At 69.3% G+C, this 87,512-nt stretch carries 86 protein-coding genes and 1 tRNA gene; 59 read left to right on the plus strand and 28 right to left on the minus strand.

The window, feature by feature from the left end; genetic code table 11:
- Positions 1-122: 122 nt before the first annotated feature.
- The 7 genes from WDU93_RS12360 to WDU93_RS12390 all read right to left on the minus strand — a co-directional run bounded on the left by WDU93_RS12360 (position 123) and on the right by WDU93_RS12390 (position 6,394).
- Positions 123-860 (minus strand): alpha/beta hydrolase, encoded by a 738-nt coding sequence (locus WDU93_RS12360; RefSeq protein ID WP_337321064.1) that lies wholly within the window; start codon positions 858-860, stop codon positions 123-125.
- 20 nt (positions 861-880) lie between these two features.
- Positions 881-2,035, minus strand: a complete 1,155-nt coding sequence (locus tag WDU93_RS12365) for a mannitol-1-phosphate 5-dehydrogenase (RefSeq protein ID WP_337321066.1) — start codon at positions 2,033-2,035, stop codon at positions 881-883.
- Positions 2,032-2,466, minus strand: a complete 435-nt coding sequence (locus WDU93_RS12370; RefSeq protein WP_337321068.1) for a PTS mannitol transporter subunit IIA — start codon at positions 2,464-2,466, stop codon at positions 2,032-2,034. The genes WDU93_RS12365 and WDU93_RS12370 overlap by 4 nt, the downstream gene beginning before the upstream one ends.
- Before the next feature lie 77 nt (positions 2,467-2,543).
- Positions 2,544-4,142: a PTS mannitol transporter subunit IIBC gene (locus tag WDU93_RS12375; RefSeq protein WP_337321070.1), complete on the minus strand. Its 1,599-nt coding sequence runs from the start codon at positions 4,140-4,142 to the stop codon at positions 2,544-2,546.
- Positions 4,139-5,809 carry a phosphoenolpyruvate--protein phosphotransferase gene (ptsP, locus tag WDU93_RS12380; RefSeq protein ID WP_337321071.1) on the minus strand — a complete coding sequence of 557 codons (1,671 nt, stop codon included), beginning with the start codon at positions 5,807-5,809 and terminating at the stop codon, positions 4,139-4,141. The genes WDU93_RS12375 and ptsP overlap by 4 nt, the downstream gene beginning before the upstream one ends.
- Positions 5,806-6,087, minus strand: a complete 282-nt coding sequence (locus WDU93_RS12385; RefSeq protein ID WP_337321074.1) for an HPr family phosphocarrier protein — start codon at positions 6,085-6,087, stop codon at positions 5,806-5,808. The genes ptsP and WDU93_RS12385 overlap by 4 nt, the downstream gene beginning before the upstream one ends.
- A 10-nt stretch (positions 6,088-6,097) precedes the next feature.
- Positions 6,098-6,394, minus strand: a complete 297-nt coding sequence (locus WDU93_RS12390; protein WP_337321076.1) for a PTS sugar transporter subunit IIB — start codon at positions 6,392-6,394, stop codon at positions 6,098-6,100.
- A 145-nt stretch (positions 6,395-6,539) separates the two neighbouring features.
- On the opposite strand from WDU93_RS12390, the gene WDU93_RS12395 reads away from it, so the two are divergent.
- Complete coding sequence (locus WDU93_RS12395; RefSeq protein WP_337321078.1) at positions 6,540-8,456, plus strand: BglG family transcription antiterminator; 1,917 nt, start codon at positions 6,540-6,542, stop codon at positions 8,454-8,456.
- Between the two features lie 29 nt (positions 8,457-8,485).
- Here the strand turns inward: WDU93_RS12395 and WDU93_RS12400 are convergent, their stop codons facing one another.
- The 3 genes from WDU93_RS12400 to WDU93_RS12410 all read right to left on the minus strand — a co-directional run bounded on the left by WDU93_RS12400 (position 8,486) and on the right by WDU93_RS12410 (position 11,305).
- Positions 8,486-8,743: an HPr family phosphocarrier protein gene (locus WDU93_RS12400; RefSeq protein ID WP_337321080.1), complete on the minus strand. Its 258-nt coding sequence runs from the start codon at positions 8,741-8,743 to the stop codon at positions 8,486-8,488.
- Between the two features lie 61 nt (positions 8,744-8,804).
- Complete coding sequence (locus WDU93_RS12405; protein ID WP_337321233.1) at positions 8,805-10,442, minus strand: phospho-sugar mutase; 1,638 nt, start codon at positions 10,440-10,442, stop codon at positions 8,805-8,807.
- A gap of 29 nt (positions 10,443-10,471) precedes the next feature.
- A complete protein-coding gene (locus WDU93_RS12410) occupies positions 10,472-11,305 on the minus strand; it encodes a purine-nucleoside phosphorylase (RefSeq protein WP_337321082.1) in 834 nt (277 codons plus the stop codon).
- A 48-nt stretch (positions 11,306-11,353) separates the two neighbouring features.
- On the opposite strand from WDU93_RS12410, the gene WDU93_RS12415 reads away from it, so the two are divergent.
- Positions 11,354-12,802, plus strand: coding sequence for an NAD(P)H-quinone dehydrogenase (locus WDU93_RS12415; RefSeq protein ID WP_337321084.1), 1,449 nt, complete (start codon positions 11,354-11,356; stop codon positions 12,800-12,802).
- A gap of 70 nt (positions 12,803-12,872) precedes the next feature.
- On the opposite strand, the gene WDU93_RS12420 is transcribed toward WDU93_RS12415, so the two are convergent.
- Together WDU93_RS12420 and WDU93_RS12425 are read right to left on the minus strand one after the other, a co-directional pair.
- On the minus strand, positions 12,873-14,639 hold the full coding sequence (locus tag WDU93_RS12420; RefSeq protein WP_337321086.1) for an acetyl/propionyl/methylcrotonyl-CoA carboxylase subunit alpha: 1,767 nt from the start codon (positions 14,637-14,639) through the stop codon (positions 12,873-12,875).
- A 77-nt stretch (positions 14,640-14,716) separates the two neighbouring features.
- A complete protein-coding gene (locus WDU93_RS12425; RefSeq protein ID WP_337321088.1) occupies positions 14,717-15,355 on the minus strand; it encodes a Maf family protein in 639 nt (212 codons plus the stop codon).
- A 35-nt stretch (positions 15,356-15,390) separates the two neighbouring features.
- On the opposite strand from WDU93_RS12425, the gene WDU93_RS12430 reads away from it, so the two are divergent.
- From WDU93_RS12430 to WDU93_RS12445, 4 genes are read left to right on the plus strand one after another with little or no spacing between them, the layout of a single operon-like run.
- Positions 15,391-16,626 (plus strand): class I SAM-dependent RNA methyltransferase, encoded by a 1,236-nt coding sequence (locus tag WDU93_RS12430; RefSeq protein WP_337321091.1) that lies wholly within the window; start codon positions 15,391-15,393, stop codon positions 16,624-16,626.
- Positions 16,627-16,654: 28 nt separating this feature from the next.
- Positions 16,655-17,320 carry a response regulator transcription factor gene (locus WDU93_RS12435; RefSeq protein ID WP_337321092.1) on the plus strand — a complete coding sequence of 222 codons (666 nt, stop codon included), beginning with the start codon at positions 16,655-16,657 and terminating at the stop codon, positions 17,318-17,320.
- Positions 17,307-18,548, plus strand: coding sequence for a sensor histidine kinase (locus WDU93_RS12440; RefSeq protein WP_337321094.1), 1,242 nt, complete (start codon positions 17,307-17,309; stop codon positions 18,546-18,548). Before WDU93_RS12435 ends, WDU93_RS12440 begins: the two co-directional genes overlap by 14 nt.
- Positions 18,545-19,570 carry a hypothetical protein gene (locus WDU93_RS12445; RefSeq protein ID WP_337321096.1) on the plus strand — a complete coding sequence of 342 codons (1,026 nt, stop codon included), beginning with the start codon at positions 18,545-18,547 and terminating at the stop codon, positions 19,568-19,570. The genes WDU93_RS12440 and WDU93_RS12445 overlap by 4 nt, the downstream gene beginning before the upstream one ends.
- A gap of 257 nt (positions 19,571-19,827) precedes the next feature.
- On the opposite strand, the gene WDU93_RS12450 is transcribed toward WDU93_RS12445, so the two are convergent.
- The 4 genes from WDU93_RS12450 to WDU93_RS12465 form a co-directional block, all read right to left on the minus strand.
- Positions 19,828-20,046: an acyl-CoA carboxylase subunit epsilon gene (locus tag WDU93_RS12450; RefSeq protein WP_420064090.1), complete on the minus strand. Its 219-nt coding sequence runs from the start codon at positions 20,044-20,046 to the stop codon at positions 19,828-19,830.
- Positions 20,043-21,632: an acyl-CoA carboxylase subunit beta gene (locus WDU93_RS12455; RefSeq protein ID WP_337321098.1), complete on the minus strand. Its 1,590-nt coding sequence runs from the start codon at positions 21,630-21,632 to the stop codon at positions 20,043-20,045. Before WDU93_RS12455 ends, WDU93_RS12450 begins: the two co-directional genes overlap by 4 nt.
- 75 nt (positions 21,633-21,707) lie before the next feature.
- Positions 21,708-22,703 carry a hypothetical protein gene (locus WDU93_RS12460; protein ID WP_337321099.1) on the minus strand — a complete coding sequence of 332 codons (996 nt, stop codon included), beginning with the start codon at positions 22,701-22,703 and terminating at the stop codon, positions 21,708-21,710.
- Between the two features lie 88 nt (positions 22,704-22,791).
- The gene (locus WDU93_RS12465; RefSeq protein WP_337321101.1) at positions 22,792-23,484 is read right to left on the minus strand and encodes a phosphocholine cytidylyltransferase family protein; all 693 of its coding nucleotides are present in this window, start codon (positions 23,482-23,484) and stop codon (positions 22,792-22,794) included.
- Positions 23,485-23,703: 219 nt separating this feature from the next.
- Here WDU93_RS12465 and WDU93_RS12470 point away from each other — a divergent pair, with 219 nt between their 5' ends.
- The 3 genes from WDU93_RS12470 to WDU93_RS12480 are packed head-to-tail and all read left to right on the plus strand — an operon-like array spanning position 23,704 to position 27,366.
- Positions 23,704-25,524, plus strand: a complete 1,821-nt coding sequence (locus WDU93_RS12470; RefSeq protein WP_337321104.1) for an ABC transporter ATP-binding protein — start codon at positions 23,704-23,706, stop codon at positions 25,522-25,524.
- Positions 25,500-27,065 carry a hypothetical protein gene (locus tag WDU93_RS12475; protein WP_337321106.1) on the plus strand — a complete coding sequence of 522 codons (1,566 nt, stop codon included), beginning with the start codon at positions 25,500-25,502 and terminating at the stop codon, positions 27,063-27,065. Before WDU93_RS12470 ends, WDU93_RS12475 begins: the two co-directional genes overlap by 25 nt.
- Positions 27,066-27,099: 34 nt before the next feature.
- The gene (locus tag WDU93_RS12480; RefSeq protein WP_028503536.1) at positions 27,100-27,366 is read left to right on the plus strand and encodes a DUF3039 domain-containing protein; all 267 of its coding nucleotides are present in this window, start codon (positions 27,100-27,102) and stop codon (positions 27,364-27,366) included.
- A gap of 17 nt (positions 27,367-27,383) precedes the next feature.
- Here the strand turns inward: WDU93_RS12480 and WDU93_RS12485 are convergent, their stop codons facing one another.
- Positions 27,384-28,706, minus strand: a complete 1,323-nt coding sequence (locus WDU93_RS12485; RefSeq protein ID WP_337321122.1) for a nicotinate phosphoribosyltransferase — start codon at positions 28,704-28,706, stop codon at positions 27,384-27,386.
- 119 nt (positions 28,707-28,825) lie between these two features.
- Here WDU93_RS12485 and WDU93_RS12490 point away from each other — a divergent pair, with 119 nt between their 5' ends.
- The 5 genes from WDU93_RS12490 to rdgB all read left to right on the plus strand — a co-directional run bounded on the left by WDU93_RS12490 (position 28,826) and on the right by rdgB (position 33,809).
- A complete protein-coding gene (locus tag WDU93_RS12490) occupies positions 28,826-30,307 on the plus strand; it encodes a glycoside hydrolase family 3 protein (protein WP_337321124.1) in 1,482 nt (493 codons plus the stop codon).
- Between the two features lie 55 nt (positions 30,308-30,362).
- On the plus strand, positions 30,363-31,292 hold the full coding sequence (gene murQ, locus WDU93_RS12495) for an N-acetylmuramic acid 6-phosphate etherase (RefSeq protein ID WP_337321126.1): 930 nt from the start codon (positions 30,363-30,365) through the stop codon (positions 31,290-31,292).
- A gap of 27 nt (positions 31,293-31,319) precedes the next feature.
- Positions 31,320-32,159: a glutamate racemase gene (gene murI / locus WDU93_RS12500; RefSeq protein WP_337321128.1), complete on the plus strand. Its 840-nt coding sequence runs from the start codon at positions 31,320-31,322 to the stop codon at positions 32,157-32,159.
- A gap of 18 nt (positions 32,160-32,177) precedes the next feature.
- Entirely contained in the window at positions 32,178-32,912 is a 735-nt protein-coding gene (gene rph, locus WDU93_RS12505) for a ribonuclease PH (RefSeq protein ID WP_337321129.1), read from the plus strand.
- A 297-nt stretch (positions 32,913-33,209) separates the two neighbouring features.
- Entirely contained in the window at positions 33,210-33,809 is a 600-nt protein-coding gene (rdgB, locus tag WDU93_RS12510) for an RdgB/HAM1 family non-canonical purine NTP pyrophosphatase (RefSeq protein ID WP_337321131.1), read from the plus strand.
- Between the two features lie 3 nt (positions 33,810-33,812).
- Here rdgB and WDU93_RS12515 read toward each other — a convergent pair whose 3' ends face one another.
- Positions 33,813-34,421: a TetR/AcrR family transcriptional regulator gene (locus tag WDU93_RS12515; RefSeq protein ID WP_337321133.1), complete on the minus strand. Its 609-nt coding sequence runs from the start codon at positions 34,419-34,421 to the stop codon at positions 33,813-33,815.
- 77 nt (positions 34,422-34,498) lie between these two features.
- Here WDU93_RS12515 and WDU93_RS12520 point away from each other — a divergent pair, with 77 nt between their 5' ends.
- Entirely contained in the window at positions 34,499-35,077 is a 579-nt protein-coding gene (locus tag WDU93_RS12520; protein WP_337321135.1) for a dihydrofolate reductase family protein, read from the plus strand.
- A 68-nt stretch (positions 35,078-35,145) separates the two neighbouring features.
- On the plus strand, positions 35,146-36,066 hold the full coding sequence (locus tag WDU93_RS12525) for a cation diffusion facilitator family transporter (protein ID WP_337321137.1): 921 nt from the start codon (positions 35,146-35,148) through the stop codon (positions 36,064-36,066).
- Here the strand turns inward: WDU93_RS12525 and WDU93_RS12530 are convergent, their stop codons facing one another.
- Entirely contained in the window at positions 36,067-38,535 is a 2,469-nt protein-coding gene (locus tag WDU93_RS12530; protein ID WP_337321139.1) for an ATP-dependent DNA ligase, read from the minus strand.
- Positions 38,536-38,601: 66 nt separating this feature from the next.
- Between WDU93_RS12530 and ku the strand changes: the two genes are divergently transcribed.
- Entirely contained in the window at positions 38,602-39,411 is an 810-nt protein-coding gene (gene ku / locus WDU93_RS12535) for a non-homologous end joining protein Ku (RefSeq protein WP_337321142.1), read from the plus strand.
- Between the two features lie 135 nt (positions 39,412-39,546).
- Here ku and WDU93_RS12540 read toward each other — a convergent pair whose 3' ends face one another.
- Both WDU93_RS12540 and WDU93_RS12545 read right to left on the minus strand, forming a co-directional pair.
- Entirely contained in the window at positions 39,547-40,341 is a 795-nt protein-coding gene (locus WDU93_RS12540) for a DedA family protein (protein ID WP_337321144.1), read from the minus strand.
- Between the two features lie 19 nt (positions 40,342-40,360).
- Positions 40,361-40,442: transfer RNA gene (locus WDU93_RS12545), tRNA-Leu, on the minus strand.
- Between the two features lie 110 nt (positions 40,443-40,552).
- Between WDU93_RS12545 and WDU93_RS12550 the strand changes: the two genes are divergently transcribed.
- From WDU93_RS12550 to WDU93_RS12590, 9 genes are all read left to right on the plus strand, one after another.
- Positions 40,553-41,164, plus strand: a complete 612-nt coding sequence (locus WDU93_RS12550) for a LysE family translocator (protein WP_337321146.1) — start codon at positions 40,553-40,555, stop codon at positions 41,162-41,164.
- A gap of 68 nt (positions 41,165-41,232) precedes the next feature.
- Complete coding sequence (locus WDU93_RS12555; RefSeq protein ID WP_337321148.1) at positions 41,233-42,375, plus strand: TadA family conjugal transfer-associated ATPase; 1,143 nt, start codon at positions 41,233-41,235, stop codon at positions 42,373-42,375.
- The gene (locus WDU93_RS12560; protein ID WP_337321150.1) at positions 42,372-43,229 is read left to right on the plus strand and encodes a type II secretion system F family protein; all 858 of its coding nucleotides are present in this window, start codon (positions 42,372-42,374) and stop codon (positions 43,227-43,229) included. The genes WDU93_RS12555 and WDU93_RS12560 overlap by 4 nt, the downstream gene beginning before the upstream one ends.
- Entirely contained in the window at positions 43,226-44,164 is a 939-nt protein-coding gene (locus tag WDU93_RS12565; protein ID WP_337321152.1) for a type II secretion system F family protein, read from the plus strand. Before WDU93_RS12560 ends, WDU93_RS12565 begins: the two co-directional genes overlap by 4 nt.
- Before the next feature lie 53 nt (positions 44,165-44,217).
- Entirely contained in the window at positions 44,218-44,406 is a 189-nt protein-coding gene (locus tag WDU93_RS12570; RefSeq protein WP_337321237.1) for a hypothetical protein, read from the plus strand.
- A gap of 4 nt (positions 44,407-44,410) precedes the next feature.
- A complete protein-coding gene (locus WDU93_RS12575) occupies positions 44,411-44,809 on the plus strand; it encodes a TadE/TadG family type IV pilus assembly protein (protein ID WP_337321154.1) in 399 nt (132 codons plus the stop codon).
- A complete protein-coding gene (locus WDU93_RS12580; RefSeq protein WP_337321155.1) occupies positions 44,802-45,254 on the plus strand; it encodes a TadE family protein in 453 nt (150 codons plus the stop codon). Before WDU93_RS12575 ends, WDU93_RS12580 begins: the two co-directional genes overlap by 8 nt.
- The gene (locus tag WDU93_RS12585; protein WP_337321157.1) at positions 45,251-45,676 is read left to right on the plus strand and encodes a pilus assembly protein TadG-related protein; all 426 of its coding nucleotides are present in this window, start codon (positions 45,251-45,253) and stop codon (positions 45,674-45,676) included. The genes WDU93_RS12580 and WDU93_RS12585 overlap by 4 nt, the downstream gene beginning before the upstream one ends.
- Before the next feature lie 74 nt (positions 45,677-45,750).
- Positions 45,751-46,713, plus strand: coding sequence for a capsular polysaccharide synthesis protein (locus tag WDU93_RS12590; protein ID WP_337321159.1), 963 nt, complete (start codon positions 45,751-45,753; stop codon positions 46,711-46,713).
- A gap of 3 nt (positions 46,714-46,716) precedes the next feature.
- Here the strand turns inward: WDU93_RS12590 and WDU93_RS12595 are convergent, their stop codons facing one another.
- On the minus strand, positions 46,717-47,940 hold the full coding sequence (locus WDU93_RS12595; protein ID WP_337321239.1) for an MFS transporter: 1,224 nt from the start codon (positions 47,938-47,940) through the stop codon (positions 46,717-46,719).
- Between the two features lie 114 nt (positions 47,941-48,054).
- Between WDU93_RS12595 and prfB the strand changes: the two genes are divergently transcribed.
- Entirely contained in the window at positions 48,055-49,164 is a 1,110-nt protein-coding gene (gene prfB / locus WDU93_RS12600) for a peptide chain release factor 2 (RefSeq protein WP_337321161.1), read from the plus strand.
- 66 nt (positions 49,165-49,230) lie between these two features.
- Here the strand turns inward: prfB and WDU93_RS12605 are convergent, their stop codons facing one another.
- Both WDU93_RS12605 and WDU93_RS12610 read right to left on the minus strand, forming a co-directional pair.
- Entirely contained in the window at positions 49,231-50,076 is an 846-nt protein-coding gene (locus WDU93_RS12605; RefSeq protein ID WP_337321163.1) for a DUF2510 domain-containing protein, read from the minus strand.
- Positions 50,077-50,119: 43 nt separating this feature from the next.
- Entirely contained in the window at positions 50,120-51,238 is a 1,119-nt protein-coding gene (locus tag WDU93_RS12610; RefSeq protein ID WP_337321165.1) for a DUF2510 domain-containing protein, read from the minus strand.
- 171 nt (positions 51,239-51,409) lie between these two features.
- On the opposite strand from WDU93_RS12610, the gene ftsE reads away from it, so the two are divergent.
- The 3 genes from ftsE to smpB all read left to right on the plus strand — a co-directional run bounded on the left by ftsE (position 51,410) and on the right by smpB (position 53,942).
- Positions 51,410-52,486 (plus strand): cell division ATP-binding protein FtsE, encoded by a 1,077-nt coding sequence (ftsE, locus tag WDU93_RS12615; protein WP_337321167.1) that lies wholly within the window; start codon positions 51,410-51,412, stop codon positions 52,484-52,486.
- Complete coding sequence (gene ftsX / locus WDU93_RS12620) at positions 52,483-53,397, plus strand: permease-like cell division protein FtsX (protein WP_337321169.1); 915 nt, start codon at positions 52,483-52,485, stop codon at positions 53,395-53,397. The genes ftsE and ftsX overlap by 4 nt, the downstream gene beginning before the upstream one ends.
- 68 nt (positions 53,398-53,465) lie before the next feature.
- Complete coding sequence (gene smpB / locus WDU93_RS12625; RefSeq protein WP_337321171.1) at positions 53,466-53,942, plus strand: SsrA-binding protein SmpB; 477 nt, start codon at positions 53,466-53,468, stop codon at positions 53,940-53,942.
- Between the two features lie 2 nt (positions 53,943-53,944).
- Here the strand turns inward: smpB and WDU93_RS12630 are convergent, their stop codons facing one another.
- A complete protein-coding gene (locus WDU93_RS12630; RefSeq protein ID WP_337321173.1) occupies positions 53,945-55,810 on the minus strand; it encodes an alpha/beta hydrolase family protein in 1,866 nt (621 codons plus the stop codon).
- 117 nt (positions 55,811-55,927) lie between these two features.
- On the opposite strand from WDU93_RS12630, the gene WDU93_RS12635 reads away from it, so the two are divergent.
- Together WDU93_RS12635 and metE are read left to right on the plus strand one after the other, a co-directional pair.
- Positions 55,928-56,869: a methylenetetrahydrofolate reductase gene (locus WDU93_RS12635; protein WP_337321176.1), complete on the plus strand. Its 942-nt coding sequence runs from the start codon at positions 55,928-55,930 to the stop codon at positions 56,867-56,869.
- On the plus strand, positions 56,866-59,181 hold the full coding sequence (metE, locus tag WDU93_RS12640) for a 5-methyltetrahydropteroyltriglutamate--homocysteine S-methyltransferase (protein WP_337321178.1): 2,316 nt from the start codon (positions 56,866-56,868) through the stop codon (positions 59,179-59,181). Before WDU93_RS12635 ends, metE begins: the two co-directional genes overlap by 4 nt.
- A 65-nt stretch (positions 59,182-59,246) precedes the next feature.
- Here the strand turns inward: metE and lexA are convergent, their stop codons facing one another.
- Positions 59,247-59,933, minus strand: a complete 687-nt coding sequence (gene lexA, locus WDU93_RS12645; RefSeq protein WP_337321180.1) for a transcriptional repressor LexA — start codon at positions 59,931-59,933, stop codon at positions 59,247-59,249.
- Between the two features lie 262 nt (positions 59,934-60,195).
- On the opposite strand from lexA, the gene WDU93_RS12650 reads away from it, so the two are divergent.
- From WDU93_RS12650 to WDU93_RS12675, 6 genes are all read left to right on the plus strand, one after another.
- Positions 60,196-60,546, plus strand: coding sequence for a LysM peptidoglycan-binding domain-containing protein (locus WDU93_RS12650; protein WP_337321182.1), 351 nt, complete (start codon positions 60,196-60,198; stop codon positions 60,544-60,546).
- A gap of 48 nt (positions 60,547-60,594) precedes the next feature.
- Positions 60,595-61,704, plus strand: coding sequence for a histidinol-phosphate transaminase (locus WDU93_RS12655; protein WP_337321184.1), 1,110 nt, complete (start codon positions 60,595-60,597; stop codon positions 61,702-61,704).
- The gene (gene hisB / locus WDU93_RS12660) at positions 61,701-62,315 is read left to right on the plus strand and encodes an imidazoleglycerol-phosphate dehydratase HisB (protein WP_337321186.1); all 615 of its coding nucleotides are present in this window, start codon (positions 61,701-61,703) and stop codon (positions 62,313-62,315) included. The genes WDU93_RS12655 and hisB overlap by 4 nt, the downstream gene beginning before the upstream one ends.
- Positions 62,312-62,947 carry an imidazole glycerol phosphate synthase subunit HisH gene (hisH, locus tag WDU93_RS12665; RefSeq protein ID WP_337321189.1) on the plus strand — a complete coding sequence of 212 codons (636 nt, stop codon included), beginning with the start codon at positions 62,312-62,314 and terminating at the stop codon, positions 62,945-62,947. Before hisB ends, hisH begins: the two co-directional genes overlap by 4 nt.
- 93 nt (positions 62,948-63,040) lie before the next feature.
- Entirely contained in the window at positions 63,041-63,787 is a 747-nt protein-coding gene (gene priA / locus WDU93_RS12670; RefSeq protein WP_337321190.1) for a bifunctional 1-(5-phosphoribosyl)-5-((5-phosphoribosylamino)methylideneamino)imidazole-4-carboxamide isomerase/phosphoribosylanthranilate isomerase PriA, read from the plus strand.
- Complete coding sequence (locus WDU93_RS12675; protein ID WP_337321191.1) at positions 63,771-64,559, plus strand: SseB family protein; 789 nt, start codon at positions 63,771-63,773, stop codon at positions 64,557-64,559. Before priA ends, WDU93_RS12675 begins: the two co-directional genes overlap by 17 nt.
- Positions 64,560-64,580: 21 nt before the next feature.
- Here the strand turns inward: WDU93_RS12675 and WDU93_RS12680 are convergent, their stop codons facing one another.
- Complete coding sequence (locus WDU93_RS12680; RefSeq protein WP_420064104.1) at positions 64,581-64,964, minus strand: DUF1844 domain-containing protein; 384 nt, start codon at positions 64,962-64,964, stop codon at positions 64,581-64,583.
- 264 nt (positions 64,965-65,228) lie between these two features.
- Here WDU93_RS12680 and infC point away from each other — a divergent pair, with 264 nt between their 5' ends.
- From infC to WDU93_RS12785, 21 genes are all read left to right on the plus strand, one after another.
- Positions 65,229-65,834, plus strand: coding sequence for a translation initiation factor IF-3 (gene infC, locus WDU93_RS12685; RefSeq protein WP_420064105.1), 606 nt, complete (start codon positions 65,229-65,231; stop codon positions 65,832-65,834).
- 74 nt (positions 65,835-65,908) lie between these two features.
- A complete protein-coding gene (gene rpmI / locus WDU93_RS12690; protein WP_243232621.1) occupies positions 65,909-66,103 on the plus strand; it encodes a 50S ribosomal protein L35 in 195 nt (64 codons plus the stop codon).
- 32 nt (positions 66,104-66,135) lie between these two features.
- The gene (gene rplT, locus WDU93_RS12695) at positions 66,136-66,522 is read left to right on the plus strand and encodes a 50S ribosomal protein L20 (protein WP_337321195.1); all 387 of its coding nucleotides are present in this window, start codon (positions 66,136-66,138) and stop codon (positions 66,520-66,522) included.
- Positions 66,523-66,598: 76 nt separating this feature from the next.
- Entirely contained in the window at positions 66,599-67,405 is an 807-nt protein-coding gene (locus WDU93_RS12700; protein WP_337321197.1) for a TrmH family RNA methyltransferase, read from the plus strand.
- A gap of 86 nt (positions 67,406-67,491) precedes the next feature.
- Positions 67,492-68,241, plus strand: coding sequence for an amino acid ABC transporter ATP-binding protein (locus WDU93_RS12705; RefSeq protein WP_420064099.1), 750 nt, complete (start codon positions 67,492-67,494; stop codon positions 68,239-68,241).
- 62 nt (positions 68,242-68,303) lie between these two features.
- Complete coding sequence (locus tag WDU93_RS12710; protein WP_337321199.1) at positions 68,304-69,212, plus strand: glutamate ABC transporter substrate-binding protein; 909 nt, start codon at positions 68,304-68,306, stop codon at positions 69,210-69,212.
- A gap of 68 nt (positions 69,213-69,280) precedes the next feature.
- Entirely contained in the window at positions 69,281-69,937 is a 657-nt protein-coding gene (locus tag WDU93_RS12715; RefSeq protein WP_337321202.1) for an amino acid ABC transporter permease, read from the plus strand.
- On the plus strand, positions 69,934-70,866 hold the full coding sequence (locus tag WDU93_RS12720) for an amino acid ABC transporter permease (protein ID WP_337321204.1): 933 nt from the start codon (positions 69,934-69,936) through the stop codon (positions 70,864-70,866). Before WDU93_RS12715 ends, WDU93_RS12720 begins: the two co-directional genes overlap by 4 nt.
- Before the next feature lie 45 nt (positions 70,867-70,911).
- The gene (gene pheS, locus WDU93_RS12725; RefSeq protein WP_337321206.1) at positions 70,912-71,952 is read left to right on the plus strand and encodes a phenylalanine--tRNA ligase subunit alpha; all 1,041 of its coding nucleotides are present in this window, start codon (positions 70,912-70,914) and stop codon (positions 71,950-71,952) included.
- Positions 71,952-74,471, plus strand: coding sequence for a phenylalanine--tRNA ligase subunit beta (pheT, locus tag WDU93_RS12730; RefSeq protein ID WP_337321209.1), 2,520 nt, complete (start codon positions 71,952-71,954; stop codon positions 74,469-74,471). Before pheS ends, pheT begins: the two co-directional genes overlap by 1 nt.
- An 83-nt stretch (positions 74,472-74,554) precedes the next feature.
- Entirely contained in the window at positions 74,555-75,520 is a 966-nt protein-coding gene (locus tag WDU93_RS12735; protein ID WP_337321211.1) for a Rossmann-fold NAD(P)-binding domain-containing protein, read from the plus strand.
- A 224-nt stretch (positions 75,521-75,744) separates the two neighbouring features.
- A complete protein-coding gene (argC, locus tag WDU93_RS12740; RefSeq protein WP_337321213.1) occupies positions 75,745-76,815 on the plus strand; it encodes an N-acetyl-gamma-glutamyl-phosphate reductase in 1,071 nt (356 codons plus the stop codon).
- Positions 76,812-77,969 (plus strand): bifunctional glutamate N-acetyltransferase/amino-acid acetyltransferase ArgJ, encoded by a 1,158-nt coding sequence (argJ, locus tag WDU93_RS12745; RefSeq protein WP_337321215.1) that lies wholly within the window; start codon positions 76,812-76,814, stop codon positions 77,967-77,969. Before argC ends, argJ begins: the two co-directional genes overlap by 4 nt.
- Complete coding sequence (gene argB, locus WDU93_RS12750; protein ID WP_337321216.1) at positions 77,966-78,883, plus strand: acetylglutamate kinase; 918 nt, start codon at positions 77,966-77,968, stop codon at positions 78,881-78,883. The genes argJ and argB overlap by 4 nt, the downstream gene beginning before the upstream one ends.
- Entirely contained in the window at positions 78,880-80,085 is a 1,206-nt protein-coding gene (locus WDU93_RS12755; protein ID WP_337321218.1) for an acetylornithine transaminase, read from the plus strand. Before argB ends, WDU93_RS12755 begins: the two co-directional genes overlap by 4 nt.
- The gene (gene argF / locus WDU93_RS12760; protein ID WP_337321220.1) at positions 80,082-81,011 is read left to right on the plus strand and encodes an ornithine carbamoyltransferase; all 930 of its coding nucleotides are present in this window, start codon (positions 80,082-80,084) and stop codon (positions 81,009-81,011) included. The genes WDU93_RS12755 and argF overlap by 4 nt, the downstream gene beginning before the upstream one ends.
- A complete protein-coding gene (gene argH / locus WDU93_RS12765) occupies positions 81,011-82,429 on the plus strand; it encodes an argininosuccinate lyase (protein WP_337321221.1) in 1,419 nt (472 codons plus the stop codon). The genes argF and argH overlap by 1 nt, the downstream gene beginning before the upstream one ends.
- 68 nt (positions 82,430-82,497) lie before the next feature.
- Positions 82,498-83,139, plus strand: coding sequence for a SatD family protein (locus WDU93_RS12770; RefSeq protein ID WP_337321223.1), 642 nt, complete (start codon positions 82,498-82,500; stop codon positions 83,137-83,139).
- Positions 83,139-83,897 (plus strand): hypothetical protein, encoded by a 759-nt coding sequence (locus WDU93_RS12775; protein ID WP_337321225.1) that lies wholly within the window; start codon positions 83,139-83,141, stop codon positions 83,895-83,897. The genes WDU93_RS12770 and WDU93_RS12775 overlap by 1 nt, the downstream gene beginning before the upstream one ends.
- 33 nt (positions 83,898-83,930) lie before the next feature.
- A complete protein-coding gene (gene tyrS / locus WDU93_RS12780; protein WP_337321227.1) occupies positions 83,931-85,232 on the plus strand; it encodes a tyrosine--tRNA ligase in 1,302 nt (433 codons plus the stop codon).
- Positions 85,233-85,304: 72 nt separating this feature from the next.
- Positions 85,305-86,141 (plus strand): DUF4184 family protein, encoded by an 837-nt coding sequence (locus tag WDU93_RS12785; protein ID WP_337321229.1) that lies wholly within the window; start codon positions 85,305-85,307, stop codon positions 86,139-86,141.
- On the opposite strand, the gene WDU93_RS12790 is transcribed toward WDU93_RS12785, so the two are convergent.
- On the minus strand, positions 86,111-87,454 hold the full coding sequence (locus tag WDU93_RS12790) for a CoA transferase (protein ID WP_337321231.1): 1,344 nt from the start codon (positions 87,452-87,454) through the stop codon (positions 86,111-86,113). The genes WDU93_RS12785 and WDU93_RS12790 overlap by 31 nt on opposite strands.
- Positions 87,455-87,512 lie beyond the last annotated feature (58 nt).

The following is an 87,512-nucleotide window of genomic DNA, read 5'->3' on the forward strand; positions in this document are numbered from 1 at the left end:
CATTCTCGCGTTTGGGGCGCCCCACGACCGCCCCAAACGCAGAAATCCGCCCCAAACCCGGCAGGGAGACAGGGAGGCGGGGAGAAGGAGAGAGGGGGAGAGGGGGAGAGAGGGGAGGCGGGTTAGGGGGTTAGGAAGGGGGCCAGGAACGACGAGACCTCGGCGTGCATCTCGGCATCGGTCAGGGTCGGCGTGCCGTCGCCCGCCTGCGGGCCGTAGTCGCCGAAGGAGGCGTGGGCGGCACCGTCGAGCTCGACCAGCTCGGCGTCTTCGGGCAGCAGATGCCGGGCGTCCGCGATCTTCTCGGGCGTGGACAGACCATCCTCGCTACCGGACAGGCTCAACGTGGGCAGATCATCGGCCGAGAGATCGGTCGCGCAGTACGAACCGAACAGCACCAGGGCATCAGCATCGGCCGTCAACTGGCAGGCCCGGACGCCGCCCAGTGAGTGCCCACCCACGGCCCACGACGACACCGCCGGTGCCGCCGACGTGAACGAGTCCAGACCGCGCAGGTCGAAGAACGCGAGATTCAGCCACGGTCGGGTGATGACCACGGTCGTGCCCGCGGCCGCCGTATCCTGCAGGATCGCGGCGTACGCCCACGGATCGACCTTCGCGCCGGGGATGAACACCAGCCCGACATCGGAGGCACCGTCGGCAGGAGCCAGCACGATCCCCTCGGGCGCATCCGTCACGGTGATCGCCGGGTTCGCGCGCACCTCGGCCAGCGGCCCAGGCTCGGCCGCCATCACACCGACCTGACTCCACACCGCGACACCCAGTACGGCGAGCACGAGAAACGCGGCCACGCCGCCCAGGATCCATCGGGCAAGGCGTCGGCCGCGTCTTCTCTGCACGTGTTCAGATTTTACGGTGCTCAGGATGCCAGCTGCTGCTGGCGCACCCGCACGGCCGTCTCCACGGCCGAGAACAGCGGATGCTCCGCCTCGAGCCCGGTCACGGTCACGGTGAATGCCGCGGCATCCTCGGTGCGCTCGAGCTCCTGCATCTGCACGGACTGCTCGTCGGCCGGGTCGTCGAACGCCAGCGCCGCCGCGACCGCACCGACCAGGGCCGCCGTCGACAGGCCCCGCTCGGCGGCCATGGATGCCGGTCCGATGAACCGTTCGTGGCGCGAGAGCTTGCGCAGGGGCTGGCGGCCCACGCGCTGGACGGTGTCGACAAGCTCCGGGTTGCGGAACCGGTCGAGGATCGTCGCGCGATACACCGCCAGTTCGGCCGGGTCGAGGCCATGCACGGCGGTGAGGACCGCCGAGGTCTCTTCCAAGGCGGCGGAGACCGCGGCGGCGATGGCCGGGTCGGCGAGCGCGTCAGAGATGCGCTCAATGCCGGCCTGGGCGCCGAAGTATGCCGTCGCCGCGTGTCCGGTGTTGACCGTGAAGAGCTTCCGTTCGATGTACGGGCCGAGGTCCTCGACGAAGTGTGCGCCAGGGATCTCGGGCAGCGCGTCGCCGAACGGCGGCGCCTCGATGGCCCACTCGAAGTAGGGCTCGACGGTCACGTTGACGCCCGATCCCTCAGGCTGCGCCGGGACGATCCGGTCGACGGCGGTGTTGGCGAACACCGCGCGGGCGGTGAGCTCTGCGGCATCCTCTCCGGCAGCGTTCTCGATCTCGGCGCGCAGCAGGTCGGTCGCCCCGATCGCGTTCTCGCACGCCATGATCTGCACCGGCGCTGCACCTGCCGAGCGGCGCCGCAGGCCGGCGACGATCGACGGTGCGACGAAGCGCAGCACGGTCGGGCCCACCGCGGTGGTGACGACGTCGGCCGTGGCAACCTCATCGGCCACGACCTCCGGGTCCGTGCGGCTGTTCACCGCACGGAAGCCGGTGACCTCGTGGTCGACACCGCCGGGGCCGGCCTCGTGCACGGTGTAGCTGTCGACGGCGTTGATCGCGTCGACCAGCTGGTCGGCGACATCCGAGAAGACGACCTCGTAGCCACCCTGGTGCAGCAGCAGCCCGACGAACCCGCGCCCGATGTTGCCGGCGCCGAAGTGGACGGCCTTCATCCTTCGTTCACCGCCGAGAGCTCCGCGAACAGCTCATCTGCCGTGGCCACCCCGGCGAGGCGCGCCACGTCATCCTCGTCGGAGAAGAGGATGGCGATCTGCGAGAGGATCTCGAGGTGCTCGTCGCCGCGGCCGGCGATGCCGATCACGAAGTTCGCCCGCTCGCCCGCCCAGTCCACGCCGCCGTCGTACCGCACCACGGCGAGGGCGGAAGCAAGGATGGCATCCTTCGCATCGTTCGTGCCGTGCGGGATCGCCAGGCCGTTGCCCATGTACGTCGAGACGGTCGCCTCGCGCTGACGCATCGCGTCGAGGTAGGCCGGGGTGACGGCTCCCGCCGCCACGAGCATGTCGGCGACCTCCTGCAGGGCCTCCTCCTGGGTGGCGCTGCCCGGATGGATCCGAACCTGGTCGAGGGTGAGAACGCTCATCGTGTGTCCTTTCGGTGGCGGATGCTGCAAGTGGTGCGGCGGGACGGATGCCGTGGCACCCGCCCCGCCGGTCTGTGTCAGGCGTCGGTGCCGCGCTGTGCGCGAACCATCTCGACGACCTCTTCATACTTCGGGGAGTTCATGAAGTTGTCCACCGAAACATGCACGGCACCTGCGTTGCGGCCCTGGGCGCGCTCGGTCAGCTGCTGCTGCGTGATGATGAGGTCTTCGGTGCCATCGAGGTTCGCGATCGCCTTGTTGGTGATCGTGAGGTCTTCGATGCCGGCCTTCTTGAACTTGTTGCGCAGCACGCTCGCACCCATCGCGGAGGAGCCCATGCCGGCGTCGCACGCGAACACGATCGTCTTGATCTCGCGGTCGGTGGTGACGGCCGCGGCGCCGGCACCGCTCGAGGCGCGCAGCGCGTCCATCGCGGCGGACGACTTGCCCTTGTTGGCCTCGGTCTGCGCGATCGCCGCGCCGAACGTGTCGGCCTCGGCCGCCAGGTCACGCTTGCGCGAGGCCCGCAGGATCGCCGCCGTGATGAGGAACGTCACGGTCGCGGCGAGCAGCACCGACAAGTACACGACGAGCAGGTTCGCCACGCCACCGGCGGCCGGGGGGATCGCCGCCGCGGTCACGGCGATGATGCTGCCGGGGGCCGCAGGGAAGGCGAGACCGCCGCCGAGGAGCATGTTCGTGGTGACACCGGTCGCGCCACCGGCGATGAGGGCGAGGATGGTGGCCGGCTTGCTCAGCGCGTACGGGAAGTAGATCTCGTGGATGCCGCCGAAGAAGTGGATGATCGCCGCGCCCGGGGCCGAGGCCTTGGCCTGTCCGACACCGAAGAACGAGAAGGCGAGCAGCAGACCGATACCGGGGCCGGGGTTGGCCTCGATGAGGAAGAGGATCGACTTGCCGGCCTCTTCTGCCTGCTGCAGGGCGAGCGGGGTGAACACGCCGTGGTTGATGGCGTTGTTGAGGAACAGCACCTTCGCCGGCTCGACGACGATCGACAGCAGGGGCAGCAACTGGTACGTGACCAGCCAGTCGACGATCGCGCCGAGGAAGCTGCTGATGCCGAGCATCACCGGACCGAAGACGAAGAAGCCGACGATCGCGAGCAGCATGCCGAGGATGCCAGCCGAGAAGTTGTTCACCAGCATCTCGAAGCCGGCCTTGATCTTGCCGTCCCAGATGCTGTCCATCTTCTTGGTGATCCACGCCGCCAGCGGGCCCATGATCATCGCGCCGAGGAACATCGGGATGTTCGTGCCGACGATGACACCCATCGTGGCGATCGTGGCGACCACACCACCGCGCTCGCCGTAGACCATGCGGCCACCGGTGTTCGCGATCAGCAGGGGCAGAAGGTAGGTCACCATCGGGCCGACGAGACCGACGAACTGGGCGAAGGTGTTGCCCTCAGCGTCCTCGGCGAGGGCGGTCATGGCACCCGGCCAGTTGATGAGATCGGCGTTGCCGAAACCACCGATGAGGTCGGAGACGGGATGCCACCCGCCCAGCCAGCCGACTGAGATGAAGAGCATTGTGATGAAGCCCCACGCGATGAAGGCCGCGATGTTGGGCATGATCATGCCCGAGAGGAATGTGCCGAATCGCTGGACCGCGACGCGTGCACCTCCCGCGCGTGATGTCGTCGACGCCGTTGTCATGAGTGTGTCTCCTTGTGTGCTGCCGCGTTCTGGGCCGCGGCTCGGGCGGATGTCGCATCATCTGCGGCGAGGGCTGCCTCGGCGATGCGCTGGGCATCGGAGAGGGAGTGTGCGAGGAGGGTGGCTCGCACATCGGCAAGGGCGGAGGGTGCCATCGACAGCGATGTCGCGCCCAGGCCGACGAGGACGACCGCCAGCAGCGGGTCGGCCGCAGCCTCACCGCAAATGCCGACGGGCTTGCCGAGACGGGCGCCGGCGGCGCCCACCTCGCGCACCAGGCGCAGCACCGCGGGGTGCCACGGGTCCTGGAAACCGGCCACCGAGCCGAGCAGGCGGTCGGCGGCCATCGTGTACTGGGTGAGGTCGTTGGTGCCGATCGACGCGAAGTCGGCGTGCGCGAGCACTCGGTCGGCGAGCAGGGCGCTCGCCGGCACCTCGACCATGACGCCGGCCGTCTTCAGACCGTATTCGCGGGCGAGTCCGGTGAAGTAGACGGTCTCCTCGACGGTGGCGACCATCGGGGCCATCACCCAGAGGTCAGCCTCGGTTTCGGCATCCGCCTCGGCCAGCGCCGTGAGCTGCTCACGCAGGATGTCCTCGCTGGCGCGCAGGGCCCGCAGGCCACGCAGACCCAGGGCCGGGTTCTCCTCGTGTGCGTCGTTGAGGAACGCCAAGGGCTTGTCGGCGCCGGCATCCAGCATCCGCACCACGACCTTCTTGCCGGGGAACGCCGCCAGCAGCTCGCGGTAGGCCTCGCGCTGCTCGCCGACGGTCGGCGCCTGCGACGAGGACAGGAAGAGGAACTCGGTGCGGAACAGGCCCACACCTTCCGCACCGCGGGCGACGGCGTCGATCGCGTCTGCCGGCTTGCCGAGGTTGGCCAGCAGCGGAATGGCGGTGCCATCGGCCAGGGCACCCGGCGTGAGCGGAGCGGAGTCGGCCGAGGCGCGCTCAGCCGCCCGATGCGCAGCGCGCTCCAGCTCGTCGGCGGTGGGGTCAGTGGTGACGGTACCGGCCGCGGCATCCACGATGACCGTCTCGCCGGTCGCAAGTCCGGCGGCATCGGCCGCACCGACGATCGCGACGATGCCCTTCTCGCGGGCGAGGATCGCCGTGTGCGAGGTGGGGCCACCGTCGGTGGTCACCAAGGCGAGCACCTGATCCAGGTTCAGCAGGGCCGTGTCGGCGGGCGCGAGATCGCGGGCGACCAGCACGAACGGATGCCCGGGGTCGGGCACCCCGGGCGCCGAGACACCGCGCAGGTGTGCGAGCACACGCTGGGCGATGTCATCCAGGTCGGCTGCGCGCTCTCCGAGATAACCGCCGACAGCTTCGAGGGTGGCACGGAAGCCGGCGAAGGCGTCGTGCACGGCCCATTCGGCGGTGCTCCCTGCGTTGATGCGCGCATCGACCTCGTCTTGCAGCGTCGGGTCCTCGGCGATCATCGCCTGGGCCTCGAGCACTTCTTGTGCGGCCCCGCCTGCCTGCGCGCCGCGCTCTTCGAGACCACGGGCGACGGCCGTGATGGCCTCGCGCACCCGGGCGCGCTCGACGTCGCCGCCCTGCGTGCTGGGGGTGTTCTCCGGGGCCGGCAGGGCCTCGCTCATACGCTCGACAGGCCCCTGCGCAACGCCGAGGCCGATGCCCACTCCACGCAACTCGGTCATCCGGCTGCCTCCTGGTCGTGGTCGGTGGTGAGCAGCTCGGTGAGGGTGTCCAGCACGCCCTCCGCGCCGTCACCCTCCGCGGTGAGCGTGACGTAGTCGCCGTGCTCGATCGCGAGGGCGATGACACCGAGGATGCTCGCGGCGTTGACGGGCTTGCCGGAGTCCTTGGCAATCGTCACGGTCAGGCCTGAGTCCTTGGCCGCCTGCGCGAACAGTTTCGCGGGCCGGGCATGCAGCCCGTGTGAGGAGCCGATCCGGACGGTGCGTGAGAGCGTCATGGTGTTCCTTTCACCGGTGAGAGGTCAGAAGTTCGTGAGCGAGGGCCAGGGTGCGGGAGCCGTCGCGGTCGGAGAACACGTCGTCCGGCAGCAGCGCCACCGGAGCCTGGGTGGCCCGGCTGATGGCATCGAGGCGATCCGCCATGTGTGGGCCGAGCAGAACGAGATCGAACGACTCGGCCCCCACGCTTGCTTCGACGCCGGCGGCGGTGTGCCAGTCAAGACCCCTGTCTGTAGCGGCTCTTCTGAGCCGCTGCGCGACGAATGTGCTCGACGCCCCCGCGCCGCACACGATCAGGATCTTCATCGATGCCACCCTCCTGGGAACAGTCTGTGAAAGATGCGGAGTGCGCGCCACCATACTTCTTTCCGCCCCTGCGGAACATGCCCCGGCACCCGGAAGGCTCCGGGACTGGCAAGATGGGACGAGCATCGGAGCGAGCAGGAGGAACATGTCGCGACAGCGCCAGGATCAACTCCTCGCCACCCTGATTCGTCAGCGCGGCTGGGCGACCGCAGGAGCCCTCGCCGATCTGCTCGGCGTCACCCCGCGCAGCATCCGCTCGTACGTCGCCTCGGTCAATGTCCGCGTGCCCGGCGCGATCGAGTCGGGACCGGCGGGCTACCGGGCGGGGGACGCAGCCCGAGAGGCGCTGCAGGCCCGCACCGGGCCGGATTCCGCCCCCAGGGATCGCCTGCAACACCTTGTGCGGTCGCTGCTCAGCACGCCCGACGGCGTCGACGTGTTCGCCGCTGCGGCAGGGCTGCACGTCAGCGACGCGACGATCGAATCCGACCTGGCCAGGGTCAGGACCCGCCTGGACGGCAGCGGACTCACCCTCGAGCGCGATCGTGACAGGGTGCGCCTGCGTGGCTCGGAGGCGGCGCGCCGTCGACTGCTGAGTCGCTTGGCACATGACGAGATGGATGCCGCGTCGTTCCACCCTGACACCTTCCGGCGCGCGTTGATCGGCGACGCGGTGGATCCGCAGGCCGTGGCGCCCTTCAAGACCGCGCTGGTGCGCGAACTCGGCGGGCTGGGGTTCTATGTCAACGAGCTGGCGATCTCGGATGTGCTGCTGCACGTGGCGATCGCCGCCGACCGGGTCGCCGCAGGTCACGTGCTCGAAGCCGGTCAGCCCGCCGCACGCCCCGAGATCCCGCAGGTGGGGGAGGTGATCGCCCGGCTCGCCCAGGAGCACTTCGCCGTCAGCCTCGGCGCCGGCGACAGCGACCATCTGGCAATGCTCGTGCTCACCCGTGTGGTGGCTCCCGGCGATGATGCCGGAGGCGCTGCGGCTCGCAGCGGTGTCGACCCGACCGTGGAGGAGGCCGTGCGCGCCGAGATCGTGCGCGCCGCGATCGACTACGGCGTCGACCTCGACGACGACGCCTTTGTACTGCGACTCGCGTTGCACGTGCAGAATCTGCTGCGCCGCCACGAAGAACAGGGATTCACGCGCAACCCGCTCACCCGTTCGCTGAAGACCTCGTATCCGATGATCTTCGAGGTTGCGGTCTCGATCGCGAGCGGACTGCACGAACGACTGGGCACGCCTATCCACGACGACGAGATCGCCTACATCGCGATGCACGTCGGAGGACGCATGGAGCGCAGCCGCAAGGCCTCCACGATCCTCACCGCGACGATCGTCTGCCCCGGATATTACGAACTGCATGAGCTGCTGCGCTCGAGCGTCGACCGTTCGCTGGGGCAGGCCATCGAGGTGACTGGTGTGGTCACCGAGGTGAATCCGGACTGGACGGCCTTCGACACCGACCTCGTGCTCAGCACGATCGAGCCGGGGGCGCGGGGAGACCGGTTCGTGCGGATCCAGCCCTTCCTCACCGACACCGACATCGAGCGGGTGCAGCAGGCGGCGGGCCGCGTGCGACGCGGGCGTCGCCTGGCGCGGCTTCGCGAGGAGCTCGCCCGCTACTTCCACGCGGAGGCGTTCATCCGCCCGCTGCCGGATGAGGGCGAGGAGGCCATCATCCGTCGCCTGGGTGCCACGCTCACCGCCACCGGGCTCATCGGCGAGGACTACATCGAGAACACCATCCTGCGGGAGCGGATGTCATCGACCGCGTTCACCGACGCCCTCGCCGTGCCGCACGCGCTGCAGATGACCGCCGCGCGCACGGCGATCGCGATCGGCGTCGCCGACGGCTCGGCGGCCTGGGGCGACGGCCGGGTACAGGTCGTCGCGCTCGCCGCGTTCAGTGAGAGTGACCGCGCGGCGTTCCAGACCGTGTTCGAGCAGCTCGTCGAAGTGTTCAGCGAACGCGAGAGCGTGCAGCGCATCGTGCGCCGTGCGACGAGCTTCGAGTCGTTCCTCGACGAGCTCGTCGCCGTCATCGACGGCTGATCACCCGGCCGGTCAGAAGGCCCGGCCGGTCAGGAGGCGGGGTCGAGGACAGCCGCCATCTGGTCGAGCACGCCGTCGGCATCCCGCGGGGTCTCCAAGACCACCTCGTCGCCGGAGGCGAGCGCCAGATCCATCACCGCGAGCACGCTGCTCAGGTCGACTTCAGCGCCGCTGGTGGTGCGCAGCAGCACCGGGGCGGGATGCGACTGGGCCAACCGCACCAGCTCCGCGACAGGGCGCGCATGCGCGCCGTTGTGGGTGGTGATGGTCACTCGACGGGAAGGCATGTCTGGATCGTAGTCGTCTCCGGGCACCGGGCGGTCACCCGTCGCCCGGAGACCGACCGGCTCAGGCCGAGCGCTCCGCCAGGAGCGTGCGCACGGCATCCTCGAGTTCGGTGACGGCGACCGCCGCCTGCTCGGCGGAGTCGGCGCGCGCGTCGATGTAGACCTTCAGTTTCGGCTCCGTGCCGCTGGGGCGCACGATCACCCGGGAACCGTCCGTGAGGCGGTAGCGCAGCACATCGCCCGCCGGGGCACCGGCGACACCCGCCGCGAGATCCTCGGCGGCCGCGACGGTGCGCTCGCCGAATGCTGTCGGCGCCTGCGCTCGCAGCGAGGCCATCGTGTTCGAGATCACGCTGAGGTCATCCACGCGCAGCGACACCTGTCCGCTGGCGAAGTGACCGATCTGAGCGCCGAGCTCATCGAGCAGGCCCGCGATGGTCGTCTCGCGCTCCTTCGCCTCGGCCGCGAGGCCCAGCAGTGCGACAGCGGCCGAGAGGCCATCCTTGTCGCGCACCGTCTCCGGGTTCACCAGGTAGCCGAGGGCCTCCTCGAAACCGAACACCATGCCGGGGGCGCGGGAGATCCACTTGAAGCCCGTGAGGGTCTCGTGGAAGTCCAGCCCGTACGCCTCGGCGATCGCCCCGAGGCCGGGGGAGGAGACCAGCGAGCAGGCGAGCGATGCGCCAGGGGTGCCCTGTGCGGCGCGCGCGGCACGCCAGCCGAGCAGCAGGCCCACCTCGTTGCCGGTCAGGCGACGCCAGCCGCCGTCGGCCGCAGCATCCGGAACGGCGACGGCCAGGCGGTCGGCGTCGGGGTCGTTCGCGATGATGAACTCCGCACCGGTGCCGCGCGCGCGAGCGAACGACAGATCCATCGCGCCGGGCTCCTCGGGGTTCGGGAACGACACGGTGCGGAAGGTCGCGTCGGGCTGCAGTTGCGCGTCAACCGTGCGCGGGCGCGGATAGCCGGCGGCGTCGAGGATGCGCGCAAACGTCTCCCAGCCCACACCGTGCATGGCCGTGTACACCCAGCGCGTGCCCCGTGCCGCCTCGGGTGCCGGAGCGACGGCGGCGGTCGCGGCGATGTAGGCGTTCACGACGTCTTCGCCGGCGGTCTCGTAATCGGTCGACCTGGCCAGATCGGTGATCGGACCGGCCTCCGCCACCCGCTGGATGTGCCCGGCGATCTCTTCGTCGACGGGTGCGACGATCTGCGAGCCGTTGTCGGCACCACCCAGGTACACCTTGTACCCGTTGTCGTTCGGCGGGTTGTGGCTGGCGGTGACCATCACGCCCGCATCGGCCGACAGATGGCGCACGGCGAACGCGAGCACGGGCGTCGGCAGCAGGCGGGGCAGCAGGATGGCGCGCAGACCGGCGCCGGCGAAGATCTCGGCCGAGTCCTGCGCGAAGCGCCGCGAGTTGCGCCGACCGTCGTATCCGATCACCACGGTCGCGCGCGTGCCGGCGGCGCGTTCGGTGAGGAACGCGGCGAATCCGGCGGCCGCCTGGGTGACGAGCACCCGGTTCATGCGGTTGGTCCCCGCGCCGAGCTCGCCGCGCAAGCCGGCCGTGCCGAAGGCCAGGCGGGTGCCGAAGCGGTCGTCGAGGTCGGCGATCGCCGCGGCATCTCCGCCCCCGGCACGCGTGATCACCCCGGCGAGCTCATCGCGGGTTTCGGCATCGGGATCCTGGCGCATCCAGGCGCGGGCCTGGGCCAGCCGGTCGCTCACAGCGCCTCGATCACGCGGGCCAGCAGCGCGCTGATCACCGGTTCGGCCTCACGGCCGGCCTCGATGACCTCGGCGTGGCTGAGCGGGGTCTCCTGGATGCCGGCGGCGAGGTTGGTGATCAGCGAGAATCCGAGGATCTCCATGCCGGCCTCGCGGGCGGCGATCGCCTCGAGTGCGGTGGACATACCGACGATGTCACCGCCGATGCGCTTGGCCATCTGCACCTCGGCTGGCGTCTCGTAGTGCGGGCCGCGGAACTGGGTGTACACGCCCTCGTCGAGCGTCGGGTCGACGCCGCGGGCGACCTCGCGCAGGCGGGTCGAGTACAGGTCGGTGAGGTCGATGAACGTCGCGCCCTCTAGCGGGGAGTCCGCGGTGAGGTTGATGTGGTCGCTGATGAGCACCGGCTGGCCGGGCTTCCACGTCTCACGGACACCACCGGCGCCGTTGGTGAGCACCATGATCTTGGCGCCGGTGGCGGCGGCGGTGCGCACACTGTGCACCACGCGGCGCACGCCGTGGCCCTCGTAGTAGTGGGTGCGGGCGCCGATCACGAGAACGTGCTTGCCGTCCGGGGTGCAGATGCTGCGCAGCGTGCCCACGTGGCCGTCGAGGGCGGGCTTGGAGAAGCCGGTCACCTCGGTCGCGGGGATGGTCGCGACGGTCTCGCCGATGAGCTCGGCGGCCTTGCCCCACCCCGAGCCGAGCGTGAGGGCGATGTCGTGCTTCTCGACGCCGGTGAGCCGGGCGATGTCGGCGGCCGCGAGTGCGGCGATCTCGAACGGGTTCGCGTTCGGGTCGTCGAGGGGGTTGTCCTGATTTTCGGTCATAGGTCGAGTCTAGGAAGGTGACGTCGACCCTGCCAGGATTGCGGAAGAATGGAGAGCATGTCTCAGACCCCCTTTGCGAACACCCAGAGCATCGCTGTGCTCGGCGGCGGCCCCGGTGGCTACGAGGCGGCCCTTGCGGCCGCGCAGCTGGGTGCCGACGTCACCCTCGTCGAGGCGGTCGGCGTGGGTGGATCCGCCGTGCTCACCGACGTCGTGCCGTCGAAGAGCCTGATCGCCACCGCCGATGCCGCCGTCGCGATCGCTGAGGCCACCGACCTCGGCGTGCAGTTCTACGCCAAGGGTCAGAACGGCAAGCCGCTCAAGCCCGAGGTGGCCATCAACCTCGCGGCCGTCAACAAGCGTCTGCTGGCGCTCGCCGCCCAGCAGTCTGAGGACATGCGCGCGTCGCTGCTCGAGGCCGGTGTTCGCATCCTCCCCGGCTTCGGTCGTCTGGAGGGCACGAACGCGATCATCGTCTCAACTGCCCCCGGCGGCACGGACTTCGACCGCGTCGAGGCCGACACCATCGTCGTGGCCGTCGGCGCGTCGCCGCGGGAGCTGCCCACCGCCAAGCCGGACGGCAAGCGCATCCTCACCTGGACCCAGCTGTACGACATGAAGGAGGTGCCGGAGCACCTCGTCGTGGTGGGTTCCGGTGTCACCGGCGCGGAGTTCGCCTCGGCGTACATGAACCTCGGCTCCAAGGTGAGCCTCGTCTCGAGCCGTGAGCAGGTGCTGCCCGGTGAGGACAAGGATGCCGCCAAGGTGCTCGAGAAGGTGTTCCGTCGCGGCGGGATGCAGCTGCTGTCCAAGGCCCGCGCCGACCGCGTCGAGGCCACCGACACCGGCGTCATCGTGCACCTCGCCGACGGGCGCACCGTCGAGGGCAGCCACTGCCTCATGGCCGTCGGCTCGGTGCCCAACACCGCCGGCATCGGGCTGGAGGAGGCGGGCGTCGAGCTCACCGAGAGCGGCCACGTCCGCGTGAACCGCGTCGCGCGCACCTCGGTTCCCAACATCTACGCCGTCGGCGACTGCACGAACTTCTACCCGCTGGCCTCTGTGGCTTCGATGCAGGGCCGCACCGCGGTGTTCCACGCCCTCGGCGACATCGTGATCCCGCTCGATCAGGTCAAGATCACCGCCAACATCTTCACGGCCCCTGAGATCGCCACGGTCGGCTACTCGGAGCAGGACGTCGAGAACGGCGTCGCCGACGGCATCGTGTTCAAGCTGCCGCTGGCGGCCAACCCGCGCGCGAAGATGATGGGCATCAAGGACGGCTTCGTCAAGCTCATCGCGCGCAAGGGATCCGGCACGGTCATCGGCGGCGTCATCGTCGGCCCCAAGGCCTCGGAGCTCATCTACCCGATCGCCGTCGCCGTCGAACGACGCCTCACGGTCGATCAGGTCTCGCGCGTGTTCGCCGCCTACCCGTCGCTCTCGAGCAGCATCACGGATGCCAGCCGCGCGATGCACCAGGTCACCTCGGCCTGACCCGCACGCCGAACACGCGAAGGGCGCCCCACCTCGGTGGGGCGCCCTTCGCGTTGGAGTCTGTGTGACGTCAGGAGATCGTCAGCAGCTGGTGCCCGGCCGAGACGGTGGCACCGGCATCCGCGTTGATGTTGCCCACCACGCCGTCCTTGTGCGCCTGCAGCGGCTGCTCCATCTTCATCGCCTCGAGCACGACGACGAGGTCGCCCTTGACGACCTGCTGGCCCTCTTCGACGGCGACCTTGACGACGGTGGCCTGCATCGGCGACTTCACGGCGTCGCCGGAGGCTCCGGCGTTGGCAGTGGTGGCGTGGCTGCGGCGCGACGGCGGCACGGCGGCCGGGCGTCCGGCGGTGCCGGCGGCCACGGCGACGCGGTCGGGCAGGCTCACCTCGAGGCGCTTGCCGCCGACCTCGACGACGACCGTGTGACGGCCCTTGACCGACTCCGGCGACTCCAGCTCGCCGTCCCACGCGGGGATGTCGTTGACGAACTCGGTCTCGATCCAGCGGGTGTAGACGCCGAAGGTGCCGTCCTCCGCAGTGAACGCGGGGTCGCGCACCACCTTGCGGTGGAACGGCAGCACGGTGGGCATACCCGCGACCTCGAACTCGTCCAACGCGCGGCGGGAGCGCTCGAGCGCCTCTTCACGGTCCTTGCCGGTGACGATGATCTTCGCCAGCAGCGAGTCGAACGCGCCCGAGACCGAATCACCGGCGGTGACGCCGGAGTCGAGACGGATGCCGGGGCCGCCGAAGGTCTTGAAGACGTGGATCGGGCCGGGCTGGGGGAGGAACCCGCGACCCGGGTCCTCACCGTTGATGCGGAACTCGATCGAGTGCCCCTGCGGCTCGGGGTCGGCGTAGTCGATGGTGCCACCGGCGGCGATGCGGAACTGCTCGCGCACGAGGTCGATGCCGGTGACCTCTTCGGAGACCGGGTGCTCGACCTGCAGGCGGGTGTTCACCTCGAGGAACGACACGGTGCCGTCGGCGCCGATGAGGAACTCGCAGGTGCCGGCGCCGACGTAGCCGACCTCCTTGAGGATGGCCTTCGACGCGGTGTACAGCGCCTCGTTCTGCTCCGGGGTGAGGAACGGCGCGGGCGCCTCCTCGACGAGCTTCTGGTGGCGGCGCTGCAGGGAGCAGTCGCGGGTCGAGATCACGACGACATTGCCCTCGGCATCCGCCAGACACTGCGTCTCGACGTGACGCGGCTTGTCGAGGTACTTCTCCACGAAGCATTCGCCGCGACCGAAGGCGGCAACGGCCTCGCGCGTGGCCGACTCGAACAGCTCGGCGACCTCGTCGAGTTCCCGGGCGACCTTGAGGCCGCGACCGCCGCCGCCGTAGGCGGCCTTGATGGCGATGGGCAGACCGTACTGCTCGGCGAAGGCGATGACCTCGTCCGCGCCCGACACCGGGCCGGGGGTGCCGGGGGCGAGAGGGGCGCCCACCTTCTCGGCGACGTGGCGGGCGGTGACCTTGTCGCCGAGGGCCTCGATCGCGTCGGGTGACGGGCCGATCCAGGTCATGCCGGCGCCGATGACCGCGCGCGCGAAGTCGGCGTTCTCGGCGAGGAACCCGTAGCCGGGGTGCACGGCGTCGGCTCCGGCACGGCGGGCCACCGAGAGGATCTTGTCGATCTGCAGGTAGGTGTCGGCGCTGGTCGTGCCGTCGAGGGCATAGGCCTCGTCGGCGAGTCGCGTGTGCATCGCGTCGCGATCCTGGTCGGCGTACACGGCGACAGAGGAGATCCCGGAGTCCCGGGCGGCGCGGATGATGCGTACGGCGATCTCGCCGCGGTTCGCGATGAGCACCTTGGCGATATCAGGCATGAGGTTCAGCCTAGCGAGTGCGGGCGGGATCCTTTTGACGACTCTCCACAAGAAATCAGGCGAATCGTGTGGTGCTACTACCAGAGGTCGGTCCAGCGGACCCCGAGTTCGGTGGTGAGACGGCGCAGTGTCGACAGCGACATGCCCACCACGGTCGAGGGATCACCGTCGACGCGGGTGATGAAAGGGCCGCCCAGGCTGTCGACGGTGAAGGCCCCGGCCACGAGCAACGGCTCGCCGGATGCCACGTACGCCGCGATCTCTTCGTCGGAGATGTCATCGGCGAAGGTCACCGACGATTGGGCGACCGCGGCGGCCTCTTCGGGCTCGGCCCCCGGACGGAGGCGGAACACGCTGTGGCCGGAGTGCAGAACTCCGGTGGCGCCGCGCATCTCGTGCCAGCGACGCGTGGCCTCTTCGGCCGTGTAGGGCTTGCCGTACACCTGCCCGCCGAGCGCGAACATCGAGTCGCCGCCGATCACGAGCCCGTCGAAATCGGGCTGTTCGGCGGCGAGGCGCCCGGCCACCTCGGCGGCCTTCGCTCGCGCGAGCAGCAGCACCAGCTCTTCGGGAGCGAGCGCCGAGCCGCGCTCCTGCTCGGCGGCGGCTGCCACCGCATCCTCATCCACGAGGGGAGAGTCGGTGAGGGGTTCGATGCCCGCCTGCCGCAGCAGCATGAGACGGGCAGGGGAGGTGGAAGCGAGCATCACGCGCATGCCGTCCACGCTAGCCGGTATGGGATCCTGGAAGGATGACCTCCCCCGCGCGCGAGATGCTCGACCTCGACCTCACCGGATTCGCCCACGGCGGCACCGCCATCGCCCGGCATGAAGGGCGTGTCGTGTTCGTCGCCGATGCCATCCCTGGTGAGCGCGTACGCGCCCGCCTCGATGAAGGCGCCGGTGCGGATCGGCGGTTCTGGCGCGCCGACACCGTCGAGGTGCTCGAGGCCTCGCCGCATCGCCGCGCGCACGTGTGGGCAGAGGCAGGTCTCGACCGCGACCCGCAGGATCGTGCCGGCGGCGCCGACTTGGGCCACATCGAGATCGGCCACCAGCGGGTTCTCAAGCAGCAGGTGCTGCAGGAGGCGCTGGACCGGTTCGCCGGCGAGGGACTCGTGGCGCCCGAGGTCGAGGCGCGGGGGAGCGAGGACGGCACCGCGTGGCGCACGCGCGTGACCCTGCACGTCGGCGACGACGGGCGCATCGGCCCGTATGCCGCCCGGAGCCACCGGGTGATCGAGGTGGCATCGCATCCGCTCGCTCGCCCTGCCGTCGCTGCCGAGGCGCTGTCGCTGCGCGGCCTGCAGCCGGGCCGTGTCGATCTCGTCGAGCCCGCCGACGGCCGAGTCCGGGTGCTCCCGCGGCCCGAGCGCGGGCGTCGCGCGAGCGGTCGACGCAGTCAGGGCGCGCGTCCGCGCGAACAGCAGGTGGTCGAGCGGGTCGCCGGCCGCGAGTTCGCCCTCGACGCCGGCGGGTTCTGGCAGGTGCATCCGGATGCCGCCACGACCCTGCACGACGCGGTCGACGACATGATCGCCGGCCGGGTCGATGCGGATGCCACCCACTTCGACCTCTACGGCGGCGTCGGTCTGTTCTCCGCGACGCTCGCCGGCCGCGGCGCAACCGACATCGTCACCGTCGAATCCGACCGGCGCGCGACAGAGCACGCCGCCCGCAACCTCATCGACCTGGACGTGCAGGCCGTCACCGACCGTGTCGACCGCTTCCTCGCCGGCATCCCGGCCGAGACCAGGGCCGGCGTCGTCGTACTCGACCCGCCGCGTTCGGGTGCGGGTCGCGCCGTGGTCGAGTCGCTGGATGCGCTCGACCCCGAGGCCATCGCCTACGTCGCGTGCGACCCGGTGGCGCTCGCGCGCGACCTCGGCACCTTCCGCGAGAAGGGATGGCAGGTGCAGATGCTGCGGGCCTTCGACCTGTTCCCGCACTCGCACCACTTCGAGACCGTCGCCCTGCTGGCCCGGTGAACGCCGCGCGGCTCGGTAGGCTGTGTAAATGAGCACCGTCGCCCTCATCGACGACCACGAATCCGTCCGACTCGGCCTGGAGGCCGCGTGTCTGCGCGACGGTCAGCAGGCGGTCGTGTTCTCCGGCGCCTCCGTCAAGGAGTACCTGGCCTGGCGGGCGACCGCCGATGCCCCGCCGGTGGATGTCGTCGTGCTGGACCTCACCCTCGGTGACGGCACCACCGTGACCGAGAACGTGGCGACCCTGGTCGCCGACGGGGCAAGCGTGGTCATCCACAGCGTCGCCGACCGGCCGACTGCCGTGCGCGAGGCCCTGGTCGCGGGTGCGGCGGGCGTGGTCAGCAAATCCTCCGCGCTGGATGACGTGCTCGACGCGATCCACACAGTGGCCAGGGGAGAGGCCCTGAACAACGTGGAGTGGGCGAGTGCCGTAGACGGCGACCGCGAGTTCGCCGACGCACAGCTGTCCTCGCGCGAACGCGAGGTGCTGCGCCTGTACGCCACCGGTCTCCCGCTGAAGGCCGTCGCCGACCGGCTGGGCGTCGCGTATTCGACCGCCAAGGAGAACATCACCCGCGTGCGCGTGAAATACGTCGAGGTCGGGCGTCCAGCGCCGACGAAGGTCGACCTCTTGCGCCGCGCGATGGAAGACGGGCTGGTCGCGCCGGACGGAGCCACGAGTGCCGGCAGCTGACGCCCGCGCGATCCGCGCGGCGTGGAGCCAGATCCCCGCGCCCGAGGCGGGGTCTGCGCAGTTCGAGCGGTTCACCGGGCAGCGTATGGAGCGCATCCTGCAGATCGTCGCAGCGCTCGGCTCGACCGTGCTCGGTGCGCAGGCCCTGATCGCTGCGATCTCAAGCCTCAGCACGCCCGACGTGCCGCGGATCGCCATGATGGTGCTCGTGTTCGGGCCGCTGCTGGCGATGATCATCGGGTGCCTCACCGGACGCTGGGCCAAGCAGACCTCCGGCGTGTTCGCCGTCGCCTACGTCGTCGCCCTTCTGCTGTGGCCGTTCGTGCTCGATCTCTCGGCGCCGGCCGCGGCGAACGATCAGCCCTGGATCTTCTTCTTGGTCAACATCGGTGTCGTCGCCGCGCTGATCGCCTTCCCCGCACCGCTGCAGTTCGCCTGGGCCGCCGGCCTGCCCTTCGTGTACGGCTACGTGCGCCTCGTGCAGGGCGAGTTCGCGCAGGGGTTCTGGATCACGACCGGATTCGACGTGTCGTTCACCCTCATCCTCGGCATGGTGATCATCTCGCTCGGCTGGATGTTCCGTCAGGTCGCGAGCGGCGTCGACGAGGTGCGCTCGCGTGCCGTCACCGCCTACGCCGCTGCCGCCGCGGCCACGGCGGCAGAAGAAGAGCGCGTGGCCGTGGCCGCGCTCATGCACGACAGCGTGCTCGCCGCGCTGATCTCAGCAGAGCGCGCCTCGACCGACCGCGAACGTGATCTGGCGGTGGCCATGGCCCGTGAAGCGCTCACCCGTCTGGCCAACACCGAGGCATCCTTCGCCCAGGAGGGCAACGAGACGCCAGTGGCGGTCAGTCAGATCGCCTCCGAGTTGCGGCGTTCGCTCTCCGAGCTCGGGGCGGATGCCGTGGTCGAGGAACGGGGCGCGCACGCGGTCGTCCCCGAGCGGGTGGCGCGGGCCATGGTGCTCGCTGCCCGACAGGCGATCGGCAACGCGTTCAGCCACGCCGAGGGGCGCGGTCTGCACGTGGTCGTGGATGCGTCTCCTGCCACGCCGTTGCGGGTGCTCGTGCAAGACAACGGGCCCGGATTCGACCTCGACAGCATCGGTGAGGATCGCCTCGGCATCCGGGCATCGATCATCGCCCGCATGGCGGCCGTGGCCGGCACCGCTGACATCCGGTCCGATGCCGCGGGCACGGTCGTCGAACTCACCTGGAGGCAGCGATGACGCGCACCGTCCGCAGCATGCTGACCGCCCTCGCGCTCGGATTCGCGGTCTACTTCGTCGCCAGGGCCGTGTGGTGGGTCGAGCAACCTGCTGCGCCGCTCCTGATGGTGGCCGGCATCGGTGTGTACCTCACGTCGGTCCTGATCGCGGTGCTCGCCGACTCTGCCACACACGTGCGGATGCCCCTGTGGGCGGCCGTGCAGGCGCTGGTCGCCGGCGCGGTGGTGCCTTCGCTGGTCAGCCTGGCACTGGAGCCGGCGATGCGCGTGGCCGGCTTCGCCACCTGGTACATCGGCGCAGTCGGTGTGCTCGGTGTGGTGTGCATCGTGCGGCGACGGGCGCTGTTCGGCTGGGCGGTCCTCGTGGTGCTCACCGTCTCTGCCTGCGCGTACCTCGGTGTCGGCGGGGCGTTCAACCTCGGCCTCGTCGGCTCGATCACCTGGATCACCCTGGCGCAGCTGCTCGTGTTCTTCTGGGACCGGGCCGTGCGCGACACGGAGCGGTTCGCCGACATCCAGCGAGCGGTGTCGTCGTGGCATGCCACGCAACTCGTGCGCCAGCGGGAGCGTCGCCTGCGGGTGCAGATGGCCCTCGCCGTCGCCGGGCCGGTACTGGGGCGCACCGTGGCCACGGGCGGGCACCTGACCGAGGAGGAGCGCCTGGAGGCGCGTCTGGCCGAGGGACGGTTGCGCGATGAGCTGCGCGGCGCGAGCCTGCTCAACGACGCCGTGCGCGATGCGATCCAGGATGCCCGGCGGCGCGGCGTGATGGTGACCGTGTTCGACGAGGGCGGACTCGACGAGGTCGACGAAGCGCGTCGGGCCGAGATCCGCGATGAGCTGGCCGATGTGCTGGCCGCCGTGCGGTCAGATCGGGTGATCATCCGCGCCGGGCGTGACGAGGTCATCGCTGTGACGGTGGTCGGGCGTGCGGCGGCGGGCGCTTCGCACGATGAGGATTCCGTGGACCTCTGGCACGAGATCCGCCGGGTGGCGCCCGACGGCGCAGCCTCCGCTCAGTGAGAGCCGATCTGCGCGCGTAGAGCGCGGATGCACGAGCACGCAGAAGCGTGGCGGGAAGAGATGGGCGAGGGGCGGCGAAGCCGCCCGCCCCTCGCCAGTTGCGGAACAGCTACCCGAAAACTGTCCGCAGATGGGCGGTGTAACGTCTGTCTACCCTGGGACAGAGCGACCGCCTAACGCGAAGCGTTGGTATAAGTCTCTCGATCTGCAAGCAGTCTGTCTGTAGGTATTTCGGGGGACACGCGTAGATTCTGGACTCAGCCCGAAAATCGACCCCAGGGAATGTCTCGACGCAAGGGTCGGCGGATGCCGCGCTGCGTGCGCTGCCAGGCCGAGACGTGGGGCTCCTCGGCGACCGCATCCGCCGCTTCGCGCGTGTAGGCGTCGCTGACGACCGCGATGAGAGCTGCGAGCTCCTCCGCTGTGGGGGAGCCTCGCAGGATCTCCATCGCCGGCTGCTCGGTGTTCTCGCTCACAGCGGGATGTTCCCGTGCTTCTTCGGCGGCAGCTCCGAACGCTTGCCACGCAGGGCGCGCAGCGCCTTGGCGACTGCGACGCGGGTGCCGGCGGGCTCGATGATGCCATCGATCTCGCCACGCTCTGCGGCAAGGAACGGGGAGGTCACGCTATAGGTGTACTCGTTGGCCAGGCGGGTGCGCACGGCAGCGACGTCTTCGCCGGCCTCTTCAGCGCGCTTGATCTCGCCACGGTAGAGGATGTTGACCGCGCCCTGGCCGCCCATCACGGCGATCTCCGCGGTCGGCCACGCGAGATTCACGTCGGCGCCGAGCTGCTTGGAGCCCATCACGATGTACGCACCGCCGTAGGCCTTTCGCAGGATCACCGTCACCAGCGGCACCGTGGCCTCGGCGTAGGCGTAGATGAGCTTCGCGCCACGGCGGATGACGCCGGTCCACTCCTGGTCGGTGCCGGGCAGGTAGCCGGGCACGTCGACGAGCGTGACGATCGGGATCGAGAAGGCGTCGCAGAAGCGCACGAAGCGGCTGGCCTTCTCGCCGGCCTCGATGTTCAGCGTGCCGGCCATCTGCGACGGCTGGTTGGCGATGATGCCGACCGAACGGCCCTCGACGCGGCCGAAACCGATCACGATGTTCGGGGCGAACAGCGGCTGCACCTCGAGGAAGTCTCCCTCGTCGACGACGTGCTGGATGACCGTGTGGATGTCGTAGGGCTGGTTGGGGGAGTCGGGGATGATCGTGTTCAGCACACGGTCGGCATCCGTCGTCTCAAACTCGAAGCCACTCTCGTAACCCGGCAGCTCTGCCATGTTGTTGTCGGGCAGGTAGCTCAGCAGCGTGCGCGCATAGTCGAGCGCATCGTCCTCGTCAGAGGCGAGGTAGTGGGCGACACCGGAGCGGGTGTTGTGCGTGTACGCGCCACCGAGCTCCTCCATGCCGACGTCCTCGCCGGTGACGGTCTTGATCACGTCGGGGCCGGTGACGAACATCTGGCTGGTCTTGTCGACCATGATCACGAAGTCGGTCAACGCCGGGCCGTACACGGCGCCACCGGCGGCCGGACCCATGATGATCGAGATCTGCGGGATGACGCCCGAGGCGCGCGTGTTCAGGCGGAAGATCTCTCCGTACTTGCTCAGTGCCAGCACGCCCTCCTGGATGCGCGCGCCGCCTGAGTCGAGGATGCCGACGATGGGCATGCCGCCCTGCAGTGCGAACTCCATGATCTTGATGATCTTGTCGCCGGCGACCTCGCCGAGGGATCCGCCGAAGGTGGTGAAGTCCTGCGAGTACACCGCCACCGTGCGGCCGTGGATGGTCGCGACACCCGTGACGACAGAGTCACCGTACGGGCGGTTGCGGTCCATGCCGAAGGCGGTGGTGCGGTGCCGCACGTACTCATCGAACTCGACGAAGCTGCCGTTGTCGACGAGAAGCTCGATGCGCTCGCGGGCAGTCATCTTGCCCTTGGCGTGCTGCTTCTCCTGGGCGATCTTCTCCGGTTCGACGACCGCCTCGGTGAAGCGGGCGCGGAGGTCCGCGATCTTGGCGGCCGTGGTCGAGAGGTCAGGGGTGTCCGTCACGAATTCCACACTAGCGCCGGGGCGCGCGCTGCCGTTGGATGCTCGCCACAATGCCCGGCCAGATCCTTTGGCGGATCAGCGGCGTTCGGCCGAGGTCGGCGGCCCGGGCAGGTCGGCCGGCTCCTCGGATGCCGGCTCGATCGCATCCTTGGGTCGTCGGCGAAGCATCCCTCCGGCCTTCTGTCCTGCGTCGCCGACGCGACGGCCGACCGCTCCGACGCCACGGGCGACGGTGCCTGCCGTTGAGGCGACGGCCGAGCCGACGCTGCGTGCGCCGTGCAGCATCCGTACCTCGACCTTTCGGGTGCCCTCCACGGGCTCGAGCTCGGGCGGCAGCTGGAAAGGCGGCGCGGGGAACGCGCGGCGCGAGGTGGTGAGCACGCGGCGACCCAGCAGGTGATTGCCCGCCCCGCCGACGGCGGCGCCGATGCCGAAGGGCAGGGCCTTGCCGATGAAGGACGCGCCGCCCCGGGCAGCGAACTGATGCACGAACGCGGTCTTGAGTCGATCGACCAGCGGACCCACCGCGGCGCGGGGGAGGGACTTTGTGATCAGCTCGCCCCAGTACGTCTGACGGGCTGCGCCCTTGCCGGTGGCTTGGTGCGCCAGCTGCGAGACGAGGTCGACGCCCTCCTTGCCCAGCATGAGGGTCATCACCAGGGCCCGGGCGCGGTCGGGGTTCTCAATCGCGATGCCATGCACCTCGGCGATCGACTGCGCGAACAGGGCAGTGGACTCCATGAAGCCGACCGTCTCGACGCCAGAGAGCGCGAGAGTGACACCGGTGCCGATGCCGGGGATCACGGCGGTCGCGCCGACGGCCGCGCCGCCGGTGGTCACAGCGGCGAGGTAGCGGTTCTCGAGGATGCGGATGATCTCGGCCGGCGTCGCGTGCGGGTGGCGCAGCCGGATGCTGCGCAGGTGCGCGACGACGAAGGGGCGCTGCACGGCGAGTACGCGGTCGATTCCGCGCACAGTGAGGGGGTGCTCCGGGGAGCCAGGGGGCGGGACGGGAGTGTCCCACGGGGCGTCGGCCGGGAGCGAGTGGATCTTGTGCACCTTTTCGCGCATGGGGAGATCCTATGCACGGCATCCGCAAGAACGCCGAGAGCCCGCCCCGACGGATCGGGGCGGGCTCTCGGTGACAGACTCGGTGGCCTCAGACGAAGAGGTTCGCACGCTCCAGGTCTTCGGCGAAGTCGACCTCGACCGCGTACAGGTCGGAGACGTCCATCGGCTCGAGCAGCAGGCCGTCTTCGGCGATCGCCAGCTCCAGGCCGCGCTCGAAGTAGTCCTGGTCGTCGACGCGCTGCAGCTGGCGCATGAACGCCTTCTTGTCAGCCGCCGAGATGTAGTTGATGCCGACGGCCTCGCCAAGCCCGCCCTTGACGGTCTTGGAGAGCTCCTTGATGAAGCCCTCTGCGGTGACGGTGTACTTGACCTCTTCGTCGCTCACCTTGGCGGTGTTGACGGTGACGAACGACTGGTCGCGTTCGATGAATTCCACCGCGCGGCCGAGGATGCGCGGGTCGAACACGACGTCGCCGTTCATCCACAGCACACCGCCGCGGCCGGTCGCGGCGAGGGCGCGCAGGAGGCTCTTGGAGGTGTTGGTGACGTCGTAACGCTCGTTGTGCACGTAGTTGACGCGGGGGAAGGCCTCGATGATGGCCTCGGCGCGATAGCCGACGACGGTGGTGAGGCGGGCATCGGTGCCGAAGGCGGCACGGATGTTCTCGTGCTGCTGCTGCATGATGGTGCGGCCATCGCTCAGTTCGGTGAGCGGCTTCGGCAGAGCGCGGCCGAGGCGCGAGCCCATGCCGGCTGCGAGAATGACGGTCTGAAGAGTCACGGAGTCCCCCTTGAAAGAATGGTGTTCACGGTCGATTCACCGACCGGACACCTCTTCGTGCCGACGCAATGGTAGCGATGTGACCTGGGAGACTGCGGGCAGCAGAGGGCCCGTTGCCATTTCGTGACCGAGTGCACACCGGACGCTCAGGTTCGTGGGGCGCACGAAACGTGCATCCATCCTCGCATGGCTGTCAGGGGCCATTGCTACCGTAGAGGCGTGACTTCTTCTCTCGATTCCGGAGCCGGCCCAGTGGACCCCGTGAAGGGCGAGAGTGAGGACGCCGCATCCGCCGCGTCCACGGCGGTCACCAAGACCAAGGCTCCGGCGCGCAAGCCGGCCGCGAAGAAGCCCGCCGCGAAGAAGCCGGCGGCCAAGAAGCCGGCGCCGACGCCAGAAGAGAAGGCGGCGGCCGCGAAGACCTCCGCTGCTCGGACGGCCGCCGCGAAGCGGGCCGCTGCGCAAGCGACGGGAGCGAAGACCGCAGCCGCTCGCAAGGAGGCGGCGACGTCGGCGGCCAAGACCGCTGCCGTTAAGGAGGCCACCGCGCGCACGACCCAGGCGAAGGCCGCCGCCAAGTCGACGACGGCCCGCACGAGCGCCGCGAAGACCGCGGCCGCCAAGGCGGCGGCCGCGAAGACCGCCTCGGAGAAGGCGGCAACCGAAGCCACGGACGGCGCCGCGGCTCCGCGGAAGCCCGCCGCACGCAAGCCTGCGGCGAAGAAGACGACGAAGACGACGGCGACCAAGACGACGGCGACCAAGACGACACCCGCCAGCGCGACGAAGACGGCTGCCGCGAAGAAGACGGCGGCGACGAAGACGACGGCCGCGAAGACTGCTGCCGTGAAGAAGACGGCGGCGAAGACCGCTGCCTCGAAGACCACTGCCTCGAAGACCACCGTCTCGAAGGCGACGGACGACACCACGACGTCGCCCGTCACACAGGCGCCTGCCACGAACGTCACCGCAGCGGGGAACCCGTCGGAGCCGGAGGAGTCCCTGACCGCGACGGCAGTGATCGACGGTACGGCCGAGACGCTCACCGCCGCCGACGACGACGCTGCGCCGATGCCGATCATCGAACTCGACCCGCCCGTGACGATCGCCGACGGCACGGAGCGTCCGCGTGCGGCCGCTCACGACGCGCCGCGCGGCGACGTCGCACTCGCACCGAAGACCGATGCCGATGCCGCAGTTGTGGCCGAGCCGCGAAGTGACGACCCCGACGTGTCCGTCACCCCGGAGGTCGCGGCGCCGGAGTTGCCGGCTTCTGTGCCGAGCGACGCGATCGCGATCCGCGGCCTGGTCAAGAAGTTCGGCGACACTCGTGCCGTCGACGGCATCGACCTCACTGTTCCGTCCGGATCGTTCTACGGCCTGGTCGGCCCGAACGGTGCCGGCAAGACCACGACCCTGTCGATCATCGCCGGCCTGCTGCGTCCCGACGCCGGAACCGTCGAGATCAGTGGCATCGACCAGCGGGCCAACCCGCTGGAGGCGAAGCGCGTCATGGGCGTGCTGCCCGACCGGCTGCGTACCTTCGACCGGCTCACCGGGCGCCAGCTGCTGCACTACTACGGGCAGCTGCGGGGGCTTGAGCGCAGCGTGATCGAGAAGCGCACCGCCGACCTCGCTCGCGCCTTCGACCTCACCGAGGCGCTGAGCCGCGTCGTGTCCGACTACTCGGCAGGCATGACCAAGAAGCTCATGCTCGCCGGGGCGATGATCCACTCGCCACGCGTGCTTGTGCTCGACGAACCGTTCGAGGCGGTCGACCCGGTGTCCTCGAGCGTCATCCTCGACATCCTTCGTGCCTACGTGGCCCACGGCGGAACGGTCATCCTCTCCAGCCACGGCATGGACCTCGTCGAGCGGGTCTGCTCGCGGGTCGCGATCATCGTCGCCGGTGATGTGCTCGCCGAGGGCACCATCGATGAAGTGCGCGCAGGGCAGACGCTGGAGGCGCGATTCGTCGAGCTGTCCGGCGGCGGCGCAGAAGTGGAGGGTCTCGAGTGGTTGCACACGTTCTCCGCCTGAGGCTCGCCCTCCTCATCGGGGCGCTCCGCGGAGCACGTCCGCTGCGCACCGCGCTCGCCCTGGCGGCCACCGTTGCTGTCACGGTCGTCGTCTGCGTGGCCGTGCTCGGGCTCGGGTCAGCCCCGGCGCCCACCGCGCGGGCCGTGATCGTGCTCGGCAGCGCCGCGACCCTCATCGCGTTCCTCGTGGCGCCCATGCTCACCGGAGCCGTCGACCAGCTTGATCCGCGTCGCTTTGCACCCTTCGGCGTCGACGAGCGCCGCATGCCGTGGATCCTCGCACTGGCGGCGCTGCTCAGCATTCCCAGCGCCGCACTGCTGGCGGTCGCGGTGTGCGTCGCTGTCGTCGCGATCGGAGCCGGAGTCCCGTGGCCGGTGGCGTTCATGGTGAGCCTGCTCTCGGCCTTCCTCATCGCACTGGTGGCGAGGATCGGCATGGCGCTCAGCGCCATCCTGCTGCCGGAGCGCCGCTCGCGTGAGCTGACGGTGCTGTTCACCATTCCGGTGATCGTCGTCGCGTTCCCTGTGGCCGTGTACTTCGCCTCGTTGCGCTGGGACGGGCACGTGCCGCCGGCCGTCACCACGGCGACCGAGGTCGTCGGCTCCACGCCGCTCGCGGCCCCCTACGGATTCCTCTTCGCGCTCAGCGCCGGCGACACCGCCGGAGCCTGGATCAGCGGCATCGTGTTCGCTGCCACCGTCCTAGGCCTGCTCGCCCTCTGGGCATTCCTTGTGCGGCATATGCTCACCAGCACGGAACGGCCGGTGGCCGCAAAGGAGCGCTCCGGTCTGGGCTGGTTCAGCCTGCTCCCCGCCAATGCCTTCGGCGGCGTCGCCGCGCGCAGCCTGGTCTACTGGCTCCGTGACCGTCGCTACGTGGTGAACATCCTGGTCGTTCCGATCGCGGGCATCCTCACCGTCTTCCCCCTGCTGGTCGCCGGTGTGCCGCTGCACATCGCCGCACTGGTGCCGGTGCCGATCATGGCCCTGTTCTTCGGCTGGCTACCGCACAACGACGTCGCCTACGACTCGACCGCGGTGTGGATCCATATCGCCAGTGGGCTGCGCGGCATCCCTGACCGGCTGGGACGCCTCGTTCCCATCTCCCTCATCGCGATTCCGGTGCTCGCGGTCGCCACCTCGATCACCCTCGCGGTGGTTGACGACTGGCACCTGATGATGCCGCTGATCGGCGTCGCGGCAGCGCTGTTCCTCTCGGGGCTCGGAATGTCCAGCCTGTCGTCGGTGCTCGCCCCCTATGCGGTCTCACGGCCGGGCGACAGCCCGTTCCAGCAGCCGCAACGCTCCTCGTCATACAGCGCGTACGGTCCGGCGCTCGCCTTCGTGGGTGCACTGCTGCTCAGCGCTCCCACGCTGTGGTTGTTCGTGCTGACCATCGTGGAGGGCGATCAGCACGCCGGTGCGACGTTCTGGGTGGGCGTGTTCACGGGGGTGCTCGTCCTCATCGGGGGTGTGGTGCTGGGTGGGCGCATCTTCGAGCGCAGCGGTGAGCGGCTGATGGAGTTCGCCGAGACCACCTGACCCGCCGGGCGGTCGGCGCGATTAGACTCACGGGATGAGTACTCCGCTGGACAGCCCCGATCAGGGCGGCGTGGCAACGCTTGATCGCGAACTCGAAGAACTCCTCCGCGAGGAGAACCTCGAGCCCGGCGACCACGAGCGCTTCTCCCACTATGTGAAGAAGGACAAGATCCTCGAGTCGGCGATCACCGGCAAGCCGGTGCGCGCCCTGTGTGGCAAGAAGTGGACGCCGGGGCGTGACCCCGAGAAGTTCCCGATCTGCCCCACCTGCAAGGAGATCTACGAATCGATGGTCGGCTGAGCCGCACCCTCGCCCGGTCAGGCCACGGCGTCGACGAATACCGTCGGGATCGCCGGGTCTGACTTGCTCAGTGCGAGCGCCCGCACCGGCAGCTCTTCGCGCACGCGCAGGTGATGTGCACGCGCGGCGGCGGTGCCGGTGACACCCTCGTGTGCGGTGTCGATCTCTCCGGCCTCCACGAACGTGACCTGCAGGGGTCGCGAGCCGGGGTGCTCGGACGGCACATCCACCGCTTCGAAACCATCGGAGACCGCGACGGTCTCGGCCACGGCGACGCCGTCTTCGAGCGAGCGGAACGCCGCCTTGCGTCCCCCGGTGGATGCCTTGTCGCTGGACGCCTTGGCGACGGAGACCCAGCCACCGTCTGCACCCTGGCGGGCCACCAGCTTGTAGACCATGCTCGCGGTGGGATACCCGGATCCGGTCACCACCGAAGTGCCGACACCGTACGAGTCGACGGGAGACGCGGCCAGTGCCGCGATCGCGTACTCGTCGAGGTCGCTGGTGACGGTGATGCGGGTGTTGAGTGCACCGAGCTCGTCGAGCTGCGCGCGCACCTCGGCGGCCACGATCGGCAGATCGCCGGAGTCGATGCGCACCCCGCCCAGCTCGGTGCCGGCGACCCGCACGGCCGTTTCGACGCCGACGCCGATGTCGTACGTGTCCACGAGCAGCGTGGTGTCGGTGCCGAGGCTCGCGACCTGCGCGCGGAAGGCGTCTTCTTCGCTGTCGTGCAGCAGCGTCCACGAGTGCGCGGCGGTGCCCATGGTGGGGATGCCCCATTCGCGGCCAGCCTCAAGGTTGCTCGTCGCGCTGAACCCGGCGATGTATGCGGCGCGCGCGGCAGCGACGGCGGAACGCTCGGCAGCGCGCCGCGAACCCATCTCGGCCAGAGGGCGCTCGCCGGCGGCGATGCTCATGCGTGAGGCGGCTGTGGCGACGGCGGAGTCGTGGTTGAGCACGCTGAGCGCCAGCGTCTCGAGTACGACGGCATCCGCGAAGGTGCCCTCGACAGTGAGGATCGGTGAACCGGGGAAGTACAGCTCGCCCTCGCGGTAGCCGCGGATGCTGCCGGTGAAGCGGTACTTCTCGAGATAGCGAAGGGCATCGGCATCCACGATGCCGTTGTCGCGGAGGTAGCGCAGCTCGTCGTCACCGAAGTGGAACTCGCGCAGCAGCGTCATCAGACGCCCGGTGCCCGCCACGACACCGAAGCGGCGACCGCCGGAGAGGCGCCGGGAGAACAGCTCGAACACGCTGGGGCGGTGCGCGGTCCCGTCGGCCAGCGACGCGGCCAGCATGGTCAGTTCGTAGCGGTCGGTGAGGAACGCAGTGCTCATTGCGCCAGTGTACTGACGGGGGAGCGGCCTGCTCGTCGGCGCCGGCACTGGATGAAAATCCTTTGCATCCGAGCGCGTTGCTTGTGAGAATGGATTTCATCGACCAGACAGGGACTCGCATGACATCCGACGCCGATCTCATCCGCCTCGCCAACAGTGTGCTCTGGCCGGGGTTCCTCGGTGACACCGTGCCCGCCTGGTTGCACGACGCGCTCGCCGACGGTCTCGCCGGGGTCGTGCTGTTCGCGCAGAACCTCACCGGAGACACCGCGGCTCTCGCGCGCGACATCCACGCCGCGGGCCCGCTCGCGCTCATCGGCATCGACGAAGAGGGCGGCAGCGTCACCCGGCTCGAGACCGCGGGAGGTTCGACCCTGCCCGGTGCCCTGCAGCTCGGCATCCTCGACGATGAGCGCGCCACCGAGGCCACCGGCGCGGAGATCGGGCGGCGGTGCGCTCTTCTCGACCTCGACGTCGTGATCGGCCCGGTCGCCGATGTCAACACCGACCCGCGCAACCCGGTGATCGGCGTGCGGGCCTTCGGTTCCGACACCGACCTGGTCTCCCGGCACACCGCGGCCGAGGTGCGCGGCATCCAGTCGACCGGCGTCGCGGCATGCGTCAAGCACTACCCGGGTCACGGCGACACCCACGTCGACTCCCACCACGGACTGCCGCAGTTGACCATCGACGATGCCGAGATCGATGCGGTGCACCTGCCGCCATTCACCGCAGCCATCGATGCCGGTGTGCTCTCGGTGATGACCGCGCACATCAGCGCGCCCCAGTGGGGGCCCCAGCCCGCGACGCTCAATTCCGGCGTGCTCGGGCGGCTGCGTGAGGAAGGCTTCGACGGCGTGATCATCACAGATGCGCTGGACATGGCCGCCATCCGCGAGACCGTCGGCATCGGCGGGGGAGCCGTGCAGGCGCTCGCGGCCGGCGCCGACCTGCTCTGCATCGGCAACCCCACCAACCCCGGTGAGGCCATGCACGCCGATCAGGATCAGCTCGACTATCGCGCCGCCAGGGATGCGATCGTGGCTGCCCTCCGTGACGGCACGCTGCCGCCGGAGCGCGTGCGCGAAGCCGCCGGTCGCGTGCGGGCCATGGCTGAGACCGTGCGGGCGCGCCCTGCGGCATCCGCTGCGCCGGCCGCAGACTACGACGCCGCGGCGCTCGCGGAGCGGGCGATCCGCGTGCGCGGCGGCGCATTCGCGCCGTTCCCCGACGCGCCCGCCCTGGTGCTCGACCTTCGCGGACGCAGCAGTTTCGCGGTTGACAGCGGGGCGTCGCACGTCGCCCGCGCCCTTGCCGCCGGTGGCGCGATCGTCGCGGTCGACGCGGCAGATCGGGATGCCGTGGCGGATGCCGCGGCCCGCGCTCTCGCCGACCGCGCGGTGCTGCTCGTCGACCGTCTCGACGACGCCGCCACCCAGCGCGATGCCGCGGCCGTGATTGCCGGTGCTGCCCTCGGATCGGTCGTCGTCAACGTCGGCGTACCGGTCGGTGAGCCCGGCGTCGCCGTCGTGGATGCCGGGGCCGCCAGCCTGCTCGCCGCCGAAGCCGCACGCGCCCGACTGCTCGCCGGCTCGGCGTGAGCGGCCAGCGGACCGACCTTCACCCCATCCCCACTCAGACCCCCAGGGAGACCAGATGACAGGAAACGACGCACTCCGCGGCACGCTCGAGGGACTGACGACCGAGCGGGCCGACCCCGCCTTCGCCGACCTCGATCTGCTCTCCACCGCCGAACAGGTCGCGCTCATCGCCGAGCAGGGCCGCCGGGCGGCCGACGCCGTCGCCGCAGAGAGCGACAGCATCGCCGCCGCCGTCGACGGGATTGTCGCGCGGATGCGGCAGAGCGGCCGCCTCATCCACATCGGCGCCGGCACCCCCGGCCGTCTCGGGGTGCTGGACGCGAGTGAGATCCCGCCGACCTTCGGTGCGGACCCCGGGCTCGTCGTGGGTGTCATCGCCGGGGGAGAGCGGGCGCTGCGCAGCGCGATCGAGAACGCCGAGGACGACGCGGACGCCGGGGCGGCAGCGCTCGCCGATCTCGGTGTCGGCCCGCTGGACTCCGTGGTCGGCATCTCGGCATCCGGTCGCACCCCGTACGTCTCCGGTGCGCTGCGCGAGGCGCGCCGCCGGGGCGCGCTGGCGATCAGCGTCGCCAACAACCGCGGCGCCGAGATCTCTGCCGACGCCGATGTCGCGATCGAGGTCGTCTCGGGTGCCGAGCTCGTCGCCGGGTCGACCCGGTTGAACGCGGGCACCGCGCAGAAGCTCGTGCTCAACGCGCTGTCCACCCTCGCGATGGTGCAGCTGGGCAAGGTGTACGGCAACCTCATGGTCGACGTGCAGTCCACCAACGAGAAGCTGCATGCGCGGGCCGAGCGGATCGTCATGCATGCCACCGGAGCTGCCCCCGAGGTGGCCGCCGCAGCCCTCGCTGAGGCGGACGGCTCCGTGAAGGTCGCGATCGGCATCATCGCCGGTGAGGCGGATGCCACGGCTGTGCGGGCCGCTCTCGCCGAGCGCGACGGCCGACTGCGGGAGGCGCTGAGCGTCCTGCGCGCGGGCTGACAGGGATCATCAGTAGGCTTGATGATCATGAATGACGCGCCGATCGGGATCTTCGACTCCGGTGTCGGCGGGCTCACGGTCGCGCGTGCGATCCGCGCCCAGCTGCCGCACGAGTCGATCGTCTACATCGGTGACACCGCGCACACCCCGTATGGCCCCAAACCCATCGCGGATGTGCGCCGATACTCGCTCGAGGTGCTCGACACGCTCGTCGATCAGGGCGTGAAGATGCTGGTGATCGCGTGCAATACGGCATCCGCTGCGGTGCTGCGTGACGCACGCGAACGGTACGACGTGCCCGTCGTCGAGGTGATCGGCCCGGCTGTGCGCCGTGCCGTCTCGACCACCCGCAACGGCCGGGTCGGTGTGATCGGTACGGTCGGCACGATCGGTTCGCGCGCGTACCAGGACATGCTCGAAGTCAATGAGCGACTCGACGTGTTCACCGCCGCATGCCCGCGTTTTGTGGAGTTCGTGGAGGCCGGGATCACCGGCACCCCTGAGGTGCTCGCCGTGGCGGAGGAGTATCTCGCTCCGCTGCGCGAGGCCGACGTCGACACGCTCGTGCTCGGTTGCACGCACTATCCGTTCCTGCGCGGGGCGATCAGCTACGTCATGGGCGACGGCGTGAGCCTCGTCTCGAGCGATGACGAGACCGCGGTCGACGTCTACCGGCAGCTGGTGCGCGGCGACCTGCTGGCGCCCGCCGACGCGGTGCCGACCTACGTGTACGAGGCGACGGGGGATTCGACCGACGCCTTCACCGCACTCGCCAACCGACTGATGGGCCGGGAGGTGCGCGACGTGCAGCTCGTGCAGACCGGCGTGATCACCCTTCCCGACCTGTCGCGCAGCGACCTGGTCTGAACCTTTCGAGAGGACACCATGTCAGAGATCGTCCGCGCCGACGGCCGCAGCACCGACCAGCTTCGCGAGGTCACGATCGAGCGGGGGTGGAGCGCCCACGCCGAGGGGTCGGCGCTGATCAGCTTCGGCGGCACGAAGGTGCTGTGCACGGCATCCTTCACCAACGGTGTGCCGCGCTGGCTGACCGGCAAGGGCAAGGGTTGGGTCACGGCCGAGTACGCCATGCTGCCGCGGGCGACCAACAGCCGCAACGACCGCGAGAGCGTCAAGGGGCGTATCGGTGGTCGCACGCACGAGATCTCCCGTCTGATCGGGCGCGCCCTGCGGGCCGTGGTCGACACCAAGGCACTGGGTGAGAACACGATCGTGATCGACTGCGACGTGCTGCAGGCCGATGGCGGTACGCGCACGGCCGCGATCACCGGCGCCTACGTGGCGCTGGCCGACGCGATCGAGTGGGGTCGCGAGAAGAAGTTCATCGGCAAGAACGCCACCCCGCTGATCGACTCGGTCGCGGCGGTGTCGGTGGGCATCATCGATGGTGAACCCATGCTCGACCTCGCCTACGTCGAGGATGTTCGTGCCGAGACCGACATGAACGTCGTCGTCACCGGCCGCGGGCTGTTCGTCGAGGTGCAGGGCACGGCTGAGGGCGCGCCGTTCGACAAGCGCGAGCTCGACGCCCTACTCGACCTCGGCGTGTCCGGCTGCGGCGAGCTCCGCGAGGCCCAGCTGGCGGCCCTTCAGGCCTGACCTCCGGCATCCCCACCCCGCGCTCGCCCCTGCGCCCCTCGGGGGCGTGTCCCACTTTCCGCTGTCCGTGTCCCACTTTCCGTGGGCCGTGTCCCAGATTCTGCTGTTTCCGGGGCAGTTTGACAGCAGTTTTTGGGACATGCTGGGGTGGTTCTTGGAACCCCGCGCGCGCCGCATCCTGATGACGCAGGGACGGGGTATGTCCCGATTTCTGCTGTTTCGGGGTGTGTGTGACAGCAGATTTTGGGACATCCAGTGCGAAAAGTGGGACACGGACAGCAGAAAGTGGGACATGCGATGGTGACGAGGGTTGTTCTGGCGACGCACAATGCGCACAAGGTCGAGGAGTTCGGGCAGATCGTCGCGCGCACGCGGCCCGACCTCGAGGTGATCGGCTACGACGGCCCCGAGCCGATCGAAGACGGCGTGACCTTCGCCGAGAACGCCCTCATCAAGGCGCGCGCCGCGCATGCCCACACCGGGCTCGCCGCGCTCGCCGACGACTCCGGCATCTGCGTCGACGTGCTCGGCGGGTCACCCGGCATTTTCTCGGCGTATTGGGCCGGGCAGAAGAAGGATGCCGCGGCCAACCTGGCGCTGCTGCTTGACCAGCTGCACGACATCTCCGACCCGCACCGGGCAGCGCAGTTCCACTCCACGATCGCCCTGGTCGCCGCAGACGGCAGCGAGCACGTGGTGCAGGGCATCTGGCCGGGCCGGCTCGCGCACGCGGCGGCGGGTCAGGGCGGATTCGGCTACGACCCGATCTTCATCCCCGACGGGCAGGATGCCGGCTCCGAGCGCACCGTCGCCGAGTTCACCGCCGCGGAGAAGCAGTCCCAGTCGCACCGGGCCCGTGCCTTCGAAGCACTGATCCCGCTCCTCGCCGGGCTCTGAGGATCACACCACCGGAACGATCGCGTCGACGAGCAGGTCGACCACGGCGTGGACATCGTGCTGATGTCCGGCACCGGATGCCGCATCGACTGCCGCCTCGATGGACCCCGGCAGGGTGAGGTGCTCGAGCAGCATCCCGTTCATCGCGAGGTAGAGCGCGAGACCGACACCGGCGCCGCCCGGGAAGCCGCCATCGACGTGATCACGCAGCGCCGTGTCGAGCCCACCCCGCATCGGGCCGAGGAATGCCACACGGAACTCGGGATCTCGCGCCGCCTCCAAACGCAGCTCGATGAGGGCGAGATGTGCGGCACGGTCAGCCTGCGCACGATCGACGATGTCGTGCATGAAGGTGCGCTCGAGTTCCCGGTCATGCACTGCGTGCATCCGGTCGGCGACGAGCGCCGCGTCGGGGGCGAGGCGCGCAAAGACATGGGCGCCGAGCTCGCGCAGCAGGGCCGTGCGTGAGGTGAAGTAGTTGGATGCTGTCCCCATCGGCACCTCGGCCTGCGCGTCGACGGCACGGAAGGTGAGGCCGCGGGCCCCGGCCGCGGCAAGCACCTCGATGCCGGCGTCGAGCAGGCGCGTGCGGCGTTCGTCGTTGCGGACCATGGCGCCATTCTTCCGGACAGCACCGCGCTGAACAACTACGATTGACGTACTGCAAACGTAGTGGTTAGGTGAGAGGTATGCGCGAACTCACGTACTACATCGGCGCCACGCTCGACGGGTTCATCGCCGGCCCCGGAGACGAGGTGGACTTCTTTCCGCTCAGCGACGAGTTCCACGGTTTCCTGGCAGCCGAGTTCGCCGATGCGCTGCCGTCGCACGCCCGCTCCGCCCTCGGCATCGCCGACGTGCCGCTCTCACGTTTCGACACGGTCGTCATGGGTCGGCGCACCTACGAGCCTGCGCTGGCGATCGGCGTGAGTGATCCCTACGCGCATCTGCGAACGATCGTCGTGAGCTCGTCGCTGCCTTCGCCGGAAGCCGCGAATGTCGAGATCGTGCGCACGGATCCCGCCGCCCGCATCCGCGAGCTCAAGGCCGACCCCGGCCTCGGCATCTACCTCGCCGGCGGCGCTACGCTCGCCGGTGAGTTGCTGGATGAGATCGACCGCCTCGTGATCAAGAAGTACCCGGTGATCGCCGGCGCCGGCATCCCTCTCGTACGCCATGGCTTCGCACCGGCCGCTTTCGATCTCGAGAGCACGCGCACCTTCGACAACGGGTGCGTCGTAATCAGCCTGGTGCGCCGACGCAACTGAGAACCACACTCATTCCCGACTAGCAGAAACGGCGCTCCGTCTGCCCGAGCCCGTTCTAGCCTGGTTACATGCACGATCACGCGCACGCCCATGGGGGCATCCGGGAAGCGGGGAACCGCCGGCTCCTCGCGATCTCGCTGACCCTCACGGCGACGGTCATGCTCGTGCAGATCGTGGGCGCGATCCTGTCGGGATCACTCGCGCTGCTCGCCGATGCGGCGCACATGTTCACCGACTCCTCGGCGCTCGTGGTCGCGCTCATCGCGAGCGCTGTCGCCGCCCGCCCCGCCGATGATCGCCGCACGTTCGGCTATCAGCGGGCCGAGGTGTTCGGTGCGCTGATCAACGCGATCATCCTCATCGTGCTCATGGTGGTCGTCGCGATCCAGGGCGTCACCCGCCTCGTCGATCCGGGTGAGATCGAGGTTGCGGGCCCCCTGATGCTCATCGTCGCGGTCGTCGGCATGCTCGCCAACGGGTTCTCCCTGTGGCTGTTGAGCTCGGCGCAGAAGACGAGCATCAACGTGCGCGGCGCGTACCTCGAAGTGCTCGGCGACCTGATCGGCTCGGTGATGGTGATCGTCGCGGCTGTCGTCATCATCTTCACCGGATGGATGCCGGCGGATGCCATCGCCTCGCTGCTCATCGCCGCGATGATCCTGCCGCGCGCGATCTCGCTGCTGCGTGAAGTGTTCTCGGTGCTCGCCGAATCGGCGCCCAAGGGCACGGCTGTGAGCGAGATCCGTCGGCATCTGGAGGGGTATGCCGGCGTCGTCAGCGTGCACGACGTGCACGTGTGGCAGCTCACCCGCGGCGCCCCGGTGTTCACCGCGCACGTCGCCGTCGACCCATTGGTCTTCGCCGAGGGGCGCTCAGCCGCGCTGCTCGTGGAGTTGCAATCGTGCCTGAGCGAGCACTTCGACGTCGCCCACTCGACGTTCCAGCTCGAACCCGCCGATCACTCCGACTGCGAGGCCGCGCACGCCTGATCAGCTCTCCCGGCGCACCTCGTCGGGAGTCTTATCTGGTCGAAGCCCGCGCCAGCGGGAATGCCGCAGGATGCCGCCGGGCGTCCAGTCGGCGAACTCGACCTCCCCGACCAGCTCCGGGCGCACCCAGAGCGCGTCGGCGGCGTCGGCGGGCGGAACGCCCTCGACATCGGTGCGGTCGGTGCGCAGCGGCTCGAGGCGGGTGGTCAGGTCGCGCAGCATCCGATCGGTGAAGCCCGTGCCCACCCGGCCGACGTAGCGCAGTGCGGGTCCGTCCGGCACGGCGAGCAGCAGTGATCCGATGCTGCCCTCGCGGTTGCCTTTGCCGGGACGGATGCCGATGATCACGGCCTCCTGCGTGCGCGTGTTCTTGAGCTTGAGCCACGACGCCGAGCGGATGCCGGCACGATAGCGCGAGGCGGGATCCTTGGCGACGATGCCCTCCAGGCCGTACTCGCGGCCGGCGGAGAGTGCGGCGTCGAGGTCGTCGAACACCGGCGGCAAACGTACGGGTGCATCGAGTCCGTCGACGACCTGTTCCAGCAGCTCCCGCCGCTGCCGCAGCGGCAGGCCGGTCAGATCGTGACCGTTGAGGTGCAACAGATCGAAAGGCAGGTACACGATCGGAGTACGCACGACCTCCCGCTCGATCTCTCGGGCACGGGTGAGGTGCATGCGGTCCTGCAGGCGCGTGAAGCTCGGGCGTCCGGCCGCGTCGAACGCGACGATCTCACCGTCGAGGATGGCGTCCGTCGCGGGCAGGTGCGGGGCGCCGTCGGCGGTGAGCTCGGGGTATCGGGCGGTGATGTCGGTGCCGCTGCGCGCGCGCAGAGTCAGCCGGCCGTCGCGCCACGTGGCCAGGGCACGGATGCCGTCCCACTTGATCTCGGCCCAGGCCGGGTCGGAGAGGGCGCGCGCGAGGCCCGGGGTGCCGGCTTCGGCGAGCATGGGCGCGAGCGTGGGGAGCTCGGACCCGTCGACGGGCTTCTCGGCCGTGGAGGTGGGCCCTTCGACAAGCTCAGGGACCCAGGTGTCGACAGGCTCAGGGACCCAGGTGTCGACAGGCTCAGGAGCCCTTGGCGTGGAGGCGGGCTTCATCCGGTGCAGCAGCCACTGTGACTTCTCGCCGCTGCCTTCGGTGCGGATCAGCGCGAGCCGGGCGACACCGAGCGGCCCGCCTGCACGCCCGGTGAAGGTGCCGATGACCTCGGCATCCCGCCATTTCCCGAGTTCCACCGTGCCGGTGTCCCACACGGTCATCGTCCCCGCGCCATATTCCCCGCGGGGAATGGTGCCCTCGAACGTCAGGTACTCGATCGGATGCGGCTCGGTCATCACAGCGAGATGGTTGTGCTCGGGGGAGTCGGGAACGCCCTTCGGCACGGCCCAACTCACCAGCACCCCGTCGCGTTCGATGCGCAGGTCGTAGTGCAATCGGCTGGCGTGATGCTCCTGAATCACGAATCGCGTCGCCCCGCCGGGCGCCGAGGGCGCGCTGCCAGGCATCGGTTCGGGGGTGCGCGCGGCGTCGCGTTTGGCGAGATACGCCGCCAGCGCCGGTGCGGGGGGAGCGAGGGCGGCGAACGGGTCGACCCCGGCATCCATCCGCTCGAGCACCTCGGTGAACTCCAGCTGCGCGAGATCGGGGTCCTCCAGCTCATCCCAGGTGCGCGGGGCGGCAACCCAGGGGCGGCCCCGGCCACGCAGCGAGTACGGCGCGATCGTCGTCTTGGCGCCGTTGTTCTGGCTCCAGTCGATGAACACCTTGCCCGCTCGCGCGGACTTGGCCATGACGTGCGTGACGAGGTCGGGATGCTCGGCCTCCAGCATCCGCGCGAGCTCTTTCGCGACGGCGGAGATCTGGTCACTCGTCTGCAGGCCCTGCCCGGCGGCATCTGTGGGGAGCCGGGTGTAGAGGTGGATGCCCTTGCTGCCGCTGGTCATCGGCACCGGATCCAGTCCCATGCCGGTGAGGATCTCGCGCGCCCATCCGGCCACCGCCGCGCACTCGGCCAGACCCGTTCCCGGCCCCGGGTCGAGATCGAGCACCATCCGGTCGGGGCGCCCGCGCTCGCCGTCCGGCGCGAAGCGCCACTGCGGCACATGCAACTCGAGGGCGGCGACCTGCGCCATCCACACGAGCGTCGGCACGTCCTCGACGAGCGGGTACTCCTTCGTGCCGTCGGAGTGCGCGATCGGCATCCGCGGGATCCAGTCGGGTGCGCCCTGCTCGAGCTGCTTGGTGAAGAACGCGGATGCCGGGGCATCCGTCGTTCCGACCCCTTCCACCCAGCGCTTCCGCGTGACCGGCCGGCCCCGCAGATGCGGCAGCATGAGGGGTGCGATCCGGCTGTAGTAGCCGATCACCTCACCCTTCGTGGTGCCGGTCTCGGGGTAGACCACCTTGTCGAGATTGGTCACACGCAGGCGGCGGCCGTCGATCTGCACGAGCTGCCCACCTGCTGCCATGTGGCCAGCGTAGTGATGTGCGCACATCAGTGGTCGTGACGGGTGTGTCTGGTGTTCACTGGTGTGATGAGGAGCATCTGGAAGGGCGCGTTGACCTTCGGCCTGGTGAACGTGCCGGTGAAGGTCTATTCGGCCATCGAGGATCACGACGTGCCCCTGCATCAGGTGCATGCCGAGGACGGCGGGCGCATCCGCTACGCCCGCACGTGCGAGGTGTGCGGACAGACCGTCGCCTACGCCGACATCGACCGTGCCTACGTCGAAGACGGCCAGACGATCGTGCTCACCAAAGACGACATCGCCGCGCTCCCGGCCGAGAAGAGTCGCGAGATCGACGTGGTCGAGTTCGTGCCCAGCGATCAGGTCGACTTGCTCACTCTCGACCGTCCGTACTATCTCGAGCCCGACTCGAAGTCGCCCAAGGCGTATGTGCTGCTGCGGAAGACGCTCGAGAGCACCGACCGTACCGCGATCGTGCGGTTCACGCTGCGCCAGAAGACGCGCCTGGCTGCGCTGCGCGTGCGCGGCGACGTGCTCGTGCTGCAGACGCTGCTGTGGGCGGATGAGGTGCGCGAGGCGAACTTCCCGTCATTGCAGGAGGGCGTCACGATCAGCGACAAGGAGCTCGAGCTGTCGGCGTCGCTCGTGGAGAGCTATTCCGCCGACTTCGACCCGGATTCGTTCGTCGACGAGTACCAGAAGGAACTGCGCACCCTCATCGACGCGAAGATCGAGGCCGGCGAGGGCTTCGACGCCTCGGTGACGTTCGCCGAGGAGGGCGAGAGTGCGACGGGCGGCGAGGTGATCGACCTGATGGAGGCCCTGCGGGCGAGTGTCGAACGCTCGAAAGCCGCCAAGGCGAAGGATGCCGGATAGCGGGCATCCGGACCCGGGCGCACGGTGCGCCGGGCGTGCGCTCCGCGCGGGAAAGTGCGCTTCGCGCGGAGCGGATGCCGGATAGCATCCGCGTCACGCGCACAACTCCGCGCGAAGCGCACGGAGGGGCTGCGCTCAGTGCTTGCCGTCGCCGTCCAGATCGGGAGCCCGGTCAAAGACCTCGGGGTCGAGTGTGAGAGCCTCAGCCTCGGCGGCATCCGTCGTGATGTCGAGGCCTGCGGCGGCCTCCTTCTTAGCCTTGTGCCGCTCGCGCAGGTAGTGCCACAGGGTGACGACCGCGGTGCCGCCGACGACGAGCAGCAGAATCAGGTCGATGTACTCGACGACGAGGTCGCGGATCCACGGGATGTAAGCGATGAGGTAGCCGATCATCGTCAGACCGAAGCCCCAGATCATCGCGCCGATGAGGTTGTAGAGCGAGTAGCGCCGCCACGGCATGTGGCCGACACCCGCCGCCACGGGGGCGAAGGTGCGCACGATGGGGACGAAGCGGGCGAGGATCACCGTGAGCCCGCCGAAACGTTCGAAGAACGCGTTCGTGCGTTCGACGTTCTTCTTGCTGAACAGGCCCGATTCTTTGCGTTCGAACACCGCGGGCCCGCCCTTGTGCCCGATGAGGTAGCCGACCTCGCCGCCGATGAACGCCGACAGGGCGATGAGCAGGCTGACGACCCAGATGTTCACCCCGAACACGTTGTTGGTGTGGGTGAGCAGCCCGGCGATGATCAGCAGGGTGTCGCCGGGCAGCAGAAAGCCGACGAGCAGACCGGTCTCGGCGAAGATGATGAAGCAGACGACGGCGAGCGCCCAGGGGCCGGCGGCACCGATGATCGTTGCAGGGTCGAGCCAGGGGATGAGGGCGGTCGGCGCCTGAAGAGCGGTGTGCAGCACGGTGTTCCCGTCGGTCATGGAGGGTCGGCGGTTGTCGTGCGGAAGGTGGGACTTGAACCCACACGCCCTGAGGCACAGGAACCTAAATCCTGCGTGTCTGCCAATTTCACCACTCCCGCGCGGTGGTCTCAGTCTACTGAGCGACGGCTGGAGGACAGCCCCCAAAACGCGGCCCTGTGCCGCGGGCGTGGCGTGCGGTAGCGTCGCGGTTATCGCGAGGGGGGTTGATGTGTCGATCGCATTCCTGCTGACCACGCTGGTCGTCGTGGCCACGCCCGGCACCGGAGCCGTGTACTCGATCGCCGCGGGTCTCTCCCGCGGCACGAGGGCGGGCATCGTCGCCGCGTTCGGATGCACGCTGGGCGTCATCCCGCACATGATCGCCGCGATCACCGGCCTCGCGGCCATCCTCAACGCCTCTGCCGTGGCTTTTGAGACGATCAAGTGGCTCGGTGTCGCCTACCTGCTGTACCTCGCCTGGCAGACGCTGCGCGACCGCTCGCTGATCGATGTCGACCAGGATGCCGCTCCGGTGTCGTTCTGGCGGGTGATTCGCACCGCGGTGCTGATCAACCTGCTCAACCCGAAGCTGACGATCTTCTTCTTCGCGTTCCTGCCCCAGTTCGTGCCGGCGGGCGCCCCCAACGCGACCTGGCAGATGGTCGGGCTGAGCCTGGTGTTCATGGTGCTGACGTTCATCGTCTTCGCGCTGTACGGCACGTTCGCGGCGACCATGCGGGCGCAGGTGATCACACGGCCGAAGGTGATGGCCTGGTTGCGGCGCACGTTCGCCGCCACCTACGTGCTGCTCGCGGGCAGGCTGGCGCTCGAGTCGCGCTAGCCATCTTCTCGCGCGGGGTTGTGGATAACTTCCGCGGCATCATGCGCGGTTCTGTCAGGCTTCCCGGCGTGAGTCTTCCGTCCACCATCGTCGCCGAGCGGGTGCGTCGGCGCCTGCGCCTGGAGAACACCGATCCGTCGGCGACGCCCGACGAGGCGCGGCGGATCGCGCAGGCCGAGGTGCGGCGGCACAACGACCTGGCCCTCGCGCGGGGCGAGACGATGATCGACGACGAGGCCGCGTGCGTGCGCGACGTGCTGGCGTCGGTCACCGGCTTCGGCGTGCTGCAGCCGCTGCTCGATGATCCGACGATCGAAGAGATCTGGCTGAACGGTCCGGAGCGGGTGTTCGTGGCCCGCGGGGGAGTGAGCGAGCGAATCGAGGTGCCGCTGACGGATGCGGTGATCCGCGACCTTGTCGAGCGGATGCTGCAGACCACGGGTCGCCGGGTCGACATCAGCCAGCCGTTCGTCGATGCGTCGCTGCCCGACGGCTCGCGACTGCACGTCGCGATTGCCGACGTCGTGCGCGGCTCATGGGCGGTCAATATCCGCAAGTTCCTGCATCAACATCGCACCCTCGACGCGCTCGTCGCGCAGGGCACGATGCCGGCCGCCGTCGCCGAGCTGCTGCATCGAGCGCTGCTCGACGGGCAGAGCGTGATCGTCTCGGGCGCGACCCACGCCGGCAAGACGACGCTCCTGGGTGCGTTGCTCGGCTCCGTCGCCGATCGTCAACGCATCATCACCGTCGAGGAGACCTTCGAACTCGCGGTCGACGGCCCTGATGTGGTGGCGTTGCAGGGGCGACAGGCCAGCCTTGAGGGCACCGGCGAGATCACGCTGCGGCGCCTGGTGAAGGAAGCGCTCCGGATGCGGCCCGAGCGTCTTGTCGTCGGCGAGGTGCGCGACGCCGAAGCCCTCGACCTCGTCCTTGCCCTGAACACCGGAGTCCCCGCGGCCGGAACCGTTCACGCCAACTCCGCGACCGAGGCACTCGAGAAGCTCGCCTTGCTGCCGCTGCTCGCCGGTCGGAACATCGACCGGGCGTTCATCGCGCCCGCGCTCGCCGCCTCGATCTCCTATGTGGTGCACTGCGCGCGCCGTGCCGACGGTTCGCGGCGCGTGGTCGAGATCGTCGCGCCGACCGGCGAGGTGGGCGACGGGCGGATCCTGTCCCGGGCGGTGTACCGCGAGGAGGACCGCTCGTGACGGTGCTGCTCGGTGCACTGCTCGGGGCAGGGCTGGTGCTGCTCGTCTCACCCTGGTTGTGGCCGGCCGGTGAGCGGATGCCGCGCACCCCACGTCGCGGCCGACTGAACGTCCTTCTGGAAGAGGCCGGGTACCCGCGCACCGCGCCGCGCGTGCTGATCGTCTCGATGATCGCGGCGGCCGTGGTCGCGGCATCCCTCGTCTGGCTGCTCACCGGGCTTCCCGTGCTCGCTCTGCTCGCGGCCGTCGCTGGTGCAGCAGCTCCGGTACTGTTCCTTCGCGGTCGGCGTCTGCGGCTGCGCAAAGCGCGCCGTCAGCTGTGGCCGGACGTCTGCGACCTGCTTGTCGCGGCGATCCGGGTGGGCCTTTCCTTGCCCGACGCGGTCGCGAGCCTCGGCGAGTCGGCTCCGCCCGCGATCCGGCCCGCCTTCGTTGCCTTCGCACGCGACCTGCGCTCGACCGGCCGCTTCGAAGGCAGTCTCGACACGTTGAAGGCGACTCTCGCCGACCCGATCTCCGATCGCATCCTCGAGACATTGCGCATGGCGCGCCAGGTCGGCGGCACCGAACTGACCGGCGTGCTGCGGGCGCTGTCCTCCTCGGTACGTGCCGATGCGGCGCTGCGGGGTGAGGTCGAGGCGCGCCAGTCGTGGATCCGCGGTGCTGCCGTGCTCGGTGCCGTCGCGCCGTGGGTGATCCTCGGATTGCTCGCCATGCGGCCGGAAGGGCGGGACGCGTATGCGAGTCCCGAAGGCGTGATCGTGATCGTCGTCGGAGCAGTCGTTTCGGTGATCGCGTACCGCATCATGCTGCGCATCGGTCGCCTGCCAGAGCCGCAGAGGTGGTTCGGATGAACATGGCGACGGATGCTGCGATCGCGGTGCTGCTCGGTGGAGCCTTCGCCGTCGGGGTGCTCGGCATCCTCTCCGCCCTGCCGCGGTGGCGCGCGCTACCGCTGGATCGGCGCATCGCCCCCTACGTGCGCGACGTGGTTGCCGACGACGCGTTGCCGGGTGGGATCGCGCCGGTCGTTGGGGTGATGCCCGTGCACGGCCGGCGACTGTGGGAGCGAGTGCGCGGGTCCTTCGAGCGGATGCTGGGCAGCGGGGATGCCCTGCAGCTTCGGCTTTCACAGGCCGGTCTCACGCAGACGCCGGCGGCATTCCGCGGACGCCAACTCGCGTGGGGCATCGCCGGACTGGTCGTCGGGGCGCTCGTCGTGATCGCCCTGGCCGTCGGCGGGCGGATGTCGCCACCTGCTGTGCTACTGCCGGTGATCACGGCTGCAGGTGCGGCCGTTGCCTATGACATGCAGCTCACTGCGCGGGCGAAGGCGCGTCGGGCGCGGCTGGCCGATGAACTGCCGACGACGCTGGAGTTCCTCGCGCTGTGCCTGTCGGCGGGTGAGTCGCTGCTCGATGCCCTGCGCCGCGTCTCGACGATCGGCACAGGCGAGCTGACCGGCGAGCTGCGCCGCGTCGTGCTCGCCGTGCACACGGGCTCGCCGCTGGCGGACGCGCTCGCCGAGATGTCGAACAGACTGCAGCTGCCAGGCCTCACCCGCGCTGCCGATCAGGTGATCGCCGCGCTCGAGCACGGTGCCCCGTTGGCCGGGGTGCTGCACGCGCAGGCTGCGGATGCCCGAGATGAGGCCAAGCGCGTGCTCATCGAGCAAGCCGGGCGCAAGGAGATCCTCATGCTCCTACCGCTGGTGTTCTTGATCTTGCCGTTGTCGGTGCTGTTCGCGGTCTACCCGGGCCTGTTCATCCTGCGACTCGGGCTCGGCTGACACGGCACCCTGAACCACTACGACACATGACCGAAGGAGTGACCATGAAGACGATGAAGAGCTGGTTCGACAGCGCACGCGGGCACGCCCGTGACCTCGCGGCGGATGAGACCGGAGACGTTCCCGGATGGGTGTTGGTGACCTTGATGACCGCGGCCCTCGTCGTCGTGATCTGGGCCGTCGCCGGCCCCGCTCTGGTCTCGCTCTTCGAGCAGGCGATCTCGCGGGTCTCAGGGATCTGACGCCATGCGGTCCCTCGGTGTGCTCGACGACGAACGGGGCTCCAGCCCCGTGGAGTTCGTGCTCGTCGGCACGCTGCTGACCGCCCTGACTCTCGCCGTCCTCCAGGTCGCCTTCGCGGTCTACGTCCGCAATGTCGTGCACGACGCGGCCGTCGAGGGGGCACACTTCGCCGCTCTCGCCGACACCAGTCTCAGTGAGGGCGCCGACCGCACGCGCCAGGTGATCAGCCGCGCGATCGGCGCGGACTACGCCGAAGACGTCAGCATCGGCGAAGACTCGGCGCTCGGGCACGACAGCATCGTCGTCGAGGTGCGCACGACCCTTCCGGTGCTCGGCCTGATCGGCATCCCGTACGCGATGGAGGTCGAGGCGCGTGCGCCCGTCGAATCCTTCGGTGACTGAGCCGCTCGCCAGCGACGAAGACGGCTCGGCGGCCCTGGAGTTCATCGTCGTCGGGCTGCTGATGCTCGTCCCGCTCGTCTACCTCGTCATCACCCTCGGGATGGTGCAGGAACAGACCCTCGGCGCCGAGGCCGCCGCGCGGCACACTGCCCGCGTGATCGGCCAGGCGCCCGATGCGGCCACGGCAGCGGCCAGTGCCGAGGCGGTGCTCGACAACGTCATCCGGGAGTACGGGATGGATGCCGACGACGTCTCAGTCGACATGACGTGCGTCGGGGCCGCGGGTGCCTGCCCCGAACCGGGCGCCACCGTGGTCGTGACGGTGAGTGCGAGGGTGAGTCTGCCGTTCGTGCCGCCGGTGTTCGGTCTCGACGAGATCGCGTCGATTCCGATTCAGGCGCAGGCCGCGCAGAAGGTGTCGAGACTGTGGGGGAGCGGCGAATGACCCTGAGCGAGCTGGTGCGCGACGATGAGGACGGCAGCATCCTGCCCCTCATCCTCGGGTATGCGCTGATCGCGATCGCGGTGCTGTTCGTGTGTGTCTGCGCCACCGACCTCTACATCACGCAGAAGCGGCTTGATGCGACGGCGGATGCCGCTGCGCTCGCCGGAGCCGACGGGTTCACCCTCGAAGCCGAGGGAGAGAATGTGCGGGCCGAGCTGACGGATGCCGGGGTCGCCGATCAGGCGCAGGCCGTCGTTTCGGCGACCGCCCCGAACACGCGCCTGGACTCGGCCAGCACGCCCGACGGGGTCTCGGCACGGGTGACGGTGAGTACCGCGTGGCATCCGCCGCTGGTCTCGCTCTTCGTGCCCGACGGCGTGCCGTTGCAGGCCACAGCGACCAGCCGCACCGCGCTGCGCTGAGCGGCGGCCGGAGATCCGTCCTGCCGTGCGGTTGCCTCCACGACACGACGCCCCACCTGGCTAGGCTCGGAACCATGTCTCGCCAGCGTGGCCACGCCGATCCTCGTCGCGTCCTCTCCGGTCTGCAGGCACAACTCGCCCGTGTCTCGAAGTTCCAGGACACGATCGACCCGGCCGCCGCGATCGCCACCTACGGCCGAGTGTTCCGCATGCTCGACAGCCATCTCGAAGAGTTCCGCCGCGATGCGGGCCTGCCCGAGCGTGCGCCGTGGCTGGCCGGCATCCGAACCCGCGCAGTGGAGCACCGCTACGCGCACCTCCCCGCCCCGACCGATCGTGTGTACACCTACTGGGACAAGCCCCTCAACACCGCGCCGCCCCTTGTACAGGCCTGCATCGCGCAACTGCGCCGCGTACACCCCACCTTGCAGGTGCTCGACGGCGCCTCGACCCGTGAACTGATCGACATCCCCGAACGCATCGCAACCCTGCTCGAACACGATCGCCCGGCGCACTTCTCCGACTACCTGCGCACTCGCGTGCTCGAAGAACACGGAGGCATCTGGGTCGACGCCACCGCCTGGGTGCACCGCAACCTGGGTGACGACCTACAGCGCACCTACCTGCGGGCGGGCACGATCTTCCCCCGGTGGACGGGGCGGGCGATCGCGAACTGGTTCATCGCCTCGCAGCCGCACACCCCGATCCTCGCGCTGCAGCGCCGCGCCCTCGACGTGTGGTGGGAGCAGAACGACGACCTGCCCGACTACTTCCTCTACCACCGCATCTTCGAGGTGATCCAGGCGATCGTCCCCGAGGCCCGCGCGCAATGGCGCGCAGCCCCCGTGCTGTCATCGGCCCAGGCGCACCTGCTGCAGCTGGAGATGATGCAGCCCTGGCGACCCGAGCCGCTGCGTCGCACTCTCGACCTCGCCCCGCTGCAGAAACTCAGCTACAAATTCGACTCGGTGCCGGAGGGCTCGGTGCTCGAACACCTGCTCGCCGGGGACGGCGCCCAACTCAGCGCGGGCAGCTGAGTCTCAGCGTTCCTTGCGCGGGATGTACCGCGGAATCCACCGGATGAAGCCGGCGGCGCCGAGCAGCCCGATCGCGCCCATCACCGCCGCCGCCACTGGCAGCGAGACGGCCGCGGTGAGCCCCGAGACGATCAGCGGCGCGGCGGCGCCGCCCGTGTCGGTCAACGTGCGCCACGAACCGAGGAACGTTGCCGGCTCGCGCTGCGGCGCCAGGTCGGCGCCGAGGGTGAGCAGGATGCCGCTGGAGAGCCCGTTGCCGACACCGAGCACGACCGCCAGCATGCCGAACCACATCGTCGCGGCATCCAGGTCATGCGTGAGTGACAGTGCAAGGAACCCGGCTCCCATCAACACCATCGCCGGCATCGCCGCCCACAGGCGCCCGAAGCGGTCCATCACCTGCCCGCTGGCGTAGAACAGGGCGAAGTCGATGGCGCCGGAGACGCCGACGACGATAGCGATGGTCTCGGCATCCAGCCCGAGTGAGACACCCCACAGCGGCAGCACCACCTGCCGCGCCGAACGGACGGCGGAGAGGGATGCCGCAGACAGGCCGATCCGCGAGAGCACGCCCCGGTACTCCCACATCGTGCGGAACACCCCGCCGCCCCCGACCGTCGGGATCGCCCCCGACACCGGCTCGCCGGAGTCATCGGCGACTGCCGCCGTGTTGGGCTTCGTGATCGGGGGGATGTACCGCTCGGGGTCGGGCCCGACCAAGACCAGCACCACCAGCACGGCCAGGCAGCCGAGCAGGAACCAGATCGCGGCGGACTCCGTGCCGAACAGCCCGATCAGCGCCGCCGCGACGAACGGACCGATGAACATGCCCAGCCGAAAGCTCCCGCCGAGCAGCGACAGCGCCCGCGCGCGGAACCGCGGCGGAACGCGCGTCGTCATGAACGCGTGCCGGGCGAGGCCGAAGGCGGCCGCGCAGAACCCGAGCAGGAACACCGCGGCAGCGAAGAGGGGCAGCGACGGCGCCAGGAGCATCCCGACCGCGGCGAGCATCGCCACCAGACCGGCCGCGACCATCGTGTATCGCTCGCCGATCTTCGCCACCGCCCACCCGGCAGGGAGATTGCCGACCAACTGGCCGACGACCAGCGCGGCGGCGACCAGGGCGGCGGATGCCACGTCGGCTCCGAGACGCGTCGCGAGCACCGGGATCAGCGGGATCACCGCGCCCTCGCCGAGCGAGAACAGCACCGTCGGCACGTAGACCATCGGTCCGAATCGCTTCAGAACAGTCACGGCGCTGGTGCTCACACCCCCACGCTACTCGCACGGATCCCACGAACCGCCGCTACGGCGCGCGCCTTCGCGGTAGGCTGAAGCGCCATGCTTGAACTCGATCTCTCCGCCGACATCCAGGCCCTGCGACAGACTTTCGGCGACATCCGCGAGGTCGTCGACGTCGACTCACTGCGCGCCGACATCACCCGTCTCAGCGACGAGGCCGGCGCGCCCGACCTCTGGGACGACCCCGACGCTGCCCAGAAGGTCACCAGCGCGCTCAGCCACAAACAGGCCGAACTCAAGCGCGTCACCGAGGTCGAGCAGCGGCTCGACGACCTTGAGGTGCTCGTCGGACTTGCCAACGAGATGGAAGACGAGGACTCCGCCACCGAGGCGCGCAGCGAACTCGCCGCCCTCACCGACACCATCAACCAGCTCGAGGTGCAGACGCTCCTAGACGGCGAGTACGACGACCGTTCCGCGATCATCACGATCCGTTCCGGTGCCGGCGGCGACGACGCCACCGACTTCGCCGAGATGCTCATGCGCATGTACCTGCGGTGGGCCGAGCAGCACAAGTACCCGGTCAAGGTGATGGACACCTCGTACGCCGAAGGCGCGGGCATCAAGTCGGCCACCTTCGAGATCGTCGCGCCGTACGCGTTCGGCACGCTGTCCGTCGAGGCCGGCACCCACCGCCTCGCGCGGATCAGCCCCTTCGGCTCTGCCGACAAGCGTCAGACCTCATTCGCGGCCGTCGAGGTCATCCCGCTGATGGAAGAGGCCACCGAGGTCGACATTCCCGAGGGTGACATCCGCGTCGACGTCTTCCGTTCCTCCGGCCCTGGCGGCCAGTCGGTCAACACCACCGACTCCGCCGTGCGCATCACCCACCTGCCCAGCGGCATCGTCGTGTCGATGCAGAACGAGAAGTCGCAGATCCAGAACCGCGCCGCCGCCATGCGCGTGCTGCAGACCCGCCTGCTGCTGCTGCAGAAGGAAGAGGAAGCGGCGAAGAAGAAGGAGCTCGCGGGCAACATCACCGCCAGCTGGGGCGACCAGATGCGCTCGTACTTCCTCTACGGCCAGCAGCTCGTCAAGGACCTCCGCACCGGCTACGAGTCCGGCAACCCCGCGTCGGTGTTCGACGGCGACCTCGACGGCTTCATCTCGGCCGGCATCCGCTGGCGCAAGCGCAAGGACGAGGACTGATCCTCACCCCTGACATGCAGAACGGCCCCGGGAGCGATCCCGGGGCCGTTCTGCATTCGTCATCGCTCAGAACAGGCACGTCTCGAACGAGTTCGCGAACTTCTCCGTGAACTCCGTCGCGGCCTCGATGTCGCTGTACAGGGCGTCGGGGCCCTCCGCGATGATGGCCAGCTTGTCGTCTGGGATGTCCGAATCGACGAAGAACTGTGCGGTGCAGGTGAGCTGTTCCTGGCTGTAGGTGTCTCCGGCGCCGCTGTCTTCGAGGATCGCCGCCAGACCTTCCTCCACCTCGGCCACGCTCGGGCGGTCGCCCGACGGCGCGGCATCGGTCGGCCCGTCGCTCGGGGTGTCAGACGGAGCGTCAGACGGCGCGTCACTCGAGCTCGACGTCGGTCCCGTCGTGCTGTCGCTGAGCTGCTGCACGGCACCCACGGTGAAGATGACGAACATCACGATGCCGATGATCGTGCCCACGACGCTGAGGCTGAGCCCCGCGATCGACGGCCACTTGGCGTTGCCCTTGAGGAACAGGCCCACGATCGACATGACGAAGGCGACGAACAGCAGGAAGAATCCGAAGATCGACACGAGCGGCGGGAAGAACGCCAGGATCGTGCCGACCACAGCCAGCCCGAGCGCGATGAAGCCCACCAGCGGCGTCTTCTTCTCGGCCGGCGTCGTGGACGGCATCCCGGCGAGTCCGGGATAGACCGCCGTCTGTGCCGCGGGGGACTGCGCCGTAGGTGGCGTATACGGCGCGTACTGCTCGGTCTGCGCGTCGGGCGTCGACTGCTCGGGTGCCGCGGGAACGGCGGGCTGCTGCTCAGGCGCGAAGTGTTCGGTCCACTGCGTGCCGTCCCACCAGCGCTGGCGCCCCGATCCGTCGTCGTACCAGCCTGCGGGCGTGCTCATCTGTTGTGCTCCTGTGGGTTGAAGGTCTGTGGCGGCAGGGCGCTCAGCCGGCGCACTCGACGATCGCGTCGCGTGTCACTTCGGACACGTGCTGCGCTTCTTCGACGGGGCTGTAGATGTCTTCCCCGCCGGCGATCGTGGTGAGTGTCTCGTCGCTGAGATCCGAGTCATACATGTACTGGCCGATGCATCCGGCGATCGCCGGGTCGTCATAGTCCGAGATGCCGTTGGCCTCCATGACGATGAGGAAGCCCTCGGTGATCTCGTCGGCGCTGGGACGGGATGCGACGGGCTGTTCAGACGGCTCGTCGGACGGCGCCTCGCTGCTGATGTCGGGTTCGGTCGTCGGGGAGCTGTCGATGGTCGAGGCGACGCTGGCGACGAGGACGATCGTGCCCACGATGGCGCCGATCGCGGCGCCGACGACGCTGAGCGCAAGACCCGTGATCGCGGGCCACTTGGCTGTGTCCTTGATGAACAGCCCGACGATGCCGAGCACGAAGGCCACGAACAGCAGGAAGAAGCCGATGAACCAGACGAACGGAGGGATGCACGCGAGGATCGTTCCCACCACCGCGACGCCCAGTGCGATGAAGCCGATGATCGGTGCCTTCTTCGGCGCCGCCGGGGTCTTACCGCCGTAGGCCGCGCCGTACGGCGGTGCGGACGGTGCGGCACCATACGGCGGCGTGGGCTGAGCGGCGCCGTACGGCTGCGGGGGCTGCTGCTGCGGTGCGCCGGGGTAGCCGGCTGCGGGCGCGACGTAGGGCGGGTACTGCTGCACCTGCTGCGGAGCCGGATCGGACGGGGCTGGTTCGGACGGGGCCGGGTAAGAGGGCGGTGCAGGGGGAGCCGGCGGCGCGGGCTCGGCGGCCAGCTCGGGTTCCGGTGCCTGCGGCGCAGTGGGTGTTTCCGGCGCGGCCGGTGCCGATTCGGACGCCAGCTCGGGTTCCGGGGCAACGGGCGCTACGGGAGTGGGGGCCTCTGCGGGAGAGGGATCGACCTGTTCGCGGATCACCGTGGCATCCACGTCGACCTCTTCTGCAGCGGGGGCTTCTGAGGCGGCGGGAGCAGCCGGAGCGAAGTGCTCGGTCCACTGCGCGCCATCCCACCAGCGCAACCGTCCGGATCCGTCGTCGTACCATCCAGCGGGAACGCTCATGGCCCCCTCCTCACGTCATTCGTCGCTGTGCGCGACCCCCACCGGCACGATTGCGCCTAGAACGTGTATAGCAGGCGGATGTGACAGGCGCAGGGCCAGGAGTCCCCGTGGATCCGCCGGGGGAGTGTCGCTGAGAGCGCACCGGGTGCGCGCGCATAGGCTGGAGCGGCCATGATTCGGTTCGAGAACGTCACCAAACGCTATCGCGGCACCAAACGCCCCGCCCTCGCCGGCGTCGACTTCGAGGTCGACCGGGGGGATTTCGTCTTCCTCGTCGGTGCCTCCGGGTCTGGGAAGTCGACGTGCCTGCGCCTCATCCTCCGCGAGGACATCCCCACCGCCGGTCGCGTCGCCGTGCTCGGTCGTGATCTGCGCTCGCTGGCCAACCGCAAGGTGCCCTACTTCCGTCGCCAGATCGGCTCGGTGTTCCAGGACTTCCGCCTGCTGCCGTCCAAGACGGTCTACCAGAACGTGGCGTTCTCGCTGCAGGTGATCGGCTCCTCTCGCGGGTTCATCCAGCAGGCGGTCCCCGAGGCCCTCGCGCTGGTGGGCTTGGAGGGCAAAGGCAAGCGGATGCCGCATGAGCTGTCCGGCGGAGAGCAGCAGCGTGTCGCCATCGCCCGCGCCATCGTGAACCGCCCCAAGATCCTCCTCGCCGACGAGCCGACGGGAAACCTCGACCCGGCCACGTCGGTCGACATCATGCAGCTGCTCGCTCGCATCAATGCGGGCGGGACGACGGTCGTGATGGCCACGCACGAGGCCGGCTTCGTCGATCAGATGCAGCGTCGCGTGATCGAGCTCAGCGACGGCGAGATGGTGCGCGATGAGGTCGGCGGTGGATACGGCGACACGTCCAGCATCCCGCGCCTCACGCCGGAGGCGGTCCGCGGAGCCGCGGCGGCCGCCGCGCTCACCGCCGTGCAGGATGTGCAGCGCGAGACAGCATCCGTCCCCCGCATCGCCGTGACCGACGACGGGCCGGTCGCGCTCAGCGAACCGACGCAGAGCGAGGCGGCACCGGCAGAACCATCGACCGCAGAGCCTGCGACGACGGAACCCGCGACCATCGAGCCTCAGCGCCCGACCGAGCACGAGGATCCGGTCACCGCACCGCAGGAGGCAGACGCCCCGAGGCCGCGCACGCACCCCATCGTGTTGCCCGACGTGCAGGTCGCAGAACTCGGCGTCGCCGATCGCCTCGGCCTCACCGAGTCCGACGACGAGGAAGTGGGACCCACCTCATGAACGTCGGACTGATTCTCGCCGAGGCCGTCGCCGGCCTGCGACGCAACATCTCCATGGTCGTCTCCGTCGTGTTGGTGACCTTCGTCTCGCTGACCTTCGTCGGCGCCGCCATCCTCATGCAGGCGCAGATCAGCACCATGCGGGCCTTCTGGGGCGACCGTGCGGTCGTCACCGTCTACATGTGCTCGCCGCTGTCCGAATCCGACAGCTGCGTCGCAGGCGCGGCCAACCAGGAACAGCTCGACGCCGTGGCCGCAGCCCTGGAGGGTGAGGCTCTGAGCCCGCTGATCAGCGAGGTCGTCTTCGAATCCAAACAGGATGCCTACGACGCGATGATCGCGCAGATCGGTGAATCTGAGGCCAGCGTGCTCACGGTCGACCAGATGGCCGAGGCCTACCGGGTCACCCTGAAAGACCCGGCCCAGTCGAACGTCATCTACGAGGCGTTCTCCGGGCAGGCCGGCGTCGACGAGGTCGTCGACCAGAAGCAGTACCTCGACCCCCTGTTCTCGGCGCTCACCGTCGCCACCTACCTGGCCGTGGGTATCGCCGCGCTCATGTTGGTAGCGGCAGTATTGCTGATCGCGACGACGATCCGGCTCTCCGCCTACGCCAGAAGAAAAGAGATCGGCATCATGCGTCTCGTGGGCGCATCGAACAGGTCGATCCAGGCGCCGTTCGTGCTCGAGGGCGTGTTCGCGGCGTTCATCGGCTCGCTCCTCGCCATCGCCGCCGTGCTCGCCGGACTGCACTTCGGTGTCGAGGGCTATCTCGCCGACCGCGTGCCGTTCCTGCGTCCCCTCGTCGGCATGGAGACCGCCGTCTACCTCGTCCCCGCGCTCATCGGGCTCGGCATCGTGCTCGCGGCGTTCTCGGCGGGCTTCGCGATCCGGCGCTGGCTGCGCACCTGACCACCGCCGCCCAGACGACGCTCCCGGTATAGACTGGCGGGCTGGTCCACCGAGCACAGGAGAAAGACATGCCCAGGGAACGCGGGGAGAAGGTCATCGCGACCAATCGTCGTGCCCGTCACGACTACAACCTCGAGAAGTCCTACGAAGCAGGGCTCGTGCTCACCGGCACCGAGGTCAAGTCGCTGCGCCAGGGGCGTGCCAACCTCTCCGATGGGTACGCCTTCATCAAGGGCGGCGAGGCGTTCCTCGACTCGGTGCACATCCCCGAGTACTCGCAGGGCCACTGGACCAACCACTCCGCCAAGCGCGTTCGCAAGCTGCTGCTGCACCGTGACGAGATCCACAAGCTCGAGCACGCCGTCTCGGCCGGCGGCTACACGCTCATCCCGCTGCGCCTGTACTTCTCTGACGGTCGCGCCAAGGTCGAGATCGCTCTGGCCAAGGGCAAGCGCGAGTACGACAAGCGGCAGACCCTGCGCGAGCGTCAGGACTCCCGCGAGGCCGAGCGGGCCATGCGGTTGCGCAACCGCATGGGCGACTGACCTCAGTCGGCCGGCTCGAAGCCGAACGCCTCGCCGAGAAAACGCAGTTCCGCGCGTGCCGCGGCCTCGATGGTCTCGGCGCGACGGAATCCGTGGCCCTCGCCGGGGAACAGCACGTACTCGTGCGCGATGCCGCGCGCCGCGAGCGCATCACGAATCGCCTCCGACTGTGAGGGCGGCACCACCAGGTCGTCCTCGCCCTGCAGCAGCAGCACCGGAACGTCGATCTGGTCGGCGTGCGTGAGCGGTGAGCGCTCGATGTAGACGGCCTCGGCCTCGGGCAGCGGTCCGACGAGCCCGGTCAGATAGTGCTTCTCGAAGTCATGCGTGTCCGCTGCGAGCATGCGCAGATCGGTGACGCCATAACGGCTGATGCCCGCCGCGAATGCCCCGCCGCGCACGAGCGCACTGAGTACCGTCCAGCCGCCTGCCGAACCGCCGCGGATCGCGATCCGCTCGGCATCCGCCGCACCGGACGCCGCGAGGCCCTGGGCTGCGGCGATCACATCGTCGACGTCGACCACGCCCCACGCGCCGTCCAGGCGCTCCCGGTACCCCCGCCCGTAGCCCGTGGAGCCGCCGTAGTTCACATCGAGTACGCCGATGCCGCGACTGGTCCAGAAGGCGTAGGCGGTGGATGCCGTACCAGCGACGTGCGCGGTCGGACCGCCGTGCACCATCACGATGTACGGCGGACGTTCGCCCTCCGGTGCTGTCTCGTTCGGATTCAGCGGCGCGTAGTCGAATGCGTGCACGGGACCGTGCGGCCCGTCGAAGGTCACCGCACGAGCGAGGGGAAACCAGTCGCTGTCGACGGGAGCGCCACCGGTCACCGTGACCACAGTGCCGTCGGCGACGTCCACGCACCACAGGCCCTTCTCGACGGTCGCCCCCGCTCCGGAGATCAGCACCCAGGTGCCCGACACATCGTCGATGCTCGCCTCGCCCGTGATCGGCAGATCCAGCGCGTGCACGGTCGGCTCGGCGGCGTGGATGTCATCGATCAGCACGAGCTCATCGGTGCCATTCGTGCGCACGGCGACCACCCGGCCGTCGTCGAGGGTGCCGTACCAGCGGTTGCCGAGCACCCACAGGCCGCCACCGGTGTCGGCATCGGCGGGGGCGATGGGCGCGGCGTCAGCATCGACGCGCGCCGGCGCGCGGTGCAGGTTCCACCGTCCACTCGGGTTGTCGAGGTAGAGCAGCTCGTCAGCGCCGACCCACGTCGGCTGCAGCGCGGCCTGCCCGCCGAGATCCGTCGGTGAGCCATCCGCCTCCGCCACGACCAGGCGCGCACCCTCCCACGGCATGTGCTCCTGCGACCAGGTGACGAACGCGACGCGTGCGCCGTCCGGCGAGAGCGCGGGATGCGCGAAGAAGTCCGGGCCGGCGGCCACCACGCGCACCGCCGACTCGTCGGTGGCCGCCGAACCGTCGACCGGGATCTCGACGATGGCCCGCTCGTGCGGCACGTCGCGCAGATCCTCGCGCACCGCGAACAGGCGCCCCTGCTGCAGGGACAGTCCGCCGAACTGCGCACCGGACGAGGTGAGCGGATGCGGCACGCCACCGCGCGGCATCCGGTGCACCCGCCGGTCGGCGACATCGACGAAGTACAGCGTGCCGTCGGCATCCGCCGTCCATGCCCCGCCGCCGTACTCGTGCACGCGCGAGCGGGCACCCCACGGCGCGGGCAGGATCTCCTGCCCGGTGGAGCTGCGCACGGTGACCCGCCCGCCCTCTGACGGAACGCTCTCGCCCCACCAGATCTCGCTCCCGACGATGCGAGCGCCCTCGATGCGCGGCGCGGAACGAGAGAGGTCGGCGGGCGTGAACGGCGAGCTCCAAGAGCCGAACGGAGAGGTCATGCTCCGAGCCTAACCAGGCCGTTGCCGACACACGACGTCACACAGTGTGCGCGGCCTTCTTGCCCTGTTCTAGCGTGCTGACATGCCCGATCGATGTCTGCGTGTGAGGAGGACCCGGTGACCCGCGTGCCCTTCTCCTTCGAGCTGTACCCCCCGCGCAGCTCGGCCACAGACGACGCCCTGCACGAGACCATCCGGTACCTCGCCGCGGCCGGGCCCGATTTCCTCTCCGTCACCTACGGGGCAGGCGGATCGACCGGCGGACGCTCGCTCGAGGTGCTCCGGCACATCCGCGCGACCACCGATGTCGAGCCGCTCGCGCACCTCACCTGTGTCGGCAACACCTACATCGACGCGGCACGGCTCATCCGGGAGTTCCTGGATGCCGGCATCCTCAGTTTCCTCGCCCTTCGCGGCGACCCGCCCGCGAACCGGCCCGAGGGCGAGCCCTTCCTCGGAGACCTCGAGAGCGCCGCGCAGCTCGTGCAGCTGATCGACCGGGTGCAGGCCGAACGCGCGCCCTATGAGGAGTCGCCCGTGCCCGGCGTCCCCGGCGCGGTGCGCGTCGCGCCCCGTCGTCACGTGAACATCGCCGTCGCCGCCTTCCCCAACGGGCATCCGCGCTCGGCGTACAGCAGCCAGCACGTCGAGGCGCTGCTGGCGAAGCAGGCCGCGGGAGCGACGTTCGCCATCACGCAGCTCTTCTTCCACGCCGACCACTACCTCGCCTTCGTCGAGCGGGCACGTCGTGCCGGCGTGACCATTCCGATTCTGCCCGGCATCATGCCGATCACCTCGCCCGCCCGGCTCGCGCGTGTGCTCGAGCTCACCGGCGAAGAGCTGCCCGGTGAGCTGCAGATCGCGCTCGAGATCGAACCGACCGCCGAAGGGCGCCGCCGCATCGGCGTCGAGTGGTCGGCGCGGCTGGCCCGCGAGGTGGTCGACGGTGGCGCCCCCGGCGTGCACCTGTACGCCTTCAACCAACACGAGACCGTTCTCGACGTCCTCGCCGAAGCCGAGATCATCCCCGCCCTGCAGTACTCGAAAGGAACACCATGACCGCTTTCCCCGCCGGCACCATCCTCGGCTACCCCAGGATCGGCCGCCGCCGCGAACTCAAGAAGGCCGTCGAGGCGTTCTGGGCCGGACGTACCGACGAGGCTCAGCTCGAGCAGACCGCAGCAGAGCTGCGTGCCGTCACTCGTGACCGCCTCGCTGCGCTCGGTCTCGGTCGCGACGACTCGTCGATTCCCGAGTCGTTCTCCTACTACGACCAGGTGCTCGACGCCGCCGTCACCGTCGGCGCCATCCCGGCGCGCTTCGAAGACCTGCGCGATGAGGACGGCACGATCGGCCTGCCCGCGTACTTCACGATCGCGCGCGGTGAGGGCGACCGCGCGCCGCTGGAGATGACGAAGTGGTTCGACTCGAACTACCACTACCTCGTGCCGGAGATCGGCCCGGACACGACGTTCTCGCTCTCGAGCGACCGTCTCGTGCGCGAGGTCGCCGAGGCGGCAGAGGCCGGGTTCCGCACCCGTCCGGTCGTCGTCGGCCCCGTCACCCTCCTGGCTCTCGCGAAGGCCGCCGACGGCGCCCCCGAGGGCTTCGACCCGCTCTCCCGACTGGACGACGTGCTTCCGGTGTACGTCGAGCTACTCGCCCGCCTGCGCGCTGCCGGTGCCGAGTGGGTGCAGATCGACGAGCCGGCTCTGGTGAGCGAGTCGCTGCCCGCCTCCGTCGCCCAGCTGTCGGATGCCGCGCAGCGCGCACTCGCCGTGCTCGGCGGTGCCGCCGACCGCCCGTCGATCTTCGTCGCGGCGCCGTACGCATCTCTCGACAGCGTCTTCCCGGTGCTCGCCGCCGCGCCGGTCGAGGCGATCGGCGTCGACCTCGTCCGTGGCACGGTGCCCGCCGCCGCAGACGGCCTCGCCGGCAAGACCCTCGTGGGCGGTGTGATCGACGGACACAACATCTGGCGCGGCGATCTCGCCGGTGCGCTGGACACCCTCGAGCAGCTGCGCGGGCTCGGGGCGGCCGCCGTCGCAGCCTCCACCTCGACCTCGCTGCTGCACGTGCCGCACGACGTGACCGATGAGACCAAGCTCGACGAGCGCCTGGTGTCGTGGCTGGCCTTCGCCGACCAGAAGGTCGGTCAGGTCGTCACGCTCGCCCGTGGACTCGCCGAGGGCCGCGACGCCGTGGCCACCGAGCTCGACGCCGCCTCTGCTGCCCTCGCCGATCGTCACAGCGCGCCCGGCGTGCGTGACGGTGCCGTCCGGGCACGGGAGCTGGTCGAGGCCGACTTCGCGCGCGACACCTACGAGGCCCGCGAGGCGGCGCAGGTCGCGCTGGGCCTGCCGGCTCTGCCGCTGACGACGATCGGCTCGTTCCCGCAGACAGGTGACATCCGCCGCGCTCGCGCACAGTTCACCCGTGGAGAGCTCTCGCAGGAGGACTACGAGGACTTCCTGCGCGCCGAGATCGACCGCGTGATCACCCTGCAGGAAGACCTCGGCCTGGACGTGCTCGTGCACGGCGAGCCGGAGCGCAACGACATGGTGCAGTACTTCGCCGAGAACCTCGACGGCTTCGCGGTGACCGAGAACGGCTGGGTGCAGTCGTACGGCTCCCGCGCCACGCGGCCCTCGATCCTGTGGGGCGACGTGTCGCGTCCGGCCCCCATCACGGTCGACTGGGCGGCGTACGCGCAGTCGCTGAGCGCCAAGCACGTCAAGGGCATGCTCACCGGCCCGGTCACGATCCTTGCCTGGTCGTTCGTGCGCGACGACCAGCCGCTGGGCGAAACCGCCAACCAGGTCGCGCTGGCCCTGCGCGACGAGATCGCCGACCTCGAGGCGGCGGGCATCCAGATCATCCAGGTCGACGAGCCGGCGCTGCGCGAGCTGCTGCCACTGAAGCAGGCCGACCAGCCCGCGTACCTCGACTGGTCGGTGCGCTCGTTCCGTCTCGCCACGGGCGGCGCGGCGTCGGCCACGCAGGTGCACACCCACCTGTGCTACTCGGAGTTCGGTGTCGTGATCGACGCGATCCGCGGCCTGGATGCCGATGTCACCTCGATCGAGGCCGCGCGCAGCCGCATGGAGGTCGTCGCCGACATCGCCGCTGCCGGCGGTTTCGACCACGGCATCGGTCCCGGTGTCTACGACATCCACTCGCCGCGCGTGCCGAGCACCGCCGAGGTCGAGTCGCTGCTGCGTCGCGCCGTCGAGGAGCTGCCCCTGCGCCAGGTGTGGGTCAACCCGGACTGCGGTCTGAAGACCCGCGGCTACGACGAGACCGTCGCGTCGCTGGCGAACATCGTCGAGGCGACCCGTCGCGTGCGTGAGGACATCACCGTTTCAGCCTGATCTCCTGAGACGACACAGGCCCCTCCTGGATCCGATCCAGGAGGGGCCTGTGTCGTTGGAGAGTGTCAGACGGCGCGGAGCACGGCGACGACCTTGCCGAGCACGGTGGCGTCATCGCCGAGGATCGGCTCGAACGCGGAGTTCCGGGGGAGCAGCCAGGTGTGACCGTCGCGGCGTCGGAACGTCTTCACGGTCGCCTCACCATCGAGCATCGCGGCGACGATCTCGCCGTTCTCGGCGTTGTTCTGCGAGCGCACGACCACCCAGTCCCCATCGCAGATCGCGGCATCGATCATCGACTCGCCCGACACCTTCAGCATGAACAGGTCGCCCTTGCCGACGAGCTGACGGGGGAGTGGGAAGATCTCCTCCACCTGCTGCTCGGCGGTGATCGGCACCCCTGCGGCGATCTGGCCCACCAGCGGCACGAGGGCGGCATCGCCGACGGCAGGTGCGCTGTCGGCCGGGTTCTCGGTGCTGAACCCGGGCAGATCGATGAGCACCTCCATCGCGCGCGTCTTGCCGGGGTCACGGCGCAGGTAGCCACTGAGCTCGAGCTGACCGAGCTGGTGGGTCACGCTCGAGAGCGACTTCAGGCCGACGGCATCACCGATCTCGCGCATGCTCGGCGGGTAGCCGTGCTGCGCGATCGAGGTCTGGATGACCTCGAGGATCGCCATCTGCTTGGGGCTCAGGTTCTTGCGCCGGCGGGTGCGCGGCGCCTCGGATGCCGGGGGCGTGGTGTCGCTCATCGTTGCTCCTTCGTGCGCTGTCACGGTCGCCCGGTTCGAATGTCGGTGGTCCGTGGTGGGGTGTCGATATCGAAACGGTATCCGAGAATCCGCGAGATTCGGAAGATCTGTTCGAGCGTGTCGGGCATTTTTCGGATGAGAGTTCGAAGAATTCTTGACAGATGTTCGATATCGAAGATACATTCGGAACGTAGCTTCGCATCCGCCGCTCCCGGCCGAGGGGCGGATGCGAAAGCTGCACCACTCAGCAGAGGAGCACGCCATGAGCAGCATCAGCATCGCGACCCCCGTCGGACCGCAGACCCGTCTTCGGCTCACCACGCGTGGTCGCCGAGTGCTCGTCGCCCTCGCCGCCGCACCTCTTGCCGTCGGCATCGGCTTCTCCGTCCTCGCCGGGGGGTCGGCCCTCGCCTCGGGTGAGCAGTCCGCTCCGGTCGAGTTCCAGACAGTCACGGTCATGCCTGGCGACACGCTGTGGTCCCTCGCGATGTCGATCGCCCCCGCCGCGGACCCGCGCGATGTCGTCGACGACATCATTCGCCTCAACAACCTCGACGGTGGCACCATCCAGGCCGGCAGTGAACTGGCCATCCCCGTGGCCTACGCCGACTGAGCGCTCGACCCGTCGCACGACGTCATCGTCATCCGTGCGGGTTCTACGATGGGGAGGGTGACCTCTCTGGATGACTTGCCCCTCCGCGACGATCTTCGCGGGCTCACTCCGTACGGCGCACCCCAGGCCCCGCTGCCGGTCGCGCTCAACGTCAACGAGAACACGCATCCCGTTCCCGAAGAGGTCGCCGGGCAGATCGCCGACGAGATCTCGCGCGCGCTACGTGAGATCAACCGGTACCCCGACCGCGAGTTCACGGAACTGCGCGAGGGCTTCGCCGACTATCTCGGCCACGGACTCGACGCCTCCCAGATCTGGGCGGGCAACGGTTCCAACGAGGTGCTGCAGCACATCCTGCAGGCGTTCGGCGGCCCGGGCCGCACCGCCTTCGGCTTCGCGCCCACGTATTCGATGTACCCGCTGCTCGCGCAGGGCACCGGCGCGAGCTGGAAGGCCGGTCATCGAGAGGCCGACTATACGATCACGCCCGACGACGCCGCCGCTCAGGTCGAAGCCGCGGATCCCGATGTGATCATGCTCTGCACTCCGAACAACCCCACGGGCACACCGATGGGTCTGGACGTCATCGAGGCCGTGTACGAGGCATCCCGCGGTGTGGTCATCGTCGATGAGGCCTACCAGGAGTTCGCCCCGCACGACGCGCCGTCGGCGCTCACGCTGTTGGAGGGCCGGCCGCGCCTGGCTGTATCGCGCACCATGAGCAAGGCCTTCGCCTTCGCCGGCGCCCGCGTCGGGTATCTCGCCGCCGACCCCGCGTTCATCGATGCGCTCCGACTGGTGCGGCTGCCGTACCACCTCAGCGCTCTGACACAGGCGGCGGCGATGGCCGCCCTGCGGCACGCGCCAACCATGCTGCGGATGGTCGATGAGATCGTCGAGCAGCGTGATCGCATCTCCGCGACCCTCGAGGCGCTGGACTACACGCCTCACGAATCCTGGGCGAACTTCGTGCTCTTCGGCGGTGTCGCCGACCCGAAGGCCGTATGGCAGGGCCTGTACGACAAGGGTGTACTCATCCGCGACGTCGGCATTCCCGGACACCTGCGCGTGAGCGCGGGCACCGAGTCCGAGACCACGGCGTTCCTCGAAGCGCTCGCGTCTCTGGGAGACGCCCCGTCGGTAGGATCGAAGGCATGAGCGCCACCCCCGCACCGCGCACGGCGAGCCGCACGCGCAGCACCTCTGAGTCGACCGTCGAGCTCGAGCTGAACCTCGACGGCACCGGCCGTAGCAGCATCGACACTTCGGTGCCGTTCTTCGACCACATGCTCACCGCGTTCGCGAAGCACTCGCTGACGGATCTCACCGTGCGGGCATCCGGCGACACCGACATCGATGCGCACCACACCGTCGAAGACATCTCGATCGTGCTCGGTCAGGCCATTCGTGACGCCCTCGGCGACAAGGCGGGCATCTCTCGCTACGGCGACGCGCTCGTCCCCCTCGACGAAGCCCTGGCCCAGGCCGTCGTCGACATCTCTGGTCGTCCGTTCCTCGTGCACGAGGGTGAGCCGGCCGGCTTCGAGATGCACCTGATCGGCGGCCACTTCACCGGTTCCCTCGTGCGCCACGTCTTCGAGGCCATCTCGTTCAACGCCGGTCTCACCGTGCACGTGCGTGTGCTCGGCGGGCGCGACCCGCACCACATCGCCGAGGCCGAGTTCAAGGCGTTCGCGCGGGCATTCCGTCAGGCCAAGGCACTCGACCCGCTCGTCGACGGCATCCCGTCCACCAAGGGCGCGCTGTGAGCAGGACGCCCCGCGTCGCGGTCTTCGACTACGAGTCCGGCAACGTCCACTCCGCAGTGAAGGCGCTGGCCGCCGCCGGCGCCGATGTCGAGCTCACCTGTGACCGCACGCGCGCGTTGGAGGCCGACGGATTGCTGGTGCCCGGCGTCGGCGCTTTCGCTGCCGTGCGCCAGGCGCTGCACGATCACGGCGGCGACGACATCATCGATCGTCGACTCGCCGGTGGGCGGCCGGTGCTGGGCATCTGCGTGGGCATGCAGGTCATGTTCGAGCTCGGGGTCGAGCGTGGGCAGCGCACCGAAGGGTTGGGGGAGTGGCCCGGAGCGGTCACCGAGCTCGACGCCCCGGTGCTGCCGCACATGGGCTGGAACACGGTCGAGCCGGATGCCGCCAGCGTGCTCTTCCGCGGCATCGAGCAGGAGCGCTTCTACTTCGTGCACTCCTTCGCCGCCAAGACCTGGGATCTCGAGGTCACCCCGCCGTTCCCCGAGCCCGCGCTGACCTGGGCGACGCACGGCGACCGCTTCCTCGCCGCGGTCGAGAACGGCCCGCTCTCTGCCACGCAGTTCCACCCTGAGAAGTCGGGCGATGCGGGCATCCAGCTGCTGCGGAACTGGATCGGCACTCTCTGACTCGTGCTCCACGGTTTGAAGCCGGGCCGCACCCGGACTACTCTCATCTCTCGTGCCCGTCGGGCCCCATTTTCCCCCTCTCGCAAGGACGTCATGAACGACTTCGCACAGTCCCCCTCGCTGATTCTTCTGCCCGCCGTCGATGTCGCCGGCGGCAAGGCGGTGCGTCTCACCCAGGGTGAGGCCGGCACCGAGACGAGCTACGGTGACCCGCTGGACGCCGCCGGCGAGTGGGTCGATCAGGGTGCGCAGTGGATCCACCTCGTCGACCTCGACGCCGCTTTCGGGCGAGGATCGAACGCGGCCATCATCCGCAAGGTGATCAAGCAGTACCGCGGCGTGAACATCGAGGTCTCCGGCGGCATCCGCGACGACGCCAGCCTCGACGCCGCGCTCGAGTCGGGTGCCACGCGCATCAACCTCGGCACCGCCGCGCTGGAGAACCCGGAGTGGGCCGCCGATGTGATCTCCCGCTACGGCGAGGCCGTCGCTGTCGGACTCGACGTGCGCGGTACGACGCTCGCCGCCCGCGGCTGGACCCAGGAGGGCGGTGACCTCTGGGAGGTGCTCGACCGCCTGGAAGAGGCCGGCTGCAGCCGTTACGTCGTCACCGACGTCACCAAGGACGGCACGCTGCGCGGCCCGAACCTCGACCTGCTGCGCGAGATCACCTCGCGCACGCCGAAGCCGGTCATCGCCTCCGGTGGCGTCGCCACCCTCGATGACATCGCCGCGCTGCGCGAGCTGGTGCCGCTCGGCGTCGAGGGCGCCATCGTCGGCAAGGCGCTGTACGCCGGCGCGTTCACCCTGGCCGAGGCACTGGATGTCGCAGGCGACTGACGACTCCTGCGACCACGGCAACACCGGCGACTCTGCGGGGGTGCCGTGGGAGGGGCGGAGTTTTCAGGCCAACCCGCACGCCGCGGACGACGGCTCGGCCGATCCGGCCCTGCTCGCCGCTCTGCTGCGTTTTCGGGCGGGGGAGGGCAGCCAGGCCGAGGTCGTCGATGCCTTCCGTCCTGCTCGCGTGCTCGTTCCCCTCATTGCCGAGAAGGGTGAGGAGGGTGTGGCACCCAGCGGCCTCGCGGTCGACAAGACCCAGGAGCTCTCGATCGTGACGGTCGCTGCTCCCGACGGACGTCGCGTGCAGCCGGTGTTCTCGTCCGTCGACACCATGCGCCGATGGGACGCCAGCGCACGCCCGATCCCGGTCGAGGCGGTGCGCGTGGCTCTGGCCGCATCCAGCGAAGAGACCGACCTGATCGTGCTGGACCCGGCCTCCGAGACCGAGTTCGTCATCCGCCGGCCCGCCGTGTGGGCGATCGCGCAGGATCAGGCCTGGGAGCCGAGCTTTGTCTCGCCGGAAGTGTTCACGGCGCTGCAGCAGAGTGTCGCGCACGAACTCGCCGTGATCGACGTGCATGTGTCGGCAGGCGACCCCGATGCGCGCATGCGGGGGCCTGAGCTGATCGTGACGTTGGAGCTCATCGACGGCCTCGAGCGCGAAACCCTTGACGCGGTGCTCTCGCGCCTGGCGCAGCGCTGGGCCGCCGATGACCGGATGGCCGTGCTGGTCGACTCGTTGACGGTGAAACTCACCCGAGCCGTGTGAGCCGCCCCATCCGGCGCCGGGTCAGTTGACCGGGCCGGTCCACTTCTCGCCGGGGCCCTTGCCGATGGGGTCGGGAACGACGGATGCCTCACGGAAGGCCAGCTGCAGCGAACGCAGGCCGTCGCGCAGCGAACGTGCGTGCATGTCGCTGATCTCGGGGGCTCCCGCGGTGATGAGGCCGGCCAGGGCGTTGATGAGCTTGCGCGCCTCATCGAGGTCGAGCTGCGCATCGGGGTCGTCGGCGAGGCCGACCTTGACCGCGGCGGCGCTCATCAGGTGCACGGCGGTGGTCGTGATCACCTCGACGGCTCCCACATCAGCGATGTCTCGCGTGGCGGCTGAGGCCGCTTCTTCCTGCTGTGCCCAGCGCTCGTGGCGCTCGTCTGCGGCATCCGATCCCGGAATCGTCACTTCGTGGTGCTTTCTGATAGACTTCTGCGGGCTCCGAGGCGTCATGCCTCGGTACGAAAGAGGATTTGATTCCCACCCGCGCTTGCCGTTCCAGGCTACCGGGTATTGCGCTCCGCCGGACTCGTGCCGGTTGTCCGGGTTTCCCGGAGGAAAGGGTGCAGAGCCGGCGTCTGAATGTGCCGGTGGGTGGGGGACTCCGATTTCGCTCGGGATGCAGACAGCATCCCGATGGCCGAAACCCACGTCTAAGGAGTCCGCATCAGCGATCCCCGCACCAATGAGCGCATCCGCGTCCCCGAGGTCCGCCTCGTCGGCCCCGCGGGTGAGCAGATCGGCGTCGTCGCCATCCAGGTGGCGCTCCGTCTCGCGCAGGAAGCCGACCTCGATCTCGTCGAGGTGGCCCCGAACTCGAAGCCTCCCGTGGTCAAGATCATGGACTACGGCAAGTTCAAGTACGAGGCTGCGCAGAAGGCGAAGGAAGCACGCCGCAACCAGGCGAACACCATCCTCAAAGAGGTGCGTTTCCGCCTGAAGATCGAGGCGCACGACTACACGACCAAGCTCAAGCGTGCCGAGGGCTTCCTCAAGGCCGGCGACAAGGTCAAGGCGATGATCCTCTTCCGCGGTCGCGAGCAGTCGCGTCCCGAGCAGGGCGTGCGCCTGCTGCGCAAGTTCGCCGAAGACGTCGCCGAGTTCGGCACCGTCGAGTCGAACCCCACGATCGACGGCCGCAACATGGTGATGGTCGTCGCCCCCGTGAAGAACAAGTCCGAGGCGAAGGCCGAGCAGAACGCCGCCCGTGCGGCGAACAAGCAGGCCGCGCGCGAGGCGAAGTCCGGGGCTGCCCCGGACGACGCGGAGTGATCCGCCCCTAGTCTCCCGCTCCGTGCGGGTACCCCACCGTCGCCCTCCGGGCGCGCCATACGAAGGAAGAGAAGATGCCGAAGCAGAAGACCCACTCGGGTGCCAAGAAGCGCTTCAAGATCACCGGCAGCGGCAAGCTGAAGAAGCAGCAGGCCGGCATGCGCCACAACCTCGAGCACAAGTCGAGCCGGCGGACCCGTCGTCTGAACCAGGACCAGGTGCTGTCGAAGAACGACACCAAGGTCGCCAAGAAGCTCCTCGGCCGCTGAGCGCCCGAACGCACGAATAGGAAGTCAAGAAAATGGCAAGAGTCAAGCGGGCCGTCAACGCCCACAAGAAGCGTCGGGTCATCCTCGAGCGGGCCTCCGGCTACCGCGGTCAGCGTTCGCGCCTGTACCGCAAGGCCAAGGAACAGGTCATCCACTCGCTGGTCTACTCGTACAACGACCGTCGCAAGCGCAAGGGTGACTTCCGTCGCCTGTGGATCCAGCGCATCAACGCCGCTGCCCGCCAGAACGGCATCACCTACAACCGCTTCATCCAGGGCCTCGGCCTCGCGGGTGTGCAGGTCGACCGTCGCATGCTGGCCGAGCTGGCCGTGACCGACTCGGCTGCGTTCGCGAGCCTCGTCGAGACCGCCAAGAAGGCGCTGCCTGCCGACGTCAACGCACCGAAGTCGGCTGCCTGATTTCACGCTGCACAACGGGCGTCTCCCTTCGGGGAGGCGCCCGTTCTCGTGTGTGCGGCACCTTTAGAATGGGAACGTGCTGGAGAACCCCCGTTCCCCCCGAGTCCGTGCCGTCGCCAAGCTGACAAAGCGCAGCGCACGCACCGAGACCGGGCTGTTCCTGCTCGAAGGTCCGCAGGCGGTGCGCGAGGCGCTCGCCTACCGCCCCGACGCGGTGATCGAGCTGTTCGCAACACCCACCAGCTGGGATAAGCACGCCGATCTCCATGCGGTTGCGGCGGATGCCGGCGTCGACGTCGAGTTCGTCACCGAGCAGGTTCTCAGCGCCATGGCTGACACGGTCACGCCCCAGGGGTTGGTCGCGGTCGCCCGACAGACCCCGGCCTCGGTGCGCGAGATCTTCTCGGCCGCTCCGCGCCTCATCGCCATCTGCGAAGAGGTCCGCGATCCCGGCAACCTCGGCACGATCATCCGCGCTGCCGATGCCGCAGGCGCCGATGCCGTGGTGCTGACCGGCCGCACAGTCGACCCGTTCAATCCGAAGGTCGTCCGGTCCACGACCGGCTCGCTGTTCCATCTTCCGATCTCGGTCGGGGGAGACCTCGCTGACGTTGTCGAGCGTGCCCACGCGGCAGGGCTCGAGGTCGTCGCGGCGGACGTGAAGGGTGAGGACCTGCTCTCGGCGCGCGCGTCGGGCGTGCTGACGCGGCCCACCGCGTGGCTGTTCGGCAATGAGGCCCGTGGTCTCACCGATGAGGCACTCGGGCTCGCCGACAGCGCGCTGAAAGTGCCGATCTTCGGCCGCGCGGAGTCGCTGAATCTCGCCACCGCGGCAAGCGTCTGCCTGTACGAGAGCGCGTTCGCGCAGCGTGCGCAGGGCTGACCGAGCGGTCGGCTTTTCGGTCACGAAACGGTAACCACGGGGTCGCTCGCTCCCGCTCGTGGGGATCGGCTCCTAGTGTGGAGCGCATGGCAGAGAGCACTGACGCCCTGGTCGTGGTCGATCACGTCGAGAAGCACTACGGCGACTTCCACGCCCTGAAGGACATCAATCTCGAGGTCCGAAAAGGTGAGGTCGTGGTGGTCATCGGCCCCTCCGGCTCGGGCAAGTCGACGTTGTGCCGCACGATCAACCGCCTCGAGACGATCACCAGCGGAGCCATCCGGATCGACGGCAAAGAGTTGCCCGCCGAGGGCAAGGGCCTCGCGGATCTGCGTGCCGAGGTCGGCATGGTGTTCCAGTCGTTCAACCTCTTCGCCCACCTCACGATCCTCGAGAACGTCACCCTCGGCCCGATCAAGGTGCGGGGGCTCAAGAAGGCGGATGCCGATAAGGAAGCCATGGCGCTGCTCGAGCGCGTGGGCGTCGCCCAGCAGGCATCCAAGCTTCCCGCTCAGCTCTCGGGCGGACAGCAGCAGCGTGTCGCGATCGCGCGTGCGCTGGCGATGCACCCGAAGGTGATGCTCTTCGATGAGCCCACCAGCGCACTCGACCCCGAGATGATCAACGAGGTCCTCGACGTGATGGTCGAGCTGGCACAAGAGGGCATGACGATGATCGTCGTCACCCACGAGATGGGCTTCGCGCGCAAGGCCGCCAACCGGGTCGTCTTCATGGCCGATGGCCAGATCGTCGAAGAGGCGACCCCAGAGGAGTTCTTCACGAACCCGCAGAGCGACCGCGCCAAGGACTTCCTCTCGAAGCTGCTCACCCACTGATACCCGTTCCGATACCCGACCCGGACCCACACCACCGATACACAGCACTGAAGGAGACAGACATGCGACGCACACGGATTCTGGCCGGCCTCGGCATCGCGGCGGTTGCCGCGCTGGCACTGACCGCCTGCAATAGCGGCAGCCCCTCGAGCCCCGGCGGCAGCACCGATGGCGACACCGGCGAGGACTCCACCTGGTTCGAGGTCGCCTCGGACGTCTCCCTCGACGGCAGCCCCACCTATGACCGCATGGTCGAGCGTGACGGTGTCATCGTCGGTGTCAAGGAGGACCAGCCGGGTCTGGGCTACCTCGACGCCACGACCGGTGAGCGCACCGGCTTCGACGTCGACATCGCCCGCTGGATCGCCGCTTCGCTCGGCTTCGACGAGGACCAGATCGAGTTCAAGCCGATCGCCTCGGCGAACCGCGAGCAGGCGATCGTGAACGGCGACATCGACTACTACGTCGGCACCTACTCGATCAACGACAAGCGCAAGGAGCAGATCGACTTCGCCGGCCCGTACTTCATCACCGGACAGGGTCTGCTCGTGGCCGCCGACGCCGAAGAGGCCGACGCGCTCGAGGACTTCAACGGCAAGACGGTCTGCTCGGCGACGGGTTCCACGCCGATCCAGAACATCAAGGCGAACTTCCCCGACATCGACACGCAGGAGTACGACCTGTACTCCGCCTGCGTGCAGGACCTGCTTGACGGCAAGGTCGACGCGGTCACCACCGACCAGGCCATCCTGATCGGCTACGCCGCGCTGTACCCGGACGAGGTCAAGGTCACCGGCGGCCTGTTCACCGAGGAGCGCTACGGCGTCGGCCTGGAGAAGGGCGATGACGTGCTGCGTGCGCACATCAACGACCTGTTCACCGAGGGCGGCGACATCTGGCAGGCCATCTTCGACAAGAACCTCGGGTCTTCGGGCATCGAGGTCGACCAGCCCGCGGTCGACGCGTACTGATCACTCATCACCGGGGCGGCTCTGACCACAGGGTCGCCCCGGTCCCAGTCTGAGAAGGGGAGGGCGGCGTGGACGTCATCTTCGGGAACCTCGACCTGTGGGGCGAGGCCATCGCGAACACACTGATGGTGTTCTTCATCGGCGGCATCATCGCCCTGGTGCTCGGCTTCATCGTCGGCGCGATGCGTGTCTCACCGGTCCCCATCGCCCGCGGCGTGGGCACGGCCTACGTGAACATCATCCGCAACACTCCGCTGACTCTCGTCTTCTTCTTCTTCGTCTTCGGGTACCCGCAGCTCGGGCTCCCGGAGCTGTCGAACACGGTCCTCGGCATCCTGGCCATCGGCATCTACACCGCGACCTACGTCGCCGAGGTGCTGCGCGCCGGCATCAACACGGTGCCCGTCGGTCAGGCTGAGGCGGCCCGCGCGATCGGCCTGCCGTTCGGCCAGGTGATGAGCCTGGTGATCCTGCCGCAGGCATTCCGCTCGGTGGTCCCGCCGATGATGAGCGTGTTCATCGCCCTGCTGAAGAACACCACCGTCGCCGCCGGGTTCTCGATCGCCGAGCTGGCGGCCCTGCGCGCCACCATCAATGACGCCCCCGACCGACCGGGCAACCCGATGGAAGTGCTGCTCTGGGTGGCGCTCGTGTTCGTCGTGCTGGTCTTCATCATGAGCGCGATCCAGCGCTATCTCGAGAACCGTTGGAGGATCGCACGATGAGCTCCGTACTCTACGACGTCCCCGGTCCCCGGGCGATCGCCCGCAACCGCATTCTCGCCGTCGTGACGGTGCTGGTCGTGCTCGCCGTGATCGGTTTCGTGATCTACCGCATGGTGGTCACCGGACAGTTCTCGGCCTCCAAGTGGTACGTCTTCTCGTTCTCGAACGTGTGGATGGGCATCCTCAAGGCACTGGGCAATACGCTCGCGGCGTTCGCTCTCGCGGCGGTGCTCAGCCTGATCCTCGGTTTCGCGCTGGCCATCGGTCGCCTCTCCGACCACGCCTGGGTGCGCGTGCCCGTCACCGCGATCACCGAGCTGTTCCGCGCCGTCCCGGTGCTGGTGTTCATGATGCTGCTGTACTACGGCCTGCCCGTGATCGGCGTGCGTATGGAACCGTACTGGGCTGTCGTGCTCGCACTCATGGCCTACAACGGCTCCGTGCTCGCCGAAGTGCTCCGCGCCGGCGTCGAGTCGCTGCCGAAGGGGCAGAAGGAGGCCGGTTACGCGATCGGTCTGCGCAAGAGCGGCGTGATGCGACTGATCCTGCTGCCGCAGGCGATCCGAGCCATGCTGCCCGTGATCGTCGCTCAGCTCGTGGTGACCTTGAAGGACACCGCGCTCGGCTTCATCATCACCTACCCCGAGCTGCTCTATTACGCCAAGCTGCTCAGCTCGCAGCAGGGGCGCCCGATCCTGCAGTCGGCGTTCGTCATCGGCGGCATCTACATCATCCTCTGCCTCATCCTCTCCGGCTTCGCCAAGTGGCTCGAGGTGCGCACGCGCCGCTCGCCCAAGCTGAAGGGCTACACCCCGGCTGGTGGTGGCGGCGACCCGCGCATCCACGACGGGTCGACGGTCACCGAGGTGATCGCCACGCAGCGGGCGGCCGGCAAGTTCGACGCAGGGGCGGGTCCCGGCGGGATCTGACCGCGGGCACGGGGCGTTCCCCACACCCCGGTAGACTCACATCTCGTGTCTGAGTCTCCCGAAATCACGCCAGAGGCGGTGGAATCCGCAGTCGAGGCAGCGCTTGCCGCGATCGCCGCCGCCGCCGACACCGCCGAGCTGAAGGCAGCGCGCGCCGCGCACGTCGCCGACGGGTCACCGCTCGCGGTGCTGAACGCGTCGATGCGCCAGGTCGCCCCCGAGCACAAGGCTGCCTTCGGCAAGCTCATCGGTCAGGGGCGTGGCCGCGTCACGCAGGCACTCGCAGCCAAGGAGGCCGAGCTCGCCGAGGCCGAGACGGCTGCTCGCCTCGAGGCCGAGCGGGTGGACATCACGGCCGTCGCCGCTCGCACTCGTCCGGGCGCCCGGCATCCGCTCACCGTGCTGCAGGACCACATCAGCGACATCTTCGTCGGCATGGGGTGGGAGATCGCGGAGGGACCCGAGCTCGAGCACGAGTGGTTCAACTTCGACGCCCTGAACTTCGACGTCGACCACCCTGCCCGCCAGCTGCAGGACACGTTCTTCGTCGACCCCGCAGACCGTCACCTCGTCATGCGCACGCACACCAGCCCCGTGCAGGTGCGCTCGATGCTCGACCGTGAGCTGCCGATCTACGTGCTCTGCCCCGGCCGCGTCTACCGCACCGACGAGTTCGACGCCACGCACCTGCCCGTCTTCACCCAGGTCGAAGGTCTCGTCGTCGACAAGGGCATCACGATGGCGCATCTGAAGGGCACCCTCGACCACCTGGCCAAGCAGCTCTTCGGCCCCGAGGCCAAGACACGCCTGCGCACCAACTTCTTCCCGTTCACCGAGCCGTCGGCCGAGTTCGACCTGTGGCACCCGACCTTCAAGGGCGGGGCGCGCTGGATCGAGTGGGGCGGATGCGGCATGGTCAACCCCAATGTGCTGCGCGCGGCGGGAATCGACCCCGAGGTCTACAGCGGCTTCGCGTTCGGGATCGGCGTCGAGCGGGGCCTGATGTTCCGCAGCGATGTGCAGGACATGCGGGACATGGCCGAGGGTGATGTCCGTTTCAGCGAGCAGTTCGGGATGGTGGTGTGATGCGCATTCCGCTTTCGTGGCTGCGTGAGTACGTGGATGTTCCGGCGGATGCTTCGCCCGAGGACGTCCTCGCCGCGTTGGTGACCGTCGGCTTCGAAGAAGAGGACGTGCACCGTTTCGAGATCAGCGGGCCCGTGGTCGTGGGCCAGGTGCTGTCCTTCGAGGAGGAGCCGCAGTCCAACGGCAAGACCATTCGCTGGTGCCAGGTCGATGTCGGGCCCGCGCACGGCGGCACCCGCGGCATCGTCTGCGGCGCGCACAACTTCGCCGTCGGTGACAAGGTCGTGGTGACGCTGCCCGGCGCCGTGCTGCCCGGCCCGTTCCCGATCGCCGCACGCAAGACGTACGGCCATGTCTCGGATGGCATGATCGCCTCTGCGCGCGAACTGGGCCTCGGTGACGAGCACGACGGCATCCTCGTGCTCTCCACTCTGGGGATCGACGCACCGGTCGGCACCGACGCGATCGCCCTGCTCGGCCTCGACGACGTCGCCGTCGAGATCAATGTCACGCCCGACCGCGGTTACGCCTTCTCGGTGCGTGGCGTGGCGCGCGAGTACTCGCATGCGACCGGAGCAACCTTCCGCGACCCCGCCGAGCGCGACTTCGCAGAGCTGCAGCCGGGCACCGGTCACACGACCATCGTCGATGACGTGGCGCCGCTGCGCGGCAGCGTCGGCGCGAGCGAGTTCGTCACCCGCGTCGTGCGCGACGTCGACCCCTCGCGTCCCACCCCGCCGTGGATGGTGGCGCGCCTGGTGCTGGCCGGTATGCGCCCGCTGGGTGTGCTCATCGACATCACCAACTACGTGATGCTCGAGCTCGGCCAGCCCCTGCACGGCTACGACCTCGACAAGCTGGCAGGTGGCATCACGGTGCGCCGCGCGACTGCAGGCGAGCGGATGACCACACTCGACGGTCAGGATCGTGCGCTGCACGTCGAAGACCTGCTCATCACCGACGAGTCCGGGCCCATCGGCCTCGCCGGCGTCATGGGCGGCGGCACCACCGAGATGAGCGACACCACGCGCAATGTGCTCATCGAGGCGGCCACCTTCGACCCGATCACGATCGCGCGCAGCGCGCGCCGGCACAAGCTGCCCAGCGAGGCCTCCAAGCGCTTCGAGCGCGGCGTGGATCCGCTCATCCCGTTCGCGGCGGCCCGTCGCGTCGCCGACCTCATGGTCGACCTCGCCGGTGGCACGCTCACCGACGAAGGCGGCGCGCTGTTCGCCGAGGTGTTCGTCGCTGGTATCGAGCTGCCTGCCGGGTTCGTGCAGGGTCTCATCGGCGTCGATTACACGGATGCCGAGATCGTCGGCGCCCTGGAGACGATCGGTGCCGAGGTCGCGGCCTCGGCTGATGCCGCGGACGGTGCCGGCTGGCACGTCATCCCGCCGACCTGGCGCCCTGACCTCACCGACAAGTGGACTCTCGCCGAGGAGGTCGCGCGCATCCACGGGCTGGACCGCATCCCCTCCGTGCTGCCCACGCCGCCGTCCGGGCGCGGTCTGACCGCCCTGCAGCGCGGTCGCCGCCGCGTCGCTGATGCCCTCGCCGCCGGCGGGTTCGTCGAGACGCCGTCGTTCCCGTTCACCACCGAGGCCCAGAACGACCTGCACGGCTCCGCCTCGGGGGAGCACCTGCCCAGCATCCGTCTGGCCAATGCCCTCGACGGGCAGGCGCCGTTCCTGCGCCGCTCGCTGGTACCGGGGTTGCTGCAGACCGCGCACCGCAACATCTCGCGCGGCCTCACGGACCTCGCGCTCTTCGAGACCGGTCTGGTCTTCCTGCCTGAGCCGGGCGTGACCTACGGCACCGACGAGGTTCCGCCGCTGGGCGTGCGCCCGTCTGACGAGACCCTTGCCGCACTCAACGCGTCGATCCCGCCGCAGCGTCGCCATGTGGCCGCGCTGCTCACGGGCAACGTCGTGCCCAAGCAGGCCGGGCGCGCCGCAGAGGCGGCAGGGCTCGCCGAGGCACTGGATGCCGCGCGACTGATCGCCTCGGCCGCCGGCGTCGACCTCGAGGTGGAGCAGGCGCAGCGCGCGGCGCTGCACCCCGGACGCACGGGCGCCCTCGTCGTCTCCGGTGAGCAGGTCGGATACGTCGGTGAACTGCACCCGCAGGTCGCCGCCGACGCCGACCTGCCCGGTCGTGCCGTCGTGCTCGAACTCGACCTCGACCGCATCCTCACCCTCGCCGGTGAGCGCGTCGTCGCCGCGTCGCTGTCGACCTTCCCCGCCGCCACGCAGGACGTCTCCCTGCTCGTGGACGCCGCTGTCTCCGCAGCCGAGCTCGGCGCCGCCCTCACCGAGGGTGCGGGAGCGCTTCTGGAATCGGTGCGTCTCGTGGACGACTATCGCGGGGAGGGCGTGCCGCACGGCCGTAAGAGCCTGACCTTCGCGCTCCGGTTCCGAGCGGACGACCGCACGCTGACAGCGGCCGAGGCGACCGAGGCGAAACTCGCCGGCGTCGCCGTCGCGGCCGAGCGATTCGGTGCGGCCATCCGCGACTGATCGCCGACCATCCGACGGGGCAGGGCCTCCGCTGACAGCGGCACGCCTTGCCCCGTCGGCGTTCGGCCTGCTGGCATGAGCACATGACTCGTGTGCTCGTGCTCGGCGGAACAGGCTGGCTCTCCGGCAGAATCGCCGAACGCTGGCGGGATGCCGGCGCCCAGGTGACCTGCCTCGCGCGCGGTGGACGCCCGGCACCGGCCGGCACTGTGCTCGTGCACGGCGACCGAGACGACGCGGAAGCGTATGCGGCGCTGCGGCATCAGCAGTGGGATGAGATCGTCGATGTCTCCTCCCGCGCCGATCACGTGCGCGGGGCGGTCGCCGCGCTCGGCGATCGCACGCAGCACTGGACCTTCGTGTCCACCGTGTCCGTCTACGCCGATGACGTGACCACCGGGGCGGACGAGACCGCCGCGCGGCATCCGGCGGCACAGCCCGGGGACGCGTACGACTACGCCGCCGAGAACGTCGCCGCCGAGGATACGGTGCTCGCCCTCGACGTGCCGACGTCAGTCATCCGGCCCGGTCTCATCGTCGGCGCAGGCGACCAGACCGACCGCTTCGGCTACTGGGCCGCGGCCTTCGCGCGGGCAGGGGACGGCCCCGTGCTGGTGCCGCCCCTGGAGGACGCCCAGGCGCAGATCATCGACGTCGACGATGTCGCGGCCTTCGCGGTGGGCACAGAGCGCACGGGGATAGCGAACGCGACAGGAGACTCGGTGTCCCTGCGCACGCTGCTGGAGGTCGTGCGCACCCGCGCCGGACACACAGGAGAGGTCATCGAGGCGCCGCCAGGCTGGCTCGAGGAGCAGGGCGTCGCCTACTGGGCGGGGGAGCGCTCCCTGCCGCTGTGGCTGCCCGCGGACATGCCCGGCTTCACGGCTCGCTCCAACGATGCCTACCGCCGCGCGGGCGGTACGTTCACCCCGCTGGTCGACACGATCGACGCCGTGCGTGCCGACGAGCAGCAGCGCGGATACGACCGGGTTCGCCGCTCGGGGCTGACGCGCGAAGACGAGCTCGCCCTCCTCGACGCGCTGCCGTGACACGGATTTGCGGATGCCGCAACGCCCGCGCTATCGTCGCGACATGTCTTCGGCCGCACCCCTCTCGATGCTCGCTCTGAGCATCGTCCCCGTGCGCCGACGCCGCGGCCGCCGAATCTAGGCGACCCCGCCTGCTTCGCGCCCTCCCGGCGCGTGGTCGGATGCCGGGTCGCCGCCCCGGTCCCGCCCGTCATCGGGCACACCCCGACCGTTAAGGTAGATCCATGACGTATTCCGTCGCCGTCTCCGGCGCATCCGGCTATGCGGGAGGCGAGATCCTGCGGCTTCTCGCCGGGCATCCCGACATCGAGATCCGCACCGTCACCGCGCATTCGAACGCCGGGCAGCCGCTCATCGAGCACCAGCCGCACCTGCGCTCGCTCTCCCATCTGACCCTGCAGGAGACGACCCCGGAGATCCTTTCGGGCCATGACATCGTCTTCCTTGCACTGCCGCATGGCCAGTCGGGGCAGTACACCGACGCCCTCGGCGACAGCCCGCTGGTGATCGATGCGGGCGCCGACCACAGGCTCACGTCGCAGGATGCCTGGGATGTCTTCTACGGTGGCGCCTTCCACGAACCCTGGACGTACGGCGTGCCCGAGCTTCTGGTGGAGGGCGTGAAGCAGCGCGAGCACCTGCGCGGTGCCACGCGCATCGCCGCACCCGGCTGCAACGCCTCGACGGTCAGCCTCAGCCTCGCGCCCGGCGTCGCCGCGGGCGTGATCGACCCGTCCGACATCGTCAGCGTGCTCGCGGTCGGTCCGTCCGGGGCCGGCAAGAGCCTCAAGGCCAATCTGCTGGCCAGCGAGATCCTCGGCACCGCGAACCCGTATGCCGTCGGCGGCACTCACCGTCACATCCCGGAGATCCGCCAGGCCCTTCGACAGGCTCAGCCCCTTCGACACGCTCAGGGACCCGGCGCCGAAGACATCCGGATCTCGTTCACGCCCGTGCTCGTGCCGATGGCGCGGGGCATCCTCGCCACCTCGACAGCGCCGATCATTCCCGGTGTCTCCGACGCCGAGATCCGCGCGGCCTGGCAGGACGCATACCGCGACGAGACGTTCGTGCAGCTGCTGCCGGAAGGACACTTCCCCCGCACCGCCGACGTGCTCGGGGCGAACACCGCCCTCATCGGCGTGGCGATCGACCGCGCGGCCGGCCGCGTCACGGTCGTCACCGCGGTCGACAATCTCGTCAAGGGCACCGCCGGCGCTGCCATCCAATCCATGAACCTCGCGCTGGGTCTTCCTGAGGACCGCGCCCTTTCCGTGAACGGAGTCGCCCCGTGACCGTCACCGCCCCTGCAGGCTTCGAGGCGGCCGGTGTCGCCGCCGGCCTGAAGTCCACCGGCAAGCCCGATGTCGCCGTTGTCGTCAACCGCGGCCCGCGCAAGGTCGGCGCCGCCGTGTTCACCACGAACCGGGCCAAGGCCAACCCGATCATCTGGTCGCAGCAGGCCATCGCCGACCGGTTCGTCGAGGCCGTCGTGCTCAACTCCGGCGGCGCGAACTGCTTCACCGGCGCCTTCGGCTTCCAGACCACGCACCTCACCGCCGAGAAGGCGGCCGAGCTGTTGCAGGTGAGCGCCGGCGACGTGATCGTCTGTTCGACCGGTCTCATCGGCACCGGTGACGAGGTTTTCCGCAGCCGCGTGCTCGATGGTGTCGAGCGTGGCATCGCCGAGCTCAGCGCCGACGGGGGAGAGGCCGCCGCGCAGGCGATCATGACCACCGACAGCGTCGCCAAGACAGCCGTCGTCGAGCGCGACGGCTGGACGATCGGCGGGATGGCGAAGGGGGCCGGCATGCTGGCGCCGGGCCTGGCCACCATGCTCGTCGTGCTCACCACCGACGCGGACCTCGACCCTGTCGATGCGGATGCGGCGCTGCGCCGCGCCACCGGTTCCACGTTCGACCGGCTCGACTCCGACGGCTGCATGTCGACCAACGACCAGGTCACGCTGCTCGCTAACGGCGCGAGCGGCGTGCGGCCGACGCTCGACGAGTTCGCTGAGGCGCTCACGGAGATCAGTCAGAGCCTCGCCGCCCAGCTGCAGCAGGACGCCGAGGGGGCCAGCCACGACATCACGATCGAGGTGCGTGGTGCGGCATCCGAGGCGGACGCGGTCGAGGTGGGGCGGTCGGTCGCTCGCAACAACCTCTTCAAGGCGGCGATCTTCGGCAACGACCCCAACTGGGGCCGTGTGCTCGCGGCGATCGGCACCACCGGCGCCGAGTTCGACCCCTACGACGTCGACGTCTGGATGAACGGCGTGCGGGTGTGCAGCAAGGGTGAACCGGACCGGCCACGCGAAGAGGTCGACCTCACCCCGCGCGCCACCCATGTCGTGATCGACTTGCGGGTCGCGGAGGCGACGGCCACCATCCTCACCAACGACCTCACCCACGATTACGTCCACGAGAACAGCGCGTACTCCTCATGACCGATCTTCAGGACACCCCGCCCGAGGAAGCCGCCGTCAAGGCCGCGACCCTCATCGAATCGCTGCCCTGGCTGAAGAAGTTCCGCGACCAGATCGTCGTCGTCAAGTACGGCGGCAACGCCATGGTCTCGGACGAACTGCAGGATGCTTTCGCGCAGGACATCGCCTACCTCCGCTATGTCGGCGTGCAGCCGGTCGTCGTGCACGGCGGGGGCCCGCAGATCTCCAACATGCTCGATCGGCTCGCGATCCCCAGCGAGTTCAAGGGCGGCTACCGGGTCACCAACACCGAGGCGATCTCGGTCGTGCGCATGGTGCTCACCGGGCAAGTGAACCCGCAACTGGTCGCCAAGATCAACTCGCACGGGCCGATCGCGACCGGCCTCAGCGGTGAAGACGCGGGACTGTTCGGCGGACGCCGCCGCGGCATCGTCGTCGACGGCGAGGAGATCGACCTCGGCCGGGTCGGTGACGTCGTCCAGGTCGACCCCACCCCCGTGCTCGACCACCTGGCCGCGGGGCGCATTCCGGTCGTCTCGTCGATTGCTCCCGATCTCGACCACCCCGGCCAGTCGCTGAATGTGAACGCGGATGCCGCGGCCGCCGCGCTCGCCGTGGCACTCGGTGCGCGCAAGTTCGTGGTGCTCACCGATGTCGCGGGGCTCTACGCCGACTGGCCCAACCGCGACTCGCTCGTCTCCCACCTCACGGCGAGCGAGCTGACCACGATGCTGCCGAGCCTCGAGTCCGGGATGATCCCGAAGATGCGCGCCTGCCTCGACGCCGTCGAGGGCGGTGTGGGCGCGGCGGCCATCATCGACGGGCGCGTGCCGCATTCCGTGCTCGTCGAGCTGTTCACCAGCAAGGGCATCGGCACGCAGGTCGTCGCAGATCCAGCAGGAGAGACCGCATGACCGACTGGCAGGACGACGCCTCCCGGGACCTGATGAGCCTCGGCGGGCGGCTGGCGCTGCTCACCCGCGGCGAGGGATCGCACGTCTGGGATGCCGACGGCACGCGCTACCTCGACTTCCTCGGCGGCATCGCCGTGAACAGCCTGGGCCACGCGCATCCGGTGTTCGTCGAGGCCGTCGCGACGCAGGCCGCGACACTCACCCACGTCTCGAACTACTTCGCCAGCCCCGCGCAGCTCGAGCTCGCCGCGCGCCTGAAGCGTCTGGCCGGCACCGGGGAGCGCGGCCGGGTATTCCTGGCGAACTCCGGCACCGAGGCCAACGAGATGGCCATCAAGCTCGCGCGCCTGCATGGCAACCCGCGCGGGCGCACCACGATCCTCGTCGTGGAGGGCGCCTTCCACGGACGCACGATGGGGGCGCTGTCGCTCACCCCCAAGGCCGCCTATCGCGATCCGTTCGAGCCGGCCGTGCCGGGCATCCGCACCGTCGCCCGTTCTCTCGACGCGCTCGAGCAGGCGTTCGACGACACGGTCGCGGCGATGATCGTCGAGCCCATCCAGGGCGAGGCCGGGGTGGTCGAGCTGCCCGATGGTTTCCTGCAGCGGGCGCGTGAGCTCACGTCCGCCCACGACGCGCTGCTCATCCTCGACGAGGTGCAGACCGGGTCGGGACGCACCGGCGAGTGGTTCGCGTTCCAGCGCACGGGCATCGTGCCCGACGCCGTGACGGTGGCCAAGAGCATCGGGGCCGGGTTCCCGCTCGGGGCGCTGATCACCTTCGGCGACGCCAGCGACCTGTTCTACCCCGGCACGCACAACTCGACGTTCGGGGGAAACCCGCTCGCCAGCGCGGTCGCGAACGCGGTGCTCGGACACATCGAGGACACCGATCTGCTGCAGAACGTCCAGGACCGAGGAAGGCAGCTGCGTGACGGCGTGGCAGGCCTGCCGCTCGTGGCAGGCACCCGCGGAGCCGGCCTGCTCATCGGCATCCTGCTGGATCGTCCTGTCGCCGCCGAGGTGCGCGCGGCCGCCCACCAGCGCGGCCTCATCATCAACGCTCCCACCGACGACGTCATCCGCATCGCCCCGGCGTACACGATCGGCGACGCCGAGGTGGCGGAGTTCCTCACCCTGTTCGCCGCGGCACTCGAGGCCGTGGCTGAGACCACCAAGACCCCCACGGAGACACACGCATGACCCGCCACCTGCTGCGCGACGACGACCTCAGCCCTGCCGAGCAGGCCGAGATCCTCGACCTCGCCCTCGAGCTGAAGAAGGACCGCTGGGCGAACAAGGCCCTGGCCGGCCCGCAGACCGTCGCCGTCATCTTCGACAAGTCCTCCACCCGCACCCGGGTGTCATTCGCGGTCGGCATCGCCGACCTCGGTGGCTCGCCGCTGATCATCTCGACGGCCAACAGCCAGCTCGGCGGCAAGGAGACGCCCTCCGACACGGCGCGCGTCCTCGAGCGTCAGGTCGCCGCGATCGTGTGGCGCACCTACGCGCAGGCCGGGCTGGAAGAGATGGCCGCCGGTACCAGGGTGCCGGTGATCAACGCGCTCTCCGATGACTTCCACCCGTGTCAGCTGCTCGCCGACCTGCTCACCATCCGTGAGCACAAGGGCGACCTCGCCGGCCTCACGCTCACCTTCTACGGCGACGGTCGCAGCAACATGGCGCACTCGTACATGCTCGCCGGCGTCACCGCCGGCATGCACGTGCGGATCGTCGCGCCAGAGGCCTACGCGCCGCGCGAGGACGTGGTGACGGATGCCGAACGCCGTGCCGCCGAGACGGGCGGATCGATCACGCTGCTCACCGACCCGCGCGAGGCAGCCGTCGGTGCCGACGTGGTCGTCACCGACACCTGGGTGTCGATGGGCAAGGAAGAGGAGAAGAGCGCACGCCTGCGTGATCTCGGCGCCTACAAGGTGACCGCCGACACCATGGCCCTCGCCGACCCCGAGGCGATCTTCATCCACTGCCTGCCCGCCGATCGCGGCTACGAGGTCGACCCCGAGGTGATCGACGGCCCGCAGAGCGTCGTCTGGGACGAGGCAGAGAACCGCCTGCACGCTCAGAAGGCGCTGCTGGTGTGGCTGCTCGGAAAGCACGGTGCGTGATGACGGGTACGACGAACGACGGCGCCCTCTGGGGTGCGCGATTCGCGGGAGGTCCCGCACCGGAGCTGGCGACGCTGAGCCGCTCCACACACTTCGACTGGATCCTCGCGCCCTACGACATCGCCGGGTCGCACGCGCACGCGGTGGCGCTGGAGGCAGCGGGATACCTCGAGGCCGAGGAAGCGCGCATCATGCACGCCGGGCTCGACGCGCTCGCCGCGAAGATCGCCGACGGCACGCTGCTGCCCGACCCGGGTGATGAAGATGTGCACGGCGCTCTGGAGAAGGCGCTCATCGCCGAGGTCGGAGCGGAGGTCGGCGGGCGTCTGCGCGCCGGGCGCAGCCGGAACGACCAGATCGCGACGCTGGTGCGGATGTACCTCATCGACCACGCCCGCGTGATCGCCCGCGACCTGCTCCGGGTCATCGACGCGCTCGTGGCGCAGGCCGAGGCGCACCCCGACGCCATCCTGCCCGGTCGCACGCATCTGCAGCACGCGCAGCCTGTGCTCCTCGCGCACCACCTGCAGGCGCACGCCTGGCCGCTCGTGCGGGAACTCGAGCGGCTCGTCGACTGGCGTCGTCGGGCGGGCGTCTCGCCGTACGGCGGGGGAGCGCTGGCAGGATCCACGCTCGGCCTCGACCCGGCCCTCGTCGCCCGCGAACTGGGCCTCGACCGTCCGGCGGAGAACTCCCTCGACGGCACGGCCGCGCGCGACGTTGTCGCAGAGTTCGCGTTCATCGCCGCGATGACCGGTGTCGACATCTCGCGTCTGAGCGAAGAGATCATCCTCTGGAACACCCGCGAGTTCGGGTTCGTCACCCTCGACGACGCCTACTCGACCGGGTCGAGCATCATGCCGCAGAAGAAGAATCCCGATATCGCCGAGCTCGCACGCGGCAAGTCGGGCCGCCTGATCGGCAACCTGTCTGGTCTGCTCGCGACGCTGAAGGCGCTGCCCTTGGCATACAACCGCGACCTGCAGGAAGACAAGGAGCCCGTTTTCGATTCGGTGCAGACCCTTGAGGTCGTACTCCCGGCGTTCGCCGGCATGATCGCCACCATGCGGTTCGACACCGAACGGATGGCAGCGCTCGCGCCGCAGGGCTTCTCGCTCGCGACCGATGTGGCTGAGTGGTTGGTCAAGCGCCGCGTCCCGTTCCGTGACGCGCACGAGATCTCGGGTGCGCTCGTGCGCGCCTGCGAGGAGCGCGGCATCGGTCTCGAGGATGCCGATGACGCTCTGCTGGCCTCGGTCTCCGAGCACCTGACGCCGGATGTGCGGGAGGTGCTGTCGATCGAAGGGTCCGTGGCATCGCGCGCCGGCGTCGGCGGCACCGCTCCCGTGCGCGTCGCTGAGCAGCGCGCCGAACTCATCGCACGGGCGCAGGCGGCCGCACACGAGCTCGGTCTGTAGACTAGGCATACTCGCCAAACATTCCTAATTAGGGAATATCGGCGAAGTATTCGTGTTATGGTTATCCCATGGTCGTCGCCGTCATCGCCGACATGGTCGGCTCCCGCAGGCTTCCTGATCGGGCCGCCGCCCAGCGCGTGCTCGATGAGGCGATCGACCGCGTCGAAAGCGCACGTCCGCTCGCCATCGAGCGGCTGACGCCTACGGTCGGGGACGAGCAACAGGGCGTCTATCAGGATCTCGGGGCGGCACTGACCTCGCTGATGATGGTGCAGCTCGCGCTGCCCGACGGCGTCGGCATCCGTTTCGGATTGGGAATCGGCGACGTCCGCAGTTTCGACTCCTCCGGTGGTCGGCTCAGCGACGGGCCGGGGTGGTGGGCCGCACGGGCTGCCATCGAGCTGGTGAACGAGCGCGAACGTGGCGCCATCCCGAGCACGCGCGCCTGGATCGTCGGTGGCCAGGGGCAGGATGAGGTCATGCCTGCCACGATCTCCGCCGCCAACGCCTACCTGCTGCTGCGCGATGAGCTCATCGGCGCGATGAGTGACCGCGAGCGTCGCCTGACCTACGGGCGGCTGATGGGCAGCTCGCAGACCGAGCTCGCCGCGCAGGAGGGCATCACGCAGCCGGCGGTGTCGAAGGCGCTGCGTCGCAGCGGGGCGAACGCCCTGCTGCTGGGCCTCGACGAACTGACGGGAGCGCACTGATGGTCCTTGCCGGATTCCTGCTGTTCGCCGTCGGGGCCGCCGACCTCGTCCGGCAGTTCGTGCCGCGTCGATGGATCGGCTACTTCGTGGGCGCCATCGCGCTGCTGGTCCTCGGCAGTGCCGCGGATGCGCTGCTGCCGATGCTTGCGGCCGCGGTCGTGGCCGCCCTCTGGGTGTGGAGCATGCCGGGGGAGGGGGAATCGCGGCTCACGTTTTGGCCGGCGGTCGGGCTTGCCCTGCTCTGTGTGCTGGCGGTGGTCTCCGTCGGCGACCGTGGCCCTGCAGGTGTGATCGGTGAGGTCTGGCAGTTGCGGACGCCGTTCGGTGAGACCTCTTTCGACCTGGCCATGCTCGTGCTCGGCGTGTTCGTCTTCCTGCTCGAGTCCGCGAATCGTGTGGTGCGCGCGGCGCTTGCGGGTGAGCATGCGTGGCATCCGGGCAACGTCGAGATCACCGAGGTGACCCAGACGGATGCCGACGGCGAGGCGACTGCTGTCGTGGCTTCCCGCGGGGGAGGATTCAAGGGCGGGCGCCTGATCGGCCCGCTCGAGAGGGTGATCATTTTCATGCTCACCCTCGCGGGTGCCTACTCGCTGATCGCCGCAATGCTGGCGGCCAAGGGCATCGTGCGCTTCCCCGAGATCTCGAAAGACGGTGAGACCGGCGCGCGCGCCGAGTATTTCCTCGTCGGCAGCCTGGTCAGTTGGGTGATCGCTCTGGGCGCCGCCTTCCTGGTGTGGTGGGCGTCGCACGTGTGAGCACGCCGCGGCGCCGCTGATAGCCTGGAGCGCGTGTCGAATACTGATCTGACGGCCGCGCCGGTCGCCCTTGACCCCACGTTCGAGAACGTGTGGGACGAGCTGGTCTGGCGTGGGCTCGTCCACGTGTCCACCGACCAGGAGGCGCTGCGCGCCCTGCTCGCCGGGGACCCGATCACGTATTACTGCGGGTTCGACCCGACCGCGCCGAGCCTGCACCTGGGCAACCTCGTGCAGCTGCTCACGCTGCGTCGCATCCAGCTCGCCGGGCACAAGCCGCTCGGCCTCGTCGGCGGGTCCACCGGACTCATCGGCGATCCGCGCCCCACAGCCGAGCGCACGCTGAACACGCGCGAGACCGTGGAGGAGTGGGTCGGGCGCCTGCGGGGACAGGTCGAGCGCTTCCTCAGCTTCGAGGGCGACAACGCCGCGCGCCTGGTGAACAACCTCGACTGGACCGCGCCGCTGAGCGCGATCGACTTCCTGCGCGAGATCGGCAAGCACTACCGCGTGGGCACGATGCTGAAGAAGGATGCGGTCGCTGCGCGGCTGAACTCCGACGCCGGCATCAGCTACACCGAGTTCAGCTACCAGATCCTGCAGGGCATGGATTTCCTCGAGCTGTACCGCCAGTACGACTGCGTGCTGCAGACCGGTGGATCCGATCAGTGGGGCAACCTCACCAGCGGCACCGACCTCATCCATCGCGTCGAGGGCACCTCGGTGCACGCGATCGGTACCCCGCTGATCACGAACAGCGACGGCACGAAGTTCGGCAAGAGCGAGGGCAACGCGATCTGGCTCGATGCCGAGATGTGCAGCCCGTACCGCATGTACCAGTTCTGGCTCAGCACGACGGATGCCGATGTGATCGACCGGTTGAAGGTGTTCACGTTCCTCAGCCGCGCCGAGATCGAGGAGTACGCCGCGCTGGTCGAGGCCGAACCGTTCCGTCGCGCCGCGCAGAAGCGCCTCGCCCTCGAGGTGGTCAGCACCGTGCACGGTACGGCTGCGGCTGCGGCTGTCATCGCCGCATCCGAGGCGTTGTTCGGACAGGGCGACTTGGCAGGGCTCGACGCCTCGACGCTGCGCACCGCGCTCGACGAGCTGCCGAACACGACCGTCGCTGCCGGTACCCCGGTGGTCGAGGCGCTCGTGGCGACGGGTCTGGTCTCGAGCGCATCGGAGGCGCGTCGGGCGATCTCGCAGGGCGGTGTTTCTCTGGACGGCGCCCGCGTCGAGGACGACACCGCGACCGTGCAGGGCACGCTGCCGGGCGGTGTCTCGGTGCTGCGCCGCGGCAAGAAGACGTTGGCGGGAGTCTTCCTCGGCTGACGAGGACGTGAACGTCATGTGAGGCGGCGGCACTCGGGGTTCTCCCCGGTGCCGCCGCTTTAGGCTGTGGCCATGCCCTTCACGCCGAGTCATGCGGTCGTTGCGCTGCCATTCATCCGCACTCCGCTGATCCCCGCGGCGATCGCGATCGGCGCGATGACTCCGGATCTTCCGCTGTTCGTACGGGGTATCGGAATCGGCTACGGCTTCACCCACACGTTCGCCAACGTGGTGTGGACGGCGCTCCTCGCGTTTGTGCTGTTCCTGGTGTGGCGCGTGGTCTTGCGACCGGCCGTGCCGCAGCTCGCACCGAGCTGGATCGCGACACGTCTTCCCGCACAGTGGTGGCTGAGCGGAAGAGCGGCGGCGCCGAACGCCGTCGGTGTGGGCGAGAGCCGGGGATACCCGCTTCTGCTGGCGGTGTCGTTCGTGCTCGGGGTGCTCTCGCACATCGTCTGGGATCTCTTCACGCACGAGGGTCGCGCCGGAGTCGACGCGGTGCCGCTGCTCGCAGCGATGTGGGGTCCGCTGCCCGGATACAAGTGGCTGCAGCACGGGTCAAGCGTCATCGGTCTGCTGATCATCGGCATCTGGGCGCTCACCTGGCTGACCCGCCGCGCGCCGCAGCCGCTGCCGAAGCGTCAGCTGCCCGATGCGGTGCGGGTGGCCTGGTGGATCTCGCTGCCGCTGATCCTGCTCGCCGCCTGGGTGCTCGGTTACCAGATGATGGGGCCGTTTACGGCGGAGTTCACTGCGCAGCATCTGGCCTATCGCGTGCTGCCGCCGGCCTGCGCCCTGTGGGCTGCGCTCACGCTCGTGCTCTGCATCGTGCTCGCGGTGCGACGCCCGGCTGACGCACCGCTCGAGGGCGGCGCAGCTCAGTCCGGTCGGGGGAGCCACTCCGCCTGATCGCTGCCCCAGGCGCGCGGAGCCGCGAAGCGATCCGGCGCGTCCGGCCAGGTCACTGCCGGCAGGACTGTGGTCAGCTCCGTGCCGTCGACCGTGAAGGTCTGGGTCGCGGCGACCTCGGCGAGGGTGCCCGCGGGTGCGTGCCGCGGCATGCCGAGGAGCTCGGCCGCGACACGACGGAGCGAGGTGCTCACATGCCAGCCGCCTCCGATGTCTGCGCGGTGGCGCAGGGCGGTGGCGATACCAGCGGCGAGCAGATAGCCGGCTGAGTGATCGAGGGCCTGCGCCGGGAGCGCGCCGGGGGTGACGCCATCGACGGACTCGATCCAGGAGACTCCGCTGTCGGCCTGCACGAGGCTGTCGAATCCACGTCGCGACTCGTCGCCGGTCCAGGCGGTGAGCTGTGCGACGACGAGATGCGGATGCCGGCGCGAGAGCGCGTCCGGAGAGAGGCCGAGCCGCCGCAGGCCGTCGGGCCGGTATCCGAGCACGACGACATCGGCGGCAGCGAGCAGACTTTCGAGCCGCGCGGCATGGGTCGCGACGTCGAGGAGTGCCGAGCGCTTGCCGTGCCCGGTGTCGAGATGCTGCCAGATGAATTCCGGACGATGGGGCGGATCGATCCGCAACACGTCGGCACCGGCGAGAGCGAGCGTCCGTGTGGCGACTGGGCCGGCGATGACGCGGGTGAAGTCGAGCACCCGGATGCCCCGCAGCGGAGAACTCGGGGCCGCCGCTGTCTGTCGCCGCGGTGCGTCACCCGCGGGGGAGACGGCGACAAGGGGAAGCGCGCGCAGCGCTTCATCGGCCTCGGGGTGCTCGCGTCGCACCGGCACGCACAGGCCGCCGGCCGCCGAGATGCGTGATGCGGCGAGGTCGGGAGTCAGGCGACCGAGTGCGGCGCCGACCGCTGCGGGAGAAGCATCGGTCGAGAGGCCGAGACCCGCGCGGAGCGCGAGCGCGTGGTGGGCGTAGTTGCCGTGAGTGCGTACCCATCCGCCGCTCGCCGGCCAGAACCGCGAGAGTGGTGACCATACGTCGGGTGCTGCACCGGCGATGCGCAGGTGCCGGTCACTGCGGTAGGCCGCGGCGACGCGCTCAGGCTGCGGACGACGGATCTCAGCGCCAGACAGAGCCGCCCCCGCGACGAGCACCGACGCCCATGCGAGGTCGTCGATGGGAAGGAAGGCGGGGAGCGGGACCGACACCTGCGCCGCGGATGCCGCGCTGAGCGCGGACCCATCGAGATCGAGCTCGTGCGCAAGCCGCCTCAGCAGCACGACAGAACCGGAGGAATCGAGCGCGTCATCCATGGCCCGATCCTAGGCAGGGAGCGGGTGCGCGGGGAGTGGGGAGGCGTTCGGCCCCACT

The sequence above is a fragment of the Microbacterium istanbulense genome, from assembly GCF_037204145.1.
GTDB classification, from domain to species: Bacteria; Actinomycetota; Actinomycetes; order Actinomycetales; family Microbacteriaceae; genus Microbacterium; species Microbacterium istanbulense.

What these genes read in the sequence shown, in the direction of transcription:
- WDU93_RS12365 (WP_337321066.1), bottom strand. Translation starts at nt 2,035, where the DNA reads ATGAAGGCCGTCCACTTCGGCGCCGGCAACATCGGGCGCGGGTTCGTC.
- WDU93_RS12370 (WP_337321068.1), bottom strand. Translation starts at nt 2,466, where the DNA reads ATGAGCGTTCTCACCCTCGACCAGGTTCGGATCCATCCGGGCAGCGCC.
- WDU93_RS12375 (WP_337321070.1), bottom strand. Translation starts at nt 4,142, where the DNA reads ATGACAACGGCGTCGACGACATCACGCGCGGGAGGTGCACGCGTCGCG.
- ptsP (WP_337321071.1), bottom strand. Translation starts at nt 5,809, where the DNA reads ATGACCGAGTTGCGTGGAGTGGGCATCGGCCTCGGCGTTGCGCAGGGG.
- WDU93_RS12385 (WP_337321074.1), bottom strand. Translation starts at nt 6,087, where the DNA reads ATGACGCTCTCACGCACCGTCCGGATCGGCTCCTCACACGGGCTGCAT.
- WDU93_RS12390 (WP_337321076.1), bottom strand. Translation starts at nt 6,394, where the DNA reads ATGAAGATCCTGATCGTGTGCGGCGCGGGGGCGTCGAGCACATTCGTC.
- WDU93_RS12395 (WP_337321078.1), top strand. Translation starts at nt 6,540, where the DNA reads ATGTCGCGACAGCGCCAGGATCAACTCCTCGCCACCCTGATTCGTCAG.
- WDU93_RS12400 (WP_337321080.1), bottom strand. Translation starts at nt 8,743, where the DNA reads ATGCCTTCCCGTCGAGTGACCATCACCACCCACAACGGCGCGCATGCG.
- WDU93_RS12405 (WP_337321233.1), bottom strand. Translation starts at nt 10,442, where the DNA reads ATGCGCCAGGATCCCGATGCCGAAACCCGCGATGAGCTCGCCGGGGTG.
- WDU93_RS12410 (WP_337321082.1), bottom strand. Translation starts at nt 11,305, where the DNA reads ATGACCGAAAATCAGGACAACCCCCTCGACGACCCGAACGCGAACCCG.
- WDU93_RS12415 (WP_337321084.1), top strand. Translation starts at nt 11,354, where the DNA reads ATGGAGAGCATGTCTCAGACCCCCTTTGCGAACACCCAGAGCATCGCT.
- WDU93_RS12420 (WP_337321086.1), bottom strand. Translation starts at nt 14,639, where the DNA reads ATGCCTGATATCGCCAAGGTGCTCATCGCGAACCGCGGCGAGATCGCC.
- WDU93_RS12425 (WP_337321088.1), bottom strand. Translation starts at nt 15,355, where the DNA reads ATGCGCGTGATGCTCGCTTCCACCTCCCCTGCCCGTCTCATGCTGCTG.
- WDU93_RS12430 (WP_337321091.1), top strand. Translation starts at nt 15,391, where the DNA reads ATGACCTCCCCCGCGCGCGAGATGCTCGACCTCGACCTCACCGGATTC.
- WDU93_RS12435 (WP_337321092.1), top strand. Translation starts at nt 16,655, where the DNA reads ATGAGCACCGTCGCCCTCATCGACGACCACGAATCCGTCCGACTCGGC.
- WDU93_RS12445 (WP_337321096.1), top strand. Translation starts at nt 18,545, where the DNA reads ATGACGCGCACCGTCCGCAGCATGCTGACCGCCCTCGCGCTCGGATTC.
- WDU93_RS12460 (WP_337321099.1), bottom strand. Translation starts at nt 22,703, where the DNA reads ATGCGCGAAAAGGTGCACAAGATCCACTCGCTCCCGGCCGACGCCCCG.
- WDU93_RS12480 (WP_028503536.1), top strand. Translation starts at nt 27,100, where the DNA reads ATGAGTACTCCGCTGGACAGCCCCGATCAGGGCGGCGTGGCAACGCTT.
- WDU93_RS12485 (WP_337321122.1), bottom strand. Translation starts at nt 28,706, where the DNA reads ATGAGCACTGCGTTCCTCACCGACCGCTACGAACTGACCATGCTGGCC.
- WDU93_RS12490 (WP_337321124.1), top strand. Translation starts at nt 28,826, where the DNA reads ATGACATCCGACGCCGATCTCATCCGCCTCGCCAACAGTGTGCTCTGG.
- murQ (WP_337321126.1), top strand. Translation starts at nt 30,363, where the DNA reads ATGACAGGAAACGACGCACTCCGCGGCACGCTCGAGGGACTGACGACC.
- murI (WP_337321128.1), top strand. Translation starts at nt 31,320, where the DNA reads ATGAATGACGCGCCGATCGGGATCTTCGACTCCGGTGTCGGCGGGCTC.
- rph (WP_337321129.1), top strand. Translation starts at nt 32,178, where the DNA reads ATGTCAGAGATCGTCCGCGCCGACGGCCGCAGCACCGACCAGCTTCGC.
- rdgB (WP_337321131.1), top strand. Translation starts at nt 33,210, where the DNA reads ATGGTGACGAGGGTTGTTCTGGCGACGCACAATGCGCACAAGGTCGAG.
- WDU93_RS12515 (WP_337321133.1), bottom strand. Translation starts at nt 34,421, where the DNA reads ATGGTCCGCAACGACGAACGCCGCACGCGCCTGCTCGACGCCGGCATC.
- WDU93_RS12520 (WP_337321135.1), top strand. Translation starts at nt 34,499, where the DNA reads ATGCGCGAACTCACGTACTACATCGGCGCCACGCTCGACGGGTTCATC.
- WDU93_RS12525 (WP_337321137.1), top strand. Translation starts at nt 35,146, where the DNA reads ATGCACGATCACGCGCACGCCCATGGGGGCATCCGGGAAGCGGGGAAC.
- WDU93_RS12530 (WP_337321139.1), bottom strand. Translation starts at nt 38,535, where the DNA reads ATGGCAGCAGGTGGGCAGCTCGTGCAGATCGACGGCCGCCGCCTGCGT.
- ku (WP_337321142.1), top strand. Translation starts at nt 38,602, where the DNA reads ATGAGGAGCATCTGGAAGGGCGCGTTGACCTTCGGCCTGGTGAACGTG.
- WDU93_RS12540 (WP_337321144.1), bottom strand. Translation starts at nt 40,341, where the DNA reads ATGACCGACGGGAACACCGTGCTGCACACCGCTCTTCAGGCGCCGACC.
- WDU93_RS12565 (WP_337321152.1), top strand. Translation starts at nt 43,226, where the DNA reads ATGAACATGGCGACGGATGCTGCGATCGCGGTGCTGCTCGGTGGAGCC.
- WDU93_RS12570 (WP_337321237.1), top strand. Translation starts at nt 44,218, where the DNA reads ATGAAGAGCTGGTTCGACAGCGCACGCGGGCACGCCCGTGACCTCGCG.
- WDU93_RS12575 (WP_337321154.1), top strand. Translation starts at nt 44,411, where the DNA reads ATGCGGTCCCTCGGTGTGCTCGACGACGAACGGGGCTCCAGCCCCGTG.
- WDU93_RS12585 (WP_337321157.1), top strand. Translation starts at nt 45,251, where the DNA reads ATGACCCTGAGCGAGCTGGTGCGCGACGATGAGGACGGCAGCATCCTG.
- WDU93_RS12590 (WP_337321159.1), top strand. Translation starts at nt 45,751, where the DNA reads ATGTCTCGCCAGCGTGGCCACGCCGATCCTCGTCGCGTCCTCTCCGGT.
- WDU93_RS12595 (WP_337321239.1), bottom strand. Translation starts at nt 47,940, where the DNA reads ATGGTCTACGTGCCGACGGTGCTGTTCTCGCTCGGCGAGGGCGCGGTG.
- prfB (WP_337321161.1), top strand. Translation starts at nt 48,055, where the DNA reads ATGCTTGAACTCGATCTCTCCGCCGACATCCAGGCCCTGCGACAGACT.
- WDU93_RS12605 (WP_337321163.1), bottom strand. Translation starts at nt 50,076, where the DNA reads ATGAGCACGCCCGCAGGCTGGTACGACGACGGATCGGGGCGCCAGCGC.
- WDU93_RS12610 (WP_337321165.1), bottom strand. Translation starts at nt 51,238, where the DNA reads ATGAGCGTTCCCGCTGGATGGTACGACGACGGATCCGGACGGTTGCGC.
- ftsE (WP_337321167.1), top strand. Translation starts at nt 51,410, where the DNA reads ATGATTCGGTTCGAGAACGTCACCAAACGCTATCGCGGCACCAAACGC.
- ftsX (WP_337321169.1), top strand. Translation starts at nt 52,483, where the DNA reads ATGAACGTCGGACTGATTCTCGCCGAGGCCGTCGCCGGCCTGCGACGC.
- smpB (WP_337321171.1), top strand. Translation starts at nt 53,466, where the DNA reads ATGCCCAGGGAACGCGGGGAGAAGGTCATCGCGACCAATCGTCGTGCC.
- WDU93_RS12630 (WP_337321173.1), bottom strand. Translation starts at nt 55,810, where the DNA reads ATGACCTCTCCGTTCGGCTCTTGGAGCTCGCCGTTCACGCCCGCCGAC.
- metE (WP_337321178.1), top strand. Translation starts at nt 56,866, where the DNA reads ATGACCGCTTTCCCCGCCGGCACCATCCTCGGCTACCCCAGGATCGGC.
- lexA (WP_337321180.1), bottom strand. Translation starts at nt 59,933, where the DNA reads ATGAGCGACACCACGCCCCCGGCATCCGAGGCGCCGCGCACCCGCCGG.
- WDU93_RS12650 (WP_337321182.1), top strand. Translation starts at nt 60,196, where the DNA reads ATGAGCAGCATCAGCATCGCGACCCCCGTCGGACCGCAGACCCGTCTT.
- WDU93_RS12655 (WP_337321184.1), top strand. Translation starts at nt 60,595, where the DNA reads ATGGGGAGGGTGACCTCTCTGGATGACTTGCCCCTCCGCGACGATCTT.
- hisB (WP_337321186.1), top strand. Translation starts at nt 61,701, where the DNA reads ATGAGCGCCACCCCCGCACCGCGCACGGCGAGCCGCACGCGCAGCACC.
- priA (WP_337321190.1), top strand. Translation starts at nt 63,041, where the DNA reads ATGAACGACTTCGCACAGTCCCCCTCGCTGATTCTTCTGCCCGCCGTC.
- WDU93_RS12675 (WP_337321191.1), top strand. Translation starts at nt 63,771, where the DNA reads ATGTCGCAGGCGACTGACGACTCCTGCGACCACGGCAACACCGGCGAC.
- rpmI (WP_243232621.1), top strand. Translation starts at nt 65,909, where the DNA reads ATGCCGAAGCAGAAGACCCACTCGGGTGCCAAGAAGCGCTTCAAGATC.
- rplT (WP_337321195.1), top strand. Translation starts at nt 66,136, where the DNA reads ATGGCAAGAGTCAAGCGGGCCGTCAACGCCCACAAGAAGCGTCGGGTC.
- WDU93_RS12705 (WP_420064099.1), top strand. Translation starts at nt 67,492, where the DNA reads ATGGCAGAGAGCACTGACGCCCTGGTCGTGGTCGATCACGTCGAGAAG.
- WDU93_RS12710 (WP_337321199.1), top strand. Translation starts at nt 68,304, where the DNA reads ATGCGACGCACACGGATTCTGGCCGGCCTCGGCATCGCGGCGGTTGCC.
- WDU93_RS12720 (WP_337321204.1), top strand. Translation starts at nt 69,934, where the DNA reads ATGAGCTCCGTACTCTACGACGTCCCCGGTCCCCGGGCGATCGCCCGC.
- pheT (WP_337321209.1), top strand. Translation starts at nt 71,952, where the DNA reads ATGCGCATTCCGCTTTCGTGGCTGCGTGAGTACGTGGATGTTCCGGCG.
- WDU93_RS12735 (WP_337321211.1), top strand. Translation starts at nt 74,555, where the DNA reads ATGACTCGTGTGCTCGTGCTCGGCGGAACAGGCTGGCTCTCCGGCAGA.
- argC (WP_337321213.1), top strand. Translation starts at nt 75,745, where the DNA reads ATGACGTATTCCGTCGCCGTCTCCGGCGCATCCGGCTATGCGGGAGGC.
- argB (WP_337321216.1), top strand. Translation starts at nt 77,966, where the DNA reads ATGACCGATCTTCAGGACACCCCGCCCGAGGAAGCCGCCGTCAAGGCC.
- WDU93_RS12755 (WP_337321218.1), top strand. Translation starts at nt 78,880, where the DNA reads ATGACCGACTGGCAGGACGACGCCTCCCGGGACCTGATGAGCCTCGGC.
- argF (WP_337321220.1), top strand. Translation starts at nt 80,082, where the DNA reads ATGACCCGCCACCTGCTGCGCGACGACGACCTCAGCCCTGCCGAGCAG.
- argH (WP_337321221.1), top strand. Translation starts at nt 81,011, where the DNA reads ATGACGGGTACGACGAACGACGGCGCCCTCTGGGGTGCGCGATTCGCG.
- WDU93_RS12770 (WP_337321223.1), top strand. Translation starts at nt 82,498, where the DNA reads ATGGTCGTCGCCGTCATCGCCGACATGGTCGGCTCCCGCAGGCTTCCT.
- WDU93_RS12775 (WP_337321225.1), top strand. Translation starts at nt 83,139, where the DNA reads ATGGTCCTTGCCGGATTCCTGCTGTTCGCCGTCGGGGCCGCCGACCTC.
- WDU93_RS12785 (WP_337321229.1), top strand. Translation starts at nt 85,305, where the DNA reads ATGCCCTTCACGCCGAGTCATGCGGTCGTTGCGCTGCCATTCATCCGC.
- WDU93_RS12790 (WP_337321231.1), bottom strand. Translation starts at nt 87,454, where the DNA reads ATGGATGACGCGCTCGATTCCTCCGGTTCTGTCGTGCTGCTGAGGCGG.